Here is a 111,912-nt window from a genome sequence, read left to right as displayed (position 1 = left end):
CAGACCGGCGGGCAAGCCGGTTCTCCCACCGCTTCGACAGAGCACCCCAGGCCCTGAACCTCGTCCCTCCACGTTCCCGGTGGCCGTTACATCCGCTGGCCCTTCCCCCCTTTCTGGAGCGATCCCTATGAGTACCCACCCCGCGATGAACAACGTGACCGGCGACGCACCCGCAACCGAGACAACGGCAAGCGGACAGCGGGACAACATGGCGTGGCTGCTGCGGCAGTTCGCCTCCGACACGACGGGCGTCACGCACGCCGTCCTGCTCTCGCGGGACGGACTGCGGCTGCTGGACAGCGACGTCGACAAGGACTGGGCGGACGAACTGTCGGCCGCCATCAGCGGAGTGGCCTCACTCGCGGCGAACATCACCGGTCCCACCCACAAGAAGAGGCCGGCGAGGCAGGTCGTCATCGAGCGAGACGACTGTCTGATCTTCGTCCAGAGTTCCGGTCGCAGCGCGGCCTTCGAGGGCCATCCCGGCAACGAACGGGGAGTGGTGGACACGGTCCTCGCGGTGATCGCGACCATGGACGCCGATGCCGGCACCGTCGGGTTCGAGATGGGGCGCCTGGTGCAGAAGTTCGCCCCCTACATGCAGATCCCCGTCCGCGTCGGCACGGGTGATGAGGTCCGGTGACCGCACACGGGAGCGCGGCCGAGGATTCGACATTCGTGCGGACCTACACCCTGACGCGCGGTCGCACCCGGCCACGGCATCTGCTCGGCCTGGACACGGTGCTGGACGCCGGACCCGGACGGCCCGGCCCGGGCCAGGCCGAAGAATGCGCAGAGATCCTCGCCCTGTGCCGGGAGCACCGGCGTTCGGTGACCGAGCTGGCGGGCCGACTCGGCCGTCCCGTAACCGCCGTCAAGATCCTTATCTCCGACCTCCTGGACGCCGACGCCCTGGTCATCCCCGTCACCGCCTATGCCGCGTCCGACGCGCATGCACGTCCCTCTGCACAACTGCTGGCGGCCCTATCTGCGGGCCTGAAGAGGAAGTGGCCCGATGCCATCGCCTACCCCCAGGCCGGGTGACCCGGCCGTGGTGCTGCGGCCGTCGTCGCGCCCGCGTACCGGTGCACCGACCGTGCTTAAGGTCGTGATCGCTGGCGGTTTCGGCGCGGGCAAGACCACCGCCGTGGGTGCCGTCAGTGAGATCACGCCGCTGAGCACGGAGGAGTACCTGACCGAGGCGAGCGCGGACGTGGACAGCCTGGCGGGCGTCGAGGCCAAGCAGACCACCACGGTCGCCTTCGACTTCGGTCGCCTCAACCTGCCCGACACGCCCGTGCCCCTGGAATTGTTCCTGTTCGGCACGCCCGGCCAGGACCGGTTCGTCGACCTCTGGTACGACCTCTGTCGCGGAGCCGTCGGCGCGGTCGTCCTGGTCGACACCCGCCGCCTGGAAAGCAGCTTCACCCCCGTCGGTTTCTTCGAGGACATCGGCCTGCCCTTCGTCGTCGCGGTGAACCAGTTCGACGGAGCACATCGTTACCACCCCGATGAGGTCCGCACCGCCCTCGAACTGCCCGCCTCTGTGCCGGTGGTCACCTGCGACGCCCGCGATCCGAACCACGTCGCTGGCGTCCTGCTGACCCTCGTTGGCCACGCCTTGAAGAGCGCATCGGCAAGCCCCGCTCGCCCCGCATCCACTACCACCTTTCAGGACGCCTGATGTCGTATCAGCCCAACGACCCCTACCGCGCGCGGCAGACCGCCCCCCTCACGCAGTCGCTGCCGCGACGCACCATGCGGGACGTCACCCATGAGCCACCCCTCCCCGCCGGCGCCGCCCTCCCCGTCCCGCAGGCCCAGCAGGCGACCGAGCTGGCGCAGCGGTATGAGCTGCTGGATCGCCTAGGCGTGCCCACCGCTGCCAGCGAGGACTTCGACGAACTGGCCCGCGACATGGCCACACGAGCCGGGTTCCTGTACGGCTTCGTCAACCTCTTCCTGGAGGAGCAGACCTTCGTCGGGCTGCACCAGCCGCCCGCGGACAGCGGGTACGTCATCGTCGGCCGCACCATGAGCCGCGACCACGGCTGGTGCCCGGAGGTCATAGCCCGCAAGAAGGCGCTTCCGCTGCACGACGTGCACGCCAGCCCGCGCTTCAGCGGCAACCCCGTGGTCGACGCGGTCGGGATCCGCTCCTACTTCGGTGCCCCGCTCATCCACGACAGCGGCACCGTGCTGGGCACGGTGTGCGTCATCGACCCCGAGAAGCGGCCCCTGAGCGAGGCCCGACGGCTGAGAGACATCGTCATCAACGCCGGCGTCCGGGTGATGGACCACATCGCCCGCGCGCCCGTCCGCTAGTCCGTTGCACGCCCCCCCCCACCCGGGAGCCGCAGGCGATCCCCGGCCGCTCCACCGTGCGACCTTCATCCAGGGAGAGGGAGACGACCATGCCCGCCACACCCACCACACCTCCGCCGGCGCTGCGCCCCTATCTCACCGCCCGCCACGAACTGCTGTGGGACGAGGCAGACGCCTTCGCGGCCGAGCACATCGCGCCGCGTGCCGCACGCATGGAGGCCGCCCCCGGCAGGGTGGAGCGCAAGGTCGCCGACCTGATGGCCGCACGACGCTGGTTCGCCGTCACCGTCCCGTCCTCCTTCGGCGGGCTGGGCGCCGGACACGTGGCCAAGACCATCCTCGTCCACCGCATCGCCCGCGTCTCGGCGGCTGCGGCGGCAATCCTCCAGGCCACGCTGATCCCCGTCGGCGCCCTGCTGCACTTCGCCACCTACGAGCAGAAGGGCCGCTGGCTGCCCCGCGTAGCGGACGGTTCACTGCTCTTGTCGATCGCCGTGACCGAACCGCGAGCCGGCGGGCACATCGGCGGCATCGAGACCATCGCCGAGCACGTCGGCAACCAATGGGTGATCACCGGCAGCAAGATCCACATCGGGAATAGCCACCTCGCGGGAGCCCACCTCGTGGTCGCCCGGACCGCCAAGGCAGGCGTGAGCACCTCCCAGGCGCTGACCGCGTTCATGGTCGAATCCAAGCGCCGAGGGCTCTCGGTCGCCGACCACCGTCCCGGCCTCGGCCTGCACGGCTTCTCCGCCGGCCGCCTCGACCTCGATCACGTCCACGTCCCCGAGGAAAACGTGGTCGGAGAGATCGGCCAGGGGCTGGGCGTAGCGCAGAGCAGCAGCATCCTGTACGGCCGTCCCAACCTGGCCGCAGTCAGCCTGGGAATACACGAGGCAGTCGTGGCCGCCTCGACCGCTTACCTCAAGGCGCGCTCCCGCTACCGAGGCGCCCTCTCCGATCTGCCGCTTCTGCGGGACCGCATCGGTGACATGGAGGCCCGCCTGCGCGCCGGGCGAATCCTGGCCTATCAGTCCGTGCACCTCCTCGACCAGGGCCTGCCCTGCGACACCGACCTGATCAACGCCAAGTACCTCGGCCACCAGTGGGCGATGCAGTCAACCCAGGACGCCATGGAGCTGCACGGCGCCCACGCCCTCAACGGCGACTACATCCTCCAGCGCCTGTGGCGCGACATCCAGTTCACCTACCCACCGGCCGGAACCGGCGAAGTCCAGCGCATACGCCTCGCCGACGCCGCCTTCGACGAGGCCCACATCCAGTGGTCGGAACGTCTCGCCGCCGAAGCGGCGTGGGCCCGCCCCGACCCGACAGCCGCATGAGCCCCCGTGTGCGGCGCCCCGTGAATCCAGACCGCCGCGCACGGGCCTGTGTCGCCGGCCCCCGGCCCCCGCGGGGTCCGGCGACACACCACCCGATATCCCTCAACCCAGCCGCGAAAGAGACACCCGTGACCCCGCGCATGACGACCAGCGCACCGATCACCCCCCTGACCCCGACCCAGCAGCGCGTCGCCCAGCACCTCGTGGACGGCCTCGGCCCTCAAGAGATCGCCGCGAGGACCGGGCTGTCGGCCGTGACCGTCCGCCAGTACGTACGCGACATCCGGGAGAGCCTCCACTGCCCGCCCCGCTGCAAGCCCCCGGTGATCGTGCACTTCCTGTGCAGCGCCCGGCAGGTCGCTCCGCCCGCAACGGACAGGCCAATGCCGGAACTCAGTCCAGAGCAGCAACTGTTGCTGCGGGCGGTCGCTGAGCACAGCAATCCCAGCGACATTGCTGCCATAGCCAAGATCGCGCCCGCCGACGTGCGAGCCGCACATGACGAACTGCTCGACAAGACCGGGGCGGCCAACACCACCCAACTTGTCGTCTGGGCCCACGCGTGGGGCCTGCTGGGCGCCAGGCGGGTCACCACGATGGAGAGCGGAGCTAGCCAGTGAATGCCTCACCCGCTTCTACGGCCATCGAGTCCTCCCCCGCGCCTCGAAGCCAGTGCGCGACAGGGTTACCGGCCGTGTACGAGATGCGGTCGTTGCGCACCGACGCCGAACGGGATGAGGCCGCGGCCCTCGTCCAGGACCGTCAGCGCTGGCTCGCCTTGCGCGGCGTGCCTACACCCGCCCGGTCCGATATCCCGGCCCTGTTCCGCGCCCCGCAGGTGAAGCCGGCTGGACTGTTCGAGGACGGGCTGTTGCTGGCCTGCATGATCCCGCAACGCGGGCCCGACCTCGGATGGGGCGAAGGCCCGTGCCTCTTCCTGGACTGCGTCCACACCCTGCCCGGTCACTCCGATGACACCGTCCGGCTGATCACTCTGTGGGCCTCCGACTTCGCCGCCCGGCTCGAGGTACCGCTTGTGCGGGCCGAGGCCATGGCCCGCCATTCTCTCGACGTCGATCCGATCGCCACATTCCTTCGTCGGCTCACCGACATGGGCTGGGACGTCCAGGGATCGGGCACCGGACAGCACCATGAGCGAGTCGCGCGCCTCGAACTCACCGCCGAGCTTCGGCCTGGGCTGAGCGCGCTCATCGGCTGCCAGGTCCACGAGCCGCAGTCCGCCGCCGACCAGCGGAGTATCGCGTGAGGACCGCGGAACCGCTGCGGCCGGACCTCGCCCGCGAACTCATCGCCCGCGCCGCACAGTCGGCAGCACGCCGGGCAAGACGCGTACGCAACCAGCTCGACGCCGTCCACCTCGGCCAGGACCGTCACGCTGAGCACGCCGACACCAAAGTGCTGCGCCGCATCCTGGCCGAACATGACTGGCCCGGCCACCGTCTCGTGGGCCCCGACGCAGCACGTGCCGCCTGGAGCATCGCTCTTCACGCCGACGACGAACCCGACTTCCAGCGGGCGGCCACCACCCTTTTGAAACGTGCGGTCCAGGACGGCGATGCGCGCATCCAGCACTGGGCCCACCTTCACGACCGCGCCCTGGTCAACAGCGGGCGACCCCAAGAGTTCGGGACGCAACTCGTCCTCAGCGCAGCAGGGGTGGAGCTGTGCCCACTGCGTGCGCCGCAGTTGCTGGACCAGCGAAGGGCCGCCGTCGGACTGCCGCCGATCGCCGTCGCTTTGGACACTGTGCGCCGCCGGTACGCCCTGGATCGCATTGACGGCGGCTCACCGAGCGTCGTGCTCGCGGGGGTCGCATGACGCAGCGAGCCCCGCAGGCTTCCACAGACCCGCCCCTCGCCCAGACCACTTTGTGTGAAAGGACCGTTAAAGCATGAAGCTCACCACCGCCGTCCTCGCTGCCGGCGCCGCGGTCTCCCTCGCCACCGCCGTGGTCGGAGCCGCCCGGTTGAGGCAGGACGCGCGGCACCAGGCAGAACGAAATGAGGCGACCGTCGCGCGCAACCAACTCGACTGGCTGACGCAGATGTCCGCCAACCCTGACCTCGCCAAGCTCTGGACGCCCGAGGACCTGGACGTCGAGGAGTACATGCATCTGCTGAAGGCCAACCAGCTCATCTGCATGCTCAGCCTGCGCGACCGCCTCGGCTACGTCCGGGACGGGCATCTGCCGTTCTACGCCTCGAAGCTGATGGAGAGCGACGTCTGCCGGCGGTACTGGGCCCGTTTCGGGGACCACCGCGCTCAGGAGGCCGAGGGCGACGAGCGCGCCGAGCACTTCACCAAGGTGCTGGACAAGGCCGCGAAGAACCACCTGGGGGCACAGCCCGTAGCCCCCTGAAGAGGCGGCTGCCCCACCCCGCCCGAATCAGCCACACCCTCACCTCTCGGAGAAAACGAATGGGCTTCACTGCTGTTCCACTACCGCCCGGCAATTTCACCATTGGTAAGAAGTTCGGCTTCGAGGCTGGCCATCGGCTTCCCCGGCTGCCGCATGAGCACAAGTGCTCCCGCCAGCACGGGCACAGCTACGAGGTTGAGGTCATCCTCACTGCATCCGCACTGGAGGATCCCGGCTTTGTCACGGACTTCGGTGCGCTCGCCCCGTTCAAGTCGTTCCTGGACACCGAGCTCGACCACCACAACCTGCACGAGATCCTGCCCTTCGAGCCCACCTCGGAGCGCCTGGCCCAGTTCCTGGCCGGCTGGTTCGTTCAGAACCTCCAGTCGGAGATCCCCGGCCGCCTTGTCGCCGTCCTAGTCCGCGAGACCGCAAGCAGCTGGGCCCGCTTCGATGTGGTGGGCCAATGACCACAACCAAGCCGCTCAACCTCGAACCGGAAGCTGCCGAAGGCGAATTCCTGATCGTCGCGGAGTGCTTCGGTACCGAGGTGCCGACGTTTCAGGGCGAGGGCCCAAGCTGCGGACACCCGGCCCTGTTCATCCGCCTGTCCCGGTGCAACCTCACTTGCACGCGATGCGACACGAAGTACACCTGGGACTGGTCTCGGTTCGACCCGCACGAGGAGTCGACGAGGCAATCCGTCGCGGGCCTGGTGGCCTGGGCCTCGTCTTCACCGGTCGAGCTGGTCGTGATCACCGGCGGCGAGCCGTTGATCCAGCAGGCGCGACTGGTGCCTCTCGTCCGGGGACTGATAGCAGCCGGCAAGCGGATCGAGTTCGAGACGAACGGCACCATCGCGCCCACTCCCGAGCTGGTGGCCGACGGGGTCCGGTTCAACGTCTCGCCCAAGCTTGCCAGCTTCGGCGTGAAGGAGACCAAGAGCATCGTGCCAGCCGCGCTGGAGGCATTTGTGGCCTCCGGGCGGGCGGCGTTCAAGTTCGTCGCTTCCACGGTGCACGACCTCGACCGGATCGCCGAGCTGGCCGACGCCCACCGGCTCGCGCCGGTGTGGGTGATGCCGGAGGGCACCACCCCCGAGGTGATCACCGCGACTACCCGGGTCCTCGCGGACGGGGTCGCGGCCCGGCACTGGCACTTCACCACCCGCCTTCACGTGTTGGCCTTCGCGGACACCCGAGGCCGCTGACCGCGCGCGACTCCACGCCCCATCCGTTCCCCAGTCCCCGGAAACGAGAGACGCCCATGACGACCTCTATCGCCAGCCCTGCGGCGGCGCCGACGGCTGCCGTCGCCGGGCCCGCTGCGGTCATCGACACCGGCCGGGTCGCCGCCCTGATCCACCAGCTCTTGGTCGAGCTGGGCGAGGACCCCGCCCGCGAGGGGCTGACCGGCACCCCGGACCGCGTCGCGGCCTGGTGGAAAGCCTTCCTGTCCCCGGACGGCGCCGAAACGGCCACCTGCTTCACCGAGTCCCAGCTGGGTGGTCAGCTGGTCATCGTGGGCGGCATGAGCGTGTGGTCGCTCTGCGAGCACCACATGCTGCCCATGAACTTGCAGGTCACTGCTGGATACGTGCCGGATGGCGAGGTGGTGGGCCTGTCGAAGTTCGGACGGATCGCCCAGCACTTCGCCGGCCGACTGCAGGTCCAGGAACGCTTCACCCGCCAGGTCGCCGAATACCTCAACGGCGTGATCGGACACGAGAACATCGCCGTCGCCGTGCGCGGCGTGCACCTGTGCATGAGCATGCGGGGCGTACGGATGGAGGAGGCTCGCACCACCACGGTGCACTCGGGCGGGCGCTTCGGCACCGACCCCGTCCTTTCCCAGCAGTTCCTCACCCTCACCACCGGCCTGTGGGGGGCGTCGTGATCACCACCGCGGGCATCGACTTCTCCGTCATCGCTCCGCCTGCCTACCTGAAGAACTTCGTCGCCCAGGAGCCGGCCCGCGTCCACCACGTGGCCGCCCAGCACGTGCTGTCCGACGAGAGCTACCGGGCCTTCTTCGCTCACGAGGCCGAGCGCGGCGCCGAGATCATCATCGACAACGGGCTCTTCGACCTCGGCTACGCCCTGCCGGCGGAAAGCCTCGTCGAAGCCGCGCTGGCGGTGTCCGCGAGGGAGATCATCCTGCCGGACGTCATGCGGGACGGGACCGCGACCCTGAAGGCGAGCGAGAAGGCCGCGCGAGAGATCCGGAAGCTGTCCGGCGACGCATTCCGGCTGTGCGCGGTCCTGCACGCCGCGGACGACGACGAGTGGCTGCGCACCTACGACGCCTTTGTGACCAGCGGCTGGGCCGGGGCCATCGCCCTGCCGGCCTCGCGTCGACCGGATCCCGACGAGCAACTGTGCCGCACCCGCTGGTTGGCGACCGCCTACCTGCAGGATCGCGGCCTGGTCGACGATCTGCTCATCTACCGGCTGCTCGGTCTGGGCCGGACCGGGCACCTGGAGCTGATCGGGCAGCGCGAGCACGAGTGGATCTCCTCCGTGGACGGCGCAGCCCCGGTCATCCTCGGCGCGATGGGCGTCGCCCTGCTGCCCGAAGGGCCATACGAGAAGCCCTCCACGCCCCGCATCGAGAAGCTCGGCCCGATCCCCGAAGACCGGTTCGACCTCATCCGGAAGAACATCTCCGTCGTTCGCGCGGCGGCCGGCAGCACCGTGACGATCGCCGAGGAGCACCGATGACGCCCTTACTCGCCGACCCCACCCCCGGACTCCTGCGCGCCGCCCCGATCGAGCCGGCCGGGCACACTATGACCCACGCGAGGCTGCTGCGCTACCTGGAGATCAAGGTCCACCACCTCATCCAGGACCAGGACTGGGACAGCATCCGCGTCATCGGCGGCTACGACCGCACGGCGGTGATCTCCCGGTACGAGAAGACCGGGAAGCTGTTCAACATCGAACGGCCCACCGCAGAGATCCACGGCCGTGACCTCATCGTCAAGGCGTTCCCCGGAGCCGACTACGTCCAGCACTACGCCCTGATCATCGCCACGTATCTGGCCATGACCGGCCGCCCCGTCGGCACCGTCACCTATCAGCCGCCCGAGCAGGAGGAGTGCCGAACGGCGCTCGACGCGCTCGACCTGGAACTGGACGGCGACCTGGTGATCGTCGGCTGGGGCCTTCAGTACCTCGCTCCCGAGAACGGGGTGTGGACCCGCGGACCCGGCTACGCCTGGCAGCGCCTCGACGTCGCCGGCCGTCGCGTGGTCTACCTCGGGTTCCTCCACAGCATCTGGGGAGACGTGGCCGGACGGGTCGTCACGCGCCTTGCCGAACTCGGCGCAGGCGACGTCGTCTACGTCGGCAAGGTCGGCTCGCTGACCCCCGGCGTCGAACCGAACGCCTGGCTGGCGACCGGCAACACCAGCCTGGTACGCGGGGTGATGGTGAGCTGGGACGACTTCTTCGGCGACTACGCCGCCGCCCACGATGGGGTGCGCAGCGGCCTGCACGTGTCCTCCCCGTCGATCCTGCTGGAGAACCGCGACTGGCTGGCCCAGCACACCGCCTCGTACGCCTTCGTCGACCCGGAGATCGGCCCCATGGGGGCGGCGGCGCGCCAGGCGGGGATCAGATTCGGTTACCTCCACGTCATTTCCAACAACCTCGCCACGCACTTTCCCGCCGACCTGTCCAATGAGCGTCACAGCGACGTCCTGCGCCAGCGCGCCGTCCTGGTGGACCGCATCCGCACCATCATCACCGGCCGCCTGACCGCCAGCCCGACCCACCCCCTGGGAGAATCCCGATGACGGCGAACGCGCCGACCACCACCGCAGCCGGGAAGCTGATCACCTTCGTCGGTGGTGACGGGGCCGGCAAGTCCACCCTCGCCGCCCGCCTGCACCAGGCCCTCAACGACGCCGGCCACACGGCAGTCCTCATCGGCAAGCACAGCACCGACGTCCGCCGGGACCCGGAGCTGTCCGCCTACCTCGACCGCCTCAACGAGCTGGTCTACCGGCGCGACGCCGGCGTCGCCCAGGCATGCGGCGACCACTACTGGCTGCTTGCCCTGGCCTCCTGGTACACCCTGCAGGACCGGCTCGTCATCCAGCCGGCCCTCGCCGCGGGAACCCACGTGATCCTCGACAACGCGCACCACAAGATCCTCGCTCGGTACGCGGTCAACCCCGAGGTCTCCCCCCGCCTGTGCGAGCAGGTCTTCGCGCATCTCACAAAGCCGGACCTGGTGTTCTTCCTGAACATCGGTGCTCGCGAGGCTCTCGTCCGCAAAGGCTCGTTCACTTCCCTGGAGGCCGGCCACGCCGGCGGCGGTGACGAGGACTTCATCCGCTACCAGGACACCGTCCTGGACCAGATGCGCGAACAGGCGGAGCGCGGCGCCTGGCTGACGCTGGACGTCGCCCAGTTGGACCGCGACCAGGTCTTCAAGGCCGCCGCCGCTGCCCTGGCCGACCGTCTGCGCCTGACCGTCTAAACCGGCCCTACCTCCCCGATCGACAAGGAACGCACCATGGACCAGGCCCTGCCCACCAGCGGGACATACGTCTGTCACGGCATCACCTGGGCGAGCGCAGACCCCCGCCTTCTGCTCGCCCCCGTGACCGGCGGACCACTCGTCTACGCCCCGGTCATGGGCAGGCGCCTGAGTTACCAGGTGAGCGGTACCGGCCGGTGGTGCACCGGCAGGTACCGGTTCGCCGACCGCGTCCGCGTCGAGGCGGTCGCCTGCCCTGACCGGGCCCCGGCCGAGGCCGGCGGACAGTGCCCGGCCTGCGCCGGGCGGGACGACTTCCGCTTCGCCCACCGGTTCCACTCCGGCGGGCATGTTCCCGACGCCCTGGCGGCGTACATGGCCCAGCCGCACTGGCTGTACCTGGCGACGTTCGCCGACGGCACCACCAAGATCGGCACCGCGGCCGAGCCCCGTAAGCGCTCCCGCCTCGACGAACAGGGTGCCCTGATCGCTACCTACCTCGCCCGGAGTGCTGACGGCCGCGCCGTGCGGTTCCTGGAGGATGCCCTCACCCGCCACCTCGGCCTGACGCAGACCGTGCGAGCCGCGGCCAAGCTGACGGCCCTGGCCGAGCTGCGCGACCTCGCCCCGGCCGGTGCCGCCCACCATCAGCACCTCGACCGCGCCACCGCGGCCCTGAGCGGCCTGAACGTCCCGGCCACACCGGAGCCGTGGACGCCGCCCGGCGAAGGCGAACTGCTGCGCACGCCGAAGACCGGGCGCGCCTTGTACCCGCACGACCCACGCTCCGGTGAGCACGGACTGACGGTGCTCTCCTGCCTCGGCTCCCAGGTCCTCGCCACCCTCGACGGCGACGGTGAACAACTGCCCTACCTGCTCGACCTCGGCACCCTCAAGGGCCGGCGCATCGTCCTCGGCGCACAGTTCTCCTCACCGCCCGCCGCCGTACAGTCCGCGCTCTTTTGACCCTGCCCGAACACCCGGCCTGCACTGCCGGGCCGCTCTGAGAAGCGAGGCCACAGCAACATGGCACCCCAGGACGCCATCCTCGGCTGGGACGAGGACAGCAACGCCGAGGCGTACGACGCCTTCACCCGCGCCCACCCCATGTACGACGCGACCAGCCGCGACCTTGCCCGCCGAGGCCATCTGGCCGACGCCAGCCTGGTGGTCGACCTGTGCGGCGGCGCCGGCGCGACCGCCCGCGCGATCCTCGACCTGATCCCGGCCCGCGCTCGGGTCGTCTCCGTCGACAACGCCGCCGCGATGCAGCGTGTCGGTCGCCGCACCCTGACCGACGCCCGCCTGACCTGGATCACCTCCCCGGCCGAACGGCTCGCCGACCACCTGCACGCCAGCAGCGCCGACGCCGTAGTGTGCAACTCCGCAATCTGGAAGACCGACACCGCCGCAGTGTTCGCAGCCGTCGCCCACATCCTGCGCCCAGGCGGGCGCTTCGTTTTCAACATCGGCGGTGGCTTCGCCGGCGTCCGGCACCCCGACGAACTGTCCCCCCGCACCGGGCCTACCCTGAACGCCCTCATCCGCCAAGTCGCCGCTGAGATCCACGGATACATCCCACCGCCGCGCGACGCGGACATGTCGCCGAAGCTGCCGCTGAAAACAGTCACCGAGCAGCTGACTTCAGCCGGACTGACGGTCGTCGGCACTGAGGTCACCGCCCAGCACAGCACCATGGCCGAGAAGAAGGCGTGGCTATCCATCCCCGTCTTCGCGCGGCCCGAGGGCGACTTCACCCACGCCCAACGGATGCAGATCCTCGACACCGCCTACGCCATGACCACCCCCGATGCCCCGGCCGTGACGAGCTGGCTCGTCGTCGTCGCCCAACGGCCGGAGGCCACCGCATGACTCCGGCCGCCCCGGCTCCCGGCAGCGGGGCCCGCCTCTGTGACCACGCAAGCGTCGGGGTACTGATCTCCTCCCCGAGCGGCCTGCTGGTGTTCGAGCGGGCGATTCCTCCGGCCGGAATCGCCCCGGTCGCCGGCCACGTCGACGAGCATGGCGGCCCCGAGCAGGCCGCCCGCGACGAAGTCACCGAAGAGGTCGGTCTTACCGTCACCCACCTGCACCTGCTGCTGGACCAGTGGCGGCCCAACCACTGCCACCGCACGCCCAGCGGTCCGGTCGGCCACCACTGGTGGATCTTCCAGGCCGAGGTTTCCGGGTCGCTGTGCCCCTCGCCCCGGGAGGTCCTCGCCCCTCGGTGGATCCACCCTGCCCAGCTGCAGCAGCACGCGCTGCGGACCGCCGCGCACGCCAACGGATGCCTGGACCGTGAGGAGTTCGAGCGCGAACCCGGCCTGGAGCCGGTGTGGTGCCGCTTCCTGCACGACCTTGAGCTCGTCACCCTGCCCTCGGCCGACCTCGACCGGATCGAGGCCGTCCTGTGAACGGCGGCCAGGGGCCTGCCTCAGCGGGAGCCGACCGCCCGGCCGGCTGCCAGACGGCGAGCGTGCGCACGGATCCGCTCGCGGTCTTCGGGGAAGACGCTGTCCCAGCCTGTGTCCAGACGGAACCATGCCGCCGGCTGGTTCTGCTCCCCGGCGAGCGGAACGTCGCGTCCGACGATCGCGGCGTAGGACAGGCCCAGCGTCGGAGTCCAGTCGGCCCGGTAGGAACGCACCGCCACGGCCGCGGGCTCGGGCAGCAACTCGGTGCGCAGGCCGGTCTCCTCCAGCAGCTCTCGTGCCGCTGCCGCACGCGGCGCCTCGCCCGGCTCCACCTTGCCGCCTGGCGGCACCCATCCGCGCACGCGGTGCTTGACCAGCAGGACGTGCTCGAAAGCAGGGTCGGTGACCCACACCTCGGCCGCCAGCGGCTCCATGGGATGCCTGCGGGCTTCCTCCAGCCAGGCCCGTGCACCGTCGAACTCCCATGCGGCGAGGCGGGCATCCGCAACAGCCTCGTCCAAGATCACCTGACCGACTTCATCATGACTCACCCGCCCCACCCTAGGCCGACAAACCGGCCGGACGTCGCAGCGACGAGCAGGCAGCCATCCGGGGATGTCCGGCCGACCCGGTGGCCCCTTCGGGCTGCAGGGCGATCACCTGCGGCACCCGCTTCACACGAAGGAGACCAGCGTGCCCGATGAGCAGCCCTCGGACCGGGGAGCCTGGGTCGTCCTCGGCGGCGTCCACCTCCTCAACCGCACCGCGCCACGGCGACCAGACGAGCCGATCGTGCTCGTACGGGTGCCACCGCAGGAGGTATGCCGGCCGGCCACCACCGTGATCGTCCGCTGGAACGCGCTGGGGCCCTGCCCGGTCGAAGCGCTGTACCCCGGCGGCACCCGGCTCGGGGCGGCCAGGATCGACGGCGGCGAACTGTTCCCCGAAGCCATCGCCGGCCCCGCCCTGCGCGGCCTGGTCGGCACCGAGGCCGCCCCCGGCCTGGTGCCGCTGTGCTACCTAGCCGAACACCCCGGCGGCGGCTACCACGCGTACGCGCAGATCCGCTTCCACCCCGAGGACGCCTGCTTCGTCCGCACCACCCGGGACCCAGTAGGCCACGGCCCGGTCGAGGAACTGCGCTGGTTCGACCCCGTGCTGACGGCGCACGCAGAGTCGAGCACGGCGCTCAACAATCATCTGCGGTACTTCCGCAAGCACTTCTCCGGCACCGAGCTGGAGTTCAAGTACACCCTCGACCCGGCACCGGACATCTGGTCCGCGTCCATGGAACTGCTCAAGGCACTGCGCGACGGCAAGCTGGAAGGCTGCCGTCCGGAGTACCGGGAAGAGTTCCAGATCCACCACACCGAGAACCATCTGTTCGACGTCACCGGCCCCGAGCCCGAGATCGGCTACGCCTCCTTCATCCCCACCGTCACCGCCGGGCACGTGCTCAAGCGAAAGTGGTTCACCGAGGACGCCTTCGCCCGCCGCGAGGAACTCACCCCTGGCCTCGACATCACCCCCGACCGGTTCGAGACGTTCCTGCGCGAAGACCTGAACCTCCAGGTCCGGGCCATGCCGCCCTTCCAGCGCGTCCGCTACGACATCCAGTGCGAGTCGCTGCGCACCGGACACGTCTACGGCATCTTCCTCGATCGCTGCGCCCTCCTGGCGGCCCCCGACGTGGTGCTCTCCCAGTGCGAGCTGGAGTACCTCCGCTCACGCAGCATCCTCGACCACGACCCGGACGAGATCCTCATCGAGATGAAGCGGATCGACAGCTGGCTCTGCGAGTACCTCGCCAGTCACGGTTGGGCCGCCGAGCACACCTTCTACTCCAAGCGCAGCTTTCTTCGCGACGCCATCGCCCTCCGCCCGGACCTCGCCACGCGATGACTGACCAAGCACCCCCCGGCAATCCCCCGCAGGAGGTACCGCAACCCACATGAGTGATCGAACGCTGCATCACAACCCGCCCCGCTCGACCGCACAAGGAGAGAGCCCGGTATTCGAAATCACGTTCTAGATTTCGCCCCCCTCCACCCGTTACGGCTACAGCAGGACCGCCGTTACCCGATCACCTGTCCGTATCTCGCCCCGAGGAGTCCCCATGCATCCCGTACGCCGTCCTGGACTCGTTCATCCTGCGTTCGAAAATGCCGCTACCTCCTCGGGCGCCAGCCTTCGCCTCACCCCCGGTCGCGCAGCTCTGCTCGCCGACGGGTCACGAACGGATACGAGGTACCTGGCATGACGCAGCCCACACCTCTCCCGTCCTCCGTCCTCACCTATAGCTTTCGGCACGGCGGTGCCCTCGTGACCAATGCTCGGCACACCGTAGAACGCCTGGTACAGGAGGGCCACCCGTGAGCGACTCGCCTCACCAGCTGATCGCCGACGTGGCACAGGTCCTGCTCCATACGAACGGCGCCGCCCTGTGCGTACGCCGCGCACTGGACGCCGCCCTCGCACCGGGACAGCTCACTGTCGTGGGCGGCCACCTGGAAGTCGGTGAACCACTCGACCATGCTGCGCGACGCGAGGCCATGGAGCAGGTGAGGGTCCTTATCACTGCTGAGCAGCAGGAGTTCTGCGGGCTAATCCACCACCACGACTCCGACGATGGCCTGGACCGGATCACCGCCGTGGTCGTAGCGCAGTCCTGGACGGGTGAGCCGTACAACGCCGAGCCACACAAGCACGAAGGGCTCTTCTGGGTGCCGATGGAACGACCGTCGCCGGACTGTCACCCCTACACCGCCACCATCTTCCACATGCTCACCCACGGCCCGTCCGACCGGGCCATCAACTGGCCTGCGGAAGGCGCCCGGTGAAGAGATTCTTCGGCCCGGTCACGATGGCCGATTCGCAGGTCTCCGACGCCGAACACGAGCTGTTCGGCGGCCCCCTGCGACCCATGGCTGCCACCCAGGAGCATGACGTGAACCCCCGCACCCTCGACCACACCGACACCCTCGAACTGTCCGTAACCGGCGACGGTCCGTTCAACGCCCTGCTCACCTTCTGGAAGCCGTCCCACTACGCCACCGGTCTGGAAGCCCACACCGAGTCCTGCAGCTGGCGTACCTTCCGAGTCGGCGACCTCGTGGTCGGAGTCCGGCTGCATGCCGAGGACCGCACCGTGATCGCCGACATCTACACCGACGGTGACTTCAAGCCCGCCGACCGCGAGGAGCTGACGCGCCAGCTCATCTCTTCATACGGGTTAGACGAAGACCAGGCGGCGTTCGCGGAACTCGCGTCCCGAGTGCCCGCAATGCGCGAGGCACTCGCAGCCCTGGGCGGGATGCGGCAGTCGTGCCCGGAGGACCACTTCGAGATCGCCGTGATCGCCCTGCTGCTGCAGAACGTCACCATCCGCCGCACCGCCCAGATGACCCGCAACCTGCTGGTCCACTACGGCCGTCTCGTCCACTTCGACGGGATCACGCTGCGGGCCTGGTTCACCCCAGACGAGATCGCCCACATTTCGCCGGAGGCGCTGAAGGAACGGGACCGTCTGGGCTTTCGCGCCAACAGCCTTCCGCACTACGCGGCCTACTTCCGCGACCACAGCACCGAGGACCTCAAGGCCGCCGGAAACCTGATGGAGGCCGTCCAGGAAATCAAAGGAGTGGGCCCCTACACCGCCGCGGTAATTGCCTCCCACGCTTCCCGCGACCCTGCCGTCTTCGGCATCGACGTGTGGAACCGCAAGATCCTTGCGCGCCGCCTCCTCGACGCTGACGACGCCGCGGCGGAGACCGTGATGACCCGCCTCAACGAACTGTTCCCCGGCTACGCCGGCACCGCCGGCCTCTACCTCGTCGAGCACGAGTACCTGACCAATCCCGTCGCCCCGCTACTGCGTTCCGGCCCCGACGCCCTCACCGCATGGAACGCGGCCCTGGAGCAGACCGGAACCTGACCCGCCCCCAGGTCGAGAGCAGCGGACGCCACCGCCGCCACTGCTCCTCGTTGCCATGCCCGCACCGCGCCCGACGGGATCCCCCGCAATACCTCGAAAGGGTGATCCCAGCTGTTCGAGCGACACAGGCGCGACCCACGACAAGGCCCGCTTGACCCCGGACACCCAATAGAACATTCGCCCACTGTCTGCCCCGGATCTGCCCGTGACAGACCCGTCTGGGGGCCGTTGTTAGAGCACCAGTACCCCTCGTGCGTCCATCTGGAGGACTCCGTGAACCCTGTTCCCGTCCCTGCGAATCCCATCGCCGTATTCGAACGTCCTATGCCGACTGTCCCGTGTTCCGCACGATCCGGGCGGCAGGTTGACGCCGCCGCCCAGCGCGCAGCACGACCGGATACTGGGTGGGCGGCATGAGTGAGCCCACCGATGCATCACCCGACAACATCCCGGGGCCGCGCACCGCCCCGCCGGAGTCCACACCCTCTTCGTTGCCTCCCGGACCGACGACCGAGCCCGACGCGTCCTCTACAGCCGAGCCGGATGAGCCCTCGGAATCGGAATCGGCTGCCACGGAGCCGCAGATGCGGTATGTCGATCTGACGGGCAGCCGTGAAGCGGCCGGCCGTTCGATCAGGATGCGCGATATGGCCCGGCGGCTGCCGCAGTTGGTACGCCGGTCACTGGCTCTCGCATGGCAGGTCGACCGCCGAGCGACCATCGGTCTCCTGCTGTGCCAGGCCGTCACCGGCGTGATGCAAGCCCTCGGTCTGGTCGCCATCAGCGGCACCCTGACCGCTCTGCTGACCAGCGGAGACGTCTACCAAAAGCTTCTTCAGGCGTGGCCTTCTGTGGCCCTGCTGGCCGGCACCGCCGGCGTACGCGCCCTTCTGGGGATCACCGTCTCCTGGTTGTCTTCCCGGTTGGGCCCACTGATGTCGCGCGAGGCCGAGCAGATGCTGCTCACCGGCTGCGCCGAGGTGGAGCTGTGCGCCTATGACGACCCCGACTTCAACCACGACCGCGAAGCCGCCGACCGCGGGGCGCAAGTCACCGGGGACCTGATCGACCAGGGGCAGGACCTGATCGCCTCGTCGGCCTCCTTCGTTGCTGGAGCGATCGTGCTGGCCGGCGTGCACTGGATCCTTCTCCCCCTTCTGGTCGCGGCCAGCCTGCCGCAGGCCCTGGCCCAGGTCAGCGCCGCACGTGTGCGATACCTGGCGAATCTGCGCAGCAACGGCGACCTGCGGATGCTGTCGATCCTGCGCTGGCACATCTACACCAAGGAGGCCGCTGACCAGATCCGTGCCGGCACCATGGCCGCTTTCCTCTCCGGCCGGTACCGGCAGACGGTCGCCCGGATCAACCGCGAGGACCGCGCCGCCGCCGACAAGGGAGCCCGCATGTCCCTGATCGGCGCGCTGTGCGGCGGCCTCGGGTCGGCGGTCGTATGGGCGGCGGTCGTGTGGCTGCTGGCCACCAGCCGCATCAGCGTCGGACACGCCGGGACTGCTGTTTTCGCCCTGCAGACGGTGGGCCAGTCGGTCCGCGGCCTGGTCTCGGTAGGGGCTCGCGCCGTACGCACGGGCCTGTACATGGACGACTGGAGCGGCTTCCTGGACAGGGCCGGAGGGTTCCGCATGCGCCGGGGCTCGCATCGCCCGGGGCCGCCGAAGAAGATCGAGATCAGGTCGGTCACGCACCGGTACGCGGGCAAGAACCAAGACGCTCTGTCCGACGTGACACTCACCCTGCGCCAGGGCGAGGTCACCGCCCTGGTCGGCTTCAACGGCTCGGGGAAGTCGACGCTGTCGAAATTGATCAGCGGCCTGTACCTGCCGACCGAGGGACAGGTGCTGTGGGACGGCGTTCCCACCGGCGACGCCGAGCCGCAGGCGCTGTGGCAACAGGTGGCCCTGGTACCCCAGACCTACGCGCGTTGGCCCTTGACGGTGCGGGAGAACATCACCCTCGGGCAGCCCTCGGCACGTGGCGACGCGGCGGTGCGCGAGGCGTGTGAGGCCGCCGGCGCCGACGAGGTCGTCGACAAGCTCGGCGCCGGCCTGGACACCCTTCTCGCCCGCGAGTGGCTCAACGGGGAGGAACTGAGCGGGGGCCAGTGGCAGCGCATCGCTCTCGGACGGGCGTTCTTCCGCCAGGCAGGGCTGTTGGTCCTCGACGAGCCGACCGCGAACCTCGATCCGCTGGCCGAGTACCGGATTTTCCAGCGGCTGCGGGACCTTGCCCGGGACCGGGTGGTGCTGCTGGTGACCCACCGCATCACCAGCGTCGCCGTGGCCGACCGGATCGTCGTTCTCGACGAGGGCAGGATCGTGCAGGAAGGCACCTACGAACAGCTATCTCAGCAGCGCGGTTTGTTCCGGCAGCTGCTGTCCTGCCAGGTCACCTCGGATGCCAAGGACGATGACGAGCAGCGGCAGGCACGCGCATGAACACACGCCCGCAGAAGAGCATCGTGTTCACGGACCTGTCCGCCGCCGTGAGCACACGGCACACCGCCATGCCGGCCCGTCCGGATGCCGATGCGGTGACCGGCCCACGGCCATGTGACGCCTCCCTTCGTGTGCGGCGGAAGGTGATTTCCCTCCACGGCTGTGTCCGGGGCGGCGCCCCGGGCGTGGACACCGCGGTGCCCGGGATGCCCAGGCAACAGGATCACGCAGTCACGGTCGCGCCAGGCGTGCGCCCGAGGGAAGCCGAGGGGGTACGTCATGTCCTCCCCGTGTGACCCGGTGTCGCCGACCGGGCGGAGGTCTCTGTGGCAACACCGGGACTTCCGCCGGTACTTGACCGGTCAGGCTGCCAGCGTGGCCGGCAGCTCGATCAGCTCGATGGCCCTGCCCGTGCTGGCCGTGCTCGAATTGGATGCCGGCCCTGCCCAGGTTGCCTGGATCACGTTCATGGGCCAACTTCCGCCCGCGCTCCTGGCGTTGCACGCCGGTGCGCTGGCCGACCGGCACTCCAAGCGGAAGCAGATGATCACCGGGGATCTGGTCAGCGCCGCCGCGCTGGCCAGCGTGCCGGTGGCGGCGGCGCTGGGCAGGCTGTCTCTGGGGCAGCTCATGGTGGCCGCTGCGGTGCAGGGCGCGGCGGGCGTGCTGCACGACGCCGCCGCGATCAGTCTCCTGCCCAGCCTGGTCGACCGGTCCCTGATCCAACGGAGCAACAGCCGTATCGGCGCCCTGTTCGCCGTCGCCGCCACCGCCGGCAGCAACCTCGGCGCCGCCCTGACCGCGCTCCTCGGACCGGCCCGGGCAGTGCTCGGTGACGTCGGTTCCTTCCTTGTCAGCGCCTGGTGCACCGCCCGCATCCAGACACGCGAGACCACCCCGACGCGAGCAGGAAGCCGGCGTCTGCACGCCGAGATCGGAGAGGGCCTGCGGTACGTACGCCGTGACCACCGGCTGCGCACCCTGACCCTGGTCAACGCGACCACCTCGGCCGCCCTGGCACTCCTCAACACCCTGTGGGCCCTGTACCTGCTCACGTCCCTTTCGATGAGCCCGACCGCCTTCGGCGTGGTCCTGGGGCTGGGAGCCCTCGGCGCGGCGGCAGGTGCGCTTGCCGCCCCGGCGCTCGCGCGACGGTACGGGCCCGGGCCGATGATGCTCGTCGCGCTCGCGCTCACCCCGCTCACCCAGATCCCTCTGTTGCTCGCCTCCCCAGACCTGGCCTGGCAGATCGGCATCGCCGCCGCCCTGTTTGTCCAGCTGGCCTGCGCCGCGGCGGCGGGAACCACCCAGCGCTCCATTCGTCAGATCGTCACCGCCGAGGACATGCAGGCCCGCATGCAGGCCGTGAGTACCTGGCTCACCTCAGGCGCCCGGCCGGTGGCCGCCCTGGTCGCGGGCGGCCTCGGGACGCGGATCGGCGTACGGCCCACCCTGATCGTCGGCACCTGCCTGCTCCTCGTCCCCCTCGTGGTCCTCTACCGCTCCCCACTACGCGGCCTCCGCCAGATGCCCAAAGACCGAGACCAGCCTGTCCCCTCCCGTCCAGGAGATCCACTCGTGCGACCACCCGTCCCCTCCCCATCCCCTTCACCCAGCGCCACCCCCGCCAACGAGGGACAGCGCAATCCCGCGGTGGGCGGAGGTGGTACGGCGTGAGCGCGGAACTGAACGTGATCGGCGGCCACCTGTACCTGGAGCGGGACGGCATGGTTCTGCTCGGGCAGCGACACCCGAACTCGGCATTCGCGGGTGGCCACTGGCACGCGCTGGCCGGGCACGTGGAACGAGAACCGGTCCGGACCTGCGTGGTACGGGAGGCGATGGAGGAGGCGGAGCTGGTCGTCGCCGAGGAAGACCTCACCCTCGTGCATACCGTGCACCTCCTCGACCACGAGGACGCCATCCCTCGCATTGGGCTCTTCTTCCAGGCCAGCCGATGGCAGGGCGAGCCCCGCGTGCTGGAGAAGGACAAGTGCCTCCGGTGGGCCTGGTGGCCCACCGACAGCCTGCCGGAGCCGATCGTCCCGTACACCCGAGCGGCCATCGAGGGGATCCGCGCAGGCCGGCCGTATACCGAAATCGGCTGGAGGCGGCAGAAGTGAGCCACTCACGCGAGCCCATGTCCGCTGACCTGCTCGCCGTCGCCGCTGCCGCGCGTACCGCGATGGTCGACCGCCTCGTCGCCGACGGCGTGCTGACCGACCCGCGGCTGCGCGATGCCCTCCTGCGTGTGCGGCGGGAAGTGCTTCTCCCCCACGCGTACGTCCGGGTCAGCGGCCCAGGCGCGGACCCGATCGACTGGCGGCTCCTCGACGGCTCGCATCCCGACGACCAGGCGGAGTGGCTCGACCTCGTCCACAGCGGCGACTCCGTCCTGCTCCAGCGCGACGGCGAGCCGCTGGATGCCCTCGTCCGGGGCCCGGTGACCGGCGGCCACATGACCTCCATGAGCACCTACGCCCCCGCCACCGTCGAGGTGCTGCAGTGCCTCGATCTGGAGCGCGGGCAGCGGTTCCTGGACCTGGGTTCGGGTCCGGGGATCTCTCTCGCGCTCGCCGCTGCCGTCACGGGTCCCGGCCTCACCACCGGTGTCGAACGCGCTCCGCACATGAGAGTGTTCGCCCAGCGGAACCTGGACCGGCTCGGGCTGGGGGCGGTGGTCGTCGAAGGTGACGCGCTCGGCGGACACGCCGCCGGGGCACCGTATGACCGGATCCATTCCGGCATCGGCGTGCCGTGCATCCCGCTGGCCTGGGTGGAGCAGCTCGCCCCCGGCGGCACGCTGCTGACCACGCTCGTGACCAGAACGCCCAGCTGGCCCGGCCAGATCCGCGCCACCCGCACGCCGAAGGGCAGGCTTCAGGTGGTGCTGACGGGCAGGCCACGCGGCCACCGGCCCTTGCTCGGTTACGAGTGGCTCACCGCCGTGAACCACCGGCCGCAGTTCAAAGCAGACCCCGGCCGGCCCCGCCCGACCCGGCTCGCGCCGCCCGACAATGACGCCTACGGCTTCTGGATCGCCGCCGCGTACCTGGCACCGGGCTTGGTCAGGGATTTCCAGGCCGACACGATGACCGTCGTCGCCCCGGACGAGGACTCCTCGGCGGTGGCCGGTCCCGGCGACGGCACGGTCCGCGTGCACGGGCCGCGTGATGTGTGGGCCGAACTCGAAGACCTCCATGACGCTTGGGAGCGAGCAGGCCGCCCGGACACGTACCGGGTCGATGTTCCGGACGGCGGTGGCCCGCAACGCGTCACCTCCGGTCCCGGCCGGATGGCCCTCACCTGGACGCTGCCCCCGCTCGCCACCGTCCCCCACCAGACCTCTCCATCGCTCGGGAGTTGTCCATGACCCAGCAACCCAAACCCCTTGCTCGGCCCGCCGACGGCCCCCGTCGGCCGGCCGGGTGGTCCGAGGAATTCCTGCGCCACCGCGACGGCCAGGGCTGCCCCATGTGCGGCACCGACTTCACCGCCGACGACATCGGCTGGGGCATCCTGCTCCACCGGGGCGAAGTGGCCAACGCCTACCTGTGGCGCTCGGGCCAGGTGCGGGGCTATTGCGTACTCATTCACCGCGGCGCACCGCACGTCGCCGAGCCCACCGACCTCTCGGACACCCATGCCGCCGCGTACTGGGCCGACACCCTCACGCTCGGCAAGGCCCTGACGGCGTTCTACCAGCCGGTGAAGATGAACTACTCCACCCTCGGCAACGTGGTGCCCCACCTCCACACCCACATCGTTCCCCGGTACGCCGACGATGCCGACCCGGCGCCAGGCGCGCCGCTTCCATGGGCGGCCCTCGATAAAGACCGCCAGGACGAGGCTCAGCTCCAGGCGGACGCCGCCTCACTGCGTGCGCTGCTGGAGCACGCATGAGAGGCCGCCCGGGAGAAGAGCCCGGGGGCCTGTTCGCCTCGGCGGCGGCCGACTACGCCCGATACCGGCCGGGCATCCCGTCCGAAGCGGTCCGCCTGCTCGCCGGCACAGTGACGGGTGTCGCCCGGCCTGTCCTGCTCGATCTCGGCTGCGGCACCGGGCAGGTGGCAGCTGCGCTGCTTCCCGCTGTCACGAATGTCGCCCGCCTGGACCTGGTGGATCCGGACTCAGGGATGCTCCGCGAGGCCACTGAAGTCCTTGCCCCGCTCCTGGGTGACAGTCCCGTTGGCTTCCACTGCGTGCGCGCCGAGGACTTCACGCCGCCGTTCGACGGCTACCGAGCGGACCTGGTCACCTGCGCGCGGGCGTTTCACTGGATGCCCCGGCCCGCGGTCCTCACAATGGCCGACCGCGTCACCTCTCCCGGGGCCAGCGTGGCGATCATGGGGGATGGCAGCCTGTGGACCTACCAAGCGCAGTGGACGGCGGATCTGCAGCGGCTCATCCAGTCCTACCTCGGCCCCGAGCGGCGGGCCGGCACCGCTGGGGCGTACACCGAGCCGGGGCGCCGCTACGAGGACGACCTCGCCGAGTCCGCGTTCAGCGACGTCAGCGAGCACCGGTTCCCGGTCCGCCGCACGTGGACACCCGCAGCTGTGGTCGGTTATCTGCGCAGCACGAGCTTCGCCCGCCCGGCGCTCTTCGGCGATCAGCACGCACGGTTCGAGCAGGAGGCCCACTTGCTGCTGGAGGAACACGCCCGTGCTGAAGGGCTTATTGAGGACGCCGTGTTCACCGTGCTGCTCGCGCGCCGCCCCGGCGGTGACCGGTGAGAGGGGGGCGGCACACCGAGCCGCTGGACGTGCACCTCGTCGCGGTCCGCGATACCGCGGCCGGCCGCGAAGTGCTCCTGTCCCGGCGGGCCGGCGACGTCTACGCGACAGGATTGTGGCATCTCCCGTCTGGTCACCTCGACCCCGGAGAGGATGTCGTCACCGCGCTCGTGCGGGAGACCAGCGAGGAGACCGGCGTCATCGTCGACCCCGCTGATGTCCGCGCGGCCGTCACCGTGCACCACCGCTCCCACGGCGGGGGCGCACGCGTCGGGTTCTTCTTCGAAGTCCGGCACTGGCGCGGCAGCCCCCGCGTCATGGAGCCGGACCGGTGCGACGCCATGGGCTGGTTCCCGCTCGACGCACTGCCGCAGCCCATGGTGGCCTACTGCTGGGCCGGGCTGGACGCCTACCAGGCCGGAGGCCGGATCGCCCTGCACTTCCAGGAGCCCGGAGATCCCATCACCTACGACCCGGCCGTCGACCGGCTGCGCCTCGTGCCCGACGCCGGTCCAGGCAGCACGGTCCCCGAGGACGCGGTGCGAGACTTCGTCGAGCGGGCGGTCGGCAGGATCACCGGCTGGACGGACGTCTCCTGGGCACGCAAGGGCAGCCAGGTGTGGCGGGCACGCGATGCCGAAGATGGGGTGTGGTTCGTCAAGATCCACCAGAACGACCGCTTCCACCAGCGCGAGCTGGCCGCATACCGCAGCTGGGTTCCCCGTCTGGGCCCGATGGCACCCTGTCTGGTGGCCGCCGACGAATCACTGCGGGCCATCGTCATCACCGCGGTGCCAGGCCGCTCCCTGCACGGCGCCGTCCACCCGCCCGACCAGGAGCGACGGATCTTCCACCGCATCGGGCAGCTCGCGGCCACCATCCACCGCAGCCTCCCGGCGCTGCCGCACCTCCCCGACTCCCTGCCGCTCGAGAAGCTGGAACGGCACCTCGACGGCGCACGCGCCTACTTGGAGCCCGGGGACGAGGCGTTCATCCGCGCCACCGCAAAGGGGGCCGCAGGTCTGCCGGCCCTGGAGAGGGTTCCCACGCACGGTGACTTCCAGCGGCGGAACCTTCGCTGGGAGTCGACGGGCACCTTGTACGTGATCGACTTCGAAAGAAGCGAAGGCGGTCCGGCCGTCAGGGACTTCGTCCGCCTGTCCGACGCCTGGCACGGCCGGCCGGACCTGCACGAGGCCCTCATGACCGGCTACGGCCGCCCCCTGACCCCCGCCGAGGAAGAGCACCTGGTCGTCCTGTCGCTACTGGATGCCGTCTCCGGCATCCAGTACGGCGCCGCCCACGGCGATCCGGAACTCGTCGAGCGAGGCCGCCGCACCCTGGCCCGACTCCGCGCAGCGAGCCCTCGTTGACCAGCACACCACACCACCCACCAGCAGAAGCACAGTTGAGGAGCACGACCGTGGCGTACGTCGTCCGCGACCAGTGGCAGCAGCACTATGCCGACGGCAAGGGGTTCCGGGAACTCGGTGAGCGCGAGCGGGCCCTGCTCGCCGAGCACGCTCCCGTTCCCGACGGCGGCGGACGCGCGCTCGACGTGGGCTGCGGCACCGGCAGCCTGGCCGCCTACCTTTCCTCCCTCGGCTACACGGTGGACGCCGTCGACTTCGCCGACAGCGCTCTCGCCCGGGCCCGGGACGAACATGCCGGCGTCGAGCGGGTGCACTGGATCTGCCTGGACATCGAGCGCGACGACCCGGCAGAGCTGCACGAGGACGGCTACGACCTGGTCACCATGCGGCTGATGTACCCCTTCCTGCGCGATCGCAGCCGCGTCCTGCACGGGCTCGGTGAACGACTGCGGCCCGGCGGCACGCTTGTGGTCATCACCCCCATGGTCGAGCACACCCCGGCCGAACGACGGGACATCGCCCTCGACGAGGACGAGGTCCGCCTGCTCACCGAAGGCTGGGAGACCGTCGAGCGGCTGGAGGCGGACCAGCTCGCCGTCCTGGTCCTGCGCGGCCCGTGCCACACAAGCACCCGGGCGGTGGAGCGGCAGCGACCGCCCACCGGTCTGGCTGTGACAGGCGCCCTTGCGGTCGTCACCGACGAGGCCGGCCGGGTCCTGCTCGGCCGCTCGCGCCGGGGCATGTGGGAACTTCCCGGCGGGAAGACCAGTGGTGCGGAGTCCTTCGAAGCGGCGGCGGTTCGGGAACTGGCCGAGGAGACGGGCCTGACCGCCTCGGCCTCGGACGCGCACGTGGTCACGATGCTGGCCGACGACAGCCACGGCGTGCCGCGGCTCACCGCGGTCGTCCGTATCACCGCATGGTCCGGCACCCTCGCCAACCGAGAACGGCAGTTGTTCGACCGGTGGGAGTGGCATGACCTTCACGCCCTGGCCTGCCTCGGTCCCCTGTTCGCTCCAGCCGCGCAGGCCCTGGACGCGACCTGGCCCGGGGTTATCCCCGGCCTTGCACCGGTCCACTCCTATCCGCTCGCAATCGACCAACCGCCCGTGCCCGGCGAACCGGCCGAAGCTGTCCGGCTGCGCCAGCAGATGACGAACACGGTCATCGACGGCGGCTGGGCGCCTTCCGAACCGGTACAGCAGGCGCTGCGCACTGTGCCCCGACACCGCTTCGTCCCCGAGAAAGACCCGAAGACCGCGTACGACGGCGGCGACCGAGCCGTCATCACCCGCCGCGACGAGACAGGGAAAGCGACCAGTTCGGTGTCCGCGGCCTGGCTCCAGGCCGACATGCTCCAAAGCCTGTGCCTGAAGCCGGGAGCGATCGTGTTCGAGGCGGGATCCGGCGGCTACAACGCCGAGCTCATCGCCCACGTGGCCGGCCCCACGGGCAGGGTGGTTACCGGCGACATCGACCCCTACGTCGTGCACCGCACCCGGCGGTTGACCACAGAGGCCGGCAGCGGCCGTGTCACCGCGTTCCAGGGCGATGCGGCACTCGGCGCCCCCTCACACCTCGTACCGCGCGGCGGCTTCGACGCAGGCGTGATCACCTACAACTCCTGGGACATCTCCCCAGCCTGGCGGGAGCAGGTCGCTGAGGGCGGGCGCCTAGTCCTGCCCCTCGAAATCCACGGATACACCAGGGCGATCGCGTTCGAGCGACGCGGCGAGGTACTGCACGCGCGAAAGTTCACGCACTGTGGATTCCTCCGCGCCCAGGGCGAACACGCCCGCCCTATCCCGGCCGTGGACCTCCTCGACGGCGAGCTGAGGCTCCGATTCGAAGACGGCACCCCCGCCTCGACGAAGGGATTGGAAGAGGCCCTGCGCGAGCCGCGCCACCAGGTCGCCACCGGGGTCACCATGGGGGCCGGCTTCTACTTCGGCTCGCTGCAGCTCTACGCGGCCACCACATTGCCAGGCTTCGTCCGTCTGTCCGCCCACCGGGACAAAGGCACCGGCGTCACCCAGATCGCGAAGGACGGCGATGCGCCGGCGCTCCTCGGCGACGCCTCACTGGCCTACCTCATCCACGTCCAGACCCAGCGCGCTGACAGCCCTGCCGAAAAGGAGTGGGAGTGGGTCGTCCATGCCTTCGGACAGCACGGCCCGCAGCTCGCCGAGCAGCTGGCGGCCAAGGTGAGAGCCTGGGACCGCGACGTACGCACGAACGACGGCAAGCAAAACGACCCTGTCCTGACCGTTCACCCGGCTAGCATCCCCGACGGCCAGCTACCCGCCGGGGATGTCCTGGACAAGCCCCACAGCCGCCTCGTGTTCCAGTGGCCGGGCCGTGTGCCTTCACCGTAGACCCGGCCGGACGAAAGACGTGGGGCTGGCGCTGAAGCGCGCCGGACCGGGCCGGCCTGCTATGTCCGGCATACGTGAGCCCGACGGAACCCCGGCTCACGGGCGTCGAGTCCCACCCCTCATCGATCCCTGCACCTGCTAGAAGCCTCCACGACCCTGCCGTCCGCATCCCGTTTCCTCGAGGAGATCCATGGCCGAGACGACCCGCCCCTCCGAACAAACCGAGCGCGAAATCTGCAACACCACACGCAGTCCTTCCGGTGACCCGGTGCTGGTGCACACACCATCCCGCCTGGTGTCCGAGAGCCAGCAAGCCGACGGATCCGAAGCCACCGAACAGGCTGTCACCCTCCTGGCCCCAGAGATCCGAACCGGCCGATGCCAGTGCGGTGACATCGCATACGAGGTAAGCGGCCTCCCGGATGATCCCCATCTGTGCTCATGTCCTCATGAAACCCGGATCTCCGGCGGTCCAGCCGTACTCTGGGTCGGCTTCCACAAGAACGGGCTGGCCTGGACAGGCCCCGGCGGTGAACCAACCTGGTACTCGACATGGCCAGACCTTCGCCGCGGGTTCTGCCCCCGCTGCGGCACCCACCTGATCTCCGTCGCTGACTCCACAGACATGGTCATGGTGACCGGCTTCAGTCTCGACCTCCCCCACCAACGCGGTATCGAGCCGGTCGGGCATTCCTTCCGAGAGAACGCCGTTCCGTGGATGAAGATCACTCTCGCCCCAGAACCGCCCCCGTCCGCGGCCACGCTACCGTGCGGTTCATCACTAGCCCGCACGCCGGGCGGCTGATGTCCGTCGCCGGGCTGCCGAAGCCGGGCCCAGGCGTGCCGGTCGTCCGCTGGCGGATGCCGATCGGCAGCACGGTCCACACTCCTGACGCCAACGCGACTCATCAACGTGGCCGTCAGCAACCGGATCGTCGTCCTGGACGCAGGACGGATCGTCCAGGAAAGCACCCACGCCCAACTCACCCGGGAACCGCCGCCGTTCCAGTCCTTGTGGGAGCTGCAGCGACGGATGAGCGGCGGCGCCGCCTGATCCCGGCTCCCTCGTCCGCGCCATCCACACGCCCGACCACCGCCCTGAAAGGCAGAGCCACTTGGCCTCCTCCGCATCCCCTTCTGATCGCGTTGCACCGCGGGCTGCCCTCTCGGCAGCGCAGTACGCCGTATCCTCCCGGCACGCGGTGTGGCTCGGCGCCGCCGCGATCGTCACCGACCAGGTCGGCCGCGTCCTGCTGGTACACCCCACCTACCACGAGGACGACCGGTGGCTGCTGCCTGGAGGAGTCGTTGAACCCGGCGAACACCCGCACGACGCCTGCCGACGCGAGATCACCGAAGAACTGGGCCTGCCGAACGTGCCCCTGGCGAGCGTGCTCGTCGTCCACTCCCTCTCGTCGCACCACGCCGCCATCCGGCGCGGCATCCCATGTCCCGGAGAGATCCGCTACGTCTTCGACGGCGGAACCCTCACCCCTGACCAAGCGAAGGCGATCCGCCTGCCGCGCGAGGAACTATCCGAGTACGCCTTCCTCGAAACGCGGGACGCGATGCAGCGGCTGCGCCCCGTGGACGGGCAGATCATGCTCGCCGCCTACCGTGCCCGCCTCGGGAACACCCCCACCGCCCACCTCGCCGACGGCCGACACATCCTCGACATCCCACCCCTGGACCGCCATGACGTCCACGTCCGCTACCGGCCCTTGTGGGACAGCCCCCTCAATCGTGACCCTGTCCCTGAACGGCTCCCCGTGCAGCAAGCCTGGGCGTGGTGCTTCGTGCCCGACGGCCGGGTCGTCCTCGTCGCCGACCCAAGCCCCAGGGGCGCCCTGCCCATGCTGCCAGGCGGCACCGTGGAAGGGACCGACACGACACCCGAGCACACCCTCCACCGCGAAGCCGCCGAGGAAGCCCAGCTCACCCTGACCGACCCGGTGCGACTGGGCTGGGTGCTGGACGAGACCGGCGAGGTCTACGGCGGAGTGGGCCCCAACGCCCGGCTCCGCCTAGCCGCCCGGGTCACCGACATCGGGCCGGCGACAGTCGACCCCGCCACCGGCCACCCCTTCGCACGCCTGCTCGCCACCCCCGCCCAGGCAGCCGCCCTTCTGGGATGGGGCCCGCCAGGAGCGCGGCAAGCCCGACTCGCTGCTGAGACAGCCCGAGAGCGCTGGGGCCTGCCCACCGCTCGCCCCACCGCAATCGACGAAGTCCCTGCGGAGGGGATGCGGCTGAGCTGACACGAACGACCGCCCTTCTCAACTCTGGACCAGCCAGACCATCGATCGGAGGCACGCGTGCCTGACGACACCCAACAGGCGATCTCATCTGTCCCGAGCCCGGCGACAGGAGGTGGACCGCGGGAGCACCACATGCACCTGCTCCCGCGGTACTACCGTCAAGTAGAGGCAGGGCGCAAGACGATCGAAGTGAGGGTGGCCACCCCGCAGAAGCGCGCCGTTGCCGTCGGCGACACGGTCGTCTTCCACGACCGCGACACCGGCCGGGAGCTCGACGTCATCGTGCAGCGGATCGCCCCGTACCCCTCCTTCGAGGATCTGCTCAGTTCAGAGGACCCTGCGCGCATCGACCCGAGCGGGCCGCCCGGAGAACTGCTCGCCAACCTGCGCAGCATCTACCCGCCAGCCAAGGAGGGCCTCGGCGTCCTCGCCTTCGCATTCGACCACCGCCCTGCACGGCCAGGCCGACCGATGCCGATGACGCCCGCGCAGTACGCGCACACCGTCCCCCACCATACGGTGTACGGCTGCCTGTACATCCGCGACGAACACGACCGGCCGGTTCAACTGCGCTCGGTCTACGGCTCGCGCCTCTGGCAGTTCCCGGGCGGCAACCTGGACGCCCAAGGAGAGGACCCGCTGCAAACCGCCCGCCGCGAAGCACTCGAAGAGACCGGCCTCGAACTGGGCCTGGATACGCCGAAGCTTCTCCTGACGCACTTCCTGCACGCCGGGCCCCGCCTGCCGCTGAACAAGGTAGGGCTCATCTTCGACGGAGGCCGGCTCACCGCAGAGCAGCTCGGTCGGATCCGACTCGATCCCGCCGAGCATGACATGTGGGCCGTGCACGACCTCGCCACCTGGCAGGGCTTGATGGCGCCGCGCGCCTTCGCCCGCCTCGACGCCATCGAACAGGCCCGTCGTGGCGAAGGCCCCACCTACCTCACTACGCACGCCTGATCCCCAGCGCACCCACCCAGGAGGCAATCGTGGCCGCCGAGGACACCAACACACGGGCCTGGCATGTGTATGGCCAGCGACAACTGGCTCATGCCTACACCCCGCCCGTCCCCGACCAGCTCACCTGGACGCCTTGGGAAGGGGTCGGACCGGGAGCAGAGGTCCTCGGTGACGTCACCGGCCGCCGCGTCCTGGATATTGGTTCGGGAGCTGGCCACCACGCCGTCCATCTCACCCAAGCGCACGGAGCCCGCGTCACCGGAATCGAGCTGTCCCCGACCCAGCACGAACGCGCCGTCTCCGTCCACACGAACGTGGAGGGCGTGGAGTTCGTCCAAGGAGACGTGGCCGAGTACCTGGCCGGCACCGCGCCCTTCGACGCCGCATACGCGATCGGGACGCTCGGGTTCATCGATCCGCACCGCTCCCTGCCCGCGCTGCGCGACGGACTGCGCCCCGGTGCCCCTCTGATCCTCTCGCTCCTCCACACCGACTTGCACGGCTGCGGCCCGTCCACGGAGGTGGCGCCGCGCGAGCAGATGATCCTGCTGCGCGACGATCCGCCCCTGCCGACGCAGATGTGGGTCCTGTCACCGCAGCTGTGGGAGGACCTGCTCACCGAGTACGGCTTCCGCGTCGAGGCCATCGACCTGCTGCCTCACCCCGACGAGGGCGCCACGGTTGTCCAGCAGCTCATCCGCGCCCGGCGCCTTCCCGACCGGCCGGCGCGAGTCTCCAGCCGGCCCCGCAGCACCCGAGCGCCGGCAGCCCACGCAGCCGTCGGCGTCGGAGCGATCCTGCTGAGCGAACAAGGCATTCTGTTGGGCCGGCACCGACGCGGCACCCTCGAACTGCCCGGTGGGAGCGTGGAGGCCGGGGAATCCTTCGAGGACGCGGTGATCCGAGAACTCGGCGAGGAAACCGGTCTGATCGCTCGGACCGGCGACGTCCAGCTGCTGGGCACGCTCGTCGACCACGTCGGAAGTGTCCTGCGGGTCACCGTCGGCGCGCTCGTCCACGCCTGGCAGGGGCAGCCGACCACGCAGCCGGACGAGAGCGTCGGCGACTGGGCTTGGCACCCGCTCGATCAGCTGCCCGACGGCCTGTTCGTGTGCAGCGCCCAGATCCTCACCGCATGGCGACCCGACCTGGCCATCGACCACTCACCAGCGCACTCCACGCGTTTCGCACCCGGACCAGCGGCCATGTCGGGCGACGGCCTGGCCTGACCGCCGACACCGACGTACACCTGTCGCGCCGCTGGTCGTTTACTGTCGAAGGAGACGTAGTTGAAGATCGTGCTGATGTCCGACGCTCGGGTCGCCGCCATCCCTGTTCAGGACTGCGGCGAGGAACTCATCGACATACGGGCGTCCGACCTGTTCCTCGTCGATCAACGCAGGCAGGACTCCGACGGCCACTTCGCGCACCTGCGGCACGGGCTCATCGAGCGCCTGGAACACGCCCAACGACTGCTTCCCACTGAGTTCCGCCTGCTCGTCGTCGAGGGGTACCGGCCTCCGGCGCTCCAGCGGGCGTATTTCGAGGAGTACGCGACCGAGCTGCGTCGCGAAAACCCCGACTGGAGCGACAGCCGCGTCCACGAGGCCGCAAGCGGCTACGTCTCCCCACCGGACATCGCGCCGCACAGCGCCGGTGCGGCCGTCGACCTGACCCTCGCCGCCCCGGACGGCCAGGAGGTGGACATGGGGACGAGGATGAACGCCTCCCCAGAGGAAAGCGACGGCGCCTGTTACACCCACGCGAACTCGATCAGCGGCGCCGCCCGGGCCCATCGCGACACGCTCTGCCGCGTCATGTCAGCCGCCGGTTTTGTGAACTATCCAACGGAGTGGTGGCATTTCAGCTACGGAGACCGATACTGGGCCCTCCACACCGGCCAGGCAGCCGCCGTCTACGGACCATGCGACCGCACGTAAGCAGCAGCTACCAGCAGTACCGCGAAGGAGCGCGACATCGTGAGCAAGCCGACCGCCGTCCTGCTCATCGGGATCACCGGCTCCGGCAAGACGCACCTTGCACAGGCCCTCGCCGCGATGGGCCTTGTTCGCCTCAGCGTTGACGAGGAGATCCACCGCCTCCACGGCCGGTATGGGGTCGACTACCCCGAGCACAGGTATTTCGAGCGCGAGGCTCCTGCGGTCGAGACCGTACGTGCGCAGCTCACGGAGCACCTTCGCGCGGGCCGTGCCGTCGTCCTCGACCACGGCCTGTGGCGTCGTTCCGATCGCGAGGAATGGAAGAAGACAGTCCGGGCCGCCGGCGGACTCCCGCTGCTCGTCTACCTGCCGGCCTCCAGGGAGAAGCTCCTGCGGCGCCTCGCCGCGCGCAACCAGCGCAAGGACGCCAATGCCTTGAACGTGACTCCCGAAGCCCTGGACGACTTCTTCGCTCGGTTCGAACCGCCTACCGACGATGAAGGTGCCGTCATCACCTACAACGGCGACGCAGAGGTCATCCGCTCCATGATCAGATGACGCCCGCGGCCGTCCCGCCGAGCAGAGGCGCCAGGTGCTCGGCCATCACGAGCAAGGACCGCTCCGAATAGGCCGGTCCTACCAGCTGCACACCGATCGGGAGGCCATCGGCGCTACGCCCAGCAGGCATGATCAGGCTGGGCAGACCGACGTGGCTGGTCAGGTTGACCCAGCCGGTCTGGTCGAAGAAGCTCCGTTCGACGCCGTCGACCATGAGAGAGCGGCTCCCGGCTGGGATCGCCGCAGTAGGAGCGGCGGGCGTAATGAGGACGTCGTGCTGGGCGTCGGCGAAGAACCGGTGCCACGTCTGCCGGAGCCGGAGGCGCTCCTCGTTGGCGCGGAGCCAGACACGGTGTGTCTGCGTTCGGTGGCGGAGGAAGGCGGCTCGAGGGCTCGCATCCTCCGTGTGCAGGTCACGGGCAGCGGCGAGTTCGGCGGCGCTAGCGTCGTCGTCGGTGGCTGCCGTCGTGGTGGCGTAGAGGAGCTGCTCGAAGAGGCGCAGCGAGTCAGCGAAGCCGACCGGCCCCGCGGTGTGGCGGATACTCGCGCCGGCGGAGGTCAGCGTCCGTTCGACGGTGGCGAGAGCATCGGCGGTGTTGCGGTCGACTCGGCAGCTCGCGTCGTCGGCCCACACTGCCACGCGGAGCTGGCCGATCGGGCGTTGCGCCGTGGGCAGCGTGACGCTCCAGGGGTTGTTCTCGTCGGGTGACGGTGTCGTCAGTGCGGCGAGGAGCAGGTCGAGGTCTCGGGGGTGGCGGGCCAGGGGGCCGGGGGTGACCATGTCGCTGCTGGTGATCCACCCCGGCGGGCGAGGGACGTGGCCGCGGGCTGGGATTAGTCCCTGCGTGGGGCGCAGGCCGTAGACACCGCAGTAGTGGGCGGGGAGCCGCAGGGAGCCGGCGAGGTCGCTGCCGAGGTCGGCGGGGGTCAGACGGGCGGCGACTGCTGCGGCGGGGCCGCCGGAGGAGCCGCCGGTAGTGCGCTTGGGGTCATGCGGGTTAAGCGTGGGGCCGAACAGGACGTTGTCGGTGTGCAGGTCTTGGCAGTACGCCGGGGTATTGGTCTTGCCCATGATGACGGCGCCTTGGTGGCGGAGCCGGGCGACGGCGTCGGCATCGTGTGCAGGAACGTGATCGGCGAGGTCTTCGGCACCGCTGGTGGTGCGCAGGCCGGCCGTCTCGAAGCTGTCCTTGATCGTGAGGGGAAGGCCATCGAGGATGCCGGTGCTCTCGTTGCGGGCGCGGCGTTCGTCGGCCGCGTGTGCGACGGCTCGGGCAGCGCTGTCGTCGCGGGTGACGACGGCGTTGATCTGGCTGGCGTCGATCTGCGCCAGGTGGAGGTCGAGCAGTTCGCGGCTGGAGATCTCGCGGCGATCCAGGGCCTGGAGCTGGACGTGGGCGGGCTGGTGGGTGAGGTCGGTCGTCATGCGGAGACCTGCTCAAGGTGGGGGGCTCGTGCGGGCTGGCGGGGCAGGTGGCGCGCGACGTCGAGCAGAGCGTCGATGTCGTCCATGGGCCTGCTGGTCTGGCGTTCGGAGTCGGCGAACTCGGTGAGCTGGTCGGTCTCCGGGCGGGTACCGGCGGCCCGGGCGGCGATTCCGGCGAGGATCTGGTCGGCGGTGACGGCCGCGGACAGCTCTTCTCCGTGAAGCCCTCGGGCCCGGTGGCGGGCTTCGCTGGCTTCGCGGACTGCGGCATCAAGGTACTGACGGATCACGAACCGTCCGTCTCGGATCTCGACTGCTCGGCGGTAGAGCCGGATCGAGATGCTGCGGAAGCGGCGCCTCTGGGCCGGGTCGACTCGGTCGATCGGCAGTGCGATCTCGGGCGCCTCGCTGTAGAACGCCAGCCACAGGGGGCGTAGGCCGTAGTAGCTGCGGTATTGCTTGATCCGGTACTGGAGGCTCTGAGCCTGATCGTTGATGGTGGGCACTAGCCAGCCGATGAGCGTGAGCATGGCGCCGACATCGCCGCAGGTCCACGCGAAGCCCTCCCACTCTGCGAGCGACGCGTTGAAGGCACCGGCGATCACGTTCCCGATGCGCACGGCGCTGTATCCGAGAGTGACGGTCGCGCCGAGGGCGACGATGCGCAGGCCGATACGGACGGACCCGCGTGTGCTGCGGTGGGCCAGGCGCCAGCAAGCACGGGCGAGGGACAGTTCACCGATGGTGTAGGCCGTGACGTACAGGGTGAGATATGCGGCGTACCAGCCATCATGCGCGTAGTACAGCGTGAAGTTGATCGGTCGCGGCGCGTTCGGCGTCAGCAGGGCGAACAGCACCAGCAGCCCTGCGATCACAGTGAAGCCTGCGGCTAGCCACTCCCGTGCCCTCCTGCGGGCAACTTCGGGGGGTGATCCCCAGTAGGTGAGGACGATCTGCTGGCAGGCGAGCAGCGCGACCACGCACCCCATCGCCAGGGGTACGGAGAGGTTCACCACGCCCAGGACATGGTCGAGGTACTGCCACATCAGTGTGATGGAGAACAGGAACGACAGCCCTGACAGCAGGAAGACGGCGGCCAGCGCGGTGAAAGCGGGGTCTCGGCGGCGGGTCGGCACGTCCCGCAGCAAGCAGAGGAAGCCGAGCGTGGCGACGACGAGGCTGATCGGGTGGAGCAGGTCCTTCACGGCCGGGCCTCCCGTCGGCGCAGCAGCGTGTGCGTGACGCGGTCCTGCACTTCGTCTCCGGAGGACTCGTCGCTGCGCAGCCACCGGTCGATGATCCGGCGCTGGATCAACGAGGCGAGAAGTTCGGTGTCCCGCTCCTCGTCCTCGTCGTACTTGGTACGGCCCAGCATCATCTCGACGGTGGCCGAGCCCACGCTGGTGAAGATCGTTGAGGAGAGCGCGGACGCCGGGCGGTTCTTGTGGTGGCCGAGCAGAAGGTGGCTGAACTCGTGGGCGATGATGTGGTCCTGGTGCAGGGAGCTGGTCCGCGGGTCGTAGTACACGTGGAAGGCACTCTCCGTGACGGCGCATGCCCCGCACACGGAGGGCGCCTGCTCACGGGCCTCCAGGACCACCTTCCGTCCCGTGCGGCGTGAGACCTCGTCGCTGAGGTCGCGGATATTGGTGACGTGCGGGAGCTGCAGCTCGGCCAAGAGGTCAGGCCGGCGCAGCCTACGTGCGGACCACATTGCTTTTCCTTGATCACTTACTGAACGCGGCCGTTTTACGAGCCAGTTGAGGGCGGCAACCCCTCGGATTTTCGTACGCTCTCGACGATTCCCAGGACGGCATCCTTTCCGTCTGCGGAAACGTCGGACAGGCGAAGGAGCACGTTTTTGATCTTCGTGTCGCGAAGCAGTGCGAGCAACTCAAGTTCCTGCACGGTCTTTTCGGCGACGGCGTCGTCGAACCAGTACGCGGGGTCCACGCCGAAAAACCCTGCTAGCGCTTCGAGGTGACGCTTCGTCGGGTTATCGCGCTGCCCGGTCCGCAGGAGCCAGAGGTACTGGGCCGACAGTTTGCCCAGCCCGCGCTTCTCCATGAGTTCGGCCACCTCGGCGTTGCTGAAGGGGCCGCGGTCGGGCGGGTGCACTGTGTCGAACAGGCGGTTTAGGCGGTCCATGAGCCCCTTGGGGCTCACCTGGCCTTCGGTCGAGTCTTTCATGATCCTTTCCTGGGTGGACTTCGTCGTCACTTCAAGCACCCTACCCCGCGATAAACGTGAGTTGACGAGCTGATCCACTGTATGGAAAGTTCTTCCTCACCAGCACGTTTCCGTGTGACGCGTACCACCTGTTTCAGGTCGGCCTGTCCGTTTCTACCGGCAGGAGTATGCCGGGTGAGTGGCACAAGCCACATTCAGCCAGCGACATAGGTCACGTCTGGCACGCAGGATTTTATCTTCGACCGGAAAGCGCGGAGGCGGCAGTGGAAACACCCCATCCGCCTCGCATTTCCACTGCAGGGAATAACAGACACCCATTCCAATTCGGACACAGTGACACGCTCTCGGCGTTCGAGGCAACCGCGGCATCGGTGCGCTTCGACGCGGGGGTGCGCCCCAGGTCGCGCCGTACGGACACTTGCGGCACACGATCATCCGATGACTCTCTGCAACCAGTACAGAGTTTAAGAACCAAGTCTGGATCTTGATACGGGTCCGTGCGTATGTTCGTCGTCCCCGGGCAGCCCGCCCGCAGCGACGGACATGAGGAGAGCACGAGGACGGACCGGACCGCGAAGGTCCACAAACAGCGACGGCGCCCGGGAGCGGTAACTCACGGACGCCGAACGCTAAGCGGCATACCCGCCCCGGCAAGGGCGGAGATTGCCCACCATCACCACGCTGAGTCCTTCCAAGGGGCGCGTCAGCGTGGCAACACTGCAAAGGGGAGTATCGCATGTCTCCTGCCCTGCGCAAAAGGCCCTTTCGCCTGGCCTGCGCGGCAGCCATCTCCGCCTCGGCGCCTCAGCGCCCCGAGCCGGACCGCACGTTCATGGCCCCGCCGAGCTGCGGGACCCGCCCGCTCGTCGGGAGCTGCCGATGAGCAGCGAAGCCCGCGACTGGGTGTGGGAGCACAGTTGCAGCCGGGGGACGGCGCGTCTGGTCCTGCTGTCGATCGCCGACCGGGTGGGCGACGAGCAGTGCGTCTCCTGGGCCTCGCTGTCGAGCCTGGCCAAGCGCACCCGCGCCTCCGTCTCCACGGTCCGCGAAGCCATCGACCGTCTGGTCGACGCCGGTGAGCTGGAGCAGCTCGAAGACCTCACCGGCCCGCAGCGCAGCACCGTCTACCGCCTCCCCCTCGCCGCCAAGGTCCTGGCGGAGACCGTGGACGACAAGGACCCCGACCAGACGCCGGCGGAGGGGACCGAAGCCACCCCGGCGCTCCGGATCTCGGCCCTGCGGCGCTACAACATCCGCCCGCGTGAGGTGCCGGAATCCCCTGCGAGGGCCCGGAAACCGGCAGTACCGGAATCCGGCAGGTCCGGACGGAAACCGGCACCTCGACGTGCCGGGAACCGGCACAGCGATGTACCGGAAACCGGCACACAGAACCGTTGTGAACCGGATTTGAACCGGAGGTACAGCAGTGGTGGTGCTGCCGTCCTCTCGGCTGCCGAGTGGCAGGTCGACCCAGCCACCCACACCTGGGCCCGCGAGCAGGGGCACCTCGACCGTCTGGGCGAGCAGGGCCTGCAGGCGGCCGACGCGAAGTGGCGTGCCCACCGCTCCGGCTTCAAGCCGAGGCCGGCGGCTGCGTGGGCTGCCGACTGGCGTTCCTGGGTCGCCCGGGAGCACCCCCCTGGCCGCCCGAACCTCTACGCCGTGCCCGGCACGGGTCCCGGCCAGCCCGGCGGCATGACGCGGGCAGAGGCCCACACCGCTGCCCTCCTCGCCGCCCTGAACGAGCCGACCGGAACGGAGCAGTAGTCGTGGACCGCCGTGAAATCGCCGCCCTGCTGGCCTACATCGGCCGACTCGACCCCCGCACCATCCGCACCGACCAGGGCGAGGCACGCGACCAGCTCGCACAGTGGCACGAGCTGCTTGGCGACGTGCCGATGGCCACTCCGCACGGCTGGGACGCCCGCGTCGCCGCCCGCCAGCACATCAGAGTCTCGCCGTACCAGATCCTGCCCGCGGACGTCGCCCGCCCCTGGGAGAGCTACCGTCGCGACCGCCTGGCCCGGCACTCCGATCCCACGCCGTCCGCCGACCCGGACGACCAGGCCGCCTGGACCGCCGAGCTGGTCGGCACCCGCCGCGCCGTCGCCGCCGGCACCGCGCAGCCCGCCCAGGCCAGAGCCATCACCAGCGGTCGCGACCGCATCGACCCAAGGTTGGAGGCGAGGCTGCGGCAGATCGGCTCCTGCATACCGCCCGCCGCCCGCGCAGCCCTCGCCCCCTATCGGCCCGCTCGCGCAGCCCGCGAGGCCGCCGTCGCTCAGGGGCTGCCCGACGCCCTGAGCGTCAAGTGCGAGTGGTGCCTGGCCCAGCCCGGTGAGCCGTGTCGTCGCCGCCGGATCGGTCCCGACGACGGGGTACGCACGACCGCCCCGCGCGCCACCCCGCACCCCGGCCGCGTCGACCTCGCCGCCGCCCGGCAGGCCCAGGAGCCCGCCGTGGCCTGACCGGCGCATCGGGCGCGTGCATCCCGCCCGATGCACCGCTACCCCCTATCACCGTCCCGCCCCGGCTGCGGCGCACGCCCTCGCGCTGCGGCCACCCGACGCCGCGCCCAGCACCGCCCCAGCCGGCCGACGCGGCAGCACATCGGAGACCACCCTTGCGTCACATCACCACCCACGACGCGCCGGCCACCGGCCTGCGCAGTATCGGAGACACCAACTGGCACACCCAGGGAGCGTGCCACGGCATGGACGTCGAGGACGCTGACGCCGTCTTCTTCCCGCTCCCGCGGGACCACGAAGCCATCGCCGAGGCGAAGGAGCTGTGCGGCTGGTGCCCGGTACGCAGCGACTGCCTCAACTTCGCCCTGGAGAACGTCCTCAAGGAGGGCATCTGGGGCGGCCTCACCGAGGCCGAGCGGCGTCCATGGCACGACGGACTGCACCAGCGCCTCGACTACCGACGCGTAACCTCCTTTTTCCTGGGACGCGACGTGCATCTGACCGAGGCCGAGCGGCGGGTCGTCATCGACCACGCCTACGTACGCGGCTGGCGGCCCGACCGGCTCGCCACCGCCCTTCAGATCAGCCACAAGCACGCTCGCGACCTGCTGCGGCAGGCGGCCAACAAGGTGTTCGACCGCGACCGCACCTACGGCGTGCCGCGGCCCAAGAAGAAGCGGAAGAAGACCGCCCCAGCAGCAGGCGGCCCCCCGCCCGCCTCAGCACCCGGCATACAGCAGCCAGCAGCCCGCCCGGCAGTGTCGACTCCGGCGCACGCCTCTCTCGGAAAGGCCGCATGACCCACCCCTTCCTGTCCCTCGGCGCCGCTCCGGACCTCTCTCTCCTCCTCGCCGCCGTGGTGCCCGCCGCCGTCGTGCTGGTGCTGACCGCCTGGACGATCCGGCGCCAGGGCACACGCCCGCAGAAACGTCTCAGCGGTCCGGCGGTCAAGGTCGCTGCCCTTGCCGCCCTCGGCTGTACTTGCTACTCCGCGGACACGAGCTGGCGGTTCGCCGCCGACTACCTCGACATGGCCGGCACCGCCGAGCGGGCCGGCATGTTCGCCGCAGCCGAGCTGGCGCTCTTCGCGACGGCGCTAATGGCACGGCAGAACCTGGCCACCGAGGGCGCCCCCGGCCTTCCGGGCACGCTGGTCTGGGTGATCACCGGAGTGCAGGTGATCCCCGCCTATGCCGAGAGCGGTCCTATCGGCGGCACGGTAAGGGCCTTCGTCGGGCCGGTCATGGCGGCGATGCTGTGGCACCTCGCCATGGGGATCGAGCTGCGCCTGCGCACCCCGGGTGCCGCCTCCCACGGACTGATCGCCGTCCTGGGGCGGGAAGCACGCGAGCGGCTGCTGTCCCGCCTCGGGATCGCCGCACGCGACCGCGACGCCGCACAGATCACCCGGGACCGGGCCACCGCCCGCGCAGTCGCCCTCGCCGTCCGCCTCGCCGAACGCACACCCGAGCAGCAGCAGAGCCGACGCGGCCGGCGGCTGACGCGGCGCCTGTCGAAGGCGGTCGGCAGGGCCTCGGTCGGGACCGACGCCCGCCAGCGCGCACAGCTGCTCGACCAGCTCGCCGCGCGCCGGCACGCACTCGCGCTCGCCACGGTCCCGCTTCCCTCGCCCTGGTCCCCGGCGCACATCACCGTGAGGGCAGCCGCCGTCCCCTCGCATCCGGCCTCGACGGCGCCGGTCCCCGCAGCCGATCCCCCCGGCCCCCACGAGTCGTACAGGGACCGGGGACCGAGCGCCCCGAGGGGACCGGTCCCCAAGATTGCGGACTCTAAGGCGTCGGATGGCGCGGGGACCGGGGGCGAGAACGCGGGGACCAGGGTGGGGACCGAGGTTCCAGCCACAGGTGGGGTCCCGGGGACCGGTCCCACCGACCCGGAAGCCTCACAGGGGGACGCCGGAGGCGTGGGGACCGACCGCACTACGCGAGAAGTAGCTGCTCAAGGCCCTGATTCGCATCCAGGACCGAACGACACCGAGTCGGGGACCGAGCCCACCGGGGACCGGGGACCGAACGACACCGACACGGGGACCGAGCCCACCGGGGACCGGGGACCGAACGACACCGACACGGGGACCGAGCCCACCGGGGACCCGGGACACACGGTGCCTCTGCGGAGCAAGACGGCCACGAAGCCCCGGACTAAGACCAAGGGGAAGCGCGCCCGGTCCCGCAGCCCGCAGACGCAGCGCGCGCCGCGGGAGCTCGAGCAGTCGGTGGACCAGCTCGTCCAGCAGGTCCGTCCGCACGTCTCTGCCCTGCTCGAACGGGACGGCAACGAGTCCGTCACCCGGGTCCAGCTGCGGGAGATTCTCCGCCGTGAGGGCCTGAAGGGCGGCCGGAACGACCGGCTGAGCCTCGTCCTCCAGGAACTGCGGAGTGACGCCACCACGACGACAAGGAGCTCCGCCCGATGAAGACCTGCCACCAGTTCGACGCCGTCCGTGCGGAGTACGAGCGGGAGATCGGCTTCATGCTCGCCCACTCAAAGCGGCACGAGGGCAGGCCGGCGGCGAAGTCCAGCGCGAAGCAGGCTGCCTCGACGAAGCAGCGGATGGCCCGCGCGCTCAACAGCCACGTCGGTCGCTGCCCCGAGTGCGGCTGAACCGGCAAAACCCCGCTCAAGGCCCCCTAATCGCAAAGGGTGGCCCGGCTCCGTGCCGGGCCACCCGCCCCGCTTGAGGAGACACGCCTTGATTCCGCGTCCTGTTCGCTCATCCGAGGCCACGGTTGTCGAGGCCAGCGCCTGGGCGGACGTCCTGGTCCGCCGGAGACTCCTGCACGCCGCCGTCCTCGCGCCTACCGGCCAGTGGCTCGTCCAGGGCCACTCAGAAGGATCCGTCCGCGTCCTTACGGGACCGGCCGACGTCCTCGCGCTGGCCGCGAGCATCCAACAGCACACCCGCTCCACGAGGCCCGAATCCTGATGACGAACCCCACCCAGACCGGCACCGCCCCGGAACCTGCTCCCAACTCCAACTCAGTCTCGGGGCCAGCAAGTTATCGGCCAAGACACTCTTCCCCGTCGGGGAAGCGCGCCTTGGCCAAGCCCGCCCCGGGGGTGGCGAGAGCGGACCAGCACCGGGGGGTGCTGGTCCGTGAGACAGCGACCGAGGGCGGATCGCAGCCGGAGGAGACGCCTTCACTGCACAAGCCGCGCGCCGCGAAGAAGACCTCGCGCAAGCGCTCGCCCAAGCCGCCCTCGCACAAGCGTGATTACGTCTGCAGCGTCCGCCTGAACGGCGACGAGAAGACCCTGCTCTGCGCTGCCGCCACCGCGACCCGTACGAGCCTGCCAGGCTTCCTCGCCCGCAGCGGGCTCGCCGCCGCTCACGACCTCGACAGCACCGCCGCCGCCATCGCCGGCCACCGCGAGCTGATCGCCGAGCTGTTCGCCGCACGCCGGCACCTCGGACAAGTCGGCAACAACCTCAACCAGATAGCCCGGGCCATCAACTCCGGCGGCCAGCCAGCGGAAATCGACGCGGTCGTCGCGGCGGTCCAGCGCGCCGTGACCCGCGTACAAGCAGCCACAGACCGACTGCTGGAGCAGCGCTGAGCTGGCTCCCCTTACCGCCCCGCATCCCGCCACTCCCAGCGACGACCTCGGACAGCAGCATGATCCCCCGGATACAAAAGCGCGGGCAGCGCACCATCGGTCTCCTCTACTACCTCTACGGGCCCGGGAAGCACGAGGAGCACATCGACCCGCACCTGGTCGCCTCGTGGGACCACAACGCTCCCGACCCCGGCCGCGACCCGTCTGCCACCCTCAAGCAGCTCCAGCAGCTCCTGGACCAACCCGTCGAGAACATCGACCAGGCTGACCGGCCGAAGAAGCACGTGTGGCATCTGTCCGTCCGCAACAGTGCCGAGGACCGGATCCTGACCGACGAGGAGTGGGGCGAGGTGGCCCGCCGGATGGTCGCCGCCACCGGTATCGACTACCCCGAACAGGGCGCGGGCTGCCGGTGGGTGGCCGTCCGGCATGCCGACGACCACATTCACATCGTCGCCACGCTCGTCCGTGAGGACGGCTACAAGCCCGACCTCGACCACGACGCCGCTCGCGCCCAGGCCCAGGCCCGCGCCTTGGAAGCGGAGCTGGGCTTGCGCCGGCTCAACAAGGGCGACGGCACCGCGGCCCAACGCCCCACCAGCGCCGAGCGCCACAAAGCCGAACGTCAGGGCCGCGAGCGCACCGCGCGGGAGGAACTGCGCGAAACCGTGCGCCGCGCGGTGGCCGGCGCCAGCAGCGAGACCGAGTTCTTCGACCGGCTGGCCGCCGCCGGCCTGATCATCCGTAAGCGCGTCGCCCCCTCCGGCGACCTGCTCGGCTACAAGGTCGCCCTGCCCGACGACCGCAACAAGGACGGCGAACCGGTCTTCTACGCCGGCGCCCGCCTGGCCCCCGATCTGTCCCTGCCCCGTATCCGGGAGCGCTGGTCCGCCGACACTCGCGACCAGGACGCCACACCGGCAGACGTGCCCGCCCCTGCGGCGCCGAGCGACCCGGCCGCCGCCCGCCGACGCACGGCCTCGGCCGCGTGGAACGCGGTGCTCGTCATCGAGCACGGCGACGACGCCATCGCCGCCGCGTACATTGCCGCTGCCGGCGAGGTCCTGGACGCGCTCGCGAAGACCTCCGCGGCCCTCACCAGGCGCGAACTGCGTGACGCCGCCTTCGCGTTCGAGCGGGCCTCCCGCTCCCACGTCCGCGCCGAGCGTGGCCACGACCGAGCGCTGCGGCAGGCCGCCCGTGACCTCGTCTATAGCGGTCCGGCGTTGGGCCGCGGCGAGGACGGCGCGACCACCGCGATGGCGATCGACATGCTGTTCTTCCTCATCACCGCCGCCGCCCACTGGCACGCGAAGAAGAACCACGCCCAGCAGGCCGCCGCCGCCCGCCAGGCCGCCGAACATCTGCGCGCCGCCTACCAGGCCGCCGCCGCCCAACCCCTCGGTGCCCTCTACCAGCGAGGCCGGCGCCTGGGCCGGGCGCCGCGGCAGCGGCAGACGACGGTGCTGCGCACAGCGCTGCCGGAGTTGGCCGAGCAGATCCTCGCCGAGCCCGGCTGGTACGCGCTCGCCGCCACCCTCGCCGACGCCGAAGCCGCCGGCCACGACCCGGCCGCCCTGCTCGCCGACGCCGCGGGTCGGCGGGAGCTGGACACGGCGGAGTCCGTCAGCGACGTCCTGGTGTGGCGGCTGCGCCGGGCAGCGGACCTGCCTGCGGATACCACCGGCATGGTGCCCGACGCTCACGCCGCACAGCGCTCGGCACAGCGCACCGGGCAGCACATCCCCGGACAGGCCCGGCCTGGGCGTGGCCGGTCGTGACTGTGGACTTTGTGAATTGAACAGGTCAGCGGACTTCGCGCACGATCATGACGCGTGCAGGACGAGACGAGGGAGGACACCGGGTGTTTCACCGGATACGACGACGCCGCCGCGCGGAAGAGGAAGAGTTCAGTGAGGTGCAGCGCCAAGCGTGCGAGGCGTGGCTGCGGATGGCCGACCAGGTGCCGCCGGTCCTGCAGATGCAGGAGGAGCATCAGCTCGCGGAGCCGGCGCCGGTTGTGGACGACTTCCTCCCGCCGGAGCTGCGCGTCCCCAGCCACGACCAGCTCGACGGCCGGGTGATGCCCTGGCCGTGGCCGGTCGTCCTGGACGGCGAGGTCGTCGCCTGCGCCGAGTGCGGCGCCTACCGCGAGTGGCTCATCCTCTCCACCCACGACCAGGTCTGGCTGCGCTGCCAGGCCGGCCACGAGCAGCACGAGACCCGACTCGACACCGCGTGGTTCAACCGACACTCCGGCCCGGGAGATGCCATCCACGCCACGTTCGAGGACTGCCTGCGGCACCTCGGCCACCGCTGACCTCCACTCCTTCGACCCCTTCTCGGGCCCACGGGCCCGCACTGTCCAACCGTCACCGAGCACCACAGGGGTCAGTTCACCCATGCGCGTTCGCCTCACCATCACCGCCCTCGGCCTCACCGCCGCCGCCCTCACCCTGCCCGCCTGCTCCGCCGGCACCAGCCAGGCGAAATCCACCTCCCCGTCCTCCGCCCCCGCAGACCACCCGGCCACCACCAAGCAGAGCGACGCCCCGCTGTCGTCGGCCGCGCTTCAGCCCCGCCTGCTCGACGAGAGCGACCTCGGGTCCGACTACACCCGCAAGCCGGAGGACACCTCCAGCCACGACGACGTCACCGTCACCGGCTGCCCCGCCCTGGAGAAGCTGGGCGGCGACGCGGCGGCCAGCGGCGCCCTCGACTTCCCCAACAAGGCGAAGGTGTCCTTCACTTACACCGGCGGCAGCGCCGGTTCGGAGGTCTCCGAGGAGCTGTACAGCGACACCTCCACGAAGCTGTCCGACGGGCATCGATCGGATCTTCGACGCCATGACCGGCTGCCCGACCTACCAAGTCGTCTCCGGCAGCACCGCCATCAACGTCACGTCACAGAAGACGACCGCGCCCCGGCTCGGCGACCAGCAGTGGAGCCAGCTGATGACCTTCACCTCCGGTGGGCAGGACAGCGTCGTCAAGCAGACCGCGATACGTGAGGGAAGCCTGCTCCTCATCGTCTCCGGCGCGCCAGCCCTGGTCGGCCAGCATCTCGACAAGGCCCTAGCCAAGGCGACAGCAACCCGCTGACGCGCCCGCAACGGCGCTCTCGATCACCACGGTCGAGGGCGCCGTGTCGACCGAGGATTCAGAGCATCCGGGTGAGCGTGCTGGGCGTCGCCGAGCAGCGGCCGGCCTAGGGTGGCGGGCCAGAGGGCCCTCGACTTGAACCGCCATACCGCGTGCTCCATCCCGCCCGGTTCGTGTCCGAGGGCGGCGGCCTCCTCGTACACAGCTCGCAGCTCCTCGTACTGCAGGCCCGTGACGCCGGCATCCGCAGCGAAGGCCCGCAGGTGTACGTCCACAGCGACGTGCGATCGACCGAGGAGCTCACGGCCGTCCACAGCCGGTACGACAGTCTCCGGTCCGACAACGCTGGGTCCTCCGGTGATGCCCCGCGGCCGGGTGGGGACGGCAAGCTGGACATAGCCCGTGCGCGACGCGACAAGGGCGAGAGCGTCACCAGCATTGCCAAGGCGCTGGGAGTCCACCGCGCCACCCTCTACCGCCACCTGGCAGAAAGGGCCTGAGAGAGGCGCGCAGGGGCGCAGTCAGGCGCTCACCTCGGAGTGCACCGGAACGGGCGGGCGCACTCCCGTGAGTGCCTCCGCTCGGGCGAGAAGGTGGGGCGCAAGGTCGGGGTACCAGCCACGGGCCACGGCTTGCAGCATCTCGGCCAGGGCCGCGAGTTCCCCGATTCGACCGGCTGGGGTGTCGAGGATGGCGGCGAACTCTTTGCGGATGCGGGCGGCTACGTCGGGTACAAGCAGGCTGTTGGCGTGGAGAAGCCCCGCGTCATAGCCGAAGGGCACCAGGCCCCACCGCTCCCAGTCCAGCAGGCACAGGGGCTCGGCGGTGAGGTTGCCCCAGTGCAGGTCACCGTGACCGGTCACCCGCTCCACGTTGGCGGGGGCCGGGATGCCGAGGAACTGGGGGAAGGCTCGTTCGATCCATCCGGCCCGGACGGTCGTCTTCACACCCTCCGCTTCAGCGAGCAGGGCAAGGGCTTGGCGAAGGTCCGCCCACCATTCGTCAGGCAGCGCCGGATCGTGGTCGATGTCGGCTCTGTCCGGGGACACCACGGGTTGCCTCAGGTAGTCCAGGACTTCGGCCTCGAAGGCCCACTCGCCGTCAGTCCAGTCGTGCACCCCGTGCAGGCGGGGGCGCGGGACGCCTTCGGGTAGGAGCTGGGAAGCCCCGACGATGCCCTCCCCCTGCTTTCTGCCCGCGTTCCTTTTCGCCGTCCGGCTCACCCGTAGCCACCGGTCCTCCGCTCGGCGTCCGAGGGTGACACCGAGGAAGCCCCACGCCAGCGGCCCCGTGCAGCTGAGGCCCAGTGCCTTGGCCGCCCGGTCGTGGGCTGCCTCCATCAGGGCTCGTACCTCCTCATTCACCGGCGAGTTCATCCGTCACCCTCCTGAGTTCCTGGGCCGTCAGCGGCGCAGCCAGAGCCTTGGCCATATCGTCCCAGTGCTCGCGGGTGCTCGCGGAGGTGAGGACGACATCGAGGCCGGGGCACGAGCCAGCGGCCAGCAGGGCAGCGGCTGCGGCCGACAGGCCGGGGCGGATGAGGTTCACCAGTTCGGGTGTCATGGCGTCGAGGAGTTCGCCCCCGTGCAGGGGCGCGGAGCCGAACGTGATCAGCCCGGCGTCCTTCGCCTGTACAAGTGGTCCGCCGCCGTTCAGGGCCTGTGTGATCGGGGCATCCATGATCAGGCTGACGGGCATCTGCATGCCCGTGAAGTGATGCTCGGCGGACCCAGCTGCCTGGCGTGCGAGCGCGAGCAACTCGGCGACACTGAACGCTCCGGAGGTTAGGCCCGACCAAGTGGCGACGCCGTACCCACCGATCCTGCCCGCATGGGCGAACTCCTCCAGCGCCGTGAAGGCTTCCCGCACACGCCCGTGCAGAGCGGCGCGGTCAAGGCCGTGCCCGTGGTGCTCGGGGTTGTGCACGAACACCAGGTCCACGCGCCCGAGCGCGGCCAAGGATCGCTCCGTCTGCCAGCGGACGAAGCCTCGCTCAAGGCTGTGCCTACCGGCCGCCTCTTCCCGGGTGAGCACGCCCTCAGCCAGCGCGCTGCGGCCTTGCTCCTCCGTGAAGAACCCCGTCTTCGTGGCTACCCGCACGGTCGGGTATTCCCCGAGCACCGGGCGCAGCTCCTCATGCGTCTGACCACGACCATAGTTGGGTGCCGTGTCCACCCAGGGGCTGCCTGCGGCCAGGGCGGTGCGTGCCGCCTGACTGACGGCACGCACGCGGTATGTCCCCAGGCAGAGCGCGGCGGTCACAGCGCCGTCCCCACGACTGCGACGGCGTGGCCGTCGATGAGGACGGAGACCAGTTCGGCCACCTCCTTGACCTCAAGCCCCGCGGAGTCGGCCACCTCCCCCAGCGTGGTCGGCTGGTTGGTCAGCAGCGTGCCCAGCGCGGGCGCCGCGGACTCAGCGAAGTCCCACGCGGTACCCGCCGCGGAGAAGGTGACCGTGCCCTGTTCGCGGTTGGCCGTCAGGCGACCTCTCGGAGCGGTGAGCTTGACCGTGATCTCTCTCCGTGCGGGGAGTCCGTCCACGTAGGGCAGGGACGGAATCGCGTGGCCCAGGTCCGTCGTGTCGATCGACTCCGCCCACCGCTCCACGAGGCGGGGGTCCGCCATCATGTCGGCCACCTCACGTCGTACGGCGTCGATGAAGTCCGACTGTTCCGCCAGCGAGCCGAAACGCGGGATGTCCCGGCGCAGCGCGAGGGACGCCCGGAGCTGATCGACGACCCACAGCATCAGGTCAGCGCCGGTGTGCGGGACCATGCCGAACGTGAGGTGAAGGGATTCCGTCCCCTGATCGGCGGTGACCGAGTGCCACCACCCGCGCGGCAGGTAGAGCACGTCACCCGGGGACAGAACGAGGTCCGCCACCGGGTCGCCCTCTGGCTCCTCCGGCGACTCCACGTCCCGGAAGGTGGGCGCCTCACGGGTCATCCCCCACAGGCGCCACCGCTTCGAGCCATGCAGTTGCACCACGACGACATCGTGGTCGTCCCAATGCCGGCCGAAGCCCTCCCGCTCGGTCCACGAGGCGTACACGTTGGCCTGCACGGAAGTCCCGAGGAAGCGTTCCAGCCCCTCCGCAGCCGCCCCCACGGCGGGGTGGATCTTCTCCACCGCGTCGAGGACCAGCGACGCCCCGTCCCTGAGCTGGGCGTGGAAGTCGGACGGCTGGATACGGGACCAGGTGACCGCGCGGCGGTTCGTTGTCGGGATCGCGTAGCGGTGCAGCGGCACCATCTCGCCGTCAGCCGACAGGCGCAGCCGGGGCGGCTCCAGCCGCTGCGTGGCAATGATCCGGTTCAGGTCGTCCCAGGAGAACAGACCCGCCACGTCGGCGACCCCGGGGAAGTGCGCGTACGAGCGGTGGTACGTCTGGGCGAGGAACCTGTCCCCGCCCAGACGCCCCGCCCACGAGGCTGCATCAAGCAACGTGGGCGCTCCCGTCAGTCGTTGCCGTCGGAACGGCCACTGCTGACGTCCGACTCCTGCTCGGCACGCGTGCGCGCGGCCACGATCTTCCGCTTCGCGACGAGCAGTCCACCCCCCTCGGGGGCGGCCGACGTATTGTTCTCTTCCACCATCGGACTTACCTCTCTCTTCTCGGGGACTCCCACCGGGATTCCGGCAGGAAGCAAAGGGACAGCGACGAGCGCGGCGGACGCAGACCTTGGCGACGACGGGCGCCCCGTGCACCGCGGGCACCCGCACGGCGGGGACTTGGTCGGCGAACCCGAGATCACTGCGTTGCGGTGGTTCACCCGCACCATGCGCACCGAGTCGTACATCCGGCCCCGTCGTATATCACCCGGAGAGTCATGCACCCGGTCGTCATGAGCGCACACCAGCGTCAGGGCCGAACCTCCGCCGGTACCCCAGCCGCCACCCCACGCCGTAGCGGACCCACTTTTCGTTTCGCCCGGTCGCTGCCATGGGGGAAATCATTGGCCTACAAAGCGACGGCTGTGTAGTTCTTTCCCGTCATGGACTAAAGATCATGAACGGCAGGCGGCGGACCACTCCGCCAACAAGGCTCGCGCTTCGTCCCCGAACAGCGCATAACCCTCAAGCGTGGAGAACAGTTCCAAGTGCATTTCGATGTCGCGTGGATCTCTCAGGATCACGACACCGGTGGTGTTCTCCACGGTGGCCAGGGTGTCGTCATAGATGGTGAAGGTGTCCATCGGAGCCATGGGCTTGTATCCCGCGATGGGGATGACGCCGAGCTTCACGTTCGCAAGGTGGGTCAGTGAGGCCAGCCGGTCAATCTGCATCGCCATCGCAGCCGGGGGCAGGAGTGGCCACCTCACAGCCTGCTCGGTGAGAATGAAAGTGAACCGCTTCTTCGTGTCGTAAAGAACCTCCTGCCGCTCCAGCTTCCTCGCGATCGTCTTAGTGACATCGGCCGGAGAATGGGCAAGGCTGGCGCGGATGTACTCAGGGGTGGACAGCAGTCCTGTAATCATCGAGAGCAGGAAGAAGCGGAACTCCGTGGACGAGGATTCAAGGGCGGCAAGTTCAGTCTGCTTCTTCTCCAGGCCCCTACGCCGGAGCGAGCGCAGGTCTTGCCATTCGGTGTTGGCCAGCCTCGCGAGGGCAACGACCTCCTCGATGACCTCAGGTGGTGCCACCACGGCCCGGAGGATCCTTTCCAGATCCAGCAGACTCGGCTGAACTTTCCCATTCTCGATCCGACTGATCTTCGATTGGGACATGTTGCAACGCCGAGCGAGCCGGTCCCCAGTGAGGCCGGCTCGCTTGCGTAGTTCTTTCAGCAGGGCCGCCAGTTCCTGTTTCGGCTGCCCGAGCTGCTCAGGATCGAACGTCACCCGCTGCTCACGTACTCCAGGAACGGCACGGATTTGGCAATGGCAATCCGCTTCCACTGCCGGTAGGGCTCCGGGTCGCCCTCGTACAGCTCCCGGTTTATCTGTGTCCCGTCCGCCCGGTAGTTCATCAGGACCACCTTGGACTCGTCGAACATCCAGAAGTCCTGATCTGGAAGTCCCGGGTTCTCCCGGTCGGTGAGGTCGAGGATACGGATATCCTCGCCCGCCTTCACGTGGTGCCGGTAGTAGTACTCGAATTCGAACCGAAGGTAGTCCGAGAGCGGGCGGGTCACGACGTGCACCCTGCCGACTCTCTTTCCTTCCGAGGCCCACTGCCGGACCTCATCCATCCAGGCCGATGTGTAATCGTCCGGCGACTTCTCCCCGGCGAGGAATCGCTTCAGCTTCTCCGCTTCCTGGGGCATGGTGTAGACGGGCAGCGTCTCCAGCCTCCACGCCTCACGCTCCATGGAATCGAAGCAGTCGTTCCAGGCGTCACCATCCAAGTGCACGGAACGCCTCCCTGAGAACCGCCTCCGGGATTTCCACAAGCCCTTCCCCGGCGGGCGGGGTGAAGGCGTCGGACACGTCACCCTGCACCACGAACGACCCCGCGGCCGTGCGGTACACGTTCGGGCAGTCCTTCTCTCCGCACTCGCCGTTGCCATTGCCCGTGAGCCGGGTGAGTGCCGAACGCTCGGACATGCCAAACCCCCTTGCTCTGGCCCCCATTGGGCCGCCTGCCCATGACGTTAGAGGGGGCCGGGCGCAGCGTCTATGCACGAACACGACTATGCGTGTCCTCGCATAAACCCGTGCGGCCGGAGGGGCGCAGCCGAAGGGGAGGAAGAGGAGCGGCAGGGTGCGGGGGCTGACTGAAGGACCCCGTCCTACCTGCTCCCGGCAGCAGGCCACCCCGGTGCAGGCTGCCTTCAGGGCCGCCTACCACCTCCCGCCCGTGAACGCGGTAGCGGTCGGCACGGACAACCCCGACCACCTGCGAGATCTGACCAACGCCCAGAGCTTCGCGGTGGACGAGGAGGCCGTCCGCCACTACCGCAGCCTCCTGCGCAACCGCCGTCAGGAGTGAAGCTCGGCGATGAGCCGCGCCGCCTCCTCCCGGGCGGGCTCCAAGCGGGGATCCTGGGGATGGGCGTGCGGCCCTACGACCTTCGCACAGAAGAACAGGGCCATCAGCCGGCCAGACCTGCTCTCCAGGTCTGGCCGACGCTCCGCCCACACTCGTTGTGCCAGGGCAGGGACGGCGAGGGAGTTCCCCCAGAGGGTGGCCGCGTCCAGTCCGCGCGGCGCCATCCCCCAATCCTCCCAATCGATGATGCAGAACTCGGGCCCGGTCACGTTCGCCCACGTCAGACCCGCATGTGCCGGCGTCCACTCATCCACGGTGGCGTCTACTTCGGGGAAGACTGCTCGGATCGTCCCAGTCACCAGTTCCTGGGTGGCCGTCTCTGTGTCCGGAGTGGCGAGGCGGTGCGTGCGCTGCGCGGCGAGTGCGTCCAGCGAAGCATTGAGTGCCGCCCACCAGCCGTCCGACAGTTGAGGATCCTCGATCACCAGAGCGGCTTGCCCAACGGGCGGGGCGGTGACCAGCACCATTTCGTCTGCCCGCCACATCACCGGCTCGTCCCGCTCGCGCCACGCCAGCCCCGCATACCACTTCGGCATAGACACTCCATGCAAGACCGCTGCGGCCTCGGTGCCGTTCCAGCCCTGTGCTCCGATCCGGTCGAAGCTGCGCCGCTCAACCCTCACCCACGTTCCACGGTCCGTCCGCGCCCCAACCGAGCGCCGCTTGCACACCACGGTGTCACGGAGCAACTGCATTTGAAGGGACCGCTCCACGTGTTCGAGAACGTCATCAACCGGCTCAACACGCAAGTCCACGGCCCGTGCACCAGGCGAAGAGAGCGTCATCTGGACTCCTTGGGCCCTCGCTGTGGGGTAGGGGCGACCTGCCGTCAGGTGAAAGCACCCGTAAGTTGATTAATGTAGTGGGTGATGTGCGGCATCCTGTGCGGCAGTTGATCGAGCGGGAAGAGGCGGAGCGCTTGGCATTCGCCAAGGACGAGGTCGGTTGCGGCAACTTCCCCCCTCTACGGAGCGAGGAACAGCTGCGGCGGGATGATCTGCAGCAGGAGGGACCGCGACGGCCCGCGAGACGCTGGATTAGACGGGCGTGTGCTGTGCTGTACGGCGCGGTCTGGTTGAGCGGATCCATCCGGCGACGGGTGTCCACTGCGTGTACCTGGCAGGGGACGCAACGAACAGTGATGCGGTTGAAGAGCGGCTTGGGTGGCGAAGAATGCGGCGGGCCGCTTCATGTCCGTCGACACGATCTACCCGCCGATGCTGGCAGCACTGGAGGAAGACGTATGACCGAGCAAAGGGCACAAGAGCGACCGGGCATCGCAGCCGCGATCGTGGTACAGGACGGCGCCGTGCTCATGGTTCGCCGCCGGGTCGCGGAAGGTCAACTGTCTTGGCAGTTCCCGGCGGGCGAGATCGAGGGGACGGAGACCCCTGAACAAGCAGCCGTGCGAGAGACGAGCGAAGAGGTCGGCATGGAGGTGACCGCTCTCAAGGTCCTCGGAGAACGGGTTCACCCCAAGAGTGGCCGGAAGATGACCTACGTGGCCTGTGTCGTAGAGTCCGGCGCTCCTTACGTGGCGGACGACGATGAACTGGCTGAGGTGGCATGGGTCCGGCATGCCCAGATTCCCGCGTACGTGCCATACGGCCTCTTCGACGCGGTGCAGGTATATCTCGACGCCGCACTGAGCCGGTAACACCTCGGTGCGTGCTGCGGACGGAGGACGAGGCAGCTTCGGGTAATCAGACCGCCCTCCCGACGAGCTAAGGAACTCGTCGTGGACACTGAAATCGGCCTGATCTGCCTGCGGTTGGTTAGCGTGGCTTCGCCATTGCCTCGTCGACCAAGTGTTCACTCATGGAGTGCCAGAGCTTCAGGTTGTATAACTCTCGTGCCACCTTCGTGTCTCCCGCGGACCGCGCTCGGCGGCCGACGTCTCATTTGTGTGCGTCCGGTGGCGTAAGACGCTGCCGCCATGGGTGGTCCGGCACGGTTACTGCGATGGCGTTCGCCAACCAAATGCGTTGAGGTTCGCCGAGCAGCGGCAGTACCGCTTCGAAGTCTGTCTCATCCTTCTCCCGTGTCGCCTTCGCCTTGTAGTAGAGCTGCACCTCGGGCGCCAGGTAGGGGATACCAGTCCCGCTTCTTCGTCCCAACCGCTCGATCGGAAGCCGGATCCGTGGGGTACGCCGAGAGACCCAATGGGTGCCCTCCGCCTCGTCCAGCATGAGCTGCACGGACCAGGGTGCCTCAGGCGTGCGTCGGCACCAGATGTCGTGGAGGGGCGGCTGAAGAGTCTCCCCAGAACGCCACGGGCGCAGCCGCCCCATGCCAGGTGGGTCCGCCACGTACAGGTCCCAGTCGGTCAAGAGATCGCGCACGCGAGCTTGGTCCCGTCGGAGGACGAGGACATCGAGATCGCCGTGCGGGCGTAGCTCACGGCCGACGGCGAGTTCGATCGCGTACCCGCCAGCGATCCACCACGGGAAGTCGGCCGCAGCGAACATGACAGCTAGATCTTCGGGACGAGCCGGCACCCAGCGCCCCACTCCCTCAATACTCACCTGTCCATGCTCTCAGTGAACGAGGCCCCGGAAGGGAAATCCGACGTAGGCCAGCCATACACAGAGGCCAGCTATGGGGTGAGCCGGTTCGGTCCGCGGAAGAGGAAGGTGGCCTCGCGGATCGACTCCAGTCCGAGTAAGACCATGAGCACGCGTCCAAGGCCCATGCCCAGCCCGCCGTGCGGTGGGCACCCGTACCGGAACGCGTTCAGGTAGTCCTGCATCGGCTCCGGACTCATGCCCTTCTCGGCGGCTTGCTTCAGCAGCACGTCGTAGCGGTGCTCGCGCTGGGCGCCGGTGGTGATCTCCAGCCCCTTCCAGAGCAGGTCGAAGCTCAGGGTCACGCTCGGGTCGTCGGCCGGCCGCATGTGGTAGAAGGGCCGGATGCCCACGGGGTAGTGGGTGATGAACACGAACTCGTGGCCGGTGGCCTGCTGGATGTGGGCGCTGATGCTCCGCTCGCCCTCCGGGTCCAGGTCCTCCTTGGTTCCTTCCGCGTCCCATCCGCCCTTGCGCAGGATGTCGTGCGCCTTGGCCATGGTGATGCGGGAGAAGGGCGTCGTAGGGACGGTGATCTCCACGCCGAACTGCTCCCGGACCGCATCGCCGTGTGCACCCGCGACCTTGGTGATGGCGTGGGCGAGCATCTGCTCCTCGAACGCCATAACGTCCTCGACGCCGTCAATCCAGGCCAGCTCGACGTCGACGCCGGTGAACTCGGTGGCGTGCCGGGAGGTGAACGACGGCTCTGCACGGAAGACGGGGCCGATCTCGAAGACCTTCTCGATTCCGGCCGAGATCGCCATCTGCTTGTAGAACTGCGGCGACTGGGCGAGATAGGCGCTGCGATCGAAGTAGCCCAGTTCGAAGACCTCGGCGCCAGACTCCGAGGCGGTGCCCATGAGCTTGGGGGTGTGCATTTCCGTGGCGCCCTGGGCATAGGCGTACTCGCGCATCCCCTGCTCCAGGGTGGTCTGCACGGCGAACATCAGCTGAGCGGCGGGACGGCGGCGTACGTCCAGGAACCGCCAGTCCAGGCGGTGCTCCAGGCTGGTGTGCTCGTCGATGGGCAGCGGTGTCGCGGCCCGGTTCAGGACCTCGACCCGCTCCGGGATGATCTCCAGGCTGTGGAGCTTCACGATCGGGTTCTCGACGACGCGGCCGGTGATCCGCACCGCGGACTCCGGCGTGAGCTGCTGCAGGGCGGCCTCGATGTCGTCGCCTGCACCGCCGCGCCGGTGGGTGACCTGCACCATGCCCGTGTGGTCGCGTACGACGACGAACTGGACCTTACTGAGCAGGCGCAGAGTGTGCGCCCAGCCCGACACGGAAACGGTTCGACCCAAGTGCTCGTGCAGGTCAGATACCAGTACACGATCGGTCGTATGGATCATCGCAGCCCTCCAGGGCGTCATGGTGATCCCTTGGGGGCGCGGGCGAGAAGGGGACTCGCGGTTCCACCACGCCTTCACCACCACTCGACAGTGGCGGCCTCATTCGTGGCCGGTAACGGGGCCAGCCGGCGGGGCATTGGACCACACGGCCGTTCCTCCCCGCGCTCAGGAGGGTCTTCACCCCGGGGCGCGAGGCTGCCTTCCCAGCTGCCAGCAGCTCTCTCGGCTCGCGTGATCCCTGGCTACTCGTCTCCGTCATCGCGTTGTGACGGAGGATAGCGAGCCAGGGCCTGGAGACGACAGCGAGATTTCTGCGTAGATCGTGATCGTGCCAGTGGGCAGGTTCGGAAGCAGGTGCGGCCACCCGGCGATCAACGGCGCCAGGAAGGAGGAGGTCTAGTCGCACTGATGAGGACGCTACCCGGGGCGCAGCCTACGAGGCTCAGTCAGCGAATGGACGGACACGGATCCGCGTGACAATTTCGTGGCGCCGGGAAACACAGCTCCCCCATCCTGACGGAATGCCCGACATCATCACCTCGCGCCTTCAGTACAACGCCACAGCGGTACGCCCAGACTGGAAGGACCTCCCACAAGACGTTCGCCATCTCATCACCCGACGCCTCGGAGGCTCAGTACAGGCCGGGCGCAGCGCAGGGAGCGGATTTACCAGCGGCTTCGCCGCTGTACTCCGCGGGGCCTTCGGACCTCTGTTCGTCAAGGCGGTCAAGAGCCTCGACAACAGCGTGGTGGCCGACTCCTACCGCAGGGAAGCGTTGATCAACCAGGCGCTCCCGGCAGAGATTCCGGCGCCACGCCTGCAGTGGATTGAGGAGCACGACGGATGGGTCGTTCTCGGCATCGACGCTGTCCCCGGTGGCCGCATGCCCACCACACCGTGGAAGCCTGATGAGCTAACGGCCACTCTCGACGCGTACACGATCACAGCAGAGGCACTCTCCACCCCACCCACAGCACTCCAGCATGTGGGCCTCAAGCCGGTGGGTGACGGCGGTGACTTCGCCGACTGGCGCAACCTCGCCCGAGGCGCCACGCCCACGAACGCCCTGCCTTCCTGGGTACCACTCGACCTACTGGACGTGCTGGCCAGCCTGGAAAGCGGATGGCGGGAGGCCGTCGCAGGCAATGCCGTCCTCCACCACGACCTACGACAGGACAACGTGCTGATCGATGCGTACGGCGCCGCGTGGATCTGCGACTGGAACTGGCCCTGCCTGGGTGCGAGCTGGTTCGACCTCGTCCTGCTCCTGGCCACCGCCTACGCCGACGGACACGACGCCACCGCCCTGTTCACCCAGCACCCCACCGCCCGCGGAGTCGCCGACGAACAACTCGATGCGGCGCTCGCCGCTCTCTCCGGTTTCTTCCTCACCTCCGGCGAACAGCCCGCAGCAGACTGGTCACCGCATCTTCGCCAGCACCAGACGTGGTGCGGAGAGGTCACACTGCGATGGCTGGCCAACCGGCGCGGTTGGGCACTCTGACCTGGGGCCCACCCGTTCAGTGTTCGACAGACAGCCCGCTCAACTCAGGCCGAGGGCGGTGCTGTCAGGACACCGCTCGGGATCCACTTGCGCAACACCTCGGGTACCTCCACCGTGCCGTCGGCCCGCTGGTGCTGCTCCAGCAGCGCGGGCACAAGCCTGCTCGTGGCCAGACCTGAGCCGTTCAGCGTGTGGACGAACATCGACTTCCCCTGTTGCGGCCGGTAGCGGATGTTGCCACGCCTCGCCTGGTAGTCGCGGGCATTCGACACCGAGCTGACCTCGACGTACGCCTCGATGCTCGGCAGCCACACCTCGACGTCGTACGTCTTGGCCATCGCTGCGCTGGTGTCCCCGGCCGCGAGTCGCGTGATCCGATAGTGCAGGCCCAGTCCCTTTACCAAGTCCTCCGCTCTGCCGAGAAGCTCCTGGTGTGCGGCGTCCGAGGCGTCCGGGTGGGTGAACTGGAACAGCTCGACCTTGTTGAACTGGTGACCGCGCAGGGTCCCCCGTTCAGCCGTGCGGTAGCCGCCGGCCTCCTTGCGGTAGCACGGCGTGTACGCGACGTACTTCCGAGGCAGCTCCGTCTCGGGCAGCGTCTCGTCCCGGTGCAGATTGACCAACGCTGTCTCCGCGGTCGGTAGCAGGAACCGCTCCGGACCGTGCACCCCCTGCTCCAAGGCGAAGACCTCGTCCGCAAACTTGGGGAACTGGCCCGCGGTGTACCCGGCCGCGAAGGTCAGGATGTGCGGTGGCAACACGAACTCATAGCCGTCCCGCACATGTGCCTCCAGGAAGTGGTTCAGCAGCGCCCACTCCAGGAGCGCGCCGTCGCCCCGGTAGATCCAGAAGCCGCTGCCGCCGAGCTTCGTGCCCCGCTCATAGTCGACCAAGCCCAGAGTTCGAGCGAGCTCCACATGGTCCCTGGGCGTGAAACCGAACTCCGGACGCTGGCCGGCTTCACGAATGACCTCGTTGTTCTCCTTGCCCCCGGCCAGCACGTCCGCGTCGGGTAGGTTCGGCAGCGGATCAAGGAAGACCTGACGCGCCTGCTCCAGTTCGATGAGCCGCGCCCCGACGGCGGTCAGCTGCTCGCCCACGGCCGATGCTTCACCGTGCAGACTTGCCACGCCCTCGCCAACCCGCTGCCGTTTCGCGATCTCGCCCGAGATCCTCTTGCGCTCCCCACGGAGGCGTTCCATCTCAGCCCGCACCTGTCGGTAGTCGTCGTCCAGTCGAAGAAACTCGTCGAGGTCGACGTGGACCGCCCGCTTGGCTAGCGCCTGCTGGACACGGACTGGGTTCTGGCGAATCAGGGTGACATCGATCATCCTGCCGTGCTCCGTTCGATCAGTCATCATGACGTGATCCCTTGGGAGCGCGGGCGAGAAGGGGCAACTCGCGGTGCCACCGCGCCTTCGCCACCAGCAGATGGTGGCCTCATTCACGACCCGGTCACGGGGGTCAACCGGCGGGGCATTGGACCTTCCCTGAGGCCGTTCCTCCCCGCACTCGGGAGGGGATTCACCTGGGGCGCGAGGCTGCCTTCCCAGCTGCCAGCAGCTCTCTCGGCTCGCGTGATCCCTGGCTACTCGTCTCCGTCAACGCGTTGCCCGGAAGGATACGTACGCCGCGATCGGGTCCGCAATCGAGAAACGCTTCGGCGGCTCCCGCAGCGTCCAGGCTTCCCCTTTGCGCACGGCCAGGATGTCCAAGACGTCCTCGCCGTCGCTGCCATATCCTCCCCAGGTGGCAACGACCAAGGTTGACTGGGCGTACGAACTGGCTGGTGAGCTGCTGAGTAGCAGCCTCCCGCGCAGGTGGGCACACTCGCAGGGCGTTGCCGCTTGCGCCCAGACGCTGGCGCCGCTGGCCGGTAACAGCGCCGAGGTGCTGGAAGCCGCTGCGGTGCTGCATGACATCGGCTACGCGCCCCCGCTCGCCTCTACCGGATTCCATCCGCTGGACGGAGCACGGTACCTCCGTGACGTGCACGGGGCGGAGGGACGGGTTGTCCGCCTGGTCGCGAACCACTCGTATGCGCTGCTCGAAGCCGCGGAGCGTGGCCTCCGGACTGAGCTGGCCGACGAGTTCCCCCTCCTGGATGATCCGCTCCTCGTGGACGCGCTGGTCTACTGCGACATGACCACGACGCCGGACGGCCGACGGACGACGCCCCATGAGCGGCTGCAGGAGATCTTGGGCCGCTACGGCGAGGACAGCGTGGTCGGGCGTTTCATCCGCCGGGCCGCCCCGCACATCCACGCGAGTGTGGATCGAGTGCGGGCGGCAGCGGTCGAGGCCGGCGTGGAGCTGTAAGTCCGAGCGGTCAGCCGAGGTAGGGGTAAGCCCCGGTCAGGTAGTGGCCGATCTGCTCGTGCATGCTCGGGTGGATGTCGAGCTTGTCCAGGTCGTCCGGGTGAACCCAGCGCACGCCGTCGGCCTCCTCATTGACGGTGGGCTTGCCCCCTACGGGGCGGCCGATGTACACGGCCTCGTACTGCTGCCGGATCTCGCCGTCCGTGTACTCGATGATGTGCTCCGGGTTGGAGTAGACGCCGAGGAAGCCGGTGACCGCCGCGACGATGCCGGTCTCCTCCTCGCACTCGCGGACGGCGCACTGCGCCGGGCTCTCGCCGATGTCCTGGGCTCCTCCGGGCAGGGCCCACTGGCCGGTGTCGCGGCGTCGCTGGAGAAGGATGGCGCCTTCGTCGTTGACCACGACCAGGTTGCTGGCGGGGATAAGGGTGTTGGCCTTGGGGGCCTTGGGGTCGTGGTAGTACTCGGTCCTGCCCACGGCAGTGCTACTCCTGTCTGTCGGGCGCCCAGGGGCGCGCGGATGCCCACACGGCCTCGAAGCTGTCGCCGTACCGCTGGAACCACTCCCCGCCGTCTATGTTGCGGAGCTGGAGTAGCGGGTTGGCGCTGGCCGGCTGGCCCCAGATGTGCGGGTTGACCATGAGGTGGTCGTCGTAAGGGTGAACATGGACGAACGATGGCACTCCGGTCTGACAATCGGGGCGAGATCGTGGAACGCATCGTCTGGGCAGGCAAGATGGCATTGCTGGTGGGGATTACGGGTTCTGTCGCCGCTGTCGTCACATACTGCCGTCACGGTCCGAACCCCTCAGCGCACCGGCAAACACAGCAGCATGAAGCCCGCCCTTCCCGAAATCGGGGAGGCCGGGCTTCATGCGTCGAATGAAGGACGGACACCGGCGTTCAGCCAGCCGGGGCGCGCAGGAGCCGGTCCCGCGTGCTCGCCGGCAGCACCCGGCGCAGGACCGGTGCGGTCGAGCTGAGCGAGGCGGCGAACGCGGCGACCAGGTCGTGCGGGACGCTGGCTGCGAAGGACGCCGCCCACAGGCACTGCGTGCCCAGCGCGGGCTCGGCCCATGCCTGCCATCCGGCCGGTCCCGCAGCGTCGGCCTCGGCGACCAGGGTGCGCGGGTCGGCGTCCTGGATGAGGGGCGGGACCTCGCCGAGGCTGAGGTGGGAGGTGAACGTCGGGTCCGTCGCTGCCGCGTGGGGCTGGTCGATGTCGCGGAGCCAGCCGTGGGCGGTGACCGCGTCGAGGACCACCTCGGGCCCGGCGAAGGACACGGCGGGCTGGTCCCGGGCATCGAGCGCGACGAGGAAGTCGGTGAGGACCTCGCCGGGGACGTCTGGGGTGAAGTAGGCCGACCACTGCGCGAGCGGACTGTTGGTATCGGCGCGGGCGCAGACCTGCCAGGAGATCGGCAGTTCGCCGAGGTGGAACGGCTCGTCCGCCAAGACCCACTGGGCCCACCGGAGGGTGTCCTGGCTGATGTGCAGGACGGTGCTGCGCAGGACCTGACGGTCCTCCGGCGCCTCGTCAGGTTCCTGGCGTCCGCGGACGATCGCAAGGCTCGACCAGCCAAGGCCGGCGAGCGTATCGGCGACGGAGTCGTAGAGGCGTCCGTCGTCCCCGGCCAGGTGCCGGGGACCGACCCAGTAGGCGCGCTGGGCGCTGTTGCTGGCCGGCGGATCGAGGGGGGTGTCGGGGTTCAGGGGCGCCTCCAAGGGCTCGGTGCGGGTCTACTTGCCGCGTGCGGTGCGGCGTTCCCGGCGAGGGGGTGCCTGGACGGGAGAGTGCCAGGTCAGGGCGACGGCGACCTCGGGCGGCAGATGACCAAGCTGGGCGCCCGGATCCCGGCCTTCGGCGAGGTAGACGACGGGCCGCCCGGTCTCGTCCACGCACTGCACGACCTGCGCCAAGCGGTGTGCCATCGGGAAGAAGGGATTCATGGCCTGGCGTACCGGGGCACTCCGATCGCAGCCGGACAGCAGGTCGATGAGATCGCCGACAGTCATCTCCGGGGTCGTCACGAACAGCCTCCTGGGGTAGAGGGATACGGGGAGCAGTGGAAACGTTCGGCGGCAGACAGGCGACCGCGTGCGGGGCGGGGACTATCTGTCTGTGTCCGCGCTCTCATAGGGGGCGTGAGGTCTCCAGCACGCGCGCCACAGCGGCGGCGACGATGTCCGCCGGCGTCTCGGTGTCGAACGACAGGTGGTAGCCACGCACCTTGGCCGTGCCGGTGACGGCGATCTTCCATCCCTCGCCGTCCGTGCCGGGGCGGCCGAGCGGGAACCAGCCGAGGTAGAACCGGCCGTCCTTGGAGCTGACGTGCACGTCCGCACGGTCGTCCACGATGAGGTTGAAGTCCTCAGCGGAGAACTGGTCCATGACGAGCGTGGGCTGGCCAGGACCCAGCTGCCACTCGTGCAGCCGCAGGGCTTCGACAGTGGTGGAGAATCCAGGGCCGACGGGAGCCACGGTCACGGCAATCACCTCTCTGACCTGGGGTTTCTTGCAAGATCGTCTACGTTGGCATGCTCTCGCGCACGTTGGCCAGTCTTTCCGCGATCTTTCCTGTCTGCCCCCGGCGAACTGCTGTCTCCTGTCACTCAATCGAGGCGTTTGGCAGCGAACCCAGTCGTGGGGCTTCCAACACCGCCACGTGCCGACACCACGCCGAAGAGGTCAATGGGAACGGCACCTTGTCCTGTCGACACAGGTCTTGTCAGTGACACCTCATACACTCCGCTGATGCGACAGCCAAGGATGATGAGCACCCTGGCCCTGGCCCTCCCAGACACCAGAGCTCACGGGTACGGCGTCTGCAAGGTCGCCCGCAGATCCAGTAGATCAACGGCACCATGCGCCAGAAGCGCTTCCGTGAGGTGGGACGGTCTCCGTTACGGATCTCGGAGAGGGTTCCACTATCGTCCGTGTCAACAGGGGGATTAGAGCTGTGCCTTCCGCTACTGGCTTGACCGACTTGCGCGAGCAGTGGATCCAGAAGATCTGCACGAGGATCGCCACCTCCAGCGGCCGCCACCCGTTGCTAGAACCGGCGCGAATCGTCGGCGACACGAGCGATCTGGATCTGATACGGGCCCTTCTGGTTCTGCAGATCGCCGTCTTGGACGCGCGTGGCCGATCTACCGCGCACATCACCGGACTCCTGGCCGAGCACCCGGTCTTCGCCGATCCCAAGCCCGACACAGATCAGTTCGCCAGCCTGGTCAAGCATGTCCGCCAGCGTGTGGAATACGACGGAGTAACGGGTTCCGTCCTGCTGTTCGGCCTCGGCCTACGTGCCGGGGAGTTGGAAAGCGCGTACGCCCTTCTCCTGAACCCCTGGTTCCGTCGGCGTTCCCGCGCGGCCACCACTGCCCAGGTAGTCAGAGACCTGGCCCGGCACTGGGGCGTGGAAGCCCCTCGCACCGTAAAAGCTGCGGTGCCTCGCTCACTCGCACCCCTGGAGGCGTGCTCCGACACCATCTGGTCCCGGCTGAAAACGGAGCCCGACACTCGTGTCCAGCATGTCGTGTCACGTGTCCTATTTGGGAAAGGCAACGAGGCTCAAGAGCTATGGATGAAGCAGTTTCCAGCCCGCGGTGTCAGGCATCTCTGGGAGCTGGGCTCACAAGCGGCCAGCTGCACCGCAGCTAGAGGGTACTTTCGCGAGGCGATCCGCCACCCCCAGCTGAACTATGCTCAGCGGTCGGTCCTCACTCGCGCCTTGGACGTGGTCGACGACCAACTCGAGGCGCTCGCCGAAGCGATAGGTTGCCTTAGCGCCACCGAGCGCAACCTGCTACGGCCCCGTACACAGCAGGAACGCTTCCAGGACGCCTGCATCCTGACCTTCCTGAACCGGTCGCTCCACTTCCGAGACAGCTACCCCGTTAGCTCCTGTGTCCCCGACGCCCAGGCGGTACACGGCACATACGGCCCTCTGCCCTGGTGGAACATCATCGTACGAACCGGGGAGGAGACGGAGGCCGCCCGCGCCGCACTCAGCGAGGGAGTGTTGCCCCTCGGTTTCGAGAGGGATCCCGGACACGCGAGTCGACTTCTGCTCATCTGCCGCAAGCCCAGAACGAAGTCCCTGGGTATGCGCGCTCACTTCGTCTTCGACCTGGACAACCCAGCCCACGCCTGCGAGCTGCTCCTCATAGCGAAGAGCTCCGGCGTTCCCATCGACCTCTATGCCGAATCGCACAACGAGCAAGACGAATGGGACATCGAGTACACCCACCTGGGCACGCTGTACGCGCCCATCGGCCCGGAACTCGCTGGCCTGGTCACGGAAGGGGCCATCGAAGCACTGACACGATCCTTGCCGGGCGCCCGTGACAGTGACCTCGACGAGCATGAGGGGATTGAGCCGCTCGTGGAGGCGTTGCGGCGTCTGCCTCCCGCGGGGGTCCAGCACTTCTCCTCGGGGCGGCATATCACCGCATCGTCCCATCGCGACCTCGAAGGCGGGGTCGTAGCGCTGAAGGCCGACCCGCCGGTGGAGCTCTCTGGATTCTCCAGGGGCACCAAGAAGCGCCAGCAATCCAGCCGCTCGCGGGAGACGCGCACCAGGACTCCCCTGTCTCCCCCTCGGACGACTGGATTCGTGTACGTCCAGCGGAATCCTGCCTTCCCGGACATGCTTAAGATCGGCTACTCGGACCGGCTCGCAGAGGACCGCGCGAAGGAGCTGTACGGCACATCGGTCCCCTTCCCTTACGAGGTGCTTTTCAGGGCTCTCTCGTCCCGCCCTGAAGACGTGGAACGGGCTGTCCATCGCCTCCTCACTGCCCAACGGGTCAACGCAGACAGGGAATTCTTCCGCGTCACCCTTGAGACGGCTATCGAGGCGATCCGCCATTGCCAGGGTGAGGCAACCGGGATCACCACCTGGGAGCCGACACCTGTCATTCATCGCCTGCGCGCGGACGACCGAGTCGTCCTGCCACTGAGGGCCGGGCAGTTGTTCGCGCTCACGGCATACCCCCATCTGCTCAGTTCGTCTGCCGAGGTCCTCGACTTCTGGCAGGCCCACGCGGACGGTGATCTACTGGAAATTCACGCCACACGCGACCCCGGGCATGTGGCCGGCATCAGCGACAACGATCCCGGTGCATTCGAGGACCCCGTTCCATTCCTCAATTAGGAAAAAACCGCACGGAACGGCATGCTCCACGGTCGGGAACGCCTGGTCGCCGGCGACCGGCTGATCTGGTTCTCGGACGAAGAGGGGTCGACCGACGCCCGCGGCGTCGTCTTCGAAGCGGACGCCTTCTGCCAGGTCACCTACCGGACGGCAGCCATCCGACGGGGCCCGCTGGGAATTCCTCTCCTGCTGAACGACCTTGACCGGGACATCCCCGACGCCATGGGAACACTCATTAGGGACGTCCTCGCACTAGACCCACCGCGTAGCTGGGCGCCCCGGAATCCTCAAGAAGAAGACGGGTGGGCGGTAGCGGCCACGGATCCCCAGCCGCCCGAGCGCTGGCTCCCACAACTCGAACGACGGCACAGGAACGTGCGCCGAGACCGATCCTGAACACCGTGAGGCACAGGAGCCAGCTCGACGTGACCAAATCCCAGCGTACGCACTGAATTTCTGTCAGATCCCAACCAGGCCCGGCAAGTTCTTTTGCCAACCGATCCCGGTCGGCGCAGGTCAGCGGGACTCCCACCCCATGGTCACCGACTTCAGACTGCCGAGCACCGTCTGCCATGAACAGCCAGATCAGGCCCAGGCGCAGATAGCGGCGGGGGACCCACTGGTGTGAGATGTGTGATCAGCTGTTCGGCGTCGAAGACAACAGCAGGCCCCCGGATGCACTTCCCCGGGGGCCTGCTGACGGTGGTGATCTTTGGCTAGTTGGTCTGGCTGTTGTTGTCGGGCTCGGACTCGGCAGCCGTACGACGGCGCACAGCGACCACGGTGACGGCGCCGGCGATGACGAGGAGCCCCGCGCCTGCGGCGATCCAAGGCGCAGCGTCGGCACCGGTGTGGGCGAGGGAGCCTGCCGGGGTCGGTGGCGAGGAGTCGCCGACCGGGACTGCGGCTGCGGTGGACGAGAAGTCAGCATCCGGGGTGCCGGTGCCCGGCGTGGAGGGCTTGGCCCCGCCGGTCCCATTGCCCGGCGTGTCCGCAGGGGTGGAGGTGCCGGTGGGCTTGTGCGTCGGTTTGTCCGAGAGGTGGGGCTTCGGGCTGGTGGCGGTCTTGGTGTTGGTGACGGTCACAGTCACAGGGGCGCCGGGGCCCGCTGTGAACGTCTTGGACGGCTTGTAGAGGTCGTATCCGGCGGGTGCCTTGACCTGCTTGACCCAGAACTCCGTGTTCCGGCTGGACACCGGCAGTTCCCCGGAGGCCGTGCCCTTGTCCCCGGTCGTCAGGGTGAGCAGCGTTGAGGTGCCGGTGCCGATGTTCACCGTTGCGCCGGGTAGGAGTGTGCCGGTCTTGTCGTCCTTGGCCTGCAGGAGCACCTTGGCGACCTTGAACGAGTCCGTGATCGTCAGCCGCGTGGTCGCGCCGGGAGTGACGATGACGTCCTGGTCGGCGACAACCTCGTGGAGCGGGCTTCCGGAGGCCGTCTCCTTGAGCCGGTAGACGCCCGGCGCGAGGTCGGGGAAGGTCAGCTTCCCCTGCGCGTCGGTTGTCCCGCGCCCGGCCTCCTGGCCGGCTGAGTCGAGCAGCAGGAACGCTGCGCCGGGGAGCACATCTCCGGCCGCGTCCCTGGTGGTGATCTCAACGCTGCCCGCGTCCGGGGCCGGTGTGTCGGCAGCGGCGGCCGAGGCGGAGGGGCTCGGATCGGAGGGTTGGGCGTTCGCGGCCGACGCCCAGGTGAGGGTGCCGGTCACCGCGGCGGCGACGGCGGCGGATCGGACGGCGCCACGGATGAAACGAGCGTGCACGAGAAAGGGGACTCCTTGATCAGTTGGTGGAAGGTCGGTCACCGCACGGGGATTCAGCGGGTGCGGGCCCCGCTGCGGGTGGCCGAAGGGACGGTCGCCCGGTGCGCGGAACGGCCGGCAGCGCGGCTGGGCGTGGACGCGGCCCAGGCGCCGGGGAACCAGACGGCGGTGTACTGCTCGATGGCGTCGCGCAGCCCGGTGGTGACGGCTCCCTCCCACGGTGGCCGGCCGGGGTGGCGGTAGGTGCTGAACGTGCCGTACTGCTTGGTGTTCGGCCGGGTGTTGTTGGCTTCGTCGCGGCGGTGGAAGGTGCCGTGATCGAGGAAGCTGAGGGCGACCGCGTCGATTTCACCGCGGTCCGGGTGGATGACCGCCACGCGAAGACCGCCGTAGGTGTCCGCGTGGATGGTGGCGGTGAAGTCGATTCGCAGCCGCAGCGGTGCGCCCGGGACCGGAGCGGCGAAGTAGGTGGCGCCTACGACGGCGTAGTCGAAGGGAAGGCACAGCTGGGCGAAGAACTCGGCGGCGTGCAGGGACAAGAGGAATCTCCGGTCGGGGACGGGCCGGCTTCATCGGCGCGGGCCGGGCAGGGCCTGCCGGCTGGTGGTGCTCCAGCGCGGGACGCTGGCCGCAGGGAGCGCTGCCGGACGGCGGGATGCGGCAGCCCGCTGCACGTCAAGCGGGGTTGGGGCCGGCGGCTGTGGCGGGATGATGGGGGTGAGCTGGGCCATGCCCTCGATGTAGCTGAGGGTGTCCTGACGCCACCGGGGCAGCGGGGTCGGATCGGCGACGCACCGGGTGACTGCGGTGAGCAGGGCGACGGGGGTGTCGGTGCTGGCCGTCGCGTACCAGACGGGCCGGTCGATGGACTTGCCCGCCCACAGCTGCCAGCGGGCGTCACGGGTAGTCAGCTCGGCTTCCCGATCGAGGTCCCCGGTGGTGAACTCCAGACCGGCGAGGCCGTCCGGGGCCTGGACGGCGAACACGCCCCAGCGGGGACGGTCGATCTCCCATCCCTGCTGCAGGAGAGGCACGACGGCGAAGAAGGGATCGTGCTCGTCGATCCCGGTGACCGGCCTGGCGAGGAAGGCGTCCGGCCCCTGCTCGTAGGCGGTGGCGAGCGCGGTGGTGAACGCCTGGACGAACTCGGTGGGGACGCGGTCGTTGAAACACACGCCCCATGTCGGCGATCCGAATGGATCCTTGTAGGCGTTGATGCGCCAGAGTCCGTCGTCCTCGCCTTCGGGCAGGTAGCCAAGGCGCACGCGCCGGTCGGGGGCATTGACGTACACGTTGCCGAGGTCGTCGTGCTGGATGTCCCAGCCATGGTCGAGGAGCGGGGCGAGGGCCAGGTCGCCGGTACTGGTACTGCTGGCGAGATGGCGCGGTGAGACGAAGACGTCTCCGTCGAGCGCGTGAAGGTCGTCGTGGAGGGACACGGGTTCCTGAGTGGCGACGGGGCGGATGGGTCAATCAGCGGGCAGCAAAGCTGCTCGGAGGGCGTCGGTGGAGCCGGTGTAGTGCAGCCTGCGCAGGCCCAACCGGGCGGCGGCCTGGCAGTTGTCGGGGCGGTCGTCCACGAACAGCACGCGTCGTGGATCGCTCACCCCGGTGGCCTGCAGCGCCTGCTGGTAGGTGGCCGGGTCGGGCTTGCACAGCTGCAGGCGGGCGGAGTAGAGCGCCTGGGTCATCATGCGGCGCCAGTCGTGGGTGTCGAGCACGGTACTGAGGTGGGCGGGTGCGTTGGACAACAGCACCATCGGCAGTCCAGTGGCATGGGCGCGGCGTAGGACGGACACGACGCTGGCGTCGATCGCGGTCCACATGTCGGTTTCTGCGGCGAGGAGTTCGCGCAGCAGGCGGGGGCCGGGGTGGGCGCCGAGGACGCGGGCCCAGTACGCCAGGTCGCTGAGCTGGCCGGCGTCGTAGAGGTCGCGGGCGTTCCAGAAGGCACGCTGGAACCCTGCGAGATCGGCTTCGGGCCAGGAAGCGGTACGGGCCAGCCGTAGCCACTGGGCGCGGGTGGGCTGCAGGCCGAGGACGCCGTTGTAGTCAAGGATGACGGCGTCGGGGCCGGTGGGGCGGGTCAAGGGGCGGTGTTCTCCAGGGCTCGGCGGGTGAGGGCGGCGAGAGCGGCTGCGAGGAGTGCGGGCAGCAGCAGGGCCGTGGGCAAGGTGGTGGCGCTGGCGAGGGCGCCGATGACGGCGGGGCCAGCGAGGAGGCCGAGGTAGCCGGTGACGGAGACCGTGGCGACGGCCCTCGGGCCGTGTCTGCCGGCGGCGGTGATCAGGGAGGGGACGGTGCTGGACAGGCCGAGCCCGAAGACCGCCCAGCCGGCCAGCGCCGCAAGCACGCTGCCGACCAGGACGCCGGTGGTCAGTCCGCCGGCGGCGAGCGCAGCGCCGGTGCGGACCACGGCAGGAGCGCCGAAGCGGGTCGTGAGCCAGTCGCCGGTGAGCCGGCCGATCGCCATGCCCATGCTGTAGAGGGCAAACGCTGTCGCGCTGAGGGCGGTTGTGGCGTGCAGCGTGTGCAGGTGTACTGCGGCCCAGTCGGCCGCCGCCCCCTCCCCCAGCAGGCTCGCAGCCGCCAGCGCACCCAACAGCCACACACCTCCCGCCCGGCCCTGACCGGCCCCCTGGGGCTCCGGCGGCTTGGGCTGGTCGGCGCCGCTCAGCGCGAGGGTGCGCGGCCCGGCCACGAGCACGGTCGCGGTCAGCGCGAGGCCGGTGGCCATAAACACGGCGCTGTGGGCTGTGCGCGCAGTGGCAGCGGCCAGGGCGGCACCGCCCAGGGCACCGATCGAGTACGCGGCGTGCAGGGAGGACATGACCGGCCGGCTGGCGGCGTTCTGGCAGCGAACCGCCGCGGTATTGGCGGCGACGTCCAGGACACCGTGCGCGGCACCGAAGGTGACAGCCGCCGCGAGTAGCGAGGTCAGCGTCCGGCACTGCCCCAGCACGGCGAGAGCCGCTCCCAGTGCGACAGCTCCGCCAATCAGGAGCAGGGGAAGTCGGTCGGGCCGGGCGAGTCGGCCGCCGGCCTGCAGTCCGGCAACCATGCCGACAGCGGCGGCGAGCAGGACGAGCGACAGGCCGGCGGTGGTGAGGTGAGCGGCGTGCTGGACGGCCGGCATCCGGGCGCCCCAGACCGCCATCACCACGCCCAGGCCGAGGAAGTAGCTGGTCAGCAGGACACGGCTGCGGCGCACGGAAGCGTCGGCGCGGGTCATGCGGGGCGGCCACCCGCAGCAGGCTCGTCGGCCGTGTGCGGCACCAGGGCGACCTGCAGATGGCGCACAGCCTGCTTGGCGCGGGCCTGTGCGAGGTCCGCGGTGGGCGCGGTGGTGATCAGGTAGCCGATACGGGCGGTGAACATGTTGCCGCCGTCGGCCGGGAGGAGCAGCTGGTCGCCGACCTGGTGCTGGAAGTGCACGCGTTCCAACCAGCGCGGGCTGACGCCGTCGAATCCGAGGCGGAGCAAGGTGCCGGAGGTGTCAGGGTAGAGCAGCTGCATCGCGGCGGCCGAGGACCGGGTCGGGGTGAGGTCGGGGGCACGGCCGCAGGCGATGTCGGCGGCGGTGCGCGGCAGGTCGATGCCGGTGGCGAGCTGGACGAGATGGCCGATCATGTCACCGGCGATCCGGCCGTTGACCTCGACCAGCCGCGGCCGGCCGTCGACCAGCCGCATCTCGACATGGGAGACGCCGTCGGTGATTCCCAGGGCGTGGATCGCGGCGCGTGCCGCCGGTGCGACCACGTCGAGCAGTGGGTCGGCGGCGTCGACCGAGTGGGCCAGTTCCTCGAAATACGGCGGGGCGCTGACCGTCTTGCGGGTGACGGCCACCACGGTGGTCTCACCGCCGTTGGTGACACACTCGGCCGACACCTCGGGTCCGTCGAGATACTCCTCCACCAGCACGCTGGTGGACTCGAGTCCCAGCCCGGCCGCCTGGTCGGCGAACGCGAAGGCGGCGGTGAGCTGTTCGGGGGTGTCGGCGCGGATCACCCCGATGCTGGCCGCGTGCGCGGCGGGCTTCAGCACGACCGGGTAGCCGATCCGCTCGGCCGCCACCTGGGCCTCGGCACGCGTGCGCACGCTCACCGAGGCTGCCGACGGAACCCCGTGCTGGGCGAACAACGTACGGGAGGTGGCTTTGTTGCGGCATGCCTGCATGGCTTCCGGGGCAGTGGTGGGCAGGCCGAGCTGGCGGGCGAGGCGGGCGACCGGGACGAGGTACCACTCGGTCCACGTGAACACGCCGGCAAGGTCGTAGCGGTCGGCCAGGTCCCGGCCGGCGGCGGACAGCGCCGCCTGGTCGGTCGGATCGGACACGACCACGCAGTCCCGCAGGTACGGCGTCTCCCACGAGGGCTCTTCGCCGGTGATCAGGACGACGTCGTAGACGGCGGCCACGGACTGAAGGCAGTACCCGCGGTACGCCTCGGCCTCCATGTCGGATGCGGCGACGACCAGGACGACAGGACGGTCGGGCAAGAACAGGCTCCTCAGAATCTAAAGAGGGGGCAGGGATATGTGGACGGCGGCCCTCGGCGGCGCAGGGCCGCTGAGTGTCCGGCGAGCAGCCGCCGCGAGCGGGGCCGGCGGAGCAGAGCGGCGAAGTCGGTGCCGGCCGAGGATGCTTAGGCGGGAGGAAACCGGGAGCTGTCAGTCGGCACGACGGCGGCGCAACTCGAACGCCGCAGCCCAGTGCGGGTTTTCGCTGATCAGCCGACGGGCGTAGAGGGCGGTGAAGTTGTTGTTCAGCCCGGCGACCCCGTACGGGAGTTGGCGGCGCAGGTCCTCGAAGAGGTCCTTCACGCCGACGCGTGTGGCGCCGGAGGCCAGACGGCGGGCGGCCATGCGTTCCAGGGCCCGGTAGACGTTCGGGTTGTGGGCGTCGAAGGCGTGGAACTGCTCGGTGATGGTGCGACCGGTCGCGCGGTGCGATCCGAGGGCGGCGATAGACATGAAGTTCTCCACAGGCTGAGGACGCAGCAGGGTCAGGTGCGCAGGACGGGATCGGTGCGAAGGCGGGCGAAGGAGCAGAACAGGCCGATGGCCTGCAGGGCGGCGCATGCGGTGATGACGTGTCCCAGTGCGTCGGGCGGGGCGAGCGCGGTGAGTACGCCGGCGACGGGGAAGGGCAGCAGGAGGATGAGGATGGTCGCCGACAGGGTGCTGCCGAACTTCTCCGGAGGGATCAGGCGGGAGCGCAGGGTGCGCAGGACGACCGTCATGCCTCCTTCGCCCGCCATGAGGACCGCGACTAGGACGAGGTAGGACCGGTAGTCGGGGGCCTGGGCGGCGGCGAGACAGCCGAGTGAGGCGAGGGCGGCGCAGGCGGCGCCGACCGGCCACAGACCGAGGCGGTCGATCGCAAACCGGCAGAATGTGACGCTGAGGAGCGTCGCTGCGGCAGCGGCGGACCAGACGAGGCCGACGGCGGTGGTGGACTGCCCGAAGTGCTTGACGACGATCACGGGGCCGGCCGCTTGGAGAAGGCCGGTGGCCAGGTTGGACAGGGTCAGCCCGGTCACGAGCCAGCCGAGCGCGGGCAGCGAGCGGATGGTGCGCCACCCGGTGAGCAGTCCGGCGCCGGACTGCCCCTTCGGCGCGCGGGCCGGTGCCACGGGCGAGGGCGGGGTGCGCAGGGCGAGCATGGCAGCCAGCAGCGAGAGCACGCTGATCATTGCGAGCATCGGCGGCGGCCCGGCGAGCAGGAGCACTGCGGCGAACGCCGGCCCGGCCATGGTTGCGGTCTGGTCGATGCCAAGTAGGACGGCCTGGACACGGTGGGCCCGCCGTCCTGCTCGCCGTCCGGCGGCGGCGCCCGCGGTCTCGGCCGCGATATAGCTGAACTCGGTGAGCACGCCGGTCGTCGCCGCAAGCACCATCACGCTCGCGCCCGCCACGGTGCCGGACGGGTGGAGGTGGAGCAGGACCGCGCCAGCGGCGAAGGCCAGCGCCCTCCCCAGGGAGGCAAGGTGGAAGACCACCGAGGCACCGCGCCGGTCAACGACCGAGCCGGCCCACCCGAACGCAGCCAGCCGCGGAATCCACTCCAGGGCGAAGGCGGCGCCCGTCAGCGCAGCGGATCGCGTCGTGGCTAGGACAAGCAGCGGGATGCCGTAGGTGGACATCGCGAACGCCAACGCGTCCGCCGTGCGCGGCAGGTAGATGCTGCGCATCAGCCCGCCGGTGTGGCGTGCGTGCCGCGGTGTGACCGTTGCGCTCACGCGACCGGCTCAGGCTCGGGCACCCTGGCCACCTTGGGATTGTCGGCCAGCCACTGGATCAGGAGGGTGCGGGGACGGGCCAGCCCCGCCTCGGCACCGTCGCCGGTCAGCGGAGAGAGAGCGTCGGCGCGCTCGGTGGAGAGCGACGGTGCCAACAGGTCGAGGACGTGCCGGATACGGCGGCTGAACTCGCAGACGGGGGCCGGGACGGCGTGACGCCGGGCCCAGCGAGCCATCGCGTCGTACAGGTCGGCCAACTCCGCTCCTGCCTCGGTAAGTTCGAGACCGGAGCCGGGTGCGATCCGGACGAGGCCGTGGGCGCGGGCCGTGTCGGAGGCGCTTCGCAGTTGGTGCGTGGAGAGGTCGTGCAGGGTGCCGGCCAGCCGTCGCGGCGGTATGGCGCCGTTGTCGTCGATCTCGGTGACCAGGCGGATCAAGGAGCGCGAGGCGAGAAGTTCGACGGCGTGGCGTACTTCGGCAGGGGTGAAGGGGGTGCTCATCGGCGCGGGCCTCCCGCCGGGATGGCTGCCTTCGGGCGGGCGGTCGTAGCGTGCGAGAAGAGATCGCGGTGGTGCCACGCCGGAGAGGATGCGGTCGTGCGAGCGGGTGGGAGCGCCGCGGGGGTCGGCCGTGGCTGGCTGCTGAGCCACGGCCTCGGCGCGGGCTTCGCCTGCGGGTGTCCCCAGACCGGGTGTTGGGCCGCCTGGTCGAGGCTCTGCCCGGCGGACCAGGCGGACAGGGCGCCGAGCACGGGGCCAAGGCCGTCGCCGGCTGCGGACAGCCGGTAGGGCTGGCCGATGCCGTCGGTGTCGACCAGGCCGTCGGCGACGAGCTGCCGCAGCGGCGGATAAATGTTGGTCCAGTCGCTGCTGGGCATCACGATCCGGGCCAGAGCCCGGCCGCTGACCTCCTGTCGGGACTTGAGCACCCACAGGATGGCGGCGGCGTGGCGCCGGGTGAGCAGGGTGAGGCCGTCCTCGATCTGCTCGATCGCGGGCAGCGGACCGTCCGCCTTCTCCAGGTGTTCCTCGGCCCAGGTGACGATCACCGGCAGGACCGGCAGCAGGGCCGCGCCACGTTCGGTGTGGCGGTAGCTCACGTGCCGTGCGGTGTGTTCGGTGCGTTCGACGAGTCCGGCGTCGCACAGAGACTTGAGCTTGGGGTGGAGCTGGCCGTTCTGCAGCCAGGACACCTTGGCCGCCAGCTCGCTGTAGCGCAGCGGCGGGCCGGAGAGGGCCAGGAGGATCCTCACGTTCCAGCGTGGGGTGATCATGGCGAGGGCCTCGGTGACCCGGGCGATGTCGGCGTCGGTGTCAGGGGGCAGAGCGGTGATGGCCAAGGGAGGAACTCCTGGGTGAAGGAAAGAGAGAGATCGCCTGGGTCAGCGGCTGTGTGCCGGGCTCGGCACCGGTAGAGGCGGAGCTGGAACGGACGGCGAGGGAGCCGGAGGGGTAGGCGTCGAAGCCGGGACGCGGGCCAGGCTCTGCAGGACGGCGGCGACCGACTTGGCCTGGACGTCGCGGACGGCGACGGCTTCGGCGAGCCGGCGTGCACCGTCGAGGAGGTGGGAGACCTCGTGCGGGTCGATCTGCCGCTCGGGGTGGATGAGCCGGGCGAGGTGGTCGCGGTGGACGTCGATGCTGCGCTCGGCGAGGGCGAGGTCGTCGTGCATGCCGAGCAAGGCGGAGAGCATGCCGGGCGGCTGGTCCTGGGCGTGGGCTTCGAGGTCGGCGAGCGGCGCGCCGTACAAGTCCTCGATCCGTCCGGCTATGTCGGTGGACGTGAGGTGGGGCAAGCGTGGGCTTTCACGGTCGGCGGGCCCGGGCCGCCCCGGCACGCTGCGGTGCCGGGGCAGCAGACGGGGGCAGGGTTGCGGTGGCCCTGAGCTGAGCCGTTCGTACGGGCCGAGCCTGCTGGGCAGGCGGGGGCATGGTGCGCAGCAGTCCGCCGAGGGCGGCGCGGTAGCCGTCGCGGGCCTCCAGTGCGGCTTCCAGCCACTGCGCGTCGAAGCGGAGCTTGTCCGCCGACAGTTCGCCCATGTCGCGGTCCGGGTCCATGTCGGCGTGGACGCGGTCGCGGACGCGGGCGACCTGCTCCTCGGTGAGCGCCAGGAACGAACGCAGCTCCAGGGCACGGGCGAGCGCGGGCGAGACACCTGGGCTGGCAGCCGTCTCGTACAGCTCGGGTAGCGGGTTGCCGAAGACCTTCTGCAGGTCGGCGTCCATGGTGCTGGCCTTGTCCCGGCTCATCGGGCGGTCCTTGCCGGCCGCCACGCCGATGCCGGTGCGGCTGTGCCGGCGGGCCGGTGGGGAGCGCTGGTCTGCACCGCCGGGCCGGTTCGGGGCCGGAGGCGGGCGAGGCGCTGGGCGGCGAGGTCCTTCTTCCCCGGGGCGTCCGGGTCGAGGAGCCAGCGCACGACCATGGCTCGGCCGTCGCGGGCGGTGACGGCCGCGTTCACCCGGTGGGCGAGGCCCATCGTCGGATCGTCGATCTCGCTGGGCTGGGTTTGCAGCGCAGCGAGGAGGTCGTCCTCCGCACGCTCCAGCACGGACTGGGCCTCGACGAGAAGGCCATGCCACTTGACGACGTCGGTGGCATCGGGATTCGCGGTCGGCGCGGCGGCGACCGCGGCCTTCAACTGGTCCATGCCCATGTCGAAGCGCGCTTCGATCCGTTCGGTGAGCACGCCCACGACATCCTCAGACTCATCGGATATGCCATCGGGCAAAGGGAAATCTCCTGTTCTGGAAAGGCCGATCCCTGGGGTGGGAGGGGCTGCCGTACCCGGTGGCTGAGCCGCTTACGGGCACCTGCTGGGCTCTGTCAGTCCAGGCACATTCGGACGTCGCGGTAGACGTACGTTCCGGAGACCCAGCCCTGTACCCCGGTGGTCTTGTCCGTGATGTAGAGCCAGTTGCCGCTCTTCTTGTGCACGGTGAACTTGTGGCTCTTGTAGAGCACGCCGAGCGCGGTGGACTTCGTGGTGGCCTTGGACCGGATGGTCACGGCCTTGGTGTGTACCTCGTACGGCAGCGGCGGCTGGGACGAGCAGCTGCTCGCGGGGGTCGCGCTGGCGGTGGTGGCGGACAGCACAGGCAGAGCGAGTGCGCCGAGCATGGCTGCGGATATGGCAATTCGGGTGGAGCGCATGCGGAAGAAACCTCCGGGAAGGCATAGGGATTGCGGGGAAGGTGCCGCGGGTGTTGTCCCGCCGGCTGTATAAGAGTCCGGATATTCGCCGGTTTGGCTAACCGGCGATCGTCGGCTATGTTGCGCCGCCCTGGTCGGCTTTGACGCTCAGCGTGAGCGGCCGGGCGGGCGCGGGGCAGGAGCCTTCGGCAAGCCGGCCGGGCGGCTAACTGCGGCTGCTGGGCGGACCGGCGGAAGAGGGCCGGCCTCGCCCGCGAGGCGGTCGTCGCACCACTGCAGTGCCTCGCCGAGCGTGTCGAAGCCGCCCTCGCGCAGGGTGTGCGTCCACGTCTCGGTGTCCACCTCTTCGACCACGACGCGGAACGGCGAGGGAGCTCGCTCGTCCAGGGCACGCAGGGCCACGACGATGACCATGTCGTCCGGGTCGTCGCTGGTGTAGGAGTAGCCCATGGCGTAGTGGTCGCCGTCGCCGGCGAGGCGCAACTCCAGCGCGCGCGTGGCCTCGTCCGCTGGCGGCGGGCCCAGTGGGGCGAGGGCGATGGCATCGGACGGACAGCCACGGTGGATGAGCCAGGACTGCGCCATCGCGGGCAGCGGCAGAGGGGCATGCTCGAAGCTGAACGTCCGCTTCTCGCGGTCCCGTTGCAGATGCACGGCGAGCACCTGCGGCATGCCGGGGTGCCCCCAGGTGGTGGTGCGGTCGAACAGGACGTAGTAGCTGTGCGGGCCGTCGTGGTGTTCGGCGAGGGGAACGAGCATGTCCTCGTGGACGGCGACCTTGCGGTAGAAGTCGAGGTATTTCTCCTCGTCGGCGTCGAGGTCGTCCAGGTCGAAGTCGACTTCGGGGAGGGACTTCCGGTCCGGCGCCGGGTCGGTGGGAGACAACAAGGGCCTTTCGGTGAAGTCAGCGCCGCTGCGCCGGGGTGGGCCGCGATGCGCCGGGGCGAGCCGGGACCTTCGGCGCCTGCACCGTGGGAGCCCGGCGGGCGGCGAACAGCGCGGCCCGTCCGGCGTCAGTGAGCGCGACCGGCTGGCCTGCGTGCACGTGGTGGCCGGTGTCCCGGACGACCAGGCCGGCGTCCTCCAACTGCTGCAGCTTGGCGTGGGGGATGCGGGTACCGGAGGCGGCTGTGACGGACATCCGGCCGGTCAGCAGGTGTTCGTAGAGCTTGGCGCCGCCGGCGATGGCGAGCAGCGCCGCCTGGTCATCCGTCGAGAGCTGCCGTGCGTCGGGCGCGGAAGCCGCCGCTGCGGCTTCGATGGGCTCCAGGGCGGCGAGCACCGCCCGGGCGGCGGCGTCCCGCGCGGCGGCGGCCTCTTCCAGCTGGTCCACGGTGCGGTCGATGCGCGTGAACAGGGCGCTGTCGACGTCGAACTCGCCGCTGGACAGGCGGTTGAGGAGCCGGAGGTAGAAGGTGACGCTGGTCTGGGCCTTGGCCAGTTCACGGTGCCGGTCGACCAGGTGGGCGTGCTGCTCGTCGAGGACGCCGCGGTCGCGGTAGGCCCACAGGGTGTCGATGTCGTGCCCGGTGACGGCTTGGAGGCGGTGCTCGAGCGGGGAGACCGCGCGCCGACCTGGTGTCGGCGCGGGTGGAGGGGGCATAGGCGGACCTCGGTGCGTTCAGCGGGTGTGATGGTGCGCGGGGTTTGGGGCGGGACGGGGCAGCCCCGGCAGTGCGGTGGGCGGCGGACCGGGCCGGGGCACGGGAGCGCGGGTGGTCAGCTGCGGGGAACGCGAGCGTGCCGCGTGGGTGCGGGCGCTCAGCGGCCGGCGGGTCATCCCCAGGCGGCGGCCGACCTCGTCGTAGACGTCGTTGCCTGCTCGCGGCCGGATGGCGACGACGTGGATCTCCTTGGGATGCGCGGACTCCGCGGGTGCCGGGCGGACGCCGTAGACGACGCGCCAGTCCTTGCGCGAGTCCACGAACAGCTTCCGGAATCCCTCCAGGTCACCGTCGAGACGCAGGCCGAAGCGCTGCGCGTTCACGACTTCCTGCAGGTAGGCGAGGGTGAGGTCGCGGATGTCGCTGGGGGCCTGGAGGAGATCGGTCAGCGCGCGGGGGTCGAAACTGAGTCCGAAGGCGGGCTGTCCCGCTCCCGCGGTCATGACGTCGGCTCGTCCGGTTCGGCGGCTTGTGTCGTGTTCGCCGTCTCCGTGCGCACGGACGGCGGCGGACCGGGCAGAAGGCGGTGCGCGGGCCGGTCGGGCGAGGTCATGCAGGCCGACAGCGGCCCACCCGGCGCGCGGATCGCCGCGACGGTGTGGGTGAGGAAGTCCCGGTGCCACACGAACAGGCCGGACAGCCCGGCTTCGGGATCCTTGTGCTGCTGGTAGGCGAGCCACAGGGCGTGGAGCCAGGCCACGACGTCGTCGTGCTCCTGCCACTGCAGGCACCAGGGTGCCGCGGTGGTGACCTCCGCCCCGTACACCGGGAGGAAGAAGTCATCCACCCAGTCGGACAGGGCGTCGAGTTCGTCCTCGCGTTCTTCTCCGTCGAGTTCCAGGATCGGGCGGGGCTCCGGTGGAGCGGCGGGAGGCGGCCCGCCGAGTCCTGGCATGCCGAAGGCGGCGAACGGTGATCCGCTGGGCGGCGGGGCGGACGCGAGGTGGTCGAGCTGCTGAGCCTGGTGCGCCGACTGCTCCATGAGCCGCCGCACGCTCGCCTCGATTCCCTCCAGCTGTCGATCCGGAATACGAACCGGCTCCAACTCGCCATCGTCAGGCGACTTTGTTGATTCGGGCATTGAAAAGCTCGGCCTCCTACGAGACACGGGATGAGAAAAGGACGGAAGCGTCTGCGCGCGGCCCATCCGGCGAGCTGCACGGCCACTGCGGCGGTATTGCGCCGGCGGCTACGCTTGGGGAGCCGGTCGCCTTGGCAGCAGGCAAGGACGGGGCTCAGCCGGTAAGGTCCACGTCGTCCTGCGTGAGGGTTTCGCGGATCGTCTCGGTGAGCCGGTCGGCCGCGATCGTCGCGTAGTGCTCGGTCTTCTCCACGCCGATGAAGTCCCGGCCTTCCAGCAGAGCGGCCACGCCCGTGGAGCCGGAGCCGGCGCAGAAGTCGAGGACCGTGCCGCCCTCGGGGCTGATCTTGACCAGCTCGCGCATCACCTCGACCGGCTTCTGCGTGATGTGCCGGCGCTGCGCGCCCGAGGGCTGCGACGCCGAGTACATGCCGGGCAGATAGACCGGGTTCCGGGAGCCGTCGATCGGCCCCTTACTGGCCCAGACGATGAATTCGCAGTTCTGGGTGAACCGGCCCTTCTGCGGCCTGGCCTGCGGCTTGTGCCAGGCAAGCACGCCGCGCCACAGCCACCCGGCGGCCTGGATCGCGTCCGTCGTCGTCGGGAGCTGACGCCAGTCGGTGAACAACAGCGCGGTCCCGCCGGTCTTCGTCAGACGGTGCGCTTCCGTCATGATCTGCGTCAGCCAGAACGCGTAGGACCTCTGGTCCATGTTCTCGCCCGTGAAGTCGGCAAGATCGTTCTTGGCATCGGCGGAGGTGTACTTCTGCTTCGCGGAGCGGGTGGTGCGCTCCTTCGCGGTCCGGCCACCGCTGTTGTACGGCGGGTCGGTGATGACGGAGTCGACGCAGCCGTCCGGAAGGCCAGAGAGAACGGCCAGGGCGTCGCCCTGGTGAAGGGAAAAAGGCAAAGAGGGGCCCCTATTCGGGTGCGGATTCACGGTGGGAACTAGCCGCCTCGCACAGGAGTCCTCGCAGGCCGGAAGTGGGCGTGCAGAAGCCCAGGGCCGCAGACCGAGGAGGCGAGGGGGAGTCCAAAAACTGTAGAGGCGAATCCGCCGACGACCAAGAAGTGCCATGCGAGGGTGCCGGATTCCGGCACCTCGCGCCAGCTTTTTGGTCAACCGCCAATCCGCATCTACTGTTTTTGAACCGCCCGGCGCACACCGCCGCTGGCTACTCCCCCGCCACACCTCACGGAGGTACCCCCTTGCCCCGGCACACCTAGCTCACGGCCCGGCCAGCTGGAGCGAGCGGCAACTCGCCCCGCATCGGTCCGCCTTGATCGCCCACCCCGGCCGCCGCGCCCTTCCACCACGCCTCGCGCACGCGGCACGCCGGACACCGCACCCCCGAAGGACACGCTCATGACGTCTCGCTACCCACCCCTGCCCGACCTCGCTGACCCACGAGCGGTCCGCTCCGGTTGAAGGCGCTCGCCGCCGGCATCGGCGTCGTCTTCCTCTCCCCGCTCCTGCTCGCCGGCACCGGCATGATGATGGCGTCCTCCGCCGACGCCGTTCAAAGCAGCAGCAGCTCCCTCATCTGCCTGAACGACATCGACACCAGCAAGGTCGCCGAGCAGGTCACCAAGATCCTCGACGGGGCGTCCGGCAAGAACGCCCACGTCGAGGGCCTGGACCTGCCCGCCGAGCAGGTTCCCAATGCCCAGACGATCGTAGCCACCGGTATCAGCCTCCACGTCCCCAAAAAGGGCCAGGTCATCGCGCTCGCCACGGCGATGCAGGAGTCGCGGCTGCGCAACCTCAACTACGGCGACAGGGACAGTCTTGGGTTGTTCCAGCAGCGTCCCTCCCAGGGCTGGGGCACCGCCGAGCAGATCCGTGACCCGACGTACGCGAGCGAGCAGTTCTACAAGCACCTGCTCAAGGTGCACGGCTGGCAGCAGATGACCGTCACCCAAGCCGCCCAAGCCGTCCAGCAGTCCGGCCTGCCGGACGCCTACGCGCATTGGGAGCACCTGGCCACCGCGCTGCAGGAAGCCATCGCCAAGACCTTCCCCGGCGCCGGCAACAACAAGGACGCCAAGGAGCCGAACCCAGGCAAGGACCCGGGAGCCGGCACCACCGGGTGTGCTCCGGGCCAGGACGGCTCCGGCTTCGGCCCGATCCCCGAGGGCAGCGTCCCGAAGGGATACAAGATCCCCAAGGACGCCCACCCGAAGGCGCGCAAGGCCATCGAGTGGGCGATGCACCAGCTCGGCACCCTCTACCAGTGGGGCGGAGCCTGCACCAACGCCCACGGCCCGGACCCGATGGGCCGCTGCGACTGCAGCTCGCTGATGCAGCAGGCGTACGCGCACGCCGGCGTCACGCTCTCCCGCACCACGTACACGCAGGTCAACGAGGGCAAGGCGGTCTCGCCCGCCCAGCTCAAGCCCGGTGACCTCATCTTCAGCCGCGGCACCGCCGCCCGGCCTGAGCATGTCGGCATGTACATCGGCGAGGGCCTCGTGATCGAGGCACCGCGCACATCAAAGCCGGTCCGGATCACCCCGATCAAGGACTGGACGATTCTCGCCGCCCGCCGCGTCATCTGACGCCACCCCGCCAGGGCACCGCCCGGGCGGGCCGCCGCCGCGGCGATCTCCCGCGCCCCGAGCGCATCTCCCCACCCCCTCTGCTTCCCCTCTTCTCGCCGGCCCCTCGTCTGGCCCGCGTAGGCAAGGAGCCCCGCCACACCTATGTCCCTCCCTCTCGCAGACCGCGTCATCCAGCTCGCCTACGACCCAGGGATCTCGCCCAAGGGCGGCGGCCTGCCCGGCCTGAGCGTGCTGAAGAACGTCGTCAACTCGATCAACATGTTCGGGATCATCGCCGTCGTCGGCGCCCTCGCCGTCTCGCTCGGCGTGTGGGCATGGGGCCACCACACCGGCGGCCACCAGGCCGAGGCCAACGGCAAGAAGGGCGCCGTCGTCGCCGCGGGCGCCGCCCTCGGTCTCGGCGCCGCGAACGGAATCGTCGCGTTCTTCTCCACCCTCGGCTCGCAGGTCCACTGATGCGGAACCGATTCCCCGCCCTCTCGCTGTCCTCTTACGGCGTCGGCTGGTCGGCCAACCGGCGCATCGCCATCGTCGCTCTGGTCGTCACCGTCCTGCTCACCATCGCCGCAGCCGTCGCCTGGCTGTCCGGCAGCGGCAACGCCCACCGGGATCCGGCCGCTGCCGGGCCGGCCACGGCGCACAGCCCATCCTCCTCCGAGGCCCCCGCCCCGAAACCCGAGGCCGACTCCGGTTCCGTGCCCAAGCCTCCGCAGATCGCCGAGCCGGTCGCGTACGCCAAGGCAGCAGCCCAGATGCTGTGGTCCTACGACACCGGCGACACCAGCCGCGACCAGCAGCTCGCCGGCATGCACGCGTGGATGACCAAGGAGCCCGCCTACGCCGACTGGGCGTCCGTGTCCGGCCAGGTCCCTGATCCGTTGCTGTGGTCGCGGATGGCCGACCAGGACCAGCGCGCCACCGCCCGCGTCACCGAAGGCCACTACCCGGGCGCGTTCAAGCAGGCCCTCGCCGAGGACCCCTCGGCGATCACCGAGGCGTACATCTACGTCGTCACCGTCAACGGCGCGCAGCAGATCGCCTGGAAGAAGGGCGGCGGCGGAGCCGAGGAGCGCGCCGTGACCCTGGCCGTGCAGTGCCGCCCCGGCCACGACTGTGCCCTGGCCGCCATCGCTCCGAGCGTCACGCAGTGACCCGCGCCTGACACGAGATAAGGAGGAGTAATTCCCCGTGGGTTTCTGTGATTACCCCCTGGCGGACAAGCTCTGTGCGGTCGGCGACGCGGTCGATTTCGCCTCGGACCCTGGCAAGGCCATCGGTGACTGGATGGCGAAGTCCGCAGGTGAGCTGGCTGCGGCAGCGGCCGACTTGGCCGCCAAGGCGGTCAACACCACCACGAAGGTCGACCTGAACGCCGGTTGGTTCCGCGACAACTACGAGATGCTGCTGCCGTTGGGCCTGGTCCTGCTGGTCGCCACCTTCTGCGCGCAGCTCGTCCGGGCCGCCGTCAGACGCGACGGACAAGCCCTCACCCAGGCGTTCACCGGCACCATGTCAGGGGTCCTGTTCGCGTTCTGCGCCATCGCCCTGACCACGGTCGCCGTCGAAGTCGTCGACGCCGTCAGCGACGGCCTGTTCAAGACCGCGCACCTGAGCATCGAGTCGGCCGTGCGCCGCATCGTGAAGGTCAGCCAGATCGGGTCCCTGGCCGGACTCGGCTGGCTCGTCCCGGTCGTCGTCGGTCTCGGCGCCGCCATCGGCGCCTTCCTCTACTGGTGCGTGATGATGGTCCGCAAGGTCGGCATCCTCGTCATGGTCACCCTGGCCGTCTTCGCGTCCGCCGGCGGCGGCTGGGAAGTCGCACGCCGCTGGCGCAAGGGCTGGATCGAAGCCACCGCCACCCTCGTCGTCAGTAAATTGCTGATGACTGTGATCTTCGTGCTCGGCATCGCCGCCATGGGCAAGACCGACGCCACCGACGGCATCGCCGCCCTCGCCGACGTCATGTCCGGCATCGTGATCATGATCCTGGTGCTGCTGTGCCCCTATGCCGTCTTCAAGTTCGTGCACTGGGCGGCCGACGGCACCGACGGCGAGTCCATCCACCGCGCCGGCGGCGCAGGAGCGCAGATCGCCAAGGCCCACGCCGAGAACGTCGCCCGCAAGGCCGCGGCAGCAGCCGCCACCGCCGGAACCGGCGGCGCGGCAGCCGGAGCGGGTGTCGCCGCCGCACAAGGCCCCGACGCCGCAGGCGGAGGCGGATTCCCCGGCGACATCGCCGCCAACCCGACCGGCGACAGCGGCGGCGGCAAGGACGCTTCGCAGGGTGGCGGAACGGGCGGCTCGCCCGGTGGCGGTGCCATGAAGTCCGGCCTGGAGAAGGCCGTCCAGCCCGCGCCGACGAGCGTGTCGGATGACACCAGCGGCCAGGTGGGCGGCAGCCCGGGGCCGGGTGGATCCGGCGTGAGCGCCGCGTCCGGCCAGCAAGGCGGCTGGCAGTCAGTGCCGCCGACCACGACCCCGCCGCCGCAGGGCGCACCGCCGTCCCCTGGGGCACAGAACGCCACGCCCAGCGGGACGGCCTCACCGCAGCCGCCTGCGACCGGCCTCTGATCCCCTGTCCGTCTACCGGGGGCGGGACGTGTACTGCACCCCCGCCCCCGGGTTTCCGCCCGCGTCTTCAGGACCCGCCCCTTGACTGATCTCTCCGTCGCTCCGGTCACGGTGAAGTTTCCGCACCGGTCCCGCCGCGGCATCCTCCTCGGCCTCTCCCTGCCGCAACTCGTCCTTGTTTCCTGCACGCTGGCGCTGCTGCTGATGACGGTGGTCTCCACCGGGCTGGTCGGCGCCGTCGCCCTGGCACCGCTGTGGGCGGCTTCCGGTGCGCTCGTGGTGATCCGTCGGCACGGACGCTCCCTGATCGACTGGGCGCCGATCGTCGCCCGCTACGCACAGCGCCGACGCACCGGCCAGACGCTCTGGCTCGCCCGGCCCGTCACCCGGCCCCGGCAGGACGGCATCCTCCACCTGCCCGGCACGGCCGCCTCCCTCAAGGTGGTCACCCCCGGCGACTCCGCCAACGGCGCCGCGGCCGTGCACGACCCACACCGGCAGACCCTGACCGCCATCGCACGGGTCAGCAGCCGCGCCTTCGCCCTCCTCGACCCCGCCACCCAGAACCACAACGTGGGCAGCTGGGGACGCGCGCTCGCGGGCATCGCCCGCACCGGGCACATCGCCACCGTGCAGGTGCTGGAACGCACCGTCCCCGACAGCGGCGACACCCTCACCCGCCACTGGGCCCAGAACGGGCAGCCCCAGACACCGGTCGCCGGACAGATCTACTCCGAACTGGTCGCCTCGGCCGGCCCCGCCGCCGCACCCCACGAGACCTACCTCGCCATCTCCCTCGACCTCAAAGCCGCCCGGCGGCTGATCTCGCAGGCCGGCGGCGGGCTGCCCGGGGCGTTCACCGTCATGGAGCAGACCACCGCCTCCATCGCCCAGGCGGCCCGCAACGCCGGACTGATGGTCACCGGGTGGCTGACCGCGCGGGAGATCGCCGCCGTCATCCGCACCGCCTACGACCCCAGGGCTCTTGCCGCACTCCAGCAGTGGTCCGACACCGGCCGCGCCGAAGCCGATCCCGCAGCAGCCGGGCCCGTCGTCCAGGTCGAGGAGTACGACCGCCTCGCCACCGACAGCGCACGGCACGCCACCTATTGGGTGGAGAACTGGCCCCGCACCGAGACGAACGCCGGCTTCATGCACGGCCTCATGTTCACGGCCGGCGTGCGACGCAGCCTGTCCCTGATCTATGTCCCGCAGGGGCTCGAGTCCGCGCTGCGGGACGTCCAGCGCAAGAAGGCCGCGATCATCGCCGACGCCAACGAGCGCGCACGCCGCGGTCAGGTCGACAGCGAAGAAGACTCCGTCGAGTACGCCGACGTCAAACAGCGTGAGCGCCAGCTCATCGCCGGACACGCGGACGTCGCCCTGACCGGCCTCGTCACCGTCACCGCCGAGACCGACGCCCTCCTGGACGCCGCCTGCGCCCAGATCGAGACCCACGCCGTCACCTCGGGCGTCGACCTGCGACGGCTGAACTACCAGCAGCCCGACGCGTTCGCCGTCGCCGCACTCCCCCTGGCCCGCACCACCCTGTAGCTGCCAGTTCGCCCCCACACCCCGCTCCCGCCTCTTTGGCGGCAAGGACCTCCCATTGAGCCCTCCCTGTCCCAGCGCGCCCGACGCGCACCCCTACCTTCGGGCCGCCACCGCAGGCGTCCGCCACCACGCTCGGGCCCTCAACCGTGCCACGCTCCCGGATCGCGGGCACCTCGACACCCTCCACGCCCACCTCACCGAACTACACCGGTTCATCGACCAGTTGGCCGAGGTAGCGCGGCCCCCGCATCCTGCAGCAGGCCGCCACCTCGCCACCGCGCACACCCGGCTGTGGCAGGCCGCCACCGAGCTCCACGCCGCCTTCCACCTGCTGCCCGGCAACACAGCGCAGGCAGACACCGAGACGAGCGCCTGCCATCCGGAACGGCTGCCCGAAGGGCCGCCCGTACTGACCATCTGCCAACGCCACCTCGCCGCCGGGCACAGCATCCGGCGCAAGACCACCCCCACCGACCTCCGTCCGCACACCACGGCCTGCGTGCGATGAGCACCACCCGCAGAATCGAGGGCCCCCGATGAGCCACCGGCCCGCTCGCCGCGCCCGCCGCGCCTCCGCCAGCCCGCTGTTCACCCCCCACGGCACCGACCGGGCCAGCCGCAAGGCCGCCCGCCGCCAGCTCGCCGAAGCCACCGCCAAGGCCCGCGCCGAAGCCACCGCCCACCAGGCCAAGAGCACACCCGCCGAGCACGAGATGCCCGCTCCGCTCTACCCTTCGAGTGGACGTCCCGGGCCCGCCTCCGCCCGTAACAACCGGCTGAAGCTGCCCGCCCACCGCATGACCACCGCCGTGGCCGCCGGCGCGTATCCGTTCCTGGCCGAAGGCGGGCTCGGCGCCGAGGGCATCTACATCGGCCGCGACGTCCACGCCGAGGCATCGTTCGTCTTCGACCCGTTCGCGCTGTACGGCAAGGTCGAGGGATTCACCAACCCCAACCTCCTGCTCGCCGGGGTGATCGGCCAGGGCAAGAGCGCGCTCGCCAAGTCCTTCGCGCTGCGCTCGGTGGCCTTCGGCTACCGCGTCTACGTCCCCTGTGATCCCAAAGGCGAGTGGACGCCGGTGGCGCAAGCCCTCGGCGGCCGGTCCGTCGCTCTCGGCCCCGGACTGCCCGGACGCCTGAACCCCCTGGACGCGGCCCCGCGACCGGACAGCGTCACGGAGGCCGACTGGGTCGGCGAGATCCGCAAACGGCGCCTGCTCCTGCTAGGCTCCCTCGCCCGGACCGTCCTGGGCCGAGACCTGATGCCCATGGAGCACACCGCCCTCGACGTCGCCCTCGACGCCGTCGTCACCCGCGCCACCGCCACCGGCCGCACCCCACTCCTCGGCGACGTCGCCGCCACCCTCAACAACCCCAGTGCGCTCGACGAAGCCGCCGGCATGATGTCCGGCCAGCTCGGCGACGCCGCACGCGACCTGGCCCACGCGACGCGCCGCCTCGTCCACGGTGACCTGGCCGGCATGTTCGACGCCCCCTCCACCGTCGCCTTCGACCCGCACGCGCCGATGCTCACCATCGACCTGTCCCGCCTGGGCGGATCCGGCGACGACACCGCCCTCGTCCTGGCCATGACCTGCGCAAGTGCCTGGATGGAGTCCGCCCTCTCCGATCCGAACGGCGGCAGGCGCTGGATCGTGTACGACGAGGCGTGGCGACTGATGCGGCACGTCGGCCTGCTGCAGCGGATGCAGGCCCAGTGGAAGCTCAGCCGCGGCCTCGGTATCGCCAACCTCATGGTGATCCACCGGCTGTCCGACCTGCTCACCGCCGGCGACGCCGGATCACAAGGCCGCGCCCTCGCCGAGGGCCTCCTCGCCGACTGCAGCACCCGGATCATCTACCGCCAGGAGACCGACCAACTCCACGCCGCCGCCGCCCTGCTGGGCCTGACCTCTGTGGAAATGGACGCCATCGCGCACCTCAACCGGGGCCGTGGTCTGTGGAAAGTCGCTGGCAGATCCTTCATCGTCCAGCACCTGCTGCATCCCAACGAGCTGGCGCTCTTCGACACCGACGCCCGAATGCATTGAAAATGCGTCTAGTTCACGAACCTTGACAACACCCCATCGAAGGACTCTCGTATCTCCCCGCGTGACCCGGACTTCGACCTGTACGACAACGTCGGCCGCGACGCCGACCAGATCCACGCCGCCCGGTACAACCTCGCCACCCGCGGCGACCTGAAGCGGTGGGCGCGACGCGACGCGCAGCCCTTCCTCGACGCGCATCCGCTGCCGGACCAGCCCTGGCCCGCACCTGATCTCACCCCCTACCTGGACGCCCTCGCCGCGGCTCAGACTCCGGCAGAGATCGAAGCAGTCACCGACCACGTCCTGGACGCCGCCGAACCTGCACTGCGCGCCGTGAGCGACTACCTCGTCGCCGCCGCCCGGTGGCGGCGGGAGAACCGCGGTGCGGCCAAGGGATCTCCCTCAAACCTGCTGATGACGGCGGCCAGCCGGGCGCTGTCGGTCCTGGCCCTCGCCGACGAGGCCGGCCTGAGCAGGCTGCGCGCCGCCTACGACCCGGCTCCCACCCCCGCGACACCGACCGGCGGCCAGCCTGGGGCCAGCGCAGGCGTCCCGCCCGCTCCTCCGTCCCCCGATACCGCACCCCGCCGATAGCTCTCTTTCTGCGATTCCAGTCCCGCCCAACTCTCGCAAACGCGATCCCGAGGGACCACCACTGTTGATCGACACGGCACCGCCACCGCCTGCACACGAAGTCCTCTTGAAACGTCCCCCTCACCTGAACGCCACCGAATGGGCCGAATACCAACAACGCGGAGCCGAAGTCGACGACCTCATGGCACAGGTCGCCGACCAGGACGCCCAGATGGAACGCGACCTGATCGCCACCCACGACGAGTACGAACTCGGCTTCAGTCAGGAGTCGCAGCCGGGAGTCACCCCCACTGGACGGACGCCTCCACCGCACCGATCGCCCGCCTCCTCCCGCGGGAGGAACCGTGGCCGCTGACGAAGCGAGCACCCCAGATTCCCGCCGCGTTGCCTCGCTCGCACCGCTTCCCGACCACCGCAACGTGGACACCCCGTGGTGGCAGGAGCTGTGGCGTCGCCACGCGCACATCACCACGCCGCTGCGGGCGCGCGGCCTGCAGTGCGACATCGAGTTCGGCCTCAGCGCCTACATCGTGCGCGTCTCTCTCCCCGACGACAGTTACCTGATCATCGGTCCGCCGCAGGAGCCGTCCTCCGAGCGCCCGCCCGGAGACCCCGAGGGCTGGATCGCGACGCGTGAGCACCCCGACGACCCGTCGCTGTTCGAGGTCCTCTACGACTCGGCCCCCTCCGACGACCCCGGCGCTCCCCAGCGGCCCGAAGCCCGCCACGGCGGCAGCGCCCAGCCCCTGATCGAGGCGATCAACCACCGCCTGGCCAAGCTCGGCCTGCTGCCGCACCCCGTCTTGCCCGGCGAAAGCCCACACGTGCACTCAGCCCAGCCGACGCCCCCGCCCCAGGCCCAGGGCGTCCCCGGCACACCCGACGACGCTCCCATCTACGTCTACGGCGACGCGCTGCGCGCTCTGACCGACCGGCTCAACGGAGCGGAGTCGCATGCGGATGCCGCTGCCCTGCTGCACCAGATCCTGGAGCCCACCGACGGACTGCTGGCGCAGCTCGGCGAGTTCTTCGAAGCAGCCGGGGAGAAGGCCAAGGAAGCGGAGGAGGACGACGGCTTCGACCTGTCCTACGACCTCGCCGACGCCGCCGCCGAGATCCGCAACCTCGGAGAGGTCCTGCACGTGGCCGAGGACAGGATGCGGGCCCTCACTCCGCTCGCGTCGGCACCGCGACTGCCCTCCAGCCCGGCCCGTGCACCGTCCCTTCCCCCGCGAGTGCTCCCGCCGGCACAGCCGCGGCACACGCGCTGACCCCGGACCATCGCTTCCCTCCCGGAACACATGACCTCACTCCGCACCGACCTGGCCGCCTTCGCCGCCGGCCTTTCCGCGCGCCTGCCCGGCACCTGGACCAGCCAGTACCAGCGCCACTCGCAGTACGCCGACCAGTTCCCCCGCACCGAACAGCTCTGGGACACCGGCCACGTCGACTACGTCATCAGCCAGTACGTCCTCACCCACGACGCCGTGCTCCACGGGCCGGCCGACCAGAGGCTGTACGTGGCCGACCGCCCCCGCTATCTGCACCAGTTCGTCGTCGCCCCGCTCGCACCCGACAGCACGCACATCAAGCCCCACCACTTCGCCGGAGTCGAGGAACCCAACGGCATCGCCGTTCCCAAGGACCCCGCACGCGCGGCAGCACGAGTCGCCCGGCGGCTGCTGCCCCGCTACGGAGAATCCCTGCAGGCCGTCCTCAACAACGCGGCGCACCAGCCCCAGCCACCGCACCGGCCCCAACCGCCACAGGTCGACCAGATCCTCACGCTGACCCTCTACAGCGACGGCGCCCTCGGCGCACCGTACGAGAGCGTGCCGGTGGATGCCCGCATGACCCTGTACACCCACGGCTTCCAGTACCACCCGCACCAAGCAGCGTTCCTCCTGCCCACCGCCTACGGGGAAAGCGATCGCGCCCTTCGCGTCCACGCCGTGGTCCAGCAGCTCACGGCCAAGGGCATCGGCGTGAACCTGCGCCACTCCGCACCCACCACCAGCGCCGCCCTTCCGCCAGCCTCAGTGAAGGCCGCGCTCCCGATCCGCCGTACGCGCTGACCCGCCCCCGCCCCCAGATCCTTGGAGTCCCCATCCGCATCGCCCGCGGCACCCTGCCGCTGTTCGCCAGCGTCGCCTGTCTCGCCCTGGCCCTCACCGGCTGTGCCGACGACGGCACCGCTGTCGCCAAGCAGTCGCCCAGCGCCAGCAGCGCGCCGAAGCCGGCGCCTGCCCTCAGCGCCGCCCAGGCCCGCGACGTCATCACCCACTACTCGAAGATCAACAACGAGGCCAACGCCGACCGCGACCGGCGCCTGCTCAACACGGTCGAGGACGGCCCGTTGTACGCAATGTCCGTCTCGGACTACACCGAGACCGAGGGACTTCCCACGGCGGACCGCAAGCCGTACAAGCCGTGGTCCTACGACGACGCGGACGCCAAGCTGTACATCCCGCGCCTGGGAGCCGGACAGGACCGCTGGTTCGCCGCCGCGCTCTCGGACCAGAAAGGCAAGGCCCCCTCGCGGCTGGCGGTGTTCGCGGAACGCCCCCAGCACAAGCGCTGGGAGATGGTCTCCGTCGTCGATCTCGACAGCCCGAAACTGCCGGACATCGCCCTCGACCACGACGGGTACGCGACGGCCGTTGCCGCCGTCGGCAACAAGCACCTTGCCGCCGACGCGAACCTGCTGCGCACCGCGGTGCTCGACAATTTCGCCACCGGCGGCACGCACACCGGGACGAAGGTCTTCACGCCGACCACGGCGAGCAAGCGGCAGATCGAGGTCCACGACAAGACCGGCACCCGTTTTGGCGACCAGGGCACCACCGTCTTCGCCGGCGCCGCCAACCGCTACAAGGACGCCTACGCTCTCAAGACCGCCGACGGCGGCGCGCTGGTTCTCTTCTCCCACATGCACACGCAGACCGACGCCGTCGCGCACTCCGGCCTGCAGATCAACCCGGGCAAGGAGGACCGGGCCTGGCTCCACGATGTGCCCCGCACCTCCATCACGTACATATTCGTGTGCAACGACGCCGCCACCGTCCCCGCGAAGGCCGCCCCGTCCCGCCTGATCGGCTATACGTGCGCCCGCACCGATGCCTCCGGCCCGCCGGTCCCGTCCTGGTCGGAGCGCGTGTAGACGCACGCGCGCCACCTGATGGCCGCCGAAAACTTCCCGCCCCCTGCTTGCTGCGGAGAGCTCCCTGTCCACTCACTCATTCATCGCCCGCCCCACCGTCGGCACGGGGTACACCGGCATCCACGTCCAGCTCGACGGCGTGCCCAGCCACCACCTCCCCCTGCTCCTGGCCGCCTACCAGTACAAGTTCGGACGCGACATCGAGACCATGTGCCGGCACCTCATCGACGACGTCGCCGTCGGCTGGGAGGAACTCGGCACCGATCTCCTCGACGATGCCCCGCCGGCACTCGTGGCCGCGCTGACCGGCGGCGAGCACTGGCCCAGCCGAACCCTCGACCACCTGGTCACCCCGGACGGCTCTCCACCGGTACGCATGTCGGTCACCGACGCGACCGCCGACGAGCAGGACATGGAGTGGGGTTACGTCCTGCACAAGGAGGGCGTCGAGGTGATCAGCCTCCTGCACGAGGACACCGGCCCGGTCGTGAGCTGGGCCATCGATCCACGTACCGCCTTCAACGACCACCCGGCCGCCTGGTCCTCCCTCGACCCCGCACCGACCATCCCGGCTTCGCGTAGCAGGCGGCCACACAGCGCTCCTGCCGCAGCCCCGGCGAAGGCTGGCACCCCACGCCCCTCCGCCCGCCGCTAGTTCCCCCTCGCCTTCCCGGAGCCCCCTCTGCCCCCGCACACCAAGCCCTTGATCACCGTCATCATCGCCAGCCGCCTGCGCGAAGACCGGCTGGCTTACCTGGCCGCCATGCACGCCAGCCTCACCCGGCAGACGGTGCCATGGCAGGCCGTGATTGCGCTCGACGGTGCTTCGCCCGACCGCCTGCCGGCCCCGCTCGCACAAGATGCCCGCGTTCGCACCCTGGCGCTGCCCCGGCCGGTCGGCGCCGCCTGCGCCCGCAACCTGGCCCTCGGCCACGTACGCACCCCGTACACCAACTGGGCAGATGACGATGACGAGTTCACCGACGATGCGATGGCCGTACGGCTGAACACCCTGGAGTCCACCGGGGTCGGCTGGTGTGCGGGCTGGAGCGAGGACAAGTACCCCGACGGCTCGACCACCCTGTGGCGCTGCCCCACGCCGCCCGGCCAGCACGAGGCCGGCGACGTGTGGACGTACTGGAAGTCGCCGGCGGACACCATCCCCATCGGACCGACCACGATCCTCGCCCGCACCGACCTCGTGCGCGCTGCGCCGATGGGCGGCCTCGTCCAGGGTGAGGACTACTGCGCGGCCCTCGGCGTGACCGCTCTCGCCCCCGGGATCCTGCTGCCGGTCCCCGTGTACCGGTACCGCAAGTGGAACGGGCAGATGACAGCCCAGGTCGGATACGACCAACTGGAGGCGGCGGCCCGCGAGCACGCCTGGGCGTACGGCCGCAGCCTGCGCTCCGTCCTGCGCGGTGGCGAGGACCTGGTCCATGGCTGAGGCGCAGATCATCCTGTCGCACAGCCGGGAGTCCGGGATCGTCGCCATCGCCTCGGGCGAGCAGTACCCCTGGGCGCACACCGCCCTCGCGGAGAGCGGCTTCCAGCGGGACGACGACGGCGTCTGGCACCTGCCCGCGGACGGCACCAAGACCACCGTGGTCGACCTGATCAGGTGCGCGAAGCGGCACCGCACCAGCGTGCACACGAGCAGCCGCCGGTTCATCGGCGACGCCGCCCGCGACCTCGCGCGCCTCCTGCCCGGCCAGTGGCACGCCTCGGTCGAGATCTACTCGCACCCCGCCTGGCAGGAAGACCTCGTCCCCTGGATCTGGGACAGCGGCGAACTCGGCCGCGCCGTCCAGAGCGAGCGAATCCCCTACGCCGCGCTCCTCACCGACGCGGTGCAGGGCACCACGCTGCTGTTCATCGAACGGCCCGGCCGTCAACTCGACTACCTGGTGGGGTCCTTCTCGCCCGAGGGACTGGAAGGGGGCTACGGCGATCCCCACGCCCCGCGCAGCATCGTCCTGCCGCCGTTTGCCGGACGGGCTGCCCAGGCACTCACCGGCCGGTACCTTCCGGCCTACGAGCAGGCCGTCCACGCCCGCCAGACGGCGGCCATCGCCGCTGTACTCGGGGACATCCGCTGCGAGCACGACACTTGGCAGGCCATGAACGCCTCCGGCCGCTACAGCGACGCCACCCCGCTGAGCGCCGCCGCTCGCGGCGCCGCGACGGAGTTGTTCCTCGACCACGCCTGGCGCCGTTTCCTGACCGTCGTCGACCACGCCCCGGCGCTGCTCGACCAGTGCCGACCCGCGAGCAGCCCGTGGCCCGACGACGCCGCGGCCCTCTCCCGTCTGGCCGACGCCGTGATCGATGCCGAGACCCTGGTCGACGAGATCGTCCACGGCGGTTTCGTGCCGGAGCAAGAGCGCCGAGCACGCGCGTGGCCGGCCATCGAGACCTGACTCACCGACGGCGGAACGTTCTTGCGTCAGGCCCGCATCAGCGCACCCCACCGCCGCCCGGCTCTGCCCGTCGCCGCGCCGGCCCGCCCCCTCACCGCGGCCCGGCCCGCGCACCGCGGCCCCTGACCTTTCCGCCCCCCGCCCCGAGGAGAACATCGCCCCCTTGCAACCCGGCACCCACTTCGCCTTCGGCGACCACGAGGAACACGGCTTCGTCGCCTCCTTCACCGCCTCTATGCCCGCGCACCTCGCCCACTGGTACCTGGAGCGCGAGCAGTTCGAACCCGTTCCCGGAGAACCCGGCCTGTACCGGCTCAGCGAGCCCGAGCGCGACGGAGTCCGCCGCACCCGCCAAGCCGTCCACGACCTGCGCCGCCACGGCTACACCGTGCAGGCCGACATCCGCCTCGACCCGTCCCTCTCGGCCGGCCCGCCACGCCCCGCCCGGCCGAACGGCCTGCAGGAGCGCCGCAGCCGTCTCGCCCAGGCCGCCGCCGGCCGGACGACGCAGCGCTCTACACCGCCCACCACCTCCCCGCCTTCGGCCCGGCCGATCCCGCCGAAGCCCACGTACGCTCCGACCGTCCATCTGACGGCCGCGACCGGCGGGCGGTCCCGATGACACCCGCGAGCAGTCCGACTCCCGACGGCCCCTTGCCGACCGCTCCCGAACTGGCCAACGCGGCACGCGACTTCCGTTTGCGGCTGGCGGTCATCGACCGCGAGACCGAGGCCGCGCTCGACATGACACGCGACCGCTACGGCCGTGCCGTCCACGCGGGCGCCGCGGCAACCGCAGGAGCCCACCGCGACAAGGCCGCGGTGGAGGCGTACGCCGCCCACCTCGCCCCGCACGCCGAGGCGCTCCTCGATGCCGCCCGCCTAGTGCTCGATGAGGGGCCACCCGCTCGGCACCTGGCCGGGTGGCGGGCCGTCCTAGACGGCCTGGCCGTTTCGGCCGCCGAGATGCGGTGTCGTCGAAGGCCACAATGCCGGTGACGCCTCCAATGCGCTTCTCAGCGCTGTCCAGCGCGGCTATGACGCCGGCCCGATGGTCCGCCTGCAGGAACTCCTGGAGATCAGCGGCCAGTTCGCCAGCGCCCTGGAGACCGTGCAGGGCCGCCAGATCGCCGCCCGCCTGGCAGCGTTGAGCCGGCAGATCGAATTCCTCACCCGCGAAGTCGAAGAGGCGGCCGAGGACCCCGGCGCGACCGTCGCCGTCCTGCCCCCGCACCGCACCCCCGTGCTGCGCGCCGGTCCGCGCCCCGCCGTGGGCACCACACCGCCCACGCCGCCACCCCGCGCCAGCACCACCGCCCGACACCGCTAAGCCCATGTCCCACCTGGTCTTGACGAACATGAGCCCATGGAGCAGTACGCGATCAACCTTGCCCTCGCAAAATACGAGCACGATCGTGAGCTGTCTTGAGCGCCCACGGCCTAGGGGCGGCCATGCCAGCCGCCCCGGAGCAGCGGCTACTGCTGACGCTTACTCACGTGTGACACGGCGGTCATGCCGGCGCCGTAGGTGAAGGCAAGGACGGCCCCGCCAGAAGCGACGGCGGTGAGGGCAGGCTGCCCCAGAACAGAGGAGCCAATCCCCGCAACCAGCCCAGCGATGACGGATACCAGAGCAACGACGACAACGTGATACACGCGGTGGTCACAGGTAGAAGTGGTGGCAGACAAGTAGGGCCCTCCCATACTCCGTCGGAGCGCCGTCACCTGAATCAGGGCAGGGTGCATCCTGCGCTGGATTCACGTCACAGCGTCGCCGCCCAGCGGGCGTCGCGATAGGGAAGCGCCGGCCAGGCGCGCCTATCGCTCCTCGGATGGAGCGCCGTAGCGGTTGGCCATCATCACCGATGCACCATGCCTTTCAAGGATCTCGTCGACCACGTCCATAGTAGCCAACCCCACTGACACACAGACAAGTTGGTGACCGCTTCGGGGGAGCGCAAGCGCCGATCTGCAGCGACTCCCACTTACCTGGTCTTCACGCGCGAAGCCTCGTTGCAGGCACACCTCTCCTGGTGGCCGTGCTCCTGGCCAAGCGTCCCGCCCGCCGCACCGCCCTCGCCGGACACCTCGCCAAGCAGCCGCTCGCCGACCCGGCGCTCCCTGGCACCGGCGCGGCCTTCGCTCTCACCGTCCTTCTCGCCGCGCGCCGACGTCTGGGCCCCGCGGGCAGTCGCGGTGCGGCTGGCGCCGGTGCCTGCATCGAGGCCGGCATAAGACGCCCTGATCAGGGCGCAACCCCCCACCTTGCAACCCCTTTGAGGAGATCGAATTATGGCTGTGCGTACGCACTGGACCGTGGAGCACGCCTGCTCCCACCGCGTGGATCACGACCTGTCCAATCGCCCTGCCGACAAGCGGGCAGGCTTCGCCCGCTGGCTCGCGTCGAAGGACTGCACCGACTGCTGGAAGGCGGCGCGCGACGCCGACACCGGGTCCAAGGAGGAGTGGCTCGCGGCCAAGCGGGCCGAGGAGCAGGAGGCAGCCCTCACGTGGGCGAAGCAGTTCGACATGCCGCAGTTGGAGGGCCCGGCCAAGGCCCTGGACTGGGGCGAACGCTCCCGCCACCAGCTGATGACATCCGCGCACACCGCGCTCGTCATCGAGGGCACGTGGGACGAGGCGGACTGGGCAGAGCTGGAGGAGAAGGCCCGCGCCATCACCCGTGCCGGATGGTGGATCGACCAGCGCGACGCCGAAGGCACTGACCTGCTCGAACTCCTCGACGCAGCCAGTGAGGCGGACCGCGGGACGGAGAACCCGTTCCGCTGACGGCGGGGCAACATAGCCGGAGGACGCCGGTTAGCCAAACCGGCGTTCCTCCGGACTATTGATGCTCCCACCCCGCCAGCATCTGCGTGGAAGGAACTCATGTCCCAGCTTCCGCCCACCTCGGCGTTCGCACCGACGCCCGACCCGCTCACCCCCGATCGGGACATCACCCACGCCCACTTCCAGGCCGGTGACACTGTCGTCGTCCTGAAGGGGATGGCTGGCGGGGAACTGTGGGGCGATGCGATGCGCGTCGTGGCCCCGTCCTGGCACACCCCGACCGACGAGGACGGCTGGCGGCTGCGTGATGCGACCGGCGGCGCCCAGTCCTACGTCACCGCCCACCCCCGCTACCTCGTGCACCTCTCGCGCCGCTGCCCGGACTGCCTGATCTACCTGCGCGCCATGGAGGATGCCCTCTTTACGCGGTTCGCCGACCGCGACGAGCTGATCGACTGCGGCTGGTACACAACCACCGCCCTGGGCCAGCTCGTGCACATCGCGGACATCCGGAGTGGCCGATGACTTCCCCCACGCACCGCCCCGGCCGTTCCGCCGCGCTCGACAGAGCCAGGGCCCGAGCCACCGCATCTCCGGTCGATTCTTCCTGGCCGCTTCACCTGGCCGAAGACCTCCGCGACATCGAGGCCGACTGGAGAACTTCGGCCGAGGTGTGCGCGGATGCTGCCTGGGCGGCACGGTCGGCCGGCCACAGCGTCCTGGCCCTGCTGTCCCCGCAGGACGTCACCGCAACGGGCCTTGACCCGATCACCGCCCGCACCTTGGCTCATCTGTACCTGAGCGCCCTGCGGTTCGACTTCCGCTGCCCCACCCTCCAACGCCTCGTCGAACAACTCGCGGAAACCGCGCGTCAGCCGCTGGACTGCTACACCCGGGCCTTGTACGCCTTCGCGCTGCTGGGCCAGTCCCGCCCGGAGGGCCTGGCGGTCATGGACGAGGTCCTCGCGGAGGCCGGGGAGCACACCAAGACCCTGCACGTCCTGCTCCACGGGCTGTGGCTCGGCCAGGACCTGGACCAGGGCGCGGAGCGTCTCCTGGCCCTCAGCTCCCGACCGGCCCTCGCCACCGGCAGCGACCCGATCGTCCTCTTCCGCGTGGCGGGTGCCCTGCGCCGGCTGGGCCGGTACGACGAAGGGCTGGGCGCCATCGACAGGGCGATCGACTGTCTCCCGCCGGGGGACACCTCAGTGCACGCCGACCTGGTCCGCGAGCGCTCCCTGCTCTGCACAGCCCGCGACCTTCATCAGCACCGGCCGCCCACCCGCACGTCGAGCGGGGTGCCGTCATGATCCCCCGCCTGAACGCGCGGACCCACTCGCCGCGCGACCCGCTCGCCGAGGCACTCGGGCGGCCCCTTTCCCCGAACGAGGGTCTGACGGAGTTCACCATCGTCGCCCACTGGCCGGACCTGGACTACTACACCCCCAACGACGAGCAGAGAACCTGGACATCCGTTCAGTGGGCCGAGCACCTCGAAGATCCCTATCTGGAGCATCCGTTCACTGCCAGTGCGGACGACGACCGACGGGCGATCCTCCATCTCGTCATCCGCCTCCACCCGGACGACCGGGAGCTGACCGGTCCCGAGTGGGCCGAAATCGCTCACCGGTTCGCGCGAGCCGCCGGTATCGAGATACCCGGCGCCGCGGAGCACGGCTGGCGGTGGATCGCCGTCCAGGCACAGCCCGGGCGCCTGGACCTGATCGCCAACCTGATCCACCTCGACGGCACCTGGCGCACCCCGCCCTCAGACATCCTGCGGCGCCTTGCGGACGAGGCACGCCGCATCGAACAGGACCTCAACTTGATCCCCGCCCGCACCGGACCCGCGACACGCCCCGCTGTCCGTACGGCGCCCACCGCATCCGCGCAGTTCGCGAGCGTCCTTACGCAGCTCGCCGACGAGCAGGCCGGCCCGCTGGCCACGGTCCGCGGACTGATCGAGCACACCGCTCACCGCATCGCCCGCCAGCCCGGAGCCGCCAGCACCGAAGCGGCACACGGTCTGGAGCTGATCGCCCGCCGGCTCCACGCGATCCAGCAGGACCTGGACACCACCGCGGCCCACCTGGTCCGCCCACAGATCTCCGTAGGAGCAACGCCTTCTTGCCCCATACCGGCCGCTTCATGGACATCCGCCGCGACTCGAACTCCAGCGAACTCCTCGCGCGCGGCGGCGACTTGGCGGCACACAGCATTCTCCAGCGCGCGGGATTCATCGCGGTCGTCCGCCTCCACGAGACCTACCACCGCGCCCCCGCCGGCCTCACCGAGGATGACGAGTCCCGTCTCGCCACCGATGCCGTAGCGCGCCTGCGGGCTGCCGGGTACCACGTCGACTGCGACGAACCTTTCGACACCGACGCCCGCCCCGCGCGCTATACCACGCTCGGTACCTCGGCCTCCCACCTCGCCGAACGCCTGCGCGAAGCCACCGACACCGCCGAGGCAGCCGACATCCTCACCGAACTCACCGCGCCCCACGACGGCATCCTCGCCGGGTTGGAGGAAACCCTCGGCGCTCTGGCGGAGTTCTTCGACGGACTCGGCAACGCGACCGATCCGCACACCGCCCGGCGCCTGCGCTACCTCGCCGACGAATACGTCCGCGTCATCCACTCCGACCTCGCGTACACCCGCGAACGGCTGGCCGACCGGCACGCCCCTCACCCCGGCCGCCGCCCCTGCGCCGAGCAGGTGCCCGACCACGAGCCCGAACGCTCCGCCGTGTGCGCCTGCCCACCCCCGCCGCGTGCACTGCCGGCCCCGGCACCGCCGCCCGTCGGTGCCACCCGCCTGCGCCGCTGAGCCCCTGCAACTGCCCAAGGACACCATGCACGACCACGACACCTCCGAGCACCTCGCCTCGTACGCCGACGTCCTCGCCGGTGAACTCCCCGATACCTGGACCAGCACGCACCTGACAGCCGACGCCAAAGACGACCTCGCCGAACTCGCCGACCGGATCTGGGACCTGGACCTGGTCGCCGCCTCCCTCGCCGAGCACCCGCTGACGCAGGCAGCCGTCCTGAGCCGCCCCGACGGCGCCCAGCTCGTCCTCCTGGACCGGCACGACGGACGCGACGGCTTCCTTCTCGCCGCCGTCGCCCCGCGCGCCCTGCCCGACGAGGCGTACCGGGCTGTCCCTGAGCCCAACGGCGTCGCCCTGGCAGACGACCCGTTCCTGAGTGCCGAGCAGGTCGCCGGCGATCTGCTCGCCCGCTACGACCGTGCGCTCGCACAGGTCCGGCACAACGCCCTGGGTGGCATCCAGCCCTCCCAGCCGGACCGGATCGTCCTGACCTGGCAGCCGGACGGCAGCGTCGCCACCGCCCCCGCCGACGACCGGGCCGGCACGATCCTCGTCGCCCACGGCTTTATCCAGGACCCGCAGAGCGGCATCTACCGCCTGAGTGGTGACGACACCCAGGTCCAGGCCCGCGCCCTACGCGAGATCGGCCCGCGCCTCGACGCGCTCGGCATCGGTGCCGCCCTCCAGCACCCCGCCGGACGGACCGCGCCTACCTCAGCCCCGGCATCCATGCCGCCGACCCCGTCCGGCACCCGTACGCCAACCGCCAGGACTCGATGAACCAGGCGGAGGCCGACCTGGGCATCCCTGCCCTGCTCCTGACCGGTCATGACGTCAAGTGCACGCCCGGCATCTTCGACGAAGCCACCTGCCGGCTGGCCATGCACGGCCTCCGCACCAGAGCGGCCCGTCCCGCAGCGCAGCAACCGGCACCGGACGGCTCCCCGTCGCACTCCGCACCGGCCCGCCGTACCCCGTAAGACGCCCGAGCGGCCCCGGCACCACGCCGGGGCCGCCCAGCACACCGCCCGACTCCCGGAGAAACCCGTAGCACCCCGCACACCCCCACCGATCAGCAACCGGCTCAAGCCCCGGCTCGCCACAGCCCTGTTCCGCCGCTATCTGCGCGCTTGCATACCGACCGGTCCCGACCACACCTCCCCGCTGACCGGCGCCCGCCCGGAGGGCGTCCTCACCGAGTCACAGCGCGTCGGGCAGCGCCACCACCACTGACCGTTCACCGTCCCGGAGGAGCATGTCCCACCCCGCCCCCTATCCGGTGAGACTGGCCGACGAAATCACCCGCCAGTTCGGCCAGCTCGCCGACCACCTCTCGCAGCTTCCCCCGCCCCAGGCCGCGCAGGTCATCGCCCGCGTTCTCGACCCGGACGCCGGAGTCCTCGGCGGCGTCACTCACCTCGTCGCCACCTGAAGCGTGTTCGCCAAGGACCAGGCAGAGCGCGGCGCGCTCCCCGCGGAGGTGTGGCTCGCTCTGGGCCGTGCCTCGAACGAACTGCACGACATCACCCTCGACCTGGACGAACACAAGGACGCCCTGGCGCACGTCAGCACCCAGCCCGCCACCACCGAGGCGAAGCGCCCAGTGCCCGCACCGCTCGTGGTCCGGCGGCGCCGGTGAAGAAGAAGCAGTGGCAGGGCTGGGGGCCCGGCGAGCAGGCCGAGCAGCACTACCTCGTCCAGCCCCGGGCCCTGGCAGGCGGCGGCGACGTCCGGCACGTCTCGGAGTTCCTGCGTGCCTCGGGATGGCGGGACAAGTCCAAGCCCGGCGGCCCCTTGGTCATGGAGAGCCCGGACCGGACCGTCCGCGTCGCCTACGACCCTTACGTCCTTCCCGGCGGCTGGACCATCCACGGCCGGGCAGACGGGGCCAGCGGCGAGTGGTCGGCGCACCTGGGCCGTCAGGCCCCGGTGGAGATCGTCTCCGGCCTGACCGACGCCCTCACCCGTCCCCGCTCTGCACACGCCCCCAACGTCTGGGCTCCGCTGCAGGAGCAGAACTGGCACACGCGTTTCGAGGGCGAGCACTACGTGGCGACCAGCCCCGATGGCACCGCCTGGATGCAGTACCGCCAGAACCCCGACGGCACGGCGATGTGGTGGACCGGAGCGCAGGACAAACAGGGCAACGGCTGGACGGCCCACTTCACGCCGAACACCCCGATGTACCTCGTGCAAGCCTTCTCCACCGAACTCGCCAGCCCCGACCCCGTGATGCGCCCGCGCGGACGCGTCCCGCACAGCGCGCAGATCCGCACCTGGTCGGTATCCGTCAAGCCCTCCCAACTCAGCGCCTGGCAACAGGCCCGCATCACGGCCGCCCGCGCCGCCACCTGGGCCCGCAACAGCGCCCGAAGCACCAGACCGCGCACCACCGCCCGCGCCCACGCTGCCGCCGACGGCACACGAACCCGCCGCTGACCACGACACCCACCACCCCGAGGAGACCGATGCCCGCACTCACCCCGGACACCATCCGCGCCGCGACCGACACCCTGTGCCGCCTCACCGAATACCTGCGCGAGAACCCCGACCCCGAGGAGACGCTCGCTCTCGTCGAGCCCCTCCTCGACGAATACACCGGCCTGCCCATCCAACTCGGCGACACCCTGCGCGCCCTCGCCCGCGCCGTACAGAGCCACCCGAACACACCGCGCAGCGAGAAGATCAGTGATCTGGTCACCGAGCTGCGTGCCGCGGCGTGGGTGCAGACCGACCAGTACATGCTCCACTACGTCCTGGACGAGCTGCGCAAGGTGATCGGCAACGCCGCCGCGAGTGAGCCGGGGTGCGGTCGGTGCCGCTGAGCGAACGGCAGCTCGCCGGGTTCGCCGACAAGCACGCCTGGCGGATCCCCTTCGACACCAGCCCCCGCCATCTCGCCGGCCCCGGGGATGCCCGCCACGTCACCCACGGCTTGGCCGCCGCCGGATGGAGCGCCGTCTCCGACCCTTTGAGTGCCGAGATCGTCCTGCGCAGTCCCGACCTTCGTCACAGTCTCCAGTTCGACCCGCAGTCCGCCACCTCTGCATGGTGGCGGCTGCGGGCCGAGCCCACCGACACCGAGCCCGGCTGGTACGCCGAGTTCGGTGAACTCGTGCCCGCCGAGGTCCTCGCCGGCTTCACCGACGCCCTCATCGCCTTGCCGCCGCAGCAGCAGGATCCGTGGCAGCCGGTGACCTCGGCGGGCTGGCACCGCGACTCGGACGGTACAGCGCGCTCGCCGGACTCCATGTGCCACATCGAACTGCGCCCGTTGAGCGAATTCAGTGGCCGGTCGTCCTGGCACGTTGAGACCTGCGAGCCCGGCGACGGGCAGTTCCCCGGCCCGCGCATCTGGCACGCCTACTTCGACGAGGACGTCCCCGCCCATGACGTCGGATCGTTCCTCACCGCGCTGGCCGACCGCAGCCCGCTCCAGCGCGGCATGTACGACCGCACCGGCCACTACAGCGCCGTGCAGGAGCCCAGCCCGCTGCGCCCGCAGCAGGTGGTCGACGCCCACACCGCCCGTATCGAGTCGCTCCGCGCCCGGGCACGCTCCGCCCGCAGGCAGCAGACGAAACCCGCGACGACCCCGGCGCAGGCCCACACCGCCCAGCCGGCTCCTCGCCGCTGAACCGACAGGACCCCCTCCCCATTTCCGCCGATCACCGCGCCTACCGCGCCCTCCTCCGTCACCTCGACCATTACGTGAGCGACAGCAAGAAGATCCTCGACGCCTGGGACGCCTACTCCGACGAGCACACCGACCTCGACGGCTGGCCCTACGACGACCACGCCTACGGAAGGCGCGCCAGCCAGCGCGACGCCGACACCGCCCAGGCATTCGAGCCGCTCCGCTACGGCGCCCGTCACCTGCTGGCCACGGCAGAGACTCAACTCGCCCAGCTCTCGGAGAACAGCGTGCAGAGCCGCTGGGTCTACCAGCTGGGCGTCCTGCGCGACGCCCTCGACCGACTCGACGAACTGCACGAGCAATGGCTGGTCACCCGCGACGCCCTCCCCGCCACCGCCAAGCCCGGCACCCCGGACTTCGACGACGCACTCGCAGAACATCACGCCGAATCGTGGAGCTACCTCGACGACTGGGGCACCCACGGCAAGGCGCTCCGCGAGATCAACACGGCCGCCCGCAAAGCCCCTTCACCCCTGGCTCCCACACCGACACCGGCCCGGCCACCCCGCCCGACCGGCGAGCTGCGGCACGGAAGTGAGCATGCCCCCGACCCCCGAGACCGTCGAAGTCGACTTCATCACGCCGCGCCACCTGGCCGACGGCGGTGACCCCGCCTGGATCACCGTCCCCCTGCACCGTGCCTGCGACTGGAGCCACGGCAACGACCCCCTGATGCCCCGCGTCCTGCTCTCCAGCCCGGACCAGAAGGCCCTCCTGCGCCTGGAGCCCGACCCCGACGGACAGTGGTGGACCCTCAACCATGCGGCGGAGGCGGACCGGCCCGCCTGGTACGCGAGTTTCGGCGCCCGCACCCCGGTCGAACTCATCGCCGCCTTCACCGACGCCCTCACCGACCCCGCCCCCGCCGCGAGCACACCCTCGGATCCGTACGAACCGCTCCGGCAGAGCGCGTGGCAGCCCCCGGCCATCGGGGCTGACGGCCTCGTGTCGCCCGACGGAACGGCCTACGTGCAGCGCCTGGGAACCGCGCAGGAGTCGGGAGCCTGGTTCGTCACCGCCTCCCTCGGCCCGGAGCGAAAGCCGGTGTGGCAGGCCCGCTTCGGCGAACACACCCCTGCACGACTGGTCGCCGCGCTCACCGATCCGCACCCCGCAGCGCGTACCGGCAGCTTGCGCAGTCTTCCGACCCGCGACCCGGACGTCGTCACCCGCCGCACGACGGACGTCCTCGCTGTGCACGTCGCCGCCGCCCTGGAAGAACGCGTCCACGCCCTCGCGGCCCGCCACACCGTCCCGCCGACGACTCCAGGCCCGCCGCGCCAGCCGCCGGCCAGGAACAGCCGCAGCCGCTGAATGCCCCGCCCCCGCCCGGAAGGCACGTAACCCTTTGCCCCCTACCTCCGCCAACAGTTCCACCGACGGGTACGACATCGTCCTGCGCCTCCTGATCGGCGTCGCAGCCGTCGTCGTCCCCCTGTCCCACCTCGCCTGGCTGTCCGGCAACATCACCGCCTACCTCACCGGAGGCGGCTGGGCGCCGTACCAGCCGACCACCGCCCTGCTCCACCCCCAGCGCCTCTGGCCCCACGCGGGAGAAACATCCCTGCTCATCGGGGCACGCGTCGTGCCCGTTCTCCTCCTCCTGACGCTCGGGACAACAGCGGGCATCCTGTGGGCCCGGCACAAGAACCGCAGCGGCGGCCGGAAAAAGAAGATCACCGGCATGGCCAAGGCACGGGACATCCAACCGCTGATGGCCAAGGCGATCACCGACAAGGCCCGCTCCCTGCGCCCGAGCCTGAAGGACGCCAAGCACATCGAGGCCCGCGACACCGGCATCCTCCTCGGCAACCTCCAGGGCACCAAGCACGAGATCCGCATGGGCTACGAGGACGTGGCCGTCGCCATCATGGCGCCCCGCTCGGGAAAGACCACCTCGCTGGCGATCCCGTCCATCCTCAACGCGCCCGGACCGGTCCTGCTGACCTCGAACAAGGCGGCCAGCGACGCCTACACCGCCACCGTCGACGCCCGTGGTGCGGTGGGACGGGTTTGGTCGATGGACCCGCAGCAGATCGCGCACGCCGCCCGCGAGATGTGGTGGAACCCCCTCGCCGACGCCAAGACTCTCGACGGCGCCGGCCGCCTGGCCGGCCACTTCCTCGCCGCTTCCGTGGACGCCTCCCAGCAGGGCGACTTCTGGTCCAAGGCCGGATCCAACATCCTCAGCCAGCTCTTCCTCGCCGCCGCGCTCGATGACCGGCCGATCACCGACGTGATGCAGTGGCTGGCCTTCCCGGCCGACCGCACCCCGCTCGACATCCTGCGCGACCACGACTTCACCGCGGTCGCCGCCCAGCTCAAGGGCAGCGTGGAGGGACCGCCGGAGACCCGTGACGGCATCTACGAGACCGCCCGCCAGTACGCCGCCGCCCTCCTCAACAGCGAGATAGCCGCCTGGGTCACCCCGCAGAAGGACGTCGCCGAGTTCCGGCCCGCCGAGTTCGTCACCTCCACCGACACCCTCTACCTCCTGTCCAAGGACGGCGGCGGAGGCGCGTCGGCGCTGATCGCGGCGTGCGCGGACTCCGTGATGCGGGCCGCGACCGCCCAGGCCGAACGGGCCGGCGGTCGGCTCGACCCGCCGATGCTGGCGATCCTGGACGAGGCCGCCAACGTCTGCAAGATCAGCGATCTGCCGGACCTGTACTCCCACCTCGGCTCACGCGGGATCATCCCGATCACGATCCTGCAGTCCTACCGCCAGGGCCAGAAGGTCTGGGGAGACGCGGGCATGGACGCCATGTGGTCAGCCGCGACCGTCAAGGTCATCGGATCCGGTATCGACGACCCGGACTTCGCGGACAAGCTGTCCCGGCTGATCGGCGACCACGAAGTCGAGACCACCTCCACCTCAACGTCCGAGTCCGGGAAGTCGACGTCCGTGTCGATGCGGCAGGAGCGGATCCTGCCCGCCGATGCGATCCGCGCCCTGCCCAAGGGCACCGCCCTGGTCTTCGCCACCGGCATGCGCGCCGCGATGCTCGACCTGCGCCCCTGGTACGCCGAGCCCGGAGCCGGCGAACTGGCCGCCGCCTCTGCCCGTGCCTCCACGGCGATCACTGCCCGTGCCATCACGAAACACGCACCCAGCCAAGCCGACTTCGGATCGGCAGCATGAGCAGGACACGCCTGGACGAAGCCGACGAAGTGCAGACGGGCGCCGAGGACAGATGTTGGCCCGAGCATGGCCTCGTCACTTGCCGCGGCGATGCGGGTGCGTCGAAACGGCACAAGTTGGGGCTGGCCACGTGATACTCGACCTCTTCGCGGGGCCGGGCGGCTGGAGCCGAGCACTGGGCGTCCTCGGAGTGCGCGACGTCGGCCTGGAGTGGGACGAGTGGGCCTGCAAAACCCGTGCGGCCGCTGGCCAGTTGACGATCCGGGCCGACGTGGCGATGTATCCGACGGGGCCCTTTATCGGCCGCACGAGTGGGCTGATCGCTTCCCCTCCGTGCCAGGCGTGGAGTATGGCTGGCAAACGCCTCGGTCTGGTGGACCAGCCGCTGGTGCACGCGGCGGTCGAGGACTTGGCCGCCGGGCGGGACACCCGCGAACGCCTCCTCGCCGCGTGCCGTGACGAGCGGTCGCTGCTGGCGGCTGAGCCGATGCGCTACCTCCAGGCCCTGAACACGGTCGGCGAGCCTGAGTGGGTCGCTATGGAGGAGGTTCCGGACGTCCTGCCGTTGTGGAAGCAATACGCGGCCGTCCTGCGCGGATGGGGCTTCTCGGTCTGGTGCGGGATCCTCAACGCCGCCGACTTCGGCGTCCCGCAGACGAGAAAGCGGGCGATCCTGGTCGCCTCCCGGGTCCGTACGGCACAGCCTCCCACGCCAACGCACTCCCAGGTCGAGGAGCCGGAATCCCTGTTCGGTCCGGGCCGTGCCCGTTGGGTCAGCATGGCCGAGGCCCTGGGATGGGGCGCGACCGACCGACCCGTCCCGACCGTCTGCGCTGGCGGAGGGCCCGGCGGCGGACCCGAACCGTTCCCTTCCGGCTCGCGAAAGACGCTGTCCGACGCCCGGGAGCGCGGCACCTGGGTGCCCCAGCCGGACGGAGTGGTCCTGCAGTCCCGCCGCGAAGGAGCCGGTTGGGCTGCCAAGCACGGCACCCGTGAAAACCGCGCCGCCAGCGCCCCTGCGCCGACCTTCACCGCCGAAGCACACCGATGGTCTTGGTCCCTACGCAGCAACAACCAGGCCAACGCCACCATCCGCCCGCTGTCCGAGCCGGCAGGCACGCTGTTCTTCGGACACGGAGCGAACGAGTGCACCTGGGTTGCCGAACCAGTGTCGGCTCTGGCCAACGACACGGACGCGCCGGCGGTGCCGGAGCCGATCCGGATCACTGCCCGGGAGGCCGGCCTCCTGCAGACCTTTCCCGCCGACTACCCGTGGCAGGGCAACAAGGGCCAGCAGTTCTCCCAGATCGGCAACGCCGTCCCCCCGCAGATGGCCGCGCACCTGCTCGCTCCACTCCTCGACAAGCCCTTCAACCCCGACGACTTCACCCTCGCAGCCTGATGCCCTACACCACCCCCGATCCCGACGAGGAAGACGACCTCGACCGCGTCCCGGCACCGAAGCCGGTCCATTACGCCGAACAGGCCCTGCTCGGCGCCCTCCTCCTCGAACCGGCACGTCTGGCCGACACCGGCACCCTGGCCGCCGACCACTTCGACAACCACGCCCACGCCAACCTGTTCACCGCGATCCGCACCCTTCCACCGCCCGACCCCGACGACCACGCCAAGGACACCGCCTGGCTCAACCAAGTCCTGGAGCGTGCCCGCCCCCACGCCCCCGGCCTGAACGCCTCCTACCTCCACGCCCTCATCCAGTTCTGCCCACAGCCCAAGCACGCCGCGGCCTACACCCGGATGATCCGCGCCGACCACGCCCGCCGAACCCTGCGCCTGCACGCCGAACGCCTCGCCCATACCGCCACCGACCCAGCCGGGCCCGACCCGGCAGCCGCCACCCTCATGCAGGCCGACGCCCTCGGCCGTGTCCTGGACAACCTCGCTGGGCAGTTCGCCCCACACCCCGGCTCCCTCCCCCGCACCACACACAGCGGGGATGTCCCACGGCAGGCTGGCGAGGAGGAACTGGACGAAGAACGTCTCCTCCTGGCCACCGCCACCGCCTACCCGGCGAATGTGCAGCAGATGCGGTGGCTGGCCGCGGAGGACTTCATCCTTCCGCTGCACGCCGCGCTCTGGCAGTCCGTCACGGCGCTGGTCCACCGCGGCGACATGGTCGACCCGATCACCGTCCTCGGCGAGGCCCAGCACCACGGACTCCTCACCGACTCCCTCACCCCCCGCGACCTGATGGCGCTGGTCTCCATGCCCGCCGGCTCCCCCGAGTACTGGGGCGAGAAGATCCTCCAGCGCGCCCTCCTCGCCCGCGCCCACACGGTCGCCGACCGGATCACCGCCTACACCGACGACCCCGCCAACACCCCCCACCAGCTCATCACCGGCAGCCGCCGCGCCCTGGCCGACCTCAACGCCTTGCGTACCCGCTGGAACCGCGCCACCTCACCCACCCCCGCGTCCACCACAAGTGCACCCGCACGATCCGCGCCGCTTCCCCGGGCCGGCCCACCACACCGGCCAGCCCTGTCCGCCGCGCGCACCCACCGATGACCTCACCCTCCGGGCCCGGCCAACCCACGGCAGGGGCCCCGGACTCGAATCGAGCCCACCCCATGCACCAGAGCCCCCTCAAGGCCCACGTCCGCCTCGACACCCACCCCGCCCACCCCAGCGCCGTGACCGCCTCCCTCACGGGCACCCACCACCGAACCGCCCAAGCCATGCTCGCCGCGCGCACACGGGAGGTGCGCGCCTCTCTCCCCTCTCACTGTCGGCCGTTCTGGTTCGGTCCCAGCGCAAATGTCAGTGCCGCGTTTTAGCGTGAACACCAAGTGGAAAAAGGGCGATTGGAGCCTTCGGGGTGATCTTTGAGGAGCCACGGGCGGTCTACGAGAGCATTACCTCACGCATGAAGGCGCTGGCGGTGGTCCGCCCGCTACTGGCGCTCGACAGCAGCAAGGCCAAGGCCGAGCGGGGGTGGGAGGGCTACCGCCTGGCTGAGCTGGCGCTGGCTGCGATCGATGTCGTCACGCTGCGCACGGACATGCGTACGGCGGTCCGCCAGGAGACGGTGGTGGACCATGTGTCCGAGTTCGCCGCGCTGCAGCTGCCGGGACGCCCGGCTGAGGAGTACCGGGCCGTCGCGCGCTGGGTGACCGAACGGCTGATCAACACCGAGGAGCGCGACCGGGCGTTCCGTCACGCGATCGGCAGCGTGACGGACGAGGGATTCCAGACCCGTATGACGTCGTTCCAGATCCTCAAGGAGGTGCCTGACCATGTGGGGCAGGCGGCGCTGATTGCCACGGATGCGGCGATCACCGTGCTGGTGCATGCCATCGACGTGGACATCGCTTCCGAACAGATCGCTGCCGAGGCCAAGTTGGAGGCGCTCCTGAAGCGTGCCCGTATCGGTGAGGCGTGGCAGATCGCGCACACGGCCCGTCTGCAGAGCATCCGTTACGCCAAGGACATCCATGGGCGTATCGAGGCGATGAAGCGGAACGTGCGGGCGGTGGACTGGGATACGGAGGTCAAGGAGACTGTCGACGATGCCCTGGAGCACGTCCGGAGCCGTTCCGCGACTGAGCAGCAGCTCAAGGAGCGAGTCGACCAGCTGCTGGAGGTCACTGACGACGCGCACAAGCGTCGGCAGTTGGAGGGGCTGGGGGCGCTGATCGTCGAATGCATGCAACGGCATTCGGTGCTTATCGACATGCTGTTGAAGGTCGGCCCGGAGTACCGGCGCCAACAGGACCGCCAGGTGTTCGTGGCGCCGACGCTACACGCCCGGGTGCACATGCACGAGCAGCTCCTGCAGCCGGTGATGGAATTTTCCCTGGATGCCTGCCTGGGGCCCTTGGAGGCTTTCACCAGGGCCGTCCTGGGCCCGCAGCAGCCCCGCGTGATGTATCTGCCGGACTATTTCGAGGCCCTGGCCCGCGTCAGCGAATCGGCCGCGGGGGACCTGGTACCGGTCGCACACGACGACGACCCAGGTGACGGCGAGCACACGGCCGTGTTCAGCGACGCGCAACACGAGGCGGTGGACGTCCTGCTGGACACGGCCACCGACCAGGGAGTGCGGCTGTCCGCACTGCTGAGCTCCACCCGCCTGCCCGGCCCCGGCATGGGTCCTGAATCCGGCACGGACGCACTCCTTGCGATGCGCGTGCAGCATCTCTTTCGCCAGGTGCCGGTGCGTCAACTGGCCGTCGGCGAGCCTGCCGTCGTGGCTGTCGACGACGGCACCGAGCTGGTGGACGAACGCTTCGGCGGCAGCGACTTCCTGCTGATCCGCACCCAATCGCAGCCCTCGGTCCCACCCAGACCATCCGATGCCCCCACCGCCGACGACAACCGGCTGTCGACGGTGACGCCCATCCCCGACCGTGACCAGGAGAGCGCGTGAGCCAGCACGAGGACATCTTGGACGCCGCCCGGATGGTCGCCCTGGCCTTGGCCCGTGGCAAGGCACCGGCCCGCTCCGGGGAGTACGCACGGCTGGTCCGGCGCTTCGAGACCGAACCGGACTTCGCCCAGATCGTACGGAAGATCGCCCAGGGCTTCGACCTGACGGTGCTGGAGGTCCACCGCATGCCGGGCCTGGTTCTGGGGACAACCCCGGAGACCGACTTCGCCGTCTCGGTGGCCGACCTGGTCCCGCAGACCGCCGACCGGCCGCTGTATCTGCTGGCCCAGCTCGCCATCGCCTCGCTGGCCTTCCCTCGGCCCGAGGACCTCGACGACGACGCGTACGTCGGACGAGTCTCAGTCAAGCAGGTGGACGAGGAGGTCCGCTCCCTGGCCCGGGCCATCGAGCACCGGCTTGCGCAGACCGACGCCGACACCGATCCCCCGGCCGACCAGCCCGGTCTGGAGGGACTGTGGCGGGCCTATCTGCGGCGCAACGCCACCGGCACCACTCGGGCGGACAAGACCCCCAGGACGGTGACCTATTCACTGGTGCGCCGGGCTCTGACCCACCTGGCCGAGCACGGCTTCGTGCGGAAGGTGAGCGACGAGGACGCCGGCACCTACGCCACCAGCGTCAAGTACCGGCTGCAGATCCGCGACCAGGCCGCTGGCGACATGCTGCGGGAACTGGCGGCCCTGGGCGTGGCCGCCCTGCCCTCCCGCGACCAGGCCACCACCTCCGAGTCGGCGGCAGACAGCGCTCTGAGTGCCGATGACACCCTGCCGGGTTCGCCGCTGCCCACTGACCTGCCGTAAGGACGCCTGCCATGTATGAACTCAACCGGATTCTGCTGCGCAATTTCGGCCCCGTCGACGCTCGGTACGAAGACGTCACCCTGGACTTCTCCGGCGTCGGCCCAGAGGTGGAAACCGCCTCGCTGATCCCGGCCGCCGGCCATGTCACCCACCGCCCGGCCCCGGCCAACCTGATCATGCTGCAAAACGGCGGCGGCAAGGGCGTACTGCTGACCGGCATCACCTGCACCACCATCCCGCAC

Annotated in this window: 124 protein-coding genes and 4 pseudogenes (2 of these 128 running past the window's edge); 88 read left to right on the top strand and 40 right to left on the bottom strand. The window is 69.9% G+C overall.

The features are described 5' to 3' along the window. The 19 genes from ACIBJF_RS07160 to ACIBJF_RS07070 form a co-directional block, all read left to right on the top strand. Nucleotides 1–57: the 3' end of an ATP-binding protein gene (locus ACIBJF_RS07160; protein WP_399172756.1), read on the top strand. Its footprint begins 1,461 nt before the window's first position; 57 of the gene's 1,518 nt are visible here — the last part of the coding sequence; its start codon lies beyond the left edge, outside the window; its stop codon occupies nt 55–57. Nucleotides 58–127: 70 nt separating this feature from the next. Further along, nucleotides 128–643 (top strand): roadblock/LC7 domain-containing protein, encoded by a 516-nt coding sequence (locus ACIBJF_RS07155; RefSeq protein ID WP_061916021.1) that lies wholly within the window; start codon nt 128–130, stop codon nt 641–643. Then, nucleotides 640–1,044 carry a DUF742 domain-containing protein gene (locus ACIBJF_RS07150; RefSeq protein WP_399172682.1) on the top strand — a complete coding sequence of 135 codons (405 nt, stop codon included), beginning with the start codon at nt 640–642 and terminating at the stop codon, nt 1,042–1,044. The genes ACIBJF_RS07155 and ACIBJF_RS07150 overlap by 4 nt, the downstream gene beginning before the upstream one ends. Before the next feature lie 7 nt (nt 1,045–1,051). Beyond that, the gene (locus ACIBJF_RS07145) at nt 1,052–1,684 is read left to right on the top strand and encodes a GTP-binding protein (protein ID WP_399172680.1); all 633 of its coding nucleotides are present in this window, start codon (nt 1,052–1,054) and stop codon (nt 1,682–1,684) included. Beyond that, on the top strand, nt 1,684–2,325 hold the full coding sequence (locus ACIBJF_RS07140; protein ID WP_399172679.1) for a GAF domain-containing protein: 642 nt from the start codon (nt 1,684–1,686) through the stop codon (nt 2,323–2,325). The genes ACIBJF_RS07145 and ACIBJF_RS07140 overlap by 1 nt, the downstream gene beginning before the upstream one ends. Before the next feature lie 89 nt (nt 2,326–2,414). Then, the gene (locus tag ACIBJF_RS07135) at nt 2,415–3,668 is read left to right on the top strand and encodes an acyl-CoA dehydrogenase family protein (RefSeq protein WP_399172678.1); all 1,254 of its coding nucleotides are present in this window, start codon (nt 2,415–2,417) and stop codon (nt 3,666–3,668) included. Between the two features lie 128 nt (nt 3,669–3,796). Then, nucleotides 3,797–4,288 (top strand): LuxR C-terminal-related transcriptional regulator, encoded by a 492-nt coding sequence (locus ACIBJF_RS07130; protein WP_391034651.1) that lies wholly within the window; start codon nt 3,797–3,799, stop codon nt 4,286–4,288. A gap of 74 nt (nt 4,289–4,362) precedes the next feature. Then, the gene (locus tag ACIBJF_RS07125) at nt 4,363–4,935 is read left to right on the top strand and encodes a hypothetical protein (RefSeq protein WP_399172677.1); all 573 of its coding nucleotides are present in this window, start codon (nt 4,363–4,365) and stop codon (nt 4,933–4,935) included. Beyond that, on the top strand, nt 4,932–5,507 hold the full coding sequence (locus tag ACIBJF_RS07120) for a DUF6624 domain-containing protein (RefSeq protein WP_399172676.1): 576 nt from the start codon (nt 4,932–4,934) through the stop codon (nt 5,505–5,507). Before ACIBJF_RS07125 ends, ACIBJF_RS07120 begins: the two co-directional genes overlap by 4 nt. Before the next feature lie 73 nt (nt 5,508–5,580). Then, on the top strand, nt 5,581–6,048 hold the full coding sequence (locus ACIBJF_RS07115) for a DUF6082 family protein (RefSeq protein WP_399172675.1): 468 nt from the start codon (nt 5,581–5,583) through the stop codon (nt 6,046–6,048). A gap of 59 nt (nt 6,049–6,107) precedes the next feature. After that, the gene (locus ACIBJF_RS07110; protein WP_061915999.1) at nt 6,108–6,518 is read left to right on the top strand and encodes a 6-carboxytetrahydropterin synthase; all 411 of its coding nucleotides are present in this window, start codon (nt 6,108–6,110) and stop codon (nt 6,516–6,518) included. Continuing rightward, the gene (locus tag ACIBJF_RS07105) at nt 6,515–7,258 is read left to right on the top strand and encodes a 7-carboxy-7-deazaguanine synthase QueE (RefSeq protein ID WP_398058771.1); all 744 of its coding nucleotides are present in this window, start codon (nt 6,515–6,517) and stop codon (nt 7,256–7,258) included. The genes ACIBJF_RS07110 and ACIBJF_RS07105 overlap by 4 nt, the downstream gene beginning before the upstream one ends. Before the next feature lie 56 nt (nt 7,259–7,314). Continuing rightward, complete coding sequence (gene folE / locus ACIBJF_RS07100; RefSeq protein WP_399172674.1) at nt 7,315–7,944, top strand: GTP cyclohydrolase I; 630 nt, start codon at nt 7,315–7,317, stop codon at nt 7,942–7,944. Then, nucleotides 7,941–8,768 (top strand): hypothetical protein, encoded by an 828-nt coding sequence (locus tag ACIBJF_RS07095; RefSeq protein ID WP_399172673.1) that lies wholly within the window; start codon nt 7,941–7,943, stop codon nt 8,766–8,768. Before folE ends, ACIBJF_RS07095 begins: the two co-directional genes overlap by 4 nt. Further along, complete coding sequence (locus ACIBJF_RS07090) at nt 8,765–9,844, top strand: hypothetical protein (protein ID WP_399172672.1); 1,080 nt, start codon at nt 8,765–8,767, stop codon at nt 9,842–9,844. Before ACIBJF_RS07095 ends, ACIBJF_RS07090 begins: the two co-directional genes overlap by 4 nt. Beyond that, nucleotides 9,841–10,533, top strand: a complete 693-nt coding sequence (locus ACIBJF_RS07085) for an AAA family ATPase (protein WP_006143029.1) — start codon at nt 9,841–9,843, stop codon at nt 10,531–10,533. Before ACIBJF_RS07090 ends, ACIBJF_RS07085 begins: the two co-directional genes overlap by 4 nt. A 36-nt stretch (nt 10,534–10,569) precedes the next feature. Further along, complete coding sequence (locus tag ACIBJF_RS07080; RefSeq protein ID WP_399172670.1) at nt 10,570–11,499, top strand: DUF2797 domain-containing protein; 930 nt, start codon at nt 10,570–10,572, stop codon at nt 11,497–11,499. Between the two features lie 60 nt (nt 11,500–11,559). Beyond that, entirely contained in the window at nt 11,560–12,405 is an 846-nt protein-coding gene (locus ACIBJF_RS07075; RefSeq protein ID WP_362490991.1) for a class I SAM-dependent methyltransferase, read from the top strand. Continuing rightward, nucleotides 12,402–12,947: an NUDIX domain-containing protein gene (locus tag ACIBJF_RS07070; RefSeq protein WP_399172669.1), complete on the top strand. Its 546-nt coding sequence runs from the start codon at nt 12,402–12,404 to the stop codon at nt 12,945–12,947. Before ACIBJF_RS07075 ends, ACIBJF_RS07070 begins: the two co-directional genes overlap by 4 nt. Nucleotides 12,948–12,967: 20 nt before the next feature. Here the strand turns inward: ACIBJF_RS07070 and ACIBJF_RS07065 are convergent, their stop codons facing one another. After that, on the bottom strand, nt 12,968–13,498 hold the full coding sequence (locus tag ACIBJF_RS07065) for an NUDIX domain-containing protein (RefSeq protein ID WP_399172668.1): 531 nt from the start codon (nt 13,496–13,498) through the stop codon (nt 12,968–12,970). Nucleotides 13,499–13,640: 142 nt separating this feature from the next. Here ACIBJF_RS07065 and ACIBJF_RS07060 point away from each other — a divergent pair, with 142 nt between their 5' ends. The 18 genes from ACIBJF_RS07060 to ACIBJF_RS06975 all read left to right on the top strand — a co-directional run bounded on the left by ACIBJF_RS07060 (nt 13,641) and on the right by ACIBJF_RS06975 (nt 33,534). Next, nucleotides 13,641–14,849, top strand: a complete 1,209-nt coding sequence (locus ACIBJF_RS07060; RefSeq protein ID WP_399172667.1) for a hypothetical protein — start codon at nt 13,641–13,643, stop codon at nt 14,847–14,849. A gap of 470 nt (nt 14,850–15,319) precedes the next feature. Then, nucleotides 15,320–15,787, top strand: a complete 468-nt coding sequence (locus ACIBJF_RS07055) for an NUDIX domain-containing protein (protein WP_399172666.1) — start codon at nt 15,320–15,322, stop codon at nt 15,785–15,787. Further along, nucleotides 15,784–16,881 (top strand): DNA-3-methyladenine glycosylase family protein, encoded by a 1,098-nt coding sequence (locus ACIBJF_RS07050; RefSeq protein WP_399172665.1) that lies wholly within the window; start codon nt 15,784–15,786, stop codon nt 16,879–16,881. The genes ACIBJF_RS07055 and ACIBJF_RS07050 overlap by 4 nt, the downstream gene beginning before the upstream one ends. Before the next feature lie 584 nt (nt 16,882–17,465). Further along, nucleotides 17,466–19,334 (top strand): ABC transporter ATP-binding protein, encoded by a 1,869-nt coding sequence (locus ACIBJF_RS07045; protein WP_399172664.1) that lies wholly within the window; start codon nt 17,466–17,468, stop codon nt 19,332–19,334. A 279-nt stretch (nt 19,335–19,613) separates the two neighbouring features. Continuing rightward, the gene (locus tag ACIBJF_RS07040) at nt 19,614–21,011 is read left to right on the top strand and encodes an MFS transporter (RefSeq protein ID WP_399172663.1); all 1,398 of its coding nucleotides are present in this window, start codon (nt 19,614–19,616) and stop codon (nt 21,009–21,011) included. Further along, nucleotides 21,008–21,457: an NUDIX domain-containing protein gene (locus tag ACIBJF_RS07035; RefSeq protein ID WP_399172662.1), complete on the top strand. Its 450-nt coding sequence runs from the start codon at nt 21,008–21,010 to the stop codon at nt 21,455–21,457. The genes ACIBJF_RS07040 and ACIBJF_RS07035 overlap by 4 nt, the downstream gene beginning before the upstream one ends. Further along, nucleotides 21,454–22,707, top strand: coding sequence for a methyltransferase (locus ACIBJF_RS07030; RefSeq protein WP_399172661.1), 1,254 nt, complete (start codon nt 21,454–21,456; stop codon nt 22,705–22,707). Before ACIBJF_RS07035 ends, ACIBJF_RS07030 begins: the two co-directional genes overlap by 4 nt. Then, nucleotides 22,704–23,237: an HIT family protein gene (locus ACIBJF_RS07025; protein ID WP_399172660.1), complete on the top strand. Its 534-nt coding sequence runs from the start codon at nt 22,704–22,706 to the stop codon at nt 23,235–23,237. The genes ACIBJF_RS07030 and ACIBJF_RS07025 overlap by 4 nt, the downstream gene beginning before the upstream one ends. Further along, complete coding sequence (locus ACIBJF_RS07020; protein ID WP_399172659.1) at nt 23,234–24,070, top strand: class I SAM-dependent methyltransferase; 837 nt, start codon at nt 23,234–23,236, stop codon at nt 24,068–24,070. Before ACIBJF_RS07025 ends, ACIBJF_RS07020 begins: the two co-directional genes overlap by 4 nt. Further along, nucleotides 24,067–25,443 (top strand): phosphotransferase, encoded by a 1,377-nt coding sequence (locus ACIBJF_RS07015; RefSeq protein WP_399172658.1) that lies wholly within the window; start codon nt 24,067–24,069, stop codon nt 25,441–25,443. The genes ACIBJF_RS07020 and ACIBJF_RS07015 overlap by 4 nt, the downstream gene beginning before the upstream one ends. A gap of 50 nt (nt 25,444–25,493) precedes the next feature. Continuing rightward, nucleotides 25,494–27,818: a methyltransferase, FxLD system gene (gene fxlM, locus ACIBJF_RS07010; protein ID WP_399172657.1), complete on the top strand. Its 2,325-nt coding sequence runs from the start codon at nt 25,494–25,496 to the stop codon at nt 27,816–27,818. 190 nt (nt 27,819–28,008) lie between these two features. Further along, nucleotides 28,009–28,623, top strand: a complete 615-nt coding sequence (locus ACIBJF_RS07005; RefSeq protein ID WP_399172656.1) for a GFA family protein — start codon at nt 28,009–28,011, stop codon at nt 28,621–28,623. A gap of 108 nt (nt 28,624–28,731) precedes the next feature. Beyond that, nucleotides 28,732–28,872 (top strand): hypothetical protein, encoded by a 141-nt coding sequence (locus ACIBJF_RS07000; RefSeq protein WP_399172655.1) that lies wholly within the window; start codon nt 28,732–28,734, stop codon nt 28,870–28,872. Nucleotides 28,873–29,020: 148 nt separating this feature from the next. Beyond that, on the top strand, nt 29,021–30,076 hold the full coding sequence (locus tag ACIBJF_RS06995; RefSeq protein ID WP_399172654.1) for an NUDIX hydrolase: 1,056 nt from the start codon (nt 29,021–29,023) through the stop codon (nt 30,074–30,076). A 195-nt stretch (nt 30,077–30,271) separates the two neighbouring features. After that, entirely contained in the window at nt 30,272–31,036 is a 765-nt protein-coding gene (locus ACIBJF_RS06990) for an NUDIX domain-containing protein (protein WP_399172653.1), read from the top strand. Nucleotides 31,037–31,065: 29 nt separating this feature from the next. Then, a complete protein-coding gene (locus tag ACIBJF_RS06985) occupies nt 31,066–32,265 on the top strand; it encodes a bifunctional class I SAM-dependent methyltransferase/NUDIX hydrolase (protein ID WP_399172652.1) in 1,200 nt (399 codons plus the stop codon). Nucleotides 32,266–32,340: 75 nt separating this feature from the next. Continuing rightward, nucleotides 32,341–32,976 (top strand): M15 family metallopeptidase, encoded by a 636-nt coding sequence (locus tag ACIBJF_RS06980; protein WP_399172755.1) that lies wholly within the window; start codon nt 32,341–32,343, stop codon nt 32,974–32,976. Between the two features lie 39 nt (nt 32,977–33,015). Beyond that, nucleotides 33,016–33,534, top strand: a complete 519-nt coding sequence (locus ACIBJF_RS06975; RefSeq protein ID WP_399172651.1) for an AAA family ATPase — start codon at nt 33,016–33,018, stop codon at nt 33,532–33,534. On the opposite strand, the gene ACIBJF_RS06970 is transcribed toward ACIBJF_RS06975, so the two are convergent. From ACIBJF_RS06970 to ACIBJF_RS06955, 4 genes are read right to left on the bottom strand one after another with little or no spacing between them, the layout of a single operon-like run. Continuing rightward, nucleotides 33,527–34,960 carry an amidase family protein gene (locus ACIBJF_RS06970; protein ID WP_399172649.1) on the bottom strand — a complete coding sequence of 478 codons (1,434 nt, stop codon included), beginning with the start codon at nt 34,958–34,960 and terminating at the stop codon, nt 33,527–33,529. The two genes, ACIBJF_RS06975 and ACIBJF_RS06970, sit on opposite strands and share 8 nt — an antisense overlap. Continuing rightward, the gene (locus tag ACIBJF_RS06965; RefSeq protein ID WP_145870842.1) at nt 34,957–36,165 is read right to left on the bottom strand and encodes an MAB_1171c family putative transporter; all 1,209 of its coding nucleotides are present in this window, start codon (nt 36,163–36,165) and stop codon (nt 34,957–34,959) included. The genes ACIBJF_RS06970 and ACIBJF_RS06965 overlap by 4 nt, the downstream gene beginning before the upstream one ends. Next, nucleotides 36,162–36,674 (bottom strand): hypothetical protein, encoded by a 513-nt coding sequence (locus ACIBJF_RS06960; RefSeq protein ID WP_245765974.1) that lies wholly within the window; start codon nt 36,672–36,674, stop codon nt 36,162–36,164. The genes ACIBJF_RS06965 and ACIBJF_RS06960 overlap by 4 nt, the downstream gene beginning before the upstream one ends. Nucleotides 36,675–36,709: 35 nt before the next feature. Beyond that, nucleotides 36,710–37,180, bottom strand: coding sequence for an XRE family transcriptional regulator (locus ACIBJF_RS06955; protein WP_229924139.1), 471 nt, complete (start codon nt 37,178–37,180; stop codon nt 36,710–36,712). Nucleotides 37,181–38,029: 849 nt separating this feature from the next. Here ACIBJF_RS06955 and ACIBJF_RS06950 point away from each other — a divergent pair. The 10 genes and pseudogenes from ACIBJF_RS06950 (at nt 38,030) to ACIBJF_RS06905 (ending at nt 46,799) form a co-directional block, all read left to right on the top strand. Then, entirely contained in the window at nt 38,030–38,917 is an 888-nt protein-coding gene (locus ACIBJF_RS06950; RefSeq protein WP_399172648.1) for a helix-turn-helix domain-containing protein, read from the top strand. Nucleotides 38,918–38,919: 2 nt separating this feature from the next. Then, nucleotides 38,920–39,618 carry a hypothetical protein gene (locus ACIBJF_RS06945; RefSeq protein ID WP_399172647.1) on the top strand — a complete coding sequence of 233 codons (699 nt, stop codon included), beginning with the start codon at nt 38,920–38,922 and terminating at the stop codon, nt 39,616–39,618. A 155-nt stretch (nt 39,619–39,773) separates the two neighbouring features. Then, nucleotides 39,774–40,418 (top strand): WhiB family transcriptional regulator, encoded by a 645-nt coding sequence (locus ACIBJF_RS06940; protein ID WP_399172646.1) that lies wholly within the window; start codon nt 39,774–39,776, stop codon nt 40,416–40,418. Continuing rightward, complete coding sequence (locus ACIBJF_RS06935) at nt 40,415–42,055, top strand: hypothetical protein (RefSeq protein WP_399172644.1); 1,641 nt, start codon at nt 40,415–40,417, stop codon at nt 42,053–42,055. Before ACIBJF_RS06940 ends, ACIBJF_RS06935 begins: the two co-directional genes overlap by 4 nt. After that, nucleotides 42,052–42,243 (top strand): hypothetical protein, encoded by a 192-nt coding sequence (locus ACIBJF_RS06930; protein ID WP_073946777.1) that lies wholly within the window; start codon nt 42,052–42,054, stop codon nt 42,241–42,243. Before ACIBJF_RS06935 ends, ACIBJF_RS06930 begins: the two co-directional genes overlap by 4 nt. A 435-nt stretch (nt 42,244–42,678) precedes the next feature. Further along, complete coding sequence (mobC, locus tag ACIBJF_RS06925) at nt 42,679–43,197, top strand: plasmid mobilization relaxosome protein MobC (RefSeq protein ID WP_234377038.1); 519 nt, start codon at nt 42,679–42,681, stop codon at nt 43,195–43,197. Nucleotides 43,198–43,256: 59 nt separating this feature from the next. Then, nucleotides 43,257–44,978 carry a relaxase/mobilization nuclease domain-containing protein gene (locus ACIBJF_RS06920; RefSeq protein ID WP_399172642.1) on the top strand — a complete coding sequence of 574 codons (1,722 nt, stop codon included), beginning with the start codon at nt 43,257–43,259 and terminating at the stop codon, nt 44,976–44,978. 83 nt (nt 44,979–45,061) lie between these two features. Further along, nucleotides 45,062–45,517, top strand: a complete 456-nt coding sequence (locus ACIBJF_RS06915) for a hypothetical protein (protein ID WP_073946774.1) — start codon at nt 45,062–45,064, stop codon at nt 45,515–45,517. An 82-nt stretch (nt 45,518–45,599) separates the two neighbouring features. Then, a pseudogene (locus ACIBJF_RS06910) lies at nt 45,600–46,299 on the top strand (hypothetical protein). 152 nt (nt 46,300–46,451) lie between these two features. Beyond that, nucleotides 46,452–46,799: a helix-turn-helix domain-containing protein gene (locus ACIBJF_RS06905; protein ID WP_399172641.1), complete on the top strand. Its 348-nt coding sequence runs from the start codon at nt 46,452–46,454 to the stop codon at nt 46,797–46,799. A 21-nt stretch (nt 46,800–46,820) separates the two neighbouring features. Here ACIBJF_RS06905 and ACIBJF_RS06900 read toward each other — a convergent pair whose 3' ends face one another. The 7 genes from ACIBJF_RS06900 to ACIBJF_RS06870 form a co-directional block, all read right to left on the bottom strand. Next, nucleotides 46,821–47,675 carry a hypothetical protein gene (locus ACIBJF_RS06900; protein ID WP_399172639.1) on the bottom strand — a complete coding sequence of 285 codons (855 nt, stop codon included), beginning with the start codon at nt 47,673–47,675 and terminating at the stop codon, nt 46,821–46,823. Next, nucleotides 47,656–48,561, bottom strand: coding sequence for an aldo/keto reductase (locus ACIBJF_RS06895; protein WP_399172637.1), 906 nt, complete (start codon nt 48,559–48,561; stop codon nt 47,656–47,658). Before ACIBJF_RS06895 ends, ACIBJF_RS06900 begins: the two co-directional genes overlap by 20 nt. Continuing rightward, on the bottom strand, nt 48,558–49,745 hold the full coding sequence (locus ACIBJF_RS06890; protein WP_365730567.1) for a JmjC domain-containing protein: 1,188 nt from the start codon (nt 49,743–49,745) through the stop codon (nt 48,558–48,560). Before ACIBJF_RS06890 ends, ACIBJF_RS06895 begins: the two co-directional genes overlap by 4 nt. A 14-nt stretch (nt 49,746–49,759) precedes the next feature. Beyond that, nucleotides 49,760–49,897: a hypothetical protein gene (locus tag ACIBJF_RS06885; protein WP_399172635.1), complete on the bottom strand. Its 138-nt coding sequence runs from the start codon at nt 49,895–49,897 to the stop codon at nt 49,760–49,762. 411 nt (nt 49,898–50,308) lie between these two features. Further along, nucleotides 50,309–51,142: a helix-turn-helix transcriptional regulator gene (locus ACIBJF_RS06880; RefSeq protein WP_040896666.1), complete on the bottom strand. Its 834-nt coding sequence runs from the start codon at nt 51,140–51,142 to the stop codon at nt 50,309–50,311. Next, entirely contained in the window at nt 51,139–51,654 is a 516-nt protein-coding gene (locus ACIBJF_RS06875; protein ID WP_055493665.1) for a DUF6879 family protein, read from the bottom strand. The genes ACIBJF_RS06880 and ACIBJF_RS06875 overlap by 4 nt, the downstream gene beginning before the upstream one ends. Further along, a complete protein-coding gene (locus tag ACIBJF_RS06870; protein ID WP_055493664.1) occupies nt 51,638–51,847 on the bottom strand; it encodes a hypothetical protein in 210 nt (69 codons plus the stop codon). The genes ACIBJF_RS06875 and ACIBJF_RS06870 overlap by 17 nt, the downstream gene beginning before the upstream one ends. Nucleotides 51,848–52,004: 157 nt before the next feature. Between ACIBJF_RS06870 and ACIBJF_RS06865 the strand changes: the two genes are divergently transcribed. After that, on the top strand, nt 52,005–52,232 hold the full coding sequence (locus ACIBJF_RS06865; protein ID WP_399172634.1) for a hypothetical protein: 228 nt from the start codon (nt 52,005–52,007) through the stop codon (nt 52,230–52,232). On the opposite strand, the gene ACIBJF_RS06860 is transcribed toward ACIBJF_RS06865, so the two are convergent. Next, nucleotides 52,223–53,077 carry a hypothetical protein gene (locus tag ACIBJF_RS06860; RefSeq protein WP_399172633.1) on the bottom strand — a complete coding sequence of 285 codons (855 nt, stop codon included), beginning with the start codon at nt 53,075–53,077 and terminating at the stop codon, nt 52,223–52,225. The genes ACIBJF_RS06865 and ACIBJF_RS06860 overlap by 10 nt on opposite strands. 458 nt (nt 53,078–53,535) lie before the next feature. Here ACIBJF_RS06860 and ACIBJF_RS06855 point away from each other — a divergent pair, with 458 nt between their 5' ends. Continuing rightward, complete coding sequence (locus ACIBJF_RS06855; protein WP_399172632.1) at nt 53,536–53,949, top strand: NUDIX hydrolase; 414 nt, start codon at nt 53,536–53,538, stop codon at nt 53,947–53,949. A 241-nt stretch (nt 53,950–54,190) separates the two neighbouring features. Here ACIBJF_RS06855 and ACIBJF_RS06850 read toward each other — a convergent pair whose 3' ends face one another. Beyond that, nucleotides 54,191–54,760 carry a nucleotidyltransferase domain-containing protein gene (locus ACIBJF_RS06850; RefSeq protein ID WP_234519199.1) on the bottom strand — a complete coding sequence of 190 codons (570 nt, stop codon included), beginning with the start codon at nt 54,758–54,760 and terminating at the stop codon, nt 54,191–54,193. 128 nt (nt 54,761–54,888) lie between these two features. Continuing rightward, nucleotides 54,889–56,211 (bottom strand): aspartate--tRNA(Asn) ligase, encoded by a 1,323-nt coding sequence (gene aspS / locus ACIBJF_RS06845; RefSeq protein WP_399172631.1) that lies wholly within the window; start codon nt 56,209–56,211, stop codon nt 54,889–54,891. Nucleotides 56,212–56,732: 521 nt separating this feature from the next. Between aspS and ACIBJF_RS06840 the strand changes: the two genes are divergently transcribed. Next, a complete protein-coding gene (locus ACIBJF_RS06840) occupies nt 56,733–57,716 on the top strand; it encodes a hypothetical protein (RefSeq protein WP_399172630.1) in 984 nt (327 codons plus the stop codon). A gap of 44 nt (nt 57,717–57,760) precedes the next feature. Here ACIBJF_RS06840 and serS read toward each other — a convergent pair whose 3' ends face one another. Then, nucleotides 57,761–59,047, bottom strand: coding sequence for a serine--tRNA ligase (gene serS / locus ACIBJF_RS06835; protein WP_399172628.1), 1,287 nt, complete (start codon nt 59,045–59,047; stop codon nt 57,761–57,763). Between the two features lie 418 nt (nt 59,048–59,465). On the opposite strand from serS, the gene ACIBJF_RS06830 reads away from it, so the two are divergent. Next, on the top strand, nt 59,466–60,035 hold the full coding sequence (locus ACIBJF_RS06830; RefSeq protein WP_399172627.1) for an HD domain-containing protein: 570 nt from the start codon (nt 59,466–59,468) through the stop codon (nt 60,033–60,035). Between the two features lie 10 nt (nt 60,036–60,045). Here the strand turns inward: ACIBJF_RS06830 and ACIBJF_RS06825 are convergent, their stop codons facing one another. The 5 genes from ACIBJF_RS06825 to ACIBJF_RS06805 form a co-directional block, all read right to left on the bottom strand. Then, entirely contained in the window at nt 60,046–60,513 is a 468-nt protein-coding gene (locus tag ACIBJF_RS06825; protein ID WP_399172626.1) for an NUDIX hydrolase, read from the bottom strand. 7 nt (nt 60,514–60,520) lie between these two features. Next, nucleotides 60,521–60,676: a hypothetical protein gene (locus tag ACIBJF_RS06820; RefSeq protein WP_199880944.1), complete on the bottom strand. Its 156-nt coding sequence runs from the start codon at nt 60,674–60,676 to the stop codon at nt 60,521–60,523. A 262-nt stretch (nt 60,677–60,938) separates the two neighbouring features. Further along, entirely contained in the window at nt 60,939–61,760 is an 822-nt protein-coding gene (locus ACIBJF_RS06815) for a DUF317 domain-containing protein (protein ID WP_055493655.1), read from the bottom strand. Between the two features lie 15 nt (nt 61,761–61,775). Further along, nucleotides 61,776–62,066: a hypothetical protein gene (locus ACIBJF_RS06810; protein ID WP_055493654.1), complete on the bottom strand. Its 291-nt coding sequence runs from the start codon at nt 62,064–62,066 to the stop codon at nt 61,776–61,778. Between the two features lie 103 nt (nt 62,067–62,169). Next, the gene (locus ACIBJF_RS06805; RefSeq protein WP_399172625.1) at nt 62,170–62,523 is read right to left on the bottom strand and encodes a DUF317 domain-containing protein; all 354 of its coding nucleotides are present in this window, start codon (nt 62,521–62,523) and stop codon (nt 62,170–62,172) included. Nucleotides 62,524–63,013: 490 nt separating this feature from the next. Here ACIBJF_RS06805 and ACIBJF_RS06800 point away from each other — a divergent pair, with 490 nt between their 5' ends. Beyond that, nucleotides 63,014–65,194 (top strand): GIY-YIG nuclease family protein, encoded by a 2,181-nt coding sequence (locus tag ACIBJF_RS06800; RefSeq protein WP_399172624.1) that lies wholly within the window; start codon nt 63,014–63,016, stop codon nt 65,192–65,194. Nucleotides 65,195–65,910: 716 nt separating this feature from the next. Here the strand turns inward: ACIBJF_RS06800 and ACIBJF_RS06795 are convergent. From ACIBJF_RS06795 to ACIBJF_RS06705, 19 genes are all read right to left on the bottom strand, one after another. Continuing rightward, the gene (locus ACIBJF_RS06795) at nt 65,911–66,951 is read right to left on the bottom strand and encodes a SpaA isopeptide-forming pilin-related protein (RefSeq protein ID WP_399172623.1); all 1,041 of its coding nucleotides are present in this window, start codon (nt 66,949–66,951) and stop codon (nt 65,911–65,913) included. A 53-nt stretch (nt 66,952–67,004) separates the two neighbouring features. Beyond that, nucleotides 67,005–67,490, bottom strand: coding sequence for a hypothetical protein (locus tag ACIBJF_RS06790; RefSeq protein ID WP_399172622.1), 486 nt, complete (start codon nt 67,488–67,490; stop codon nt 67,005–67,007). Between the two features lie 30 nt (nt 67,491–67,520). Then, nucleotides 67,521–68,390, bottom strand: coding sequence for a DUF317 domain-containing protein (locus tag ACIBJF_RS06785; RefSeq protein ID WP_399172621.1), 870 nt, complete (start codon nt 68,388–68,390; stop codon nt 67,521–67,523). A 30-nt stretch (nt 68,391–68,420) separates the two neighbouring features. Beyond that, on the bottom strand, nt 68,421–69,041 hold the full coding sequence (locus tag ACIBJF_RS06780) for an HAD family hydrolase (RefSeq protein WP_399172620.1): 621 nt from the start codon (nt 69,039–69,041) through the stop codon (nt 68,421–68,423). Beyond that, nucleotides 69,038–70,183, bottom strand: coding sequence for an MFS transporter (locus ACIBJF_RS06775; protein WP_399172619.1), 1,146 nt, complete (start codon nt 70,181–70,183; stop codon nt 69,038–69,040). Before ACIBJF_RS06775 ends, ACIBJF_RS06780 begins: the two co-directional genes overlap by 4 nt. Beyond that, complete coding sequence (locus ACIBJF_RS06770; protein WP_399172754.1) at nt 70,180–71,406, bottom strand: ATP-grasp domain-containing protein; 1,227 nt, start codon at nt 71,404–71,406, stop codon at nt 70,180–70,182. The genes ACIBJF_RS06775 and ACIBJF_RS06770 overlap by 4 nt, the downstream gene beginning before the upstream one ends. Nucleotides 71,407–71,619: 213 nt before the next feature. Then, entirely contained in the window at nt 71,620–71,922 is a 303-nt protein-coding gene (locus tag ACIBJF_RS06765) for a hypothetical protein (RefSeq protein WP_040896681.1), read from the bottom strand. 32 nt (nt 71,923–71,954) lie between these two features. Further along, nucleotides 71,955–73,190 carry an MFS transporter gene (locus tag ACIBJF_RS06760; protein WP_399172618.1) on the bottom strand — a complete coding sequence of 412 codons (1,236 nt, stop codon included), beginning with the start codon at nt 73,188–73,190 and terminating at the stop codon, nt 71,955–71,957. Then, the gene (locus ACIBJF_RS06755; protein WP_399172617.1) at nt 73,187–73,690 is read right to left on the bottom strand and encodes a regulator; all 504 of its coding nucleotides are present in this window, start codon (nt 73,688–73,690) and stop codon (nt 73,187–73,189) included. Before ACIBJF_RS06755 ends, ACIBJF_RS06760 begins: the two co-directional genes overlap by 4 nt. Next, the gene (locus ACIBJF_RS06750; protein ID WP_006143148.1) at nt 73,687–74,529 is read right to left on the bottom strand and encodes a winged helix-turn-helix transcriptional regulator; all 843 of its coding nucleotides are present in this window, start codon (nt 74,527–74,529) and stop codon (nt 73,687–73,689) included. The genes ACIBJF_RS06755 and ACIBJF_RS06750 overlap by 4 nt, the downstream gene beginning before the upstream one ends. A 42-nt stretch (nt 74,530–74,571) precedes the next feature. Next, nucleotides 74,572–74,985 carry a hypothetical protein gene (locus ACIBJF_RS06745; RefSeq protein ID WP_399172616.1) on the bottom strand — a complete coding sequence of 138 codons (414 nt, stop codon included), beginning with the start codon at nt 74,983–74,985 and terminating at the stop codon, nt 74,572–74,574. A 10-nt stretch (nt 74,986–74,995) separates the two neighbouring features. Then, complete coding sequence (locus ACIBJF_RS06740) at nt 74,996–75,439, bottom strand: hypothetical protein (RefSeq protein ID WP_399172615.1); 444 nt, start codon at nt 75,437–75,439, stop codon at nt 74,996–74,998. Further along, nucleotides 75,436–75,918, bottom strand: coding sequence for a hypothetical protein (locus ACIBJF_RS06735; protein WP_061915850.1), 483 nt, complete (start codon nt 75,916–75,918; stop codon nt 75,436–75,438). The genes ACIBJF_RS06740 and ACIBJF_RS06735 overlap by 4 nt, the downstream gene beginning before the upstream one ends. Before the next feature lie 95 nt (nt 75,919–76,013). Further along, entirely contained in the window at nt 76,014–76,340 is a 327-nt protein-coding gene (locus ACIBJF_RS06730; RefSeq protein ID WP_399172614.1) for an SH3 domain-containing protein, read from the bottom strand. A gap of 147 nt (nt 76,341–76,487) precedes the next feature. Then, nucleotides 76,488–77,228: a hypothetical protein gene (locus ACIBJF_RS06725; protein ID WP_399172613.1), complete on the bottom strand. Its 741-nt coding sequence runs from the start codon at nt 77,226–77,228 to the stop codon at nt 76,488–76,490. A gap of 16 nt (nt 77,229–77,244) precedes the next feature. Then, the gene (locus tag ACIBJF_RS06720) at nt 77,245–77,943 is read right to left on the bottom strand and encodes a hypothetical protein (RefSeq protein ID WP_399172612.1); all 699 of its coding nucleotides are present in this window, start codon (nt 77,941–77,943) and stop codon (nt 77,245–77,247) included. Between the two features lie 18 nt (nt 77,944–77,961). Continuing rightward, nucleotides 77,962–78,447, bottom strand: a complete 486-nt coding sequence (locus tag ACIBJF_RS06715) for a hypothetical protein (RefSeq protein WP_061915839.1) — start codon at nt 78,445–78,447, stop codon at nt 77,962–77,964. After that, complete coding sequence (locus ACIBJF_RS06710) at nt 78,444–78,986, bottom strand: DUF4913 domain-containing protein (protein WP_399172753.1); 543 nt, start codon at nt 78,984–78,986, stop codon at nt 78,444–78,446. The genes ACIBJF_RS06715 and ACIBJF_RS06710 overlap by 4 nt, the downstream gene beginning before the upstream one ends. A 253-nt stretch (nt 78,987–79,239) precedes the next feature. Next, nucleotides 79,240–79,995, bottom strand: coding sequence for a DNA-methyltransferase (locus tag ACIBJF_RS06705; protein ID WP_399172611.1), 756 nt, complete (start codon nt 79,993–79,995; stop codon nt 79,240–79,242). 515 nt (nt 79,996–80,510) lie between these two features. Here ACIBJF_RS06705 and ACIBJF_RS06700 point away from each other — a divergent pair. From ACIBJF_RS06700 to ACIBJF_RS06525, 36 genes and pseudogenes are all read left to right on the top strand, one after another. Then, entirely contained in the window at nt 80,511–81,644 is a 1,134-nt protein-coding gene (locus ACIBJF_RS06700) for a C40 family peptidase (protein WP_399172610.1), read from the top strand. Nucleotides 81,645–81,788: 144 nt separating this feature from the next. Then, nucleotides 81,789–82,103 carry a DUF6112 family protein gene (locus tag ACIBJF_RS06695; protein ID WP_006143162.1) on the top strand — a complete coding sequence of 105 codons (315 nt, stop codon included), beginning with the start codon at nt 81,789–81,791 and terminating at the stop codon, nt 82,101–82,103. Continuing rightward, the gene (locus tag ACIBJF_RS06690; RefSeq protein ID WP_399172609.1) at nt 82,103–82,798 is read left to right on the top strand and encodes a hypothetical protein; all 696 of its coding nucleotides are present in this window, start codon (nt 82,103–82,105) and stop codon (nt 82,796–82,798) included. Before ACIBJF_RS06695 ends, ACIBJF_RS06690 begins: the two co-directional genes overlap by 1 nt. Nucleotides 82,799–82,835: 37 nt before the next feature. Further along, on the top strand, nt 82,836–84,218 hold the full coding sequence (locus ACIBJF_RS06685; RefSeq protein ID WP_399172608.1) for an ATP-binding protein: 1,383 nt from the start codon (nt 82,836–82,838) through the stop codon (nt 84,216–84,218). A gap of 81 nt (nt 84,219–84,299) precedes the next feature. Further along, complete coding sequence (locus ACIBJF_RS06680; protein WP_399172607.1) at nt 84,300–85,772, top strand: SCO6880 family protein; 1,473 nt, start codon at nt 84,300–84,302, stop codon at nt 85,770–85,772. 55 nt (nt 85,773–85,827) lie between these two features. Next, entirely contained in the window at nt 85,828–86,280 is a 453-nt protein-coding gene (locus ACIBJF_RS06675) for a DUF6238 family protein (RefSeq protein WP_399172606.1), read from the top strand. Nucleotides 86,281–86,308: 28 nt separating this feature from the next. After that, nucleotides 86,309–87,823 carry an ATP-binding protein gene (locus ACIBJF_RS06670; protein WP_399172605.1) on the top strand — a complete coding sequence of 505 codons (1,515 nt, stop codon included), beginning with the start codon at nt 86,309–86,311 and terminating at the stop codon, nt 87,821–87,823. 333 nt (nt 87,824–88,156) lie between these two features. After that, entirely contained in the window at nt 88,157–88,417 is a 261-nt protein-coding gene (locus ACIBJF_RS06665) for a hypothetical protein (RefSeq protein ID WP_399172604.1), read from the top strand. A gap of 106 nt (nt 88,418–88,523) precedes the next feature. After that, entirely contained in the window at nt 88,524–88,772 is a 249-nt protein-coding gene (locus ACIBJF_RS06660; RefSeq protein WP_399172603.1) for a hypothetical protein, read from the top strand. Further along, nucleotides 88,762–89,688, top strand: coding sequence for a hypothetical protein (locus ACIBJF_RS06655; RefSeq protein WP_399172602.1), 927 nt, complete (start codon nt 88,762–88,764; stop codon nt 89,686–89,688). The genes ACIBJF_RS06660 and ACIBJF_RS06655 overlap by 11 nt, the downstream gene beginning before the upstream one ends. A gap of 30 nt (nt 89,689–89,718) precedes the next feature. Then, nucleotides 89,719–90,492 carry a hypothetical protein gene (locus ACIBJF_RS06650; protein WP_356307287.1) on the top strand — a complete coding sequence of 258 codons (774 nt, stop codon included), beginning with the start codon at nt 89,719–89,721 and terminating at the stop codon, nt 90,490–90,492. A 290-nt stretch (nt 90,493–90,782) separates the two neighbouring features. Next, a complete protein-coding gene (locus tag ACIBJF_RS06645; protein ID WP_399172601.1) occupies nt 90,783–91,577 on the top strand; it encodes a hypothetical protein in 795 nt (264 codons plus the stop codon). 139 nt (nt 91,578–91,716) lie between these two features. Next, nucleotides 91,717–92,232 (top strand): hypothetical protein, encoded by a 516-nt coding sequence (locus tag ACIBJF_RS06640; protein ID WP_399172600.1) that lies wholly within the window; start codon nt 91,717–91,719, stop codon nt 92,230–92,232. Between the two features lie 48 nt (nt 92,233–92,280). Next, a complete protein-coding gene (locus ACIBJF_RS06635) occupies nt 92,281–93,024 on the top strand; it encodes a glycosyltransferase family 2 protein (RefSeq protein ID WP_388653552.1) in 744 nt (247 codons plus the stop codon). Then, nucleotides 93,017–93,997, top strand: coding sequence for a hypothetical protein (locus ACIBJF_RS06630; protein WP_399172599.1), 981 nt, complete (start codon nt 93,017–93,019; stop codon nt 93,995–93,997). The genes ACIBJF_RS06635 and ACIBJF_RS06630 overlap by 8 nt, the downstream gene beginning before the upstream one ends. Before the next feature lie 163 nt (nt 93,998–94,160). Further along, complete coding sequence (locus ACIBJF_RS06625) at nt 94,161–94,619, top strand: hypothetical protein (protein ID WP_389579152.1); 459 nt, start codon at nt 94,161–94,163, stop codon at nt 94,617–94,619. Further along, nucleotides 94,616–95,327: pseudogene (locus ACIBJF_RS06620) on the top strand (hypothetical protein). Before ACIBJF_RS06625 ends, ACIBJF_RS06620 begins: the two are co-directional and overlap by 4 nt. 962 nt (nt 95,328–96,289) lie before the next feature. Then, the gene (locus ACIBJF_RS06615) at nt 96,290–96,787 is read left to right on the top strand and encodes a hypothetical protein (protein ID WP_199836147.1); all 498 of its coding nucleotides are present in this window, start codon (nt 96,290–96,292) and stop codon (nt 96,785–96,787) included. 99 nt (nt 96,788–96,886) lie between these two features. Continuing rightward, nucleotides 96,887–97,312: a hypothetical protein gene (locus ACIBJF_RS06610; protein ID WP_055495473.1), complete on the top strand. Its 426-nt coding sequence runs from the start codon at nt 96,887–96,889 to the stop codon at nt 97,310–97,312. Next, nucleotides 97,309–98,097 carry a hypothetical protein gene (locus ACIBJF_RS06605; protein WP_399172598.1) on the top strand — a complete coding sequence of 263 codons (789 nt, stop codon included), beginning with the start codon at nt 97,309–97,311 and terminating at the stop codon, nt 98,095–98,097. Before ACIBJF_RS06610 ends, ACIBJF_RS06605 begins: the two co-directional genes overlap by 4 nt. Further along, a pseudogene (locus ACIBJF_RS06600) lies at nt 98,094–98,906 on the top strand (relaxase/mobilization nuclease); the annotation flags it as partial. The gene ACIBJF_RS06605 and the pseudogene ACIBJF_RS06600, both read left to right, overlap by 4 nt. Nucleotides 98,907–98,935: 29 nt before the next feature. Then, entirely contained in the window at nt 98,936–99,616 is a 681-nt protein-coding gene (locus ACIBJF_RS06595) for a hypothetical protein (RefSeq protein ID WP_399172597.1), read from the top strand. Between the two features lie 25 nt (nt 99,617–99,641). Continuing rightward, nucleotides 99,642–100,400, top strand: a complete 759-nt coding sequence (locus ACIBJF_RS06590; RefSeq protein ID WP_362491176.1) for a hypothetical protein — start codon at nt 99,642–99,644, stop codon at nt 100,398–100,400. After that, a complete protein-coding gene (locus ACIBJF_RS06585; RefSeq protein WP_145870796.1) occupies nt 100,397–100,600 on the top strand; it encodes a hypothetical protein in 204 nt (67 codons plus the stop codon). The genes ACIBJF_RS06590 and ACIBJF_RS06585 overlap by 4 nt, the downstream gene beginning before the upstream one ends. Nucleotides 100,601–100,875: 275 nt before the next feature. Beyond that, a pseudogene (locus tag ACIBJF_RS06580) lies at nt 100,876–101,259 on the top strand (hypothetical protein). Then, nucleotides 101,256–102,059, top strand: a complete 804-nt coding sequence (locus ACIBJF_RS06575; protein WP_399172595.1) for a DUF317 domain-containing protein — start codon at nt 101,256–101,258, stop codon at nt 102,057–102,059. The pseudogene ACIBJF_RS06580 and the gene ACIBJF_RS06575 overlap by 4 nt, the downstream one beginning before the upstream one ends. 29 nt (nt 102,060–102,088) lie before the next feature. Then, nucleotides 102,089–102,445 (top strand): hypothetical protein, encoded by a 357-nt coding sequence (locus ACIBJF_RS06570; RefSeq protein ID WP_399172594.1) that lies wholly within the window; start codon nt 102,089–102,091, stop codon nt 102,443–102,445. Then, entirely contained in the window at nt 102,436–103,257 is an 822-nt protein-coding gene (locus ACIBJF_RS06565; RefSeq protein ID WP_399172593.1) for a DUF317 domain-containing protein, read from the top strand. Before ACIBJF_RS06570 ends, ACIBJF_RS06565 begins: the two co-directional genes overlap by 10 nt. Before the next feature lie 74 nt (nt 103,258–103,331). Further along, nucleotides 103,332–103,925 carry a hypothetical protein gene (locus ACIBJF_RS06560; RefSeq protein WP_399172591.1) on the top strand — a complete coding sequence of 198 codons (594 nt, stop codon included), beginning with the start codon at nt 103,332–103,334 and terminating at the stop codon, nt 103,923–103,925. Continuing rightward, nucleotides 103,858–104,631 carry a DUF317 domain-containing protein gene (locus ACIBJF_RS06555; RefSeq protein WP_399172590.1) on the top strand — a complete coding sequence of 258 codons (774 nt, stop codon included), beginning with the start codon at nt 103,858–103,860 and terminating at the stop codon, nt 104,629–104,631. Before ACIBJF_RS06560 ends, ACIBJF_RS06555 begins: the two co-directional genes overlap by 68 nt. 34 nt (nt 104,632–104,665) lie before the next feature. Continuing rightward, entirely contained in the window at nt 104,666–106,459 is a 1,794-nt protein-coding gene (locus tag ACIBJF_RS06550) for a type IV secretory system conjugative DNA transfer family protein (protein WP_399172589.1), read from the top strand. 130 nt (nt 106,460–106,589) lie between these two features. Beyond that, nucleotides 106,590–107,861: a DNA cytosine methyltransferase gene (locus tag ACIBJF_RS06545; protein ID WP_399172588.1), complete on the top strand. Its 1,272-nt coding sequence runs from the start codon at nt 106,590–106,592 to the stop codon at nt 107,859–107,861. Further along, on the top strand, nt 107,861–108,988 hold the full coding sequence (locus tag ACIBJF_RS06540) for a DnaB-like helicase N-terminal domain-containing protein (RefSeq protein ID WP_399172587.1): 1,128 nt from the start codon (nt 107,861–107,863) through the stop codon (nt 108,986–108,988). The genes ACIBJF_RS06545 and ACIBJF_RS06540 overlap by 1 nt, the downstream gene beginning before the upstream one ends. A 310-nt stretch (nt 108,989–109,298) precedes the next feature. Further along, complete coding sequence (locus tag ACIBJF_RS06535; RefSeq protein ID WP_399172586.1) at nt 109,299–110,849, top strand: hypothetical protein; 1,551 nt, start codon at nt 109,299–109,301, stop codon at nt 110,847–110,849. Further along, nucleotides 110,846–111,670 carry a hypothetical protein gene (locus ACIBJF_RS06530; protein WP_399172585.1) on the top strand — a complete coding sequence of 275 codons (825 nt, stop codon included), beginning with the start codon at nt 110,846–110,848 and terminating at the stop codon, nt 111,668–111,670. The genes ACIBJF_RS06535 and ACIBJF_RS06530 overlap by 4 nt, the downstream gene beginning before the upstream one ends. A gap of 11 nt (nt 111,671–111,681) precedes the next feature. Beyond that, nucleotides 111,682–111,912 carry the 5' end (the start) of a hypothetical protein gene (locus ACIBJF_RS06525; protein WP_399172584.1) on the top strand. It continues 4,230 nt past the right edge of the window, so the window shows 231 of its 4,461 coding nt (coding positions 1–231); its start codon is at nt 111,682–111,684; its stop codon lies beyond the right edge, outside the window.

The sequence above is a fragment of the Streptomyces sp. NPDC050743 genome (assembly GCF_044456925.1).
In the GTDB taxonomy this organism is placed as follows: domain Bacteria; phylum Actinomycetota; class Actinomycetes; order Streptomycetales; family Streptomycetaceae; genus Streptomyces.
The sequence above is the reverse complement of the archived record's forward strand: the minus strand, read 5'-3'. Positions and strand labels throughout refer to the sequence as shown.

What these genes read in the sequence shown, in the direction of transcription:
- ACIBJF_RS06755 (WP_399172617.1), bottom strand. Translation starts at nt 73,690, where the DNA reads ATGAGCACCCCCTTCACCCCTGCCGAAGTACGCCACGCCGTCGAACTT.
- serS (WP_399172628.1), bottom strand. Translation starts at nt 59,047, where the DNA reads ATGATCGATGTCACCCTGATTCGCCAGAACCCAGTCCGTGTCCAGCAG.
- ACIBJF_RS06715 (WP_061915839.1), bottom strand. Translation starts at nt 78,447, where the DNA reads ATGACCGCGGGAGCGGGACAGCCCGCCTTCGGACTCAGTTTCGACCCC.
- ACIBJF_RS06555 (WP_399172590.1), top strand. Translation starts at nt 103,858, where the DNA reads ATGCCCCCGACCCCCGAGACCGTCGAAGTCGACTTCATCACGCCGCGC.
- ACIBJF_RS06820 (WP_199880944.1), bottom strand. Translation starts at nt 60,676, where the DNA reads ATGGTCAACCCGCACATCTGGGGCCAGCCGGCCAGCGCCAACCCGCTA.
- ACIBJF_RS06935 (WP_399172644.1), top strand. Translation starts at nt 40,415, where the DNA reads ATGACCCACCCCTTCCTGTCCCTCGGCGCCGCTCCGGACCTCTCTCTC.
- ACIBJF_RS06670 (WP_399172605.1), top strand. Translation starts at nt 86,309, where the DNA reads ATGAGCCACCGGCCCGCTCGCCGCGCCCGCCGCGCCTCCGCCAGCCCG.
- ACIBJF_RS07140 (WP_399172679.1), top strand. Translation starts at nt 1,684, where the DNA reads ATGTCGTATCAGCCCAACGACCCCTACCGCGCGCGGCAGACCGCCCCC.
- ACIBJF_RS06610 (WP_055495473.1), top strand. Translation starts at nt 96,887, where the DNA reads ATGTCCCAGCTTCCGCCCACCTCGGCGTTCGCACCGACGCCCGACCCG.
- ACIBJF_RS07070 (WP_399172669.1), top strand. Translation starts at nt 12,402, where the DNA reads ATGACTCCGGCCGCCCCGGCTCCCGGCAGCGGGGCCCGCCTCTGTGAC.
- ACIBJF_RS06585 (WP_145870796.1), top strand. Translation starts at nt 100,397, where the DNA reads ATGAACCAGGCGGAGGCCGACCTGGGCATCCCTGCCCTGCTCCTGACC.
- ACIBJF_RS06870 (WP_055493664.1), bottom strand. Translation starts at nt 51,847, where the DNA reads ATGTCCGAGCGTTCGGCACTCACCCGGCTCACGGGCAATGGCAACGGC.
- ACIBJF_RS06970 (WP_399172649.1), bottom strand. Translation starts at nt 34,960, where the DNA reads ATGACGACCGACCTCACCCACCAGCCCGCCCACGTCCAGCTCCAGGCC.
- ACIBJF_RS07110 (WP_061915999.1), top strand. Translation starts at nt 6,108, where the DNA reads ATGGGCTTCACTGCTGTTCCACTACCGCCCGGCAATTTCACCATTGGT.
- ACIBJF_RS06950 (WP_399172648.1), top strand. Translation starts at nt 38,030, where the DNA reads ATGAGCAGCGAAGCCCGCGACTGGGTGTGGGAGCACAGTTGCAGCCGG.
- ACIBJF_RS06740 (WP_399172615.1), bottom strand. Translation starts at nt 75,439, where the DNA reads ATGAGCCGGGACAAGGCCAGCACCATGGACGCCGACCTGCAGAAGGTC.
- ACIBJF_RS07025 (WP_399172660.1), top strand. Translation starts at nt 22,704, where the DNA reads ATGACCCAGCAACCCAAACCCCTTGCTCGGCCCGCCGACGGCCCCCGT.
- ACIBJF_RS06630 (WP_399172599.1), top strand. Translation starts at nt 93,017, where the DNA reads ATGGCTGAGGCGCAGATCATCCTGTCGCACAGCCGGGAGTCCGGGATC.
- ACIBJF_RS06860 (WP_399172633.1), bottom strand. Translation starts at nt 53,077, where the DNA reads ATGACGCTCTCTTCGCCTGGTGCACGGGCCGTGGACTTGCGTGTTGAG.
- aspS (WP_399172631.1), bottom strand. Translation starts at nt 56,211, where the DNA reads ATGATCCATACGACCGATCGTGTACTGGTATCTGACCTGCACGAGCAC.
- ACIBJF_RS06980 (WP_399172755.1), top strand. Translation starts at nt 32,341, where the DNA reads ATGTCCGACGCTCGGGTCGCCGCCATCCCTGTTCAGGACTGCGGCGAG.
- ACIBJF_RS06590 (WP_362491176.1), top strand. Translation starts at nt 99,642, where the DNA reads ATGCACGACCACGACACCTCCGAGCACCTCGCCTCGTACGCCGACGTC.
- ACIBJF_RS07090 (WP_399172672.1), top strand. Translation starts at nt 8,765, where the DNA reads ATGACGCCCTTACTCGCCGACCCCACCCCCGGACTCCTGCGCGCCGCC.
- ACIBJF_RS06710 (WP_399172753.1), bottom strand. Translation starts at nt 78,986, where the DNA reads ATGGAGCAGTCGGCGCACCAGGCTCAGCAGCTCGACCACCTCGCGTCC.
- ACIBJF_RS06645 (WP_399172601.1), top strand. Translation starts at nt 90,783, where the DNA reads ATGTCCGTCTCGGACTACACCGAGACCGAGGGACTTCCCACGGCGGAC.
- ACIBJF_RS06850 (WP_234519199.1), bottom strand. Translation starts at nt 54,760, where the DNA reads ATGTTCGCTGCGGCCGACTTCCCGTGGTGGATCGCTGGCGGGTACGCG.
- ACIBJF_RS07115 (WP_399172675.1), top strand. Translation starts at nt 5,581, where the DNA reads ATGAAGCTCACCACCGCCGTCCTCGCTGCCGGCGCCGCGGTCTCCCTC.
- ACIBJF_RS06695 (WP_006143162.1), top strand. Translation starts at nt 81,789, where the DNA reads ATGTCCCTCCCTCTCGCAGACCGCGTCATCCAGCTCGCCTACGACCCA.
- ACIBJF_RS07080 (WP_399172670.1), top strand. Translation starts at nt 10,570, where the DNA reads ATGGACCAGGCCCTGCCCACCAGCGGGACATACGTCTGTCACGGCATC.
- ACIBJF_RS06540 (WP_399172587.1), top strand. Translation starts at nt 107,861, where the DNA reads ATGCCCTACACCACCCCCGATCCCGACGAGGAAGACGACCTCGACCGC.
- ACIBJF_RS07105 (WP_398058771.1), top strand. Translation starts at nt 6,515, where the DNA reads ATGACCACAACCAAGCCGCTCAACCTCGAACCGGAAGCTGCCGAAGGC.
- ACIBJF_RS06765 (WP_040896681.1), bottom strand. Translation starts at nt 71,922, where the DNA reads ATGTCTATCGCCGCCCTCGGATCGCACCGCGCGACCGGTCGCACCATC.
- ACIBJF_RS06900 (WP_399172639.1), bottom strand. Translation starts at nt 47,675, where the DNA reads ATGAACTCGCCGGTGAATGAGGAGGTACGAGCCCTGATGGAGGCAGCC.
- ACIBJF_RS06840 (WP_399172630.1), top strand. Translation starts at nt 56,733, where the DNA reads ATGCCCGACATCATCACCTCGCGCCTTCAGTACAACGCCACAGCGGTA.
- folE (WP_399172674.1), top strand. Translation starts at nt 7,315, where the DNA reads ATGACGACCTCTATCGCCAGCCCTGCGGCGGCGCCGACGGCTGCCGTC.
- ACIBJF_RS06570 (WP_399172594.1), top strand. Translation starts at nt 102,089, where the DNA reads ATGCCCGCACTCACCCCGGACACCATCCGCGCCGCGACCGACACCCTG.
- ACIBJF_RS07135 (WP_399172678.1), top strand. Translation starts at nt 2,415, where the DNA reads ATGCCCGCCACACCCACCACACCTCCGCCGGCGCTGCGCCCCTATCTC.
- ACIBJF_RS07020 (WP_399172659.1), top strand. Translation starts at nt 23,234, where the DNA reads ATGAGAGGCCGCCCGGGAGAAGAGCCCGGGGGCCTGTTCGCCTCGGCG.
- ACIBJF_RS06690 (WP_399172609.1), top strand. Translation starts at nt 82,103, where the DNA reads ATGCGGAACCGATTCCCCGCCCTCTCGCTGTCCTCTTACGGCGTCGGC.
- ACIBJF_RS06960 (WP_245765974.1), bottom strand. Translation starts at nt 36,674, where the DNA reads ATGTGGTCCGCACGTAGGCTGCGCCGGCCTGACCTCTTGGCCGAGCTG.
- ACIBJF_RS07040 (WP_399172663.1), top strand. Translation starts at nt 19,614, where the DNA reads ATGTCCTCCCCGTGTGACCCGGTGTCGCCGACCGGGCGGAGGTCTCTG.
- ACIBJF_RS06885 (WP_399172635.1), bottom strand. Translation starts at nt 49,897, where the DNA reads ATGGTGGAAGAGAACAATACGTCGGCCGCCCCCGAGGGGGGTGGACTG.
- ACIBJF_RS07155 (WP_061916021.1), top strand. Translation starts at nt 128, where the DNA reads ATGAGTACCCACCCCGCGATGAACAACGTGACCGGCGACGCACCCGCA.
- ACIBJF_RS06605 (WP_399172598.1), top strand. Translation starts at nt 97,309, where the DNA reads ATGACTTCCCCCACGCACCGCCCCGGCCGTTCCGCCGCGCTCGACAGA.
- ACIBJF_RS07005 (WP_399172656.1), top strand. Translation starts at nt 28,009, where the DNA reads ATGGCCGAGACGACCCGCCCCTCCGAACAAACCGAGCGCGAAATCTGC.
- ACIBJF_RS07075 (WP_362490991.1), top strand. Translation starts at nt 11,560, where the DNA reads ATGGCACCCCAGGACGCCATCCTCGGCTGGGACGAGGACAGCAACGCC.
- ACIBJF_RS06930 (WP_073946777.1), top strand. Translation starts at nt 42,052, where the DNA reads ATGAAGACCTGCCACCAGTTCGACGCCGTCCGTGCGGAGTACGAGCGG.
- ACIBJF_RS06855 (WP_399172632.1), top strand. Translation starts at nt 53,536, where the DNA reads ATGACCGAGCAAAGGGCACAAGAGCGACCGGGCATCGCAGCCGCGATC.
- ACIBJF_RS06920 (WP_399172642.1), top strand. Translation starts at nt 43,257, where the DNA reads ATGATCCCCCGGATACAAAAGCGCGGGCAGCGCACCATCGGTCTCCTC.
- ACIBJF_RS06650 (WP_356307287.1), top strand. Translation starts at nt 89,719, where the DNA reads ATGACCTCACTCCGCACCGACCTGGCCGCCTTCGCCGCCGGCCTTTCC.
- ACIBJF_RS06770 (WP_399172754.1), bottom strand. Translation starts at nt 71,406, where the DNA reads ATGGAGGCCGAGGCGTACCGCGGGTACTGCCTTCAGTCCGTGGCCGCC.
- ACIBJF_RS06775 (WP_399172619.1), bottom strand. Translation starts at nt 70,183, where the DNA reads ATGACCCGCGCCGACGCTTCCGTGCGCCGCAGCCGTGTCCTGCTGACC.
- ACIBJF_RS06730 (WP_399172614.1), bottom strand. Translation starts at nt 76,340, where the DNA reads ATGCGCTCCACCCGAATTGCCATATCCGCAGCCATGCTCGGCGCACTC.
- ACIBJF_RS07085 (WP_006143029.1), top strand. Translation starts at nt 9,841, where the DNA reads ATGACGGCGAACGCGCCGACCACCACCGCAGCCGGGAAGCTGATCACC.
- ACIBJF_RS07045 (WP_399172664.1), top strand. Translation starts at nt 17,466, where the DNA reads ATGCGGTATGTCGATCTGACGGGCAGCCGTGAAGCGGCCGGCCGTTCG.
- ACIBJF_RS06595 (WP_399172597.1), top strand. Translation starts at nt 98,936, where the DNA reads ATGGACATCCGCCGCGACTCGAACTCCAGCGAACTCCTCGCGCGCGGC.
- ACIBJF_RS06720 (WP_399172612.1), bottom strand. Translation starts at nt 77,943, where the DNA reads ATGCCCCCTCCACCCGCGCCGACACCAGGTCGGCGCGCGGTCTCCCCG.
- ACIBJF_RS06615 (WP_199836147.1), top strand. Translation starts at nt 96,290, where the DNA reads ATGGCTGTGCGTACGCACTGGACCGTGGAGCACGCCTGCTCCCACCGC.